Annotated in this window: 113 protein-coding genes (2 of these 113 running past the window's edge); 58 read left to right on the forward strand and 55 right to left on the reverse strand. The window is 48.8% G+C overall.

Annotation, left to right across the window (positions count from 1 at the left end):
* Together ACSSVF_RS02220 and ACSSVF_RS02225 are read right to left on the reverse strand one after the other, a co-directional pair.
* Positions 1–689 carry the 5' portion of a formate dehydrogenase beta subunit gene (locus ACSSVF_RS02220; RefSeq protein ID WP_492405139.1) on the reverse strand. The gene continues 877 nt to the left of window position 1, outside the view, so only the first 689 of its 1,566 coding nucleotides appear in the window; its start codon is at positions 687–689; its stop codon lies beyond the left edge, outside the window.
* Positions 682–1,149, reverse strand: coding sequence for a formate dehydrogenase subunit gamma (locus ACSSVF_RS02225; RefSeq protein WP_492406290.1), 468 nt, complete (start codon positions 1,147–1,149; stop codon positions 682–684). The genes ACSSVF_RS02220 and ACSSVF_RS02225 overlap by 8 nt, the downstream gene beginning before the upstream one ends.
* Before the next feature lie 133 nt (positions 1,150–1,282).
* Between ACSSVF_RS02225 and moaA the strand changes: the two genes are divergently transcribed.
* From moaA to lplT, 8 genes are all read left to right on the forward strand, one after another.
* Entirely contained in the window at positions 1,283–2,293 is a 1,011-nt protein-coding gene (gene moaA / locus ACSSVF_RS02230; protein WP_492405141.1) for a GTP 3',8-cyclase MoaA, read from the forward strand.
* Positions 2,293–2,841, forward strand: a complete 549-nt coding sequence (mobA, locus tag ACSSVF_RS02235; RefSeq protein ID WP_492405143.1) for a molybdenum cofactor guanylyltransferase MobA — start codon at positions 2,293–2,295, stop codon at positions 2,839–2,841. The genes moaA and mobA overlap by 1 nt, the downstream gene beginning before the upstream one ends.
* Positions 2,842–2,975: 134 nt before the next feature.
* Complete coding sequence (moeA, locus tag ACSSVF_RS02240; RefSeq protein ID WP_492405145.1) at positions 2,976–4,250, forward strand: molybdopterin molybdotransferase MoeA; 1,275 nt, start codon at positions 2,976–2,978, stop codon at positions 4,248–4,250.
* An 88-nt stretch (positions 4,251–4,338) separates the two neighbouring features.
* Positions 4,339–5,112, forward strand: coding sequence for an energy transducer TonB (locus ACSSVF_RS02245; protein WP_492405147.1), 774 nt, complete (start codon positions 4,339–4,341; stop codon positions 5,110–5,112).
* Between the two features lie 11 nt (positions 5,113–5,123).
* Positions 5,124–6,602: a sensor histidine kinase gene (locus tag ACSSVF_RS02250; protein WP_492405149.1), complete on the forward strand. Its 1,479-nt coding sequence runs from the start codon at positions 5,124–5,126 to the stop codon at positions 6,600–6,602.
* Between the two features lie 125 nt (positions 6,603–6,727).
* Positions 6,728–7,189 (forward strand): peroxiredoxin, encoded by a 462-nt coding sequence (locus ACSSVF_RS02255; RefSeq protein ID WP_492405150.1) that lies wholly within the window; start codon positions 6,728–6,730, stop codon positions 7,187–7,189.
* An 11-nt stretch (positions 7,190–7,200) separates the two neighbouring features.
* A complete protein-coding gene (locus ACSSVF_RS02260) occupies positions 7,201–8,595 on the forward strand; it encodes a PhoH family protein (protein ID WP_492405152.1) in 1,395 nt (464 codons plus the stop codon).
* Between the two features lie 21 nt (positions 8,596–8,616).
* The gene (gene lplT, locus ACSSVF_RS02265) at positions 8,617–9,786 is read left to right on the forward strand and encodes a lysophospholipid transporter LplT (protein ID WP_492405153.1); all 1,170 of its coding nucleotides are present in this window, start codon (positions 8,617–8,619) and stop codon (positions 9,784–9,786) included.
* Between the two features lie 81 nt (positions 9,787–9,867).
* Here lplT and ACSSVF_RS02270 read toward each other — a convergent pair whose 3' ends face one another.
* The 5 genes from ACSSVF_RS02270 to ACSSVF_RS02290 form a co-directional block, all read right to left on the reverse strand.
* On the reverse strand, positions 9,868–11,193 hold the full coding sequence (locus tag ACSSVF_RS02270; RefSeq protein WP_492405154.1) for an NAD(P)/FAD-dependent oxidoreductase: 1,326 nt from the start codon (positions 11,191–11,193) through the stop codon (positions 9,868–9,870).
* A gap of 69 nt (positions 11,194–11,262) precedes the next feature.
* On the reverse strand, positions 11,263–11,775 hold the full coding sequence (locus tag ACSSVF_RS02275) for a c-type cytochrome (protein ID WP_492405155.1): 513 nt from the start codon (positions 11,773–11,775) through the stop codon (positions 11,263–11,265).
* Between the two features lie 145 nt (positions 11,776–11,920).
* On the reverse strand, positions 11,921–12,403 hold the full coding sequence (locus ACSSVF_RS02280; protein ID WP_442585432.1) for a c-type cytochrome: 483 nt from the start codon (positions 12,401–12,403) through the stop codon (positions 11,921–11,923).
* Between the two features lie 220 nt (positions 12,404–12,623).
* The gene (locus ACSSVF_RS02285) at positions 12,624–13,502 is read right to left on the reverse strand and encodes a quinoprotein dehydrogenase-associated putative ABC transporter substrate-binding protein (RefSeq protein ID WP_492405156.1); all 879 of its coding nucleotides are present in this window, start codon (positions 13,500–13,502) and stop codon (positions 12,624–12,626) included.
* Between the two features lie 244 nt (positions 13,503–13,746).
* Positions 13,747–15,612, reverse strand: coding sequence for a PQQ-dependent dehydrogenase, methanol/ethanol family (locus tag ACSSVF_RS02290; RefSeq protein WP_492405158.1), 1,866 nt, complete (start codon positions 15,610–15,612; stop codon positions 13,747–13,749).
* 321 nt (positions 15,613–15,933) lie between these two features.
* Between ACSSVF_RS02290 and pip the strand changes: the two genes are divergently transcribed.
* The 7 genes from pip (at position 15,934) to ACSSVF_RS02325 (ending at position 25,824) form a co-directional block, all read left to right on the forward strand.
* The gene (gene pip, locus ACSSVF_RS02295) at positions 15,934–16,944 is read left to right on the forward strand and encodes a prolyl aminopeptidase (protein ID WP_492405160.1); all 1,011 of its coding nucleotides are present in this window, start codon (positions 15,934–15,936) and stop codon (positions 16,942–16,944) included.
* A gap of 28 nt (positions 16,945–16,972) precedes the next feature.
* Positions 16,973–18,259: a YhjD/YihY/BrkB family envelope integrity protein gene (locus tag ACSSVF_RS02300; RefSeq protein WP_492405162.1), complete on the forward strand. Its 1,287-nt coding sequence runs from the start codon at positions 16,973–16,975 to the stop codon at positions 18,257–18,259.
* 138 nt (positions 18,260–18,397) lie between these two features.
* Positions 18,398–19,903 (forward strand): tetratricopeptide repeat protein, encoded by a 1,506-nt coding sequence (locus ACSSVF_RS02305; RefSeq protein WP_492405164.1) that lies wholly within the window; start codon positions 18,398–18,400, stop codon positions 19,901–19,903.
* A gap of 176 nt (positions 19,904–20,079) precedes the next feature.
* Positions 20,080–20,796, forward strand: a complete 717-nt coding sequence (locus tag ACSSVF_RS02310; protein WP_492405165.1) for a YfiR family protein — start codon at positions 20,080–20,082, stop codon at positions 20,794–20,796.
* A 6-nt stretch (positions 20,797–20,802) separates the two neighbouring features.
* Positions 20,803–22,878: a bifunctional diguanylate cyclase/phosphodiesterase gene (locus tag ACSSVF_RS02315; RefSeq protein ID WP_492405168.1), complete on the forward strand. Its 2,076-nt coding sequence runs from the start codon at positions 20,803–20,805 to the stop codon at positions 22,876–22,878.
* A gap of 49 nt (positions 22,879–22,927) precedes the next feature.
* The gene (locus ACSSVF_RS02320; RefSeq protein WP_492405169.1) at positions 22,928–24,172 is read left to right on the forward strand and encodes an OmpP1/FadL family transporter; all 1,245 of its coding nucleotides are present in this window, start codon (positions 22,928–22,930) and stop codon (positions 24,170–24,172) included.
* Positions 24,173–24,351: 179 nt separating this feature from the next.
* Positions 24,352–25,824, forward strand: a complete 1,473-nt coding sequence (locus ACSSVF_RS02325) for a porin (protein WP_492405171.1) — start codon at positions 24,352–24,354, stop codon at positions 25,822–25,824.
* An 82-nt stretch (positions 25,825–25,906) separates the two neighbouring features.
* Here the strand turns inward: ACSSVF_RS02325 and ACSSVF_RS02330 are convergent, their stop codons facing one another.
* The 4 genes from ACSSVF_RS02330 to ACSSVF_RS02345 form a co-directional block, all read right to left on the reverse strand.
* Positions 25,907–26,818 (reverse strand): choice-of-anchor A family protein, encoded by a 912-nt coding sequence (locus ACSSVF_RS02330; protein ID WP_492405173.1) that lies wholly within the window; start codon positions 26,816–26,818, stop codon positions 25,907–25,909.
* 136 nt (positions 26,819–26,954) lie between these two features.
* A complete protein-coding gene (locus tag ACSSVF_RS02335) occupies positions 26,955–29,561 on the reverse strand; it encodes an EAL domain-containing protein (RefSeq protein ID WP_492405174.1) in 2,607 nt (868 codons plus the stop codon).
* A gap of 161 nt (positions 29,562–29,722) precedes the next feature.
* Positions 29,723–30,382 carry a pyridoxamine 5'-phosphate oxidase family protein gene (locus ACSSVF_RS02340; protein WP_492405176.1) on the reverse strand — a complete coding sequence of 220 codons (660 nt, stop codon included), beginning with the start codon at positions 30,380–30,382 and terminating at the stop codon, positions 29,723–29,725.
* Between the two features lie 103 nt (positions 30,383–30,485).
* Positions 30,486–31,163 (reverse strand): hypothetical protein, encoded by a 678-nt coding sequence (locus tag ACSSVF_RS02345; protein WP_492405178.1) that lies wholly within the window; start codon positions 31,161–31,163, stop codon positions 30,486–30,488.
* A 334-nt stretch (positions 31,164–31,497) separates the two neighbouring features.
* On the opposite strand from ACSSVF_RS02345, the gene ACSSVF_RS02350 reads away from it, so the two are divergent.
* Together ACSSVF_RS02350 and ACSSVF_RS02355 are read left to right on the forward strand one after the other, a co-directional pair.
* On the forward strand, positions 31,498–33,582 hold the full coding sequence (locus tag ACSSVF_RS02350; protein WP_492405179.1) for a bifunctional diguanylate cyclase/phosphodiesterase: 2,085 nt from the start codon (positions 31,498–31,500) through the stop codon (positions 33,580–33,582).
* Positions 33,566–35,650, forward strand: a complete 2,085-nt coding sequence (locus ACSSVF_RS02355) for a diguanylate cyclase domain-containing protein (RefSeq protein ID WP_492405181.1) — start codon at positions 33,566–33,568, stop codon at positions 35,648–35,650. The genes ACSSVF_RS02350 and ACSSVF_RS02355 overlap by 17 nt, the downstream gene beginning before the upstream one ends.
* Positions 35,651–35,662: 12 nt before the next feature.
* On the opposite strand, the gene ACSSVF_RS02360 is transcribed toward ACSSVF_RS02355, so the two are convergent.
* The gene (locus ACSSVF_RS02360) at positions 35,663–36,961 is read right to left on the reverse strand and encodes a diguanylate cyclase domain-containing protein (protein ID WP_492405182.1); all 1,299 of its coding nucleotides are present in this window, start codon (positions 36,959–36,961) and stop codon (positions 35,663–35,665) included.
* 402 nt (positions 36,962–37,363) lie between these two features.
* On the opposite strand from ACSSVF_RS02360, the gene ACSSVF_RS02365 reads away from it, so the two are divergent.
* Together ACSSVF_RS02365 and ACSSVF_RS02370 are read left to right on the forward strand one after the other, a co-directional pair.
* Positions 37,364–37,864 (forward strand): cupin domain-containing protein, encoded by a 501-nt coding sequence (locus tag ACSSVF_RS02365; RefSeq protein ID WP_492405184.1) that lies wholly within the window; start codon positions 37,364–37,366, stop codon positions 37,862–37,864.
* Positions 37,865–38,154: 290 nt separating this feature from the next.
* Complete coding sequence (locus ACSSVF_RS02370) at positions 38,155–40,047, forward strand: diguanylate cyclase domain-containing protein (protein ID WP_492405186.1); 1,893 nt, start codon at positions 38,155–38,157, stop codon at positions 40,045–40,047.
* Between the two features lie 50 nt (positions 40,048–40,097).
* Here the strand turns inward: ACSSVF_RS02370 and ACSSVF_RS02375 are convergent, their stop codons facing one another.
* The 4 genes from ACSSVF_RS02375 to ACSSVF_RS02390 all read right to left on the reverse strand — a co-directional run bounded on the left by ACSSVF_RS02375 (position 40,098) and on the right by ACSSVF_RS02390 (position 46,235).
* Positions 40,098–43,223, reverse strand: coding sequence for an efflux RND transporter permease subunit (locus tag ACSSVF_RS02375; protein WP_492405187.1), 3,126 nt, complete (start codon positions 43,221–43,223; stop codon positions 40,098–40,100).
* A 10-nt stretch (positions 43,224–43,233) separates the two neighbouring features.
* Entirely contained in the window at positions 43,234–44,496 is a 1,263-nt protein-coding gene (locus tag ACSSVF_RS02380; protein WP_492405189.1) for an efflux RND transporter periplasmic adaptor subunit, read from the reverse strand.
* A gap of 13 nt (positions 44,497–44,509) precedes the next feature.
* Positions 44,510–45,727, reverse strand: coding sequence for a TolC family protein (locus tag ACSSVF_RS02385; RefSeq protein ID WP_492405191.1), 1,218 nt, complete (start codon positions 45,725–45,727; stop codon positions 44,510–44,512).
* Between the two features lie 157 nt (positions 45,728–45,884).
* Positions 45,885–46,235, reverse strand: a complete 351-nt coding sequence (locus tag ACSSVF_RS02390; protein ID WP_492405193.1) for a hypothetical protein — start codon at positions 46,233–46,235, stop codon at positions 45,885–45,887.
* A 281-nt stretch (positions 46,236–46,516) separates the two neighbouring features.
* On the opposite strand from ACSSVF_RS02390, the gene ACSSVF_RS02395 reads away from it, so the two are divergent.
* Positions 46,517–46,744, forward strand: a complete 228-nt coding sequence (locus tag ACSSVF_RS02395; protein ID WP_492405194.1) for a hypothetical protein — start codon at positions 46,517–46,519, stop codon at positions 46,742–46,744.
* Between the two features lie 44 nt (positions 46,745–46,788).
* Here ACSSVF_RS02395 and ACSSVF_RS02400 read toward each other — a convergent pair whose 3' ends face one another.
* Together ACSSVF_RS02400 and ACSSVF_RS02405 are read right to left on the reverse strand one after the other, a co-directional pair.
* Entirely contained in the window at positions 46,789–46,959 is a 171-nt protein-coding gene (locus ACSSVF_RS02400) for a DUF3309 family protein (protein ID WP_492405195.1), read from the reverse strand.
* A 210-nt stretch (positions 46,960–47,169) separates the two neighbouring features.
* On the reverse strand, positions 47,170–47,397 hold the full coding sequence (locus ACSSVF_RS02405; RefSeq protein ID WP_492405197.1) for a hypothetical protein: 228 nt from the start codon (positions 47,395–47,397) through the stop codon (positions 47,170–47,172).
* Between the two features lie 316 nt (positions 47,398–47,713).
* Here ACSSVF_RS02405 and ACSSVF_RS02410 point away from each other — a divergent pair, with 316 nt between their 5' ends.
* Positions 47,714–47,890, forward strand: coding sequence for a hypothetical protein (locus ACSSVF_RS02410; RefSeq protein ID WP_492405199.1), 177 nt, complete (start codon positions 47,714–47,716; stop codon positions 47,888–47,890).
* Between the two features lie 67 nt (positions 47,891–47,957).
* Here ACSSVF_RS02410 and ACSSVF_RS02415 read toward each other — a convergent pair whose 3' ends face one another.
* Together ACSSVF_RS02415 and ACSSVF_RS02420 are read right to left on the reverse strand one after the other, a co-directional pair.
* On the reverse strand, positions 47,958–48,263 hold the full coding sequence (locus tag ACSSVF_RS02415) for a hypothetical protein (protein ID WP_492405200.1): 306 nt from the start codon (positions 48,261–48,263) through the stop codon (positions 47,958–47,960).
* Positions 48,264–48,265: 2 nt separating this feature from the next.
* The gene (locus tag ACSSVF_RS02420; protein ID WP_492405201.1) at positions 48,266–48,418 is read right to left on the reverse strand and encodes a DUF3309 family protein; all 153 of its coding nucleotides are present in this window, start codon (positions 48,416–48,418) and stop codon (positions 48,266–48,268) included.
* 285 nt (positions 48,419–48,703) lie between these two features.
* Here ACSSVF_RS02420 and ACSSVF_RS02425 point away from each other — a divergent pair, with 285 nt between their 5' ends.
* Together ACSSVF_RS02425 and ACSSVF_RS02430 are read left to right on the forward strand one after the other, a co-directional pair.
* The gene (locus ACSSVF_RS02425) at positions 48,704–49,183 is read left to right on the forward strand and encodes a DUF421 domain-containing protein (protein WP_492405202.1); all 480 of its coding nucleotides are present in this window, start codon (positions 48,704–48,706) and stop codon (positions 49,181–49,183) included.
* 349 nt (positions 49,184–49,532) lie between these two features.
* A complete protein-coding gene (locus tag ACSSVF_RS02430) occupies positions 49,533–51,125 on the forward strand; it encodes an EAL domain-containing protein (RefSeq protein ID WP_492405204.1) in 1,593 nt (530 codons plus the stop codon).
* Between the two features lie 136 nt (positions 51,126–51,261).
* Here ACSSVF_RS02430 and ACSSVF_RS02435 read toward each other — a convergent pair whose 3' ends face one another.
* The 3 genes from ACSSVF_RS02435 to ACSSVF_RS02445 form a co-directional block, all read right to left on the reverse strand.
* Positions 51,262–52,212 carry a PA2778 family cysteine peptidase gene (locus tag ACSSVF_RS02435; protein ID WP_492405206.1) on the reverse strand — a complete coding sequence of 317 codons (951 nt, stop codon included), beginning with the start codon at positions 52,210–52,212 and terminating at the stop codon, positions 51,262–51,264.
* A 47-nt stretch (positions 52,213–52,259) separates the two neighbouring features.
* On the reverse strand, positions 52,260–52,619 hold the full coding sequence (locus ACSSVF_RS02440) for a PA2779 family protein (RefSeq protein ID WP_492405208.1): 360 nt from the start codon (positions 52,617–52,619) through the stop codon (positions 52,260–52,262).
* 120 nt (positions 52,620–52,739) lie between these two features.
* On the reverse strand, positions 52,740–52,895 hold the full coding sequence (locus ACSSVF_RS02445; RefSeq protein WP_379034383.1) for a DUF3309 family protein: 156 nt from the start codon (positions 52,893–52,895) through the stop codon (positions 52,740–52,742).
* Positions 52,896–53,106: 211 nt separating this feature from the next.
* Here ACSSVF_RS02445 and ACSSVF_RS02450 point away from each other — a divergent pair, with 211 nt between their 5' ends.
* The 3 genes from ACSSVF_RS02450 (at position 53,107) to ACSSVF_RS02460 (ending at position 56,895) form a co-directional block, all read left to right on the forward strand.
* A complete protein-coding gene (locus ACSSVF_RS02450; protein ID WP_492405210.1) occupies positions 53,107–53,559 on the forward strand; it encodes an RrF2 family transcriptional regulator in 453 nt (150 codons plus the stop codon).
* Between the two features lie 82 nt (positions 53,560–53,641).
* Entirely contained in the window at positions 53,642–54,823 is a 1,182-nt protein-coding gene (locus ACSSVF_RS02455) for a globin domain-containing protein (protein ID WP_492405212.1), read from the forward strand.
* Positions 54,824–55,056: 233 nt separating this feature from the next.
* Positions 55,057–56,895, forward strand: a complete 1,839-nt coding sequence (locus ACSSVF_RS02460) for a GGDEF domain-containing protein (protein WP_492405213.1) — start codon at positions 55,057–55,059, stop codon at positions 56,893–56,895.
* Between the two features lie 335 nt (positions 56,896–57,230).
* On the opposite strand, the gene ACSSVF_RS02465 is transcribed toward ACSSVF_RS02460, so the two are convergent.
* Both ACSSVF_RS02465 and ACSSVF_RS02470 read right to left on the reverse strand, forming a co-directional pair.
* Positions 57,231–58,235 (reverse strand): hypothetical protein, encoded by a 1,005-nt coding sequence (locus tag ACSSVF_RS02465; RefSeq protein WP_492405215.1) that lies wholly within the window; start codon positions 58,233–58,235, stop codon positions 57,231–57,233.
* Between the two features lie 93 nt (positions 58,236–58,328).
* On the reverse strand, positions 58,329–58,580 hold the full coding sequence (locus ACSSVF_RS02470; RefSeq protein WP_492405217.1) for a DUF3309 family protein: 252 nt from the start codon (positions 58,578–58,580) through the stop codon (positions 58,329–58,331).
* Positions 58,581–59,299: 719 nt separating this feature from the next.
* On the opposite strand from ACSSVF_RS02470, the gene ACSSVF_RS02475 reads away from it, so the two are divergent.
* The gene (locus ACSSVF_RS02475; RefSeq protein WP_492405218.1) at positions 59,300–59,749 is read left to right on the forward strand and encodes a DUF6232 family protein; all 450 of its coding nucleotides are present in this window, start codon (positions 59,300–59,302) and stop codon (positions 59,747–59,749) included.
* Between the two features lie 57 nt (positions 59,750–59,806).
* Here the strand turns inward: ACSSVF_RS02475 and ACSSVF_RS02480 are convergent, their stop codons facing one another.
* From ACSSVF_RS02480 to ACSSVF_RS02500, 5 genes are all read right to left on the reverse strand, one after another.
* Positions 59,807–60,220, reverse strand: coding sequence for a CBS domain-containing protein (locus ACSSVF_RS02480; protein ID WP_492405220.1), 414 nt, complete (start codon positions 60,218–60,220; stop codon positions 59,807–59,809).
* Between the two features lie 215 nt (positions 60,221–60,435).
* Positions 60,436–60,927 (reverse strand): TIR domain-containing protein, encoded by a 492-nt coding sequence (locus ACSSVF_RS02485; RefSeq protein ID WP_492405222.1) that lies wholly within the window; start codon positions 60,925–60,927, stop codon positions 60,436–60,438.
* Between the two features lie 144 nt (positions 60,928–61,071).
* Positions 61,072–61,659, reverse strand: a complete 588-nt coding sequence (gene thcA, locus ACSSVF_RS02490; protein WP_492405224.1) for a Thoeris type III anti-phage system protein ThcA — start codon at positions 61,657–61,659, stop codon at positions 61,072–61,074.
* A gap of 2 nt (positions 61,660–61,661) precedes the next feature.
* Entirely contained in the window at positions 61,662–62,795 is a 1,134-nt protein-coding gene (gene thcB4, locus ACSSVF_RS02495) for a Thoeris type III anti-phage system protein ThcB4 (protein ID WP_492405225.1), read from the reverse strand.
* 355 nt (positions 62,796–63,150) lie between these two features.
* Positions 63,151–63,306, reverse strand: a complete 156-nt coding sequence (locus ACSSVF_RS02500) for a DUF3309 family protein (protein ID WP_492405227.1) — start codon at positions 63,304–63,306, stop codon at positions 63,151–63,153.
* 684 nt (positions 63,307–63,990) lie between these two features.
* On the opposite strand from ACSSVF_RS02500, the gene ACSSVF_RS02505 reads away from it, so the two are divergent.
* From ACSSVF_RS02505 to ACSSVF_RS02530, 6 genes are read left to right on the forward strand one after another with little or no spacing between them, the layout of a single operon-like run.
* On the forward strand, positions 63,991–64,854 hold the full coding sequence (locus ACSSVF_RS02505) for an STAS domain-containing protein (RefSeq protein ID WP_492405228.1): 864 nt from the start codon (positions 63,991–63,993) through the stop codon (positions 64,852–64,854).
* A 9-nt stretch (positions 64,855–64,863) separates the two neighbouring features.
* Positions 64,864–65,217 (forward strand): STAS domain-containing protein, encoded by a 354-nt coding sequence (locus tag ACSSVF_RS02510; RefSeq protein ID WP_442585385.1) that lies wholly within the window; start codon positions 64,864–64,866, stop codon positions 65,215–65,217.
* Between the two features lie 40 nt (positions 65,218–65,257).
* Complete coding sequence (locus tag ACSSVF_RS02515) at positions 65,258–65,674, forward strand: anti-sigma regulatory factor (protein WP_492405230.1); 417 nt, start codon at positions 65,258–65,260, stop codon at positions 65,672–65,674.
* On the forward strand, positions 65,671–66,684 hold the full coding sequence (locus ACSSVF_RS02520; protein WP_492405232.1) for an ATP-binding SpoIIE family protein phosphatase: 1,014 nt from the start codon (positions 65,671–65,673) through the stop codon (positions 66,682–66,684). Before ACSSVF_RS02515 ends, ACSSVF_RS02520 begins: the two co-directional genes overlap by 4 nt.
* 6 nt (positions 66,685–66,690) lie before the next feature.
* The gene (locus ACSSVF_RS02525; RefSeq protein WP_492405234.1) at positions 66,691–68,523 is read left to right on the forward strand and encodes an ATP-binding protein; all 1,833 of its coding nucleotides are present in this window, start codon (positions 66,691–66,693) and stop codon (positions 68,521–68,523) included.
* A 26-nt stretch (positions 68,524–68,549) separates the two neighbouring features.
* Positions 68,550–70,064, forward strand: a complete 1,515-nt coding sequence (locus ACSSVF_RS02530; RefSeq protein ID WP_492405236.1) for an ATP-binding response regulator — start codon at positions 68,550–68,552, stop codon at positions 70,062–70,064.
* A gap of 64 nt (positions 70,065–70,128) precedes the next feature.
* Here the strand turns inward: ACSSVF_RS02530 and ACSSVF_RS02535 are convergent, their stop codons facing one another.
* From ACSSVF_RS02535 to ACSSVF_RS02590, 12 genes are all read right to left on the reverse strand, one after another.
* Positions 70,129–70,764 (reverse strand): hypothetical protein, encoded by a 636-nt coding sequence (locus ACSSVF_RS02535; RefSeq protein ID WP_492405238.1) that lies wholly within the window; start codon positions 70,762–70,764, stop codon positions 70,129–70,131.
* 61 nt (positions 70,765–70,825) lie between these two features.
* Positions 70,826–70,969: a hypothetical protein gene (locus ACSSVF_RS02540; protein WP_492405240.1), complete on the reverse strand. Its 144-nt coding sequence runs from the start codon at positions 70,967–70,969 to the stop codon at positions 70,826–70,828.
* Positions 70,970–71,326: 357 nt separating this feature from the next.
* Positions 71,327–71,881: a peptidoglycan-associated lipoprotein Pal gene (gene pal, locus ACSSVF_RS02545; protein ID WP_492405242.1), complete on the reverse strand. Its 555-nt coding sequence runs from the start codon at positions 71,879–71,881 to the stop codon at positions 71,327–71,329.
* A gap of 84 nt (positions 71,882–71,965) precedes the next feature.
* Positions 71,966–72,319 (reverse strand): hypothetical protein, encoded by a 354-nt coding sequence (locus tag ACSSVF_RS02550; RefSeq protein ID WP_492405244.1) that lies wholly within the window; start codon positions 72,317–72,319, stop codon positions 71,966–71,968.
* 50 nt (positions 72,320–72,369) lie between these two features.
* Positions 72,370–72,525, reverse strand: coding sequence for a DUF3309 family protein (locus ACSSVF_RS02555; RefSeq protein ID WP_379034328.1), 156 nt, complete (start codon positions 72,523–72,525; stop codon positions 72,370–72,372).
* 336 nt (positions 72,526–72,861) lie between these two features.
* Positions 72,862–74,508 carry a hybrid sensor histidine kinase/response regulator gene (locus tag ACSSVF_RS02560; RefSeq protein ID WP_492405246.1) on the reverse strand — a complete coding sequence of 549 codons (1,647 nt, stop codon included), beginning with the start codon at positions 74,506–74,508 and terminating at the stop codon, positions 72,862–72,864.
* Positions 74,508–75,134: an MEDS domain-containing protein gene (locus ACSSVF_RS02565; RefSeq protein WP_492405248.1), complete on the reverse strand. Its 627-nt coding sequence runs from the start codon at positions 75,132–75,134 to the stop codon at positions 74,508–74,510. Before ACSSVF_RS02565 ends, ACSSVF_RS02560 begins: the two co-directional genes overlap by 1 nt.
* Positions 75,135–75,393: 259 nt before the next feature.
* Complete coding sequence (locus ACSSVF_RS02570; protein ID WP_492405250.1) at positions 75,394–75,813, reverse strand: hypothetical protein; 420 nt, start codon at positions 75,811–75,813, stop codon at positions 75,394–75,396.
* Between the two features lie 73 nt (positions 75,814–75,886).
* Positions 75,887–76,597, reverse strand: a complete 711-nt coding sequence (locus tag ACSSVF_RS02575) for an MBL fold metallo-hydrolase (protein WP_492405252.1) — start codon at positions 76,595–76,597, stop codon at positions 75,887–75,889.
* Positions 76,598–76,729: 132 nt separating this feature from the next.
* Positions 76,730–77,002, reverse strand: coding sequence for a hypothetical protein (locus ACSSVF_RS02580; RefSeq protein ID WP_492405253.1), 273 nt, complete (start codon positions 77,000–77,002; stop codon positions 76,730–76,732).
* 119 nt (positions 77,003–77,121) lie between these two features.
* Complete coding sequence (locus ACSSVF_RS02585) at positions 77,122–77,499, reverse strand: hypothetical protein (protein WP_492405255.1); 378 nt, start codon at positions 77,497–77,499, stop codon at positions 77,122–77,124.
* Between the two features lie 158 nt (positions 77,500–77,657).
* Positions 77,658–77,855, reverse strand: coding sequence for a hypothetical protein (locus tag ACSSVF_RS02590; RefSeq protein ID WP_492405257.1), 198 nt, complete (start codon positions 77,853–77,855; stop codon positions 77,658–77,660).
* A 400-nt stretch (positions 77,856–78,255) separates the two neighbouring features.
* Between ACSSVF_RS02590 and ACSSVF_RS02595 the strand changes: the two genes are divergently transcribed.
* Entirely contained in the window at positions 78,256–79,092 is an 837-nt protein-coding gene (locus tag ACSSVF_RS02595) for an EAL domain-containing protein (RefSeq protein WP_492405259.1), read from the forward strand.
* A 69-nt stretch (positions 79,093–79,161) separates the two neighbouring features.
* Here ACSSVF_RS02595 and ACSSVF_RS02600 read toward each other — a convergent pair whose 3' ends face one another.
* From ACSSVF_RS02600 to ACSSVF_RS02615, 4 genes are all read right to left on the reverse strand, one after another.
* A complete protein-coding gene (locus tag ACSSVF_RS02600; RefSeq protein ID WP_492405261.1) occupies positions 79,162–79,677 on the reverse strand; it encodes a class IV adenylate cyclase in 516 nt (171 codons plus the stop codon).
* 146 nt (positions 79,678–79,823) lie between these two features.
* Positions 79,824–80,300 (reverse strand): acyloxyacyl hydrolase, encoded by a 477-nt coding sequence (locus ACSSVF_RS02605; protein WP_492405263.1) that lies wholly within the window; start codon positions 80,298–80,300, stop codon positions 79,824–79,826.
* A gap of 4 nt (positions 80,301–80,304) precedes the next feature.
* Entirely contained in the window at positions 80,305–80,724 is a 420-nt protein-coding gene (locus ACSSVF_RS02610) for a CBS domain-containing protein (protein ID WP_492405265.1), read from the reverse strand.
* 313 nt (positions 80,725–81,037) lie between these two features.
* Positions 81,038–81,268 (reverse strand): hypothetical protein, encoded by a 231-nt coding sequence (locus ACSSVF_RS02615; RefSeq protein ID WP_492405267.1) that lies wholly within the window; start codon positions 81,266–81,268, stop codon positions 81,038–81,040.
* 359 nt (positions 81,269–81,627) lie between these two features.
* Between ACSSVF_RS02615 and ACSSVF_RS02620 the strand changes: the two genes are divergently transcribed.
* The 14 genes from ACSSVF_RS02620 (at position 81,628) to ACSSVF_RS02685 (ending at position 95,811) form a co-directional block, all read left to right on the forward strand.
* Positions 81,628–83,274: a histidine kinase famiy protein gene (locus ACSSVF_RS02620; protein ID WP_492405268.1), complete on the forward strand. Its 1,647-nt coding sequence runs from the start codon at positions 81,628–81,630 to the stop codon at positions 83,272–83,274.
* Positions 83,275–83,884: 610 nt separating this feature from the next.
* Positions 83,885–85,021 carry a GGDEF domain-containing protein gene (locus tag ACSSVF_RS02625; RefSeq protein ID WP_492405270.1) on the forward strand — a complete coding sequence of 379 codons (1,137 nt, stop codon included), beginning with the start codon at positions 83,885–83,887 and terminating at the stop codon, positions 85,019–85,021.
* Between the two features lie 371 nt (positions 85,022–85,392).
* Positions 85,393–85,572: a Flp family type IVb pilin gene (locus ACSSVF_RS02630; RefSeq protein ID WP_492405271.1), complete on the forward strand. Its 180-nt coding sequence runs from the start codon at positions 85,393–85,395 to the stop codon at positions 85,570–85,572.
* A gap of 51 nt (positions 85,573–85,623) precedes the next feature.
* Positions 85,624–86,073 (forward strand): prepilin peptidase, encoded by a 450-nt coding sequence (locus tag ACSSVF_RS02635; protein ID WP_492405272.1) that lies wholly within the window; start codon positions 85,624–85,626, stop codon positions 86,071–86,073.
* On the forward strand, positions 86,070–86,561 hold the full coding sequence (locus ACSSVF_RS02640) for a TadE/TadG family type IV pilus assembly protein (protein WP_492405274.1): 492 nt from the start codon (positions 86,070–86,072) through the stop codon (positions 86,559–86,561). The genes ACSSVF_RS02635 and ACSSVF_RS02640 overlap by 4 nt, the downstream gene beginning before the upstream one ends.
* Positions 86,562–86,587: 26 nt before the next feature.
* A complete protein-coding gene (cpaB, locus tag ACSSVF_RS02645) occupies positions 86,588–87,514 on the forward strand; it encodes a Flp pilus assembly protein CpaB (protein WP_492405276.1) in 927 nt (308 codons plus the stop codon).
* A 49-nt stretch (positions 87,515–87,563) separates the two neighbouring features.
* A complete protein-coding gene (locus tag ACSSVF_RS02650) occupies positions 87,564–88,889 on the forward strand; it encodes a type II and III secretion system protein family protein (RefSeq protein ID WP_492405278.1) in 1,326 nt (441 codons plus the stop codon).
* 3 nt (positions 88,890–88,892) lie between these two features.
* Positions 88,893–90,101: a CpaE/TadZ family protein gene (locus ACSSVF_RS02655; protein ID WP_492405280.1), complete on the forward strand. Its 1,209-nt coding sequence runs from the start codon at positions 88,893–88,895 to the stop codon at positions 90,099–90,101.
* Positions 90,088–91,377, forward strand: a complete 1,290-nt coding sequence (locus ACSSVF_RS02660) for a TadA family conjugal transfer-associated ATPase (RefSeq protein ID WP_492405282.1) — start codon at positions 90,088–90,090, stop codon at positions 91,375–91,377. Before ACSSVF_RS02655 ends, ACSSVF_RS02660 begins: the two co-directional genes overlap by 14 nt.
* The gene (locus ACSSVF_RS02665; protein WP_492405284.1) at positions 91,374–92,291 is read left to right on the forward strand and encodes a type II secretion system F family protein; all 918 of its coding nucleotides are present in this window, start codon (positions 91,374–91,376) and stop codon (positions 92,289–92,291) included. Before ACSSVF_RS02660 ends, ACSSVF_RS02665 begins: the two co-directional genes overlap by 4 nt.
* Positions 92,292–92,293: 2 nt before the next feature.
* Positions 92,294–93,211, forward strand: coding sequence for a type II secretion system F family protein (locus ACSSVF_RS02670; RefSeq protein ID WP_492405285.1), 918 nt, complete (start codon positions 92,294–92,296; stop codon positions 93,209–93,211).
* On the forward strand, positions 93,208–93,897 hold the full coding sequence (locus ACSSVF_RS02675) for a tetratricopeptide repeat protein (RefSeq protein WP_492405287.1): 690 nt from the start codon (positions 93,208–93,210) through the stop codon (positions 93,895–93,897). Before ACSSVF_RS02670 ends, ACSSVF_RS02675 begins: the two co-directional genes overlap by 4 nt.
* A 17-nt stretch (positions 93,898–93,914) precedes the next feature.
* A complete protein-coding gene (locus tag ACSSVF_RS02680; protein WP_492405288.1) occupies positions 93,915–94,205 on the forward strand; it encodes a DUF3613 domain-containing protein in 291 nt (96 codons plus the stop codon).
* Positions 94,183–95,811 (forward strand): hypothetical protein, encoded by a 1,629-nt coding sequence (locus tag ACSSVF_RS02685; RefSeq protein WP_492405290.1) that lies wholly within the window; start codon positions 94,183–94,185, stop codon positions 95,809–95,811. The genes ACSSVF_RS02680 and ACSSVF_RS02685 overlap by 23 nt, the downstream gene beginning before the upstream one ends.
* A 38-nt stretch (positions 95,812–95,849) precedes the next feature.
* Here ACSSVF_RS02685 and ACSSVF_RS02690 read toward each other — a convergent pair whose 3' ends face one another.
* A complete protein-coding gene (locus tag ACSSVF_RS02690) occupies positions 95,850–96,251 on the reverse strand; it encodes a VOC family protein (RefSeq protein ID WP_492405292.1) in 402 nt (133 codons plus the stop codon).
* Between the two features lie 126 nt (positions 96,252–96,377).
* On the opposite strand from ACSSVF_RS02690, the gene ACSSVF_RS02695 reads away from it, so the two are divergent.
* Positions 96,378–97,070: a hypothetical protein gene (locus tag ACSSVF_RS02695; protein ID WP_492405294.1), complete on the forward strand. Its 693-nt coding sequence runs from the start codon at positions 96,378–96,380 to the stop codon at positions 97,068–97,070.
* Positions 97,071–97,140: 70 nt separating this feature from the next.
* Here ACSSVF_RS02695 and ACSSVF_RS02700 read toward each other — a convergent pair whose 3' ends face one another.
* From ACSSVF_RS02700 to ACSSVF_RS02715, 4 genes are all read right to left on the reverse strand, one after another.
* On the reverse strand, positions 97,141–98,121 hold the full coding sequence (locus ACSSVF_RS02700) for a GlxA family transcriptional regulator (protein WP_492405296.1): 981 nt from the start codon (positions 98,119–98,121) through the stop codon (positions 97,141–97,143).
* A gap of 106 nt (positions 98,122–98,227) precedes the next feature.
* On the reverse strand, positions 98,228–100,330 hold the full coding sequence (locus tag ACSSVF_RS02705) for a putative bifunctional diguanylate cyclase/phosphodiesterase (protein ID WP_492405298.1): 2,103 nt from the start codon (positions 100,328–100,330) through the stop codon (positions 98,228–98,230).
* A 551-nt stretch (positions 100,331–100,881) separates the two neighbouring features.
* Positions 100,882–101,277 carry a hypothetical protein gene (locus tag ACSSVF_RS02710; RefSeq protein ID WP_492405300.1) on the reverse strand — a complete coding sequence of 132 codons (396 nt, stop codon included), beginning with the start codon at positions 101,275–101,277 and terminating at the stop codon, positions 100,882–100,884.
* A gap of 304 nt (positions 101,278–101,581) precedes the next feature.
* A complete protein-coding gene (locus ACSSVF_RS02715; RefSeq protein ID WP_492405301.1) occupies positions 101,582–102,043 on the reverse strand; it encodes a winged helix-turn-helix transcriptional regulator in 462 nt (153 codons plus the stop codon).
* A 92-nt stretch (positions 102,044–102,135) separates the two neighbouring features.
* Between ACSSVF_RS02715 and fabF the strand changes: the two genes are divergently transcribed.
* Positions 102,136–103,404: a beta-ketoacyl-ACP synthase II gene (fabF, locus tag ACSSVF_RS02720; RefSeq protein ID WP_492405303.1), complete on the forward strand. Its 1,269-nt coding sequence runs from the start codon at positions 102,136–102,138 to the stop codon at positions 103,402–103,404.
* Between the two features lie 73 nt (positions 103,405–103,477).
* Here fabF and ACSSVF_RS02725 read toward each other — a convergent pair whose 3' ends face one another.
* On the reverse strand, positions 103,478–104,389 hold the full coding sequence (locus ACSSVF_RS02725) for an alpha/beta fold hydrolase (RefSeq protein ID WP_492405305.1): 912 nt from the start codon (positions 104,387–104,389) through the stop codon (positions 103,478–103,480).
* Positions 104,390–104,509: 120 nt separating this feature from the next.
* Between ACSSVF_RS02725 and ACSSVF_RS02730 the strand changes: the two genes are divergently transcribed.
* On the forward strand, positions 104,510–105,124 hold the full coding sequence (locus tag ACSSVF_RS02730; protein WP_492405307.1) for a TetR/AcrR family transcriptional regulator: 615 nt from the start codon (positions 104,510–104,512) through the stop codon (positions 105,122–105,124).
* Positions 105,125–105,138: 14 nt separating this feature from the next.
* Positions 105,139–106,533, forward strand: coding sequence for an MFS transporter (locus ACSSVF_RS02735; RefSeq protein ID WP_492405309.1), 1,395 nt, complete (start codon positions 105,139–105,141; stop codon positions 106,531–106,533).
* A gap of 449 nt (positions 106,534–106,982) precedes the next feature.
* Here ACSSVF_RS02735 and ACSSVF_RS02740 read toward each other — a convergent pair whose 3' ends face one another.
* Positions 106,983–107,282 carry a hypothetical protein gene (locus ACSSVF_RS02740; protein WP_492405310.1) on the reverse strand — a complete coding sequence of 100 codons (300 nt, stop codon included), beginning with the start codon at positions 107,280–107,282 and terminating at the stop codon, positions 106,983–106,985.
* Between the two features lie 390 nt (positions 107,283–107,672).
* Here ACSSVF_RS02740 and ACSSVF_RS02745 point away from each other — a divergent pair, with 390 nt between their 5' ends.
* On the forward strand, positions 107,673–108,083 hold the full coding sequence (locus ACSSVF_RS02745; protein ID WP_492405312.1) for a hypothetical protein: 411 nt from the start codon (positions 107,673–107,675) through the stop codon (positions 108,081–108,083).
* Between the two features lie 44 nt (positions 108,084–108,127).
* Positions 108,128–108,661, forward strand: coding sequence for a cytochrome b (locus tag ACSSVF_RS02750; RefSeq protein WP_492405314.1), 534 nt, complete (start codon positions 108,128–108,130; stop codon positions 108,659–108,661).
* 76 nt (positions 108,662–108,737) lie between these two features.
* Here the strand turns inward: ACSSVF_RS02750 and ACSSVF_RS02755 are convergent, their stop codons facing one another.
* On the reverse strand, positions 108,738–109,238 hold the full coding sequence (locus ACSSVF_RS02755) for an SRPBCC family protein (RefSeq protein ID WP_492405316.1): 501 nt from the start codon (positions 109,236–109,238) through the stop codon (positions 108,738–108,740).
* 511 nt (positions 109,239–109,749) lie between these two features.
* Here ACSSVF_RS02755 and ACSSVF_RS02760 point away from each other — a divergent pair.
* Positions 109,750–109,878: a hypothetical protein gene (locus ACSSVF_RS02760; protein WP_492405317.1), complete on the forward strand. Its 129-nt coding sequence runs from the start codon at positions 109,750–109,752 to the stop codon at positions 109,876–109,878.
* A gap of 627 nt (positions 109,879–110,505) precedes the next feature.
* Here the strand turns inward: ACSSVF_RS02760 and ACSSVF_RS02765 are convergent.
* Positions 110,506–112,632: a molybdopterin-containing oxidoreductase family protein gene (locus tag ACSSVF_RS02765; RefSeq protein ID WP_492405319.1), complete on the reverse strand. Its 2,127-nt coding sequence runs from the start codon at positions 112,630–112,632 to the stop codon at positions 110,506–110,508.
* Positions 112,633–113,078: 446 nt separating this feature from the next.
* Between ACSSVF_RS02765 and ACSSVF_RS02770 the strand changes: the two genes are divergently transcribed.
* From ACSSVF_RS02770 to ACSSVF_RS02780, 3 genes are all read left to right on the forward strand, one after another.
* On the forward strand, positions 113,079–114,326 hold the full coding sequence (locus ACSSVF_RS02770; RefSeq protein ID WP_492405321.1) for a protein rep: 1,248 nt from the start codon (positions 113,079–113,081) through the stop codon (positions 114,324–114,326).
* Complete coding sequence (locus ACSSVF_RS02775; RefSeq protein ID WP_492405323.1) at positions 114,323–114,673, forward strand: hypothetical protein; 351 nt, start codon at positions 114,323–114,325, stop codon at positions 114,671–114,673. The genes ACSSVF_RS02770 and ACSSVF_RS02775 overlap by 4 nt, the downstream gene beginning before the upstream one ends.
* Before the next feature lie 255 nt (positions 114,674–114,928).
* Positions 114,929–115,041: the 5' portion of a hypothetical protein gene (locus ACSSVF_RS02780; RefSeq protein ID WP_492405325.1), read on the forward strand. Its footprint extends 112 nt past the window's final position; only the first 113 of its 225 coding nucleotides appear in the window; its start codon is at positions 114,929–114,931; its stop codon lies off the right edge, out of view.

Here is a 115,041-nt window from a genome sequence, read left to right on the forward strand (position 1 = left end):
TACTCACTGCGCAGGTAGATATACCCTTTGGTGGCGCCGACAGCAATGCCTGCAATCGTCATCCCCTCTATCAGGACGAACGGGTCGTCTTCCATAATCATGCGGTCTGAATAGGTGCCGGAATCGCCTTCGTCGGCATTGCAGACGATATATTTCTGTTCGGCTGGTGCATTGAGTACGGTATTCCATTTAATACCGGTAGGGAAAGCCGCACCGCCACGGCCACGCAACCCGGAATCCGTCACCGTTTTGACAATCTCCTCACCGCTGAGCGCCAATGCATTTTTTAAGCCTTGATAGCCGTCATGCGCCAGGTAATCTTCCAGCGAGACCGGATCGGTAATGCCCACGCGGGCAAATGTCAGGCGTTGCTGTTTTTTCAGCCAGGCCAGCTCTTCAGTCAACCCCAGATACAAAGGATGCGCTTTGGCTGATTCGGAGTATGCATTGATAAAATCGGCATTGAACAGGCCGGCGACATCTTTGGGAGTTACCGGGCCAAACGCGACGCGGCCTTCTGGCAGCTCGACTTCGACCAAAGGTTCCAGCCAGAACAGGCCACGGGAACCGTTGCGTACCAGCTGGATTTCAATACCACGTGCTTGCGCTTCGCTGGCAATCGCTTTGGCAGTGCGCTCGGCACCAAGGGAGAGCGCTGTGGAGTCAATCGGTACGTATACCTTAACCATGACACACCTCGGCAATCAGTTCGGAGACTTTTTCGCTATTCATGCGGCCATGCACTTCATCATCCAGCATCACCGCCGGTGAACAGCCGCAGTTGCCCAGGCAATACACCGGCAACAATGTCAACTGGCCGTCTTGCGTGGTTTGGTGGTAATCCACACCTAGCCTGGATTTGAGTTCGGCTTCGAGTTTCTCAGAGCCCATGGCCTGACAGGATTCGGCACGGCAGATCTGTAATACGTGCTTGCCTATGGGATGCGTGCGGAAGTGATGGTAAAAACTGACCACGCCGTGCACTTCGGCGACTGACAGGGCCAGCGCGCTGGAAATATCAGGATAGATGGCTTCTGGCACATAGCCAATATCATCCTGGATCGCATGTAAAAGCGGCATTAAACCGCCCGGTACAAGACGATGTGCTTGAATATGCGCTTGAATGCGCGTTTGCTGCTCATGGCTCAGTATCTGGTTCAAACCAACCTCGCATTTACAATTCAGTTACATTCTATCACCATCGAATAATAACCTCTATTTATGCCTTGTTAAAGCAGGAAAAGGGCATAATATATTGATTACTTTAACATTCATGAGTTTCATGACTCCTTCAAATAGTATACCTACCCAGTTAATCGACCAGTTTGGCCGTCGGGTGGACTATATTCGCCTGTCGATTACAGACCGTTGCGATTTCCGTTGCCAGTATTGCATGGCCGAAGAAATGACGTTTCTACCGCGAGATGAAGTGCTGACACTGGAAGAGTGTGCACGTCTGGTTAAATTATTTGTCCGCATGGGCGTCAGCAAAGTGCGCCTCACGGGCGGCGAGCCGCTGGTGCGCAAAAATGCCATGTGGTTATTTGAAGAGGTCGGCCACCTGCCTGGTTTGGAGGAATGCCTGCTCACCACCAATGGCAGCCAGCTAGACCGATTCAGCCTGCCACTGAAAGCAGCCGGGGTGAACCGCATCAATATCTCGCTGGACAGTTTGGATGAGGCGCGCTTCCGCAGGATCACCCGCGTGGGTGAACTCGCTAAAGTCTTGTCTGGACTGGAGCATGCAATTCAGGCCGGGTTTAGTAATATCAAACTCAATACGGTGCTGATGCGTGGCATCAATGACGATGAAGCCGTTGATCTGGTCAATTTTGCTATCCGTAAACATATAGACATCAGCTTTATTGAAGAGATGCCTTTGGGTGAGGTCAACCATGACCGCGAAAACAGCTGCGTAAGTAATAATGAAACACTGGCGCAATTAAAAAGTAAGTTCTCACTCACCCCCAGCACCCATAAAACTGGCGGTCCTGCGCGCTACTGGCAAGTCAATGGCCAGAAAACCAGAATCGGCTTTATTTCACCACACAGCCATAACTTTTGTGAAAGCTGCAACCGTGTGCGCATCACCTGTAAAGGCGAGCTCTTTTTATGCCTGGGGCAGGAACACAACATAGACCTGATGCCGATTTTGCGCGCGCACCCCAATGATGACAGACCGCTGGTGGAAGCCATCTTGCATGGCATGCGCATCAAACCCAAGGGGCACGATTTCGATTTACAACGTGCTGCACCGGCCGTGATCCGCTTTATGTCGCATACAGGTGGTTGATGCAGATCACAGCAGTCATTCTTGCCGGTGGCCGCGGCATGCGCATGGGCGGTATCGATAAAGGCCTGGTCGATTACCAGGGCAAGGCGATGGTGGCGCATGTGTTGTCACGCATCCAGCCGCAGGTGGATCAGGTCATCATTAATGCCAATCGTAATTTAGAGCGTTATCAGCAATACGGCATCCCGGTTATCACAGATGCCACTGACCAGTTTGATGGCCCCCTGGCGGGGTTTCAGGCCGGTTTAGCGCATGCGCGGACAGACTGGGTACTCACCGTGCCATGCGATTCACCGCTGCTACCACTGGATCTGGTCGCACGCCTGTCGCAGGCGATACGCATCACGAATACTTTAGTGGCAGTCGCCCGTAGCGCCAGTGGCGAGCATCCGGTTTTTTGCCTGTTTCATCGCAGTTTAAGCGCTGACCTCAATGCATTCCTGCAGGCTGGCCAACGCCGAGTCAGCGGCTGGCAAGCCAGACACTCCCCTGTATTTGTTGAATTTGAAGATGAGCAAGCGTTTACTAACATCAATTATGCGCAGTAACGACACTTCTTTGTGAAAACAATCCGCCTGCCTGAGCGCATAAGCGCCTGTGTTAAAAAACATAGTGCGCTGAAGATGGTGATAGCCTGTTTAGTATGTAAAAATAATGTTTTCGCGACTGGTAAATATTTGTCATGCCTCCACAATTTTCTGATTTAGACCTTTCTGCTTTAGCTGCAAATGCCTCGTGCCTGGATGACTATGACCCGAACGCCATGTCAGTCGCACAGGCTCGTCATTACATTCAGCAGTTCTTAAGCCCGGTAAGCGAGACTCAAACGGTGGCGATTAAAGCTAGCCTGGGGCGTGTATTAGCTGTGCCGGTGACTTCGGCCTTGAATGTGCCAGGCCATGACAATTCAGCCATGGATGGCTTTGCTTTCCGGCATGCCGAAGCGGGCAATCCACTCAAAATCATAGGCACTGCTTTTGCGGGTGTTCCTTTCACCGCCGAGATTCCAGTTGGTTGCTGCATCAAGATCATGACTGGCGCAGTCATACCGCCCACAGTCGATACGGTCATCATGCAGGAACATACCGCTACAGAGGGCGAGTGGGTGACCCTGACAAAATTACCGGCGCTGGGTGCCAATATCCGCCTGACTGGTGAAGATATCGCTACCGGCCAAACGGTGCTGGCGCGTGGCCACCGTATTCAACCAGCGGATATGGGCCTGCTGGCTTCTCTGGGTGTGGCTGAAATTGAAGTCTACCGTCCAGTAAAAGTCGCTTTTTTTAGCACCGGCGATGAGCTGGTCGGGCTTGGCAAGCCTTTGCAGCAAGGACAGATTTATGACAGCAACCGCTATAGTTTATGGGGGGTGCTGCAAGCGGCTGGTGTCGACATGCATGATCTTGGCAATGTGGCAGATGACCCGGATGCTTTGGAAAAAACCCTGCTGCAAGCGGCAAAGGAACATGATGTGGTGATCACCACTGGCGGCGTTTCGGTAGGTGAGGCAGACTTTATGAAACAACTGCTAGCCAAGCATGGGCAGGTATTGTTCTGGAAAATCAATATGAAGCCTGGCCGCCCGCTGGCTTATGGCAAAATTGGCGACGCCCATTATTTTGGGCTGCCTGGCAACCCGGTTTCCGCCATGGTGACTTTCTACCAGTTTGTACAGGATGCGCTCAAGCAGCTAATGGGGACAGCCAACCAGGCATCGCCCACATTTAAGGTCGAATGCGTCAACGCCATTAGAAAAGCCACCGGCCGTACCGAGTTTCAGCGCGGCATCTTATTTAAAGAGGGTGAAGACTGGAAAGTGAAAACCACCGGTGAGCAAGGCTCGGGCATTTTAAGCAGCATGAGTCTGGCTAATTGCTTTATTGTGCTTGGCGAAAAAACTGGCGCACTGGAAGCAGGCGCGCTGGTAGAAGTGCAACCTTTTCACGGCGTGTGCTAGGTAAACAAACCTTTTCGCACTGGCAAGAATGCTAAAAAATAGCTTATAGTGTCGGGTCGTGATGGGGGTTTAAGGTTAGGATTTAGGCGTGCAAGCCGTACTGAAAGAATCAAAACAATTCAAACATGCATTGGAGTGGTGCCTGATAGGCTCGCTGTTGATACATGCATTGATTGTGTTATTCATTCCCAAGCCTACTTATGAAAAACCACCTGTCATAAAACAGGAAATCCAGATCGAGCTGGTGAAAGAAACGCCGCCTGCTGCTGAGGAAGCGGAACCTACACCGCCCACGCCTGAGCCAGCCAAACCACAACCGGTGAAACCACCACCAAAACCAGAGCCCAAGCCGGTTGAAAAGAAACCAGTGCCGCAAAAAGCATCGCCCGTGGCGGAACCACCGACAGAGCCTACCCGCGCGGTTGCAGAAACCCCTGCCCCAGCAGTGATCACAGCGAAACCAACGGCGAGTGAAAGTAAATCTGAAGTGGTGGTACCACCAGCAGCTCCGCCTACACCCGCACCTGAACCACCCAAAGCCACCGGCCCGAGTGAAGGTGATATTGAAGCAGCGCGTAACGCTTTTAAAAATGCCGCACACCGCGAACTCAAGAAAAATCAGCGCTACCCCAGGATCGCACAGGACAGGGGTATTGAAGGCGATGTAAAACTGAAGATCAATATTGATGACCACGGCGAGATCACAGGCATCGAAGTAGTAGAGTCCAGCGGTAACAAAGCGATTGATGATGCGGCCCTGGCGGCGGCACAGAAGTCGCAGTTAAAACCGCACTTTAACGAGATTTTGCGCGGTAGAATCAACAATATTATCGTCACCGTCAGCTTCAAACTGTCGAGCTAAGCCCGCGAAACATGGCATTTTCCAAAGGAACATTTAAAACAGCTTTCACGCAGCGGGCTTATGGCAAGTCCCTCAGAAACTTACTGCTGTTTCATGACCTGTATTTTATTGCCCTGATTATCCTGGCGGTTGCCAGTGGCGGCTACGGCATTTACCTGTGGGATAAAGCGTCCAAGCAATCGCAGCGTATCAATATGGTGATCCAGGAAATTTACCTGGTCAGAGGCGACCTGTACCGCCAGGTAAAAGAATTATTCGATGCTTTCTTCCTGCAGGAAGAAAATGCGCTCAATGAATACAATCACTACACCACCTCCATCCTGGAGCATCTGCAGCGTTTGCAAAGCATCGCCATTGATGAAGAGGAGCGCAGCGCGCTCAGTGAGATCGAGAGTAAATACCGCAAGCTGGTGAATGAAGCGCCTACCCTGTTTTACCGTTACCAGAACAACCCCAACAAGCAGGCGCAAAAGTCTATTTACCAGGATATCGAGACTGGGATCTTCACGCACTACGAAGAAGTCTCCAAGCGTGCCGAACACCTGCTGATGATCAAGCAGAGCGAGATCAAGAATCGGCTGGATGATGCCAGGAGCAGTTCCATCGCCGTGCTCTCGCTGCCACTGTTGCTAGCCTGCGTGCTGATTCTTTACTCACGCCGCATCCTGAAACGCTCTATCGTCAAACCCATCAATGACATCATGATTGCCACTAATGCCATCAGTGCCGGCAACTTGAGCCATCAAGTGCCGGAGGCAGGTGCTGAAGAACTGGCGGTGCTATCTAAAGAGATCAATAAGATGGCGGAAGACCTGGCGTTGAGCCGGGATGCATTGGTCAAAAGTGAAAAACAGGCGGCACTTGGCCTGCTCGTGCCTATGCTGGCGCACAACATCCGCAATCCACTCGCCAGCATACGCGCCACCGCCCAGGTGATAGATGCCCCGGATAAAGATACACAGGAATCTGTGCATGGCATTATCCATACGGTTGATCGCCTGGAAAGATGGACTGGCAGCTTGCTCTCCTACTTGCACCCGATCAAGCCAATGCTGAACCAGTTGATGCTTTCTTCGATTGTGCAGGGGGCCATCATGACGTTGCAGCCCAAGCTCAATGAGAAGAATATCAAGGTGATTGAAAACAGTGGCAATATCAAACGCCTGATCCTGACTGATGAACATCTGTTGGAACAAATGCTGTACAACTTGCTTCTGAATGCCTCGGAAGCCTCACCCAAAGGCACAGACATCCAGATTCAATGCTCGCTGCTGGATAATATATTGACCCTGGTGATTATCGACCAGGGGCCGGGCATGCCATTTAAACCTGACCCACATGCCATCACTCCCGGCCCCACCACCAAACGCTTTGGTACTGGCCTGGGTATCCCGTTTGCCTTTAAAGTCTGTGAGGAACTCGCCGGCGCTATGCAGTTTGAAAGCCACGCGGGCAAAGGCACGCGCATCACTATCTCCCTGCCCCAGTAAGGCGGCCTGGCTGCACATAGGTGTTTATGGGCGACTTGCTCGGTGGCCTGGAAAATTTTCTTTTTTCTGCTTGCTTAATTTTGGTTTTTTATCAACAATGTGGTTAAGCATCTGCCACGAATATTATGTTGAATTCACCTGCTCCCGCATTATCCTTACCGGCAACTTCCGGCCTTCAATTCAAAGTCAGTGACTATTTGGGAAAATTCGTTGTTTTGTATTTTTACCCCAAAGATGCCACCCCAGGCTGTACCACCCAAGGTATTCAGTTTCGAGACATGCATGATGAATTCACCGCCGCCAATGCCGTGGTGTTTGGTATTTCGCGCGACAGCCTCAAATCGCATGAGAATTTCAAGGCCAAGTACACTTTCCCGTTTGAGTTGATCTCAGACGCGGATGAAATCGCCTGCCAGGCATTGAATGTGATTAAAATGAAAAACATGTACGGGAAACAGGTACGTGGTATTGAGCGCAGTACGTTTTTAATAGACCCAAAAGGCACCATTGTCCGCGAGTGGCGTGGTGTAAAGGTCGATGGCCATGCCGCTGAAGTGCTGGCCAGCATCCAATCTTTCCACTCATAAAGTGATTTCCTATGGCACGTGCTCCGCAAACTAAGTTGTTCGTTCTGGATACCAATGTACTGATGCACGATCCTTCATCGTTGTTCAGGTTTGAAGAACATGATGTGTATTTGCCTATGGTCACCCTGGAAGAGTTGGACAATGGCAAAAAAGGGCTGACGGAAGTTGCCCGCAATGCACGCCAGGCCAGCCGTTTCCTTGAAGAAATCATGGGCGGGGTAGACACCAGCAATCTCGAAGCTGGCTGTCAACTGGCAATTAAGGGCAATCGCCACCTTTCCGGCAAACTGTTTTTCCAGACCGAACATGTGCCTACAGACCTGCCAGGCTTAGCGGGCAGTAAAGCAGATAACCAGATCATCAGTGTCGTCCTGGCACTCAAAAAACAATCCCCGGACCGTAATGTCATTCTGGTCAGCAAGGATATCAATATCCGCATCAAGGCACGCGCCATGGGCGTGCCTTCTGAAGACTACTTTAATGACAAGGTGCTGGAAGACAGCGAGTTGCTGTATACCGGCTTACGCGAGCTACCGGAAGACTTCTGGGAAGCGCATAGCAAAGACATGCACTCCTGGCAGGAAGCAGGCCGCATGTTTTACAAGATCAACGGCCCGATTGTGAAATCGCTACTGATCAATGAGTTTGTGTTTTACGAATACAACAAGCCATTTCACGCGATTGTGCGCAAACTGGAAGACAATTCAGCCGTGCTTGAGGTCGTACACGATCACGCCAACCCCAAACACAATGTGTGGGGCATTACAGCACGCAACCGTGAACAGAATTTTGCCTTAAATCTGCTGATGGATCCTGAAATCGACTTCGTGACACTGCTGGGTCAGGCCGGTACTGGTAAAACATTATTGACCCTGGCTGCTGCATTGACGCAAACGCTGGATAAAAAGCGTTACTCTGAAATCATCATGACCCGCGTCACTGTGCCGGTGGGTGAAGATATCGGCTTTTTACCAGGCACTGAAGAAGAAAAAATGGCACCATGGATGGGTGCGCTGGAAGATAACCTGGATGTCTTGAACAAGACCGATGAGGATGTAGGCGAATGGGGCCGTGCTGCGACGCAAGACCTGATCCGTACCCGCATCAAGATCAAATCACTGAATTTTATGCGTGGCCGCACCTTCCTCAACAAATTCCTGATCATTGATGAAGCGCAGAACCTGACGCCAAAACAGATGAAAACCCTGATCACTCGCGCGGGCCCAGGTACCAAGGTCGTCTGTTTGGGTAACATTGCCCAAATTGATACCCCTTACCTGACTGAGGGCAGCTCAGGCCTCACCTATGTGGTTGACCGTTTCAAGAACTGGCAGCATAACGGCCACATCACCCTGATCCGTGGCGAGCGTTCGCGCCTGGCGGATTTCGCGGCAGAGGTGTTGTAGACGCAGGTCTGCCCCGATGTTATGGTCAAAGGCTTTTATACTCTACTGATTGCCCAGTTTTTATCGGCAATCGCCGATAATGCCCTGCTATTTGCGGCAATCGCCCTCCTCGCACAACTGAACGCGCCGACCTGGCATGAGCCGTTGTTACGCGAGTTTTTCGTCATCTCCTACATTGTGCTGGCGCCATTTGTCGGCCCGTTCGCAGACGCCTTACCCAAAGGCCGCGTCATGTTCCTGAGCAACGGCCTGAAGTTTATTGGCTGCTTGCTGGCGCTGGCTGGCGTGCCACCGTTATACGCCTATGCAGTCGTCGGCATAGGCGCTGCGGCTTATTCGCCGGCAAAATATGGCATCCTCACCGAAATGCTGCCTTCGCATCTGCTGATCAAGGCCAACGCCTGGATGGAGGGCACCACCGTCACCGCGATTATTTTAGGGCCGGTGTTTGGCTCTACTATCGCTGCGGCGACCAGCCCTTATGTAGGTATTGCGTTTATCACGCTGCTTTACCTGCTGGCAGCAGCGTTTAATTACTTCATCCCTAAAGTGCCGATCGACCATAAGGTTGAGCAAAAGACATTGAAGTTCTTACTGAAAGACTTTTGGCATGCGTTTATTACTTTATGGAAAGACCCGCAAGGGCAGGTTTCATTGGCAGTCACGACATTGTTTTGGGGTGCAGGCGCTACCTTGCAGTTTGTGGTACTGAAGTGGGCAGATGTTAAATTGGGCTTTAGCCAACAGGAAGCGACTTACCTGATTGCCATTCTGGCTGTGGGTATCGCCGCAGGCTCAGTGATTGCCTCACGCTATGTGCAGCTGGAAAATGCCGTGAAAGTATTACCAGCCGGTATTTATATGGGCATCCTGGTGATTAGCATGGTATTGATCACCAACCCGATAGTCGCGGCCGTTCTACTGTTTGTCATCGGCGTATTGTCCGGTTATTTCCTGGTGCCGCTAAACTCCCTGCTGCAACATAGGGGCCATCATTTACTCGGCGCAGGTCATTCGATTGCCGTGCAAAATTTTAACGAAAATATCGGCATCCTGTTATTGCTGGGTGCTTATACCTGGATGGTAGGTGCGCATTTCGAGATAAATACCATTGTCGCGATCTTTGGCGTCTTTATTATTGTCAGCATGTCTCTGATTACTTTCGTCTACCGCAAACATATTCAACGTTAAGTAATCAGAGTAAACACGTTATATATGGATAAAGAAAAGGGCGCTTGAAGCGCCCTTTTACTTTTTAAACCTCTGCAAAAATTAGTGCAGTTTCACATGTGGTTCTGTACGTCTGGAAATAAGGCGACCAATACTATGAATAATCACCGCCAGTACACCATGCAAAGCCATCAAATGCATTTTATACAGACTGCGGTACATCACTCTGGCAAACAAACCTTGTATGTACATACTGCCACCAGCCACTGCTCCCATCAAGCTACCAACGGTAGAGTATTTGCCCAGGTTAACCAGTGAGCCATAATCGCGGTAATGAAACTCTGGCAGAGTCTCTTTACCGGCAACGCGTGCTTTGACTGTTTTGACCAATAAAGAAGCTTCCTGATGCGCAGCCTGTGCGCGTGGCGGCACGGTCGTATCGTGTCCCAGCCATGGGCAGGCAGCACAATCACCAAAAGCAAAAATATGCTCATCGCGCGTGGTCTGCAAATGCTGGTTAACGACTAATTGATTGATTCTATTGGTTTCCAGGCCGTCAATATCCTTCAGGAAATCCGGCGCTTTAATCCCGGCAGCCCACACGACTAACTCCGCTGGAATAAAACGGCCACTGTGCGTGGTAATGCCTTTAGGGGAAACTTCAGTGACACGCTCACCCGTGAAAACATTGACACGCAGTTTGCGTAACTCTACATCCACGGCATAAGAAAGCTTGGTTGGCAACGCAGGCAAAATACGGTCACTGGCTTCAATCAGTGAGATTTTTACGTCGCGGTCAGGGTCAATCTTGTCCAATCCATAAGCGGTTAATTCACGCGTGGTATTGTGCAACTCAGCTGCCAGTTCTACGCCGGTGGCGCCTGCGCCCACAATGGCGACTTCCAGTTGCCCTGGTTTTAAAGGTTCTGGTTGTGTCTGTGCGCGCAACAATGCGTTATGCAGGTAACGGTGGAATTTTTGTGCCTGTGAATGTGTATCCAGTGCCAGCGAATATTCACGTGCGCCTTTGATACCAAAGTCGTTGGTGGTACTGCCAACGGCAATAATCAGCGTGTCATACTTGAACGTACGGTGCGCAATGACTTCATTGCCATCTTCGTCTAGAAACGGCGCCAGACTGACCTCGCGCGTAGCACGGTTCAATCCATCCATGCGCCCCAGGCGGAATTTAAAATGATGCCAGTGCGCCTGCGCCAGGTAATCTAACTCATGGCGATCCGGGTCCATGCTGCCGGCAGCGATTTCATGTAATAACGGTTTCCATACATGTGTTCTGGTGCTATCAATCAGCGTGATGCGAGCCTTCTTCTTTTTTCCGAGAGAGTCTCCCAACTTTGTCGCCAATTCCAGGCCACCTGCACCACCACCTACGATGATGACATGGTGTAAATTATTTTCATCCGTCACACTTATATCCTTCAATAAAAAAGCGCGCCTGCCGTACAGCCAAGCGCGCACAACAACTACATTATACCGCTATTCGTTACCTGTGATTTTTGCATGGCTACGAATAAAAGCGATCACTTTCAATACATCATCAGGTTTTAAGCCATCATCTGGCGCCATCAGGCCAAAACCTTTAGCTCCCATACCACCGTTAGTACCGTGCCAGATGGTCTCAAACATTCCTTTGTTGGTCGCATTTTTGGCATAACGGAAGTTATCCCCTATCAGGCCAGGCCCAACGGCACCTTCACCATGTCCGCCATGGCAAGCCACGCAAGAAAACAGGTTGAATTTCTTCTTACCTTCCTTGATTGCGTCTTCCTTGCCGATGTAAGGGTTCTTACCTGTGCTTAAAAACTCTTTCGCACCTGGCGTATCAAACATTTTGAGGTCGATTTGCAGAGGCTGCCCATCCTGGGTCGCCTCAAATTTAATCGCTTTAATATCCTCAGATGATTCAGCACCAGCCCCTGATGATTGACCACCGTTACCACATGCGGCCAGCAACGCTGCCAGAACTGACGTTAACAACAAACTTCTCATGATTGCCCCCATACCTTTAAGTAAGAATTTTCCTTGAAATAAAACAGTTTTTTCTTGTTTTTATTATTGATAAAACTGACCGAATCATTGTGCCATAAAAACAAAAAACGGTCACCAAGGTGACCGTTTTAAGTTGGTATTATTATTATTCGTTACCAGTAGCTTTTACAACACTGTTACTACGGATGAAAGCAATCACTTGCAATACCTCATCTGGTTTCAAGCCATCATCTGGAGCCATCAAGCCATAACCTTTAGCACCCATACCACCATTAGTACCGTGCCAGATGGTTTCAAACATGCCTTTGTTAGTACCGTCTTTAGCATAACGGAAGTTTGCACCGATCAGGCCAGGACCAACTGCGCCCTCACCTTTACCACCGTGACAGGCTACACATGAATACAGGTTAAATTTCTTTTTACCTGCTTTAATTGCAGCTTCGTTCCCGATATATGGGTTTTTACCAGTCGCTAAAAACTCTTTAGCTGCATCGGTATCAAACATGGCTTTATCAATATTGATGGTAGATCCGTCTTGAGTAGCCGAAAAAGTAATATCAGCCACTGCACCTGTAGCAAATGCCAACAGGGAAATCATCACAGCTGATTTAATTTTATTGCCTAACATGTTGTCTCCTAATCCTAAACAAAATGAGCGGCGTTAATTGAAAACCTAATAATTAACGCATGCTCATTTAACGAATCGTTTCAGAAACGGTTGACGAATATTTCCGAATAATCTTCAGAATCTTTCACTTGGCCATTTCAAAACAAGTGCTCGATTTTACTGGGTTTTTTTTCCATTGTCATTAATCGAGGCCTGTTTATAATATTTTTTCAATTCAGTGTTATTTTTTGTACACACTGTCACCCTCAACCACTGGCACGGTCGGGATACCATAATCTTTCAGGATCGCATCAATCTTGTCTTTATTACGCTCAAGCGCTTCGTTGATCATTTTGATGCGATCTTTATCTTTCATTCTGACGGCAACAGAGATATTCCAGTACTCTTTACCTTTCAAATTGACTTTGTTGTATTCAGGAATCATACGCAACTCAAGTGGCACTTTGGCTTGCTTGGCATAATAGCCTGCAATCGGCGCCCACATGATCGCTACATCAATTTTGCCGGCAACCAGGTCATCAATCATAAAGCTAGTTGGCAAGTTCAAATCACGCTGCATGCGGTAAGGGCGTGCATTGGTCATCAGGTTGTAATCATTTAAAGGAATGGTTGCCGGGCTTTGGCCCACAATACCGATGATGCCTTTTTTCAGGTCCGGTGAATCCCAATTGGTGATGTCATAGTTGCTATCTTTGCGCCAGACGAAGACGTGACCAGAACGGTAATAAGGTTTGGATGTACGCAAGCCATCAAAATCAGAAGTCATGCCGATGATGACATCACATCGCATGGCATTGATGGTATTGCGTAAAAAGCCCTGGCGGTTATAGGCATACTGGTAAGTCAATTTTTTGCCGAGGTCATCTGCCAGCACTTTTGCAATTTTGTCTTCAAACCCTTCCAGCTTGATATTGGAGTAAGGCATGTTGTCAGGGTCAGAACAGACCTTGAATTCTGATTCATCAGCCACGCGGCGCACTTCACCAATCCTGCCTTCGTCAGGGTTGATGGATGGAATATCAATCTCTTCAGCAAACACCGTTGTTTGCGCTACCCACATTAACCCAATCGCACCCAGTAACTTCCATGTCATTTTCATCTTGATTTCATCCTTATTGTGATTTTACCTGTCGTGTTTGGAGTCTTTTTTGAAGCCAAAAGTTCTGCTAACGCCCGACAAGAGCCATCATCTTATCTTGAATAAGTTTCTATTTGTAGCCAAAACGTACTTTAATTTCTCTTGCTTTTCCGAATCATGAATATCATGAAAAAAAACACCCTGCCGAAGCAGGGTGTTAGAGGAGTCAACGTATTTCTTAAGTTAACTTGAGATGAATCTCAAATTACAGTGAGAATACATTCAGTGCACCGCCGCCAGGAGCAGCGTTGTACTTGGTCAACTCTTTGTAACCACCAGCAGCACCCAGTGCGTCTGTGTCGTTAGTCATACCCAGGTTCATCGCAACACCAGCCCAACCGCCGATACCGGACAGTACGCCAACGTATTGTTTACCTTTGTTACCGTATGTGAATGCGTTACCGATTACACCGGAACCAACTTGGAATTTCCACAGCTCTTTACCGTTTTGTGCATCAACAGCTTTGAACCAACGATCCAAAGTACCGTAGAACACAATGTTAGTAGAAGTAGTTAAAGCACCACCCCAAGCAGAGAATTTCTCTTTGTTGTACCAAACTTTTTTGTTGGTCAATGGATCATAAGCGCCGAAGCCACCCATTACGCCGTCAGGACCAGCAAACATAGTCAATGTAGCACCAACCCATGGTTGACCAGCAACGTATTTGGATTCAACTGGCTCGTATGTCATACACACGTGGTTCAATGGTGTGTATACCAAACCTGTTTTTGGAGAGTAAGCAGCAGGCTGTTGGTCTTTAGTACCTAAAGCAGCTGGGCAAACACCCTTAGCGTTGTAGTCTTGGTGAGTAGAAGCAGATGCCAATTTATCTGGCACACCTGTTTTCAGGTCAACATTGTTAGCCCAGTTAACAAATGGATGCACTTTTTCAGCTGCAACCAATGTACCGTTGTTAGCTTGCCATGTGTACAGGAAGCCGTTACGGTCATGGTGCCATGCGTATGTTTTGCCACCTTTGTCGAACAGGATTACTTCGTTAATACCATCGTAGTCCCACTCATCGTGTGGAGTCATTTGCATGCCCCATTTAGCCACGCCAGTGTCTAAGTCACGAGCAAAAATAGTCATAGACCATTTGTTGTCGCCTGGACGTACATCTGGGTTCCAAACGGATGGGTTACCAGTACCGTAGTAAACCAGGTTTGTTTTTGCATCATACGGCCACCAGCCCCATACGGAACCGCCGCCATGTTGCCAGCCATCTTTAACAGCTTGTGGTTTCAACCAGGTACGTGTACCCAATTCTTTTTCACCTGTTTTCAGTTGGTCGTTAGGGATCTTTTTGAAAGAACCACCTTCTTTGTTACCGCCGTTTACGTCTTGGTAAACTGACAGAGCACTGTATTGTGGGTTTTCTTTGTTGAAGTCAGCACCGATCAAAGATTCGCTGTCTGGACCAGCTGAGTAAGCTTTCCATGCCAGTGAACCATCTTTCAGGTTGTATGCAGCGATAAAGCAACGTACGCCGAATTCAGCACCTGAACAACCGGTCAATACTTTGTCTTTGATTACGTGTGGAGCGTTAGTGTTAGTTGCACCGACTTTAGGATCAGTGTTTTTAACATCCCATACTTTAGCACCGGTTTTTGCATCCAAAGCGATCAGAACGCCGTCGTTCTGTTGCAGGAAGATTTTACCGTCGCCGTAGCCCAGACCACGAGATACGTTGTCACAGCACAAAACTGCTTGAACGCTTGGGTCTTGTTTTGGGAAATAGGACCAAACGATTTTTTGGTTATCGTTCAAATCCAGAGCGTATACGTTGTTTGGGAAAGCTGTGTGAACGTACATCATGTTGCCCACAACAACTGGTGAACCTTCGTGACCACGGTTTACACCGGTAGCGAATGTCCATGCAGCTTTCAGGTTTTTAACGTTGCCTTTGTTAACTTGTGACAGCGCGCTGTAACCTTGGTTATTATGTTGACCGCGTGGGTGAGCCCAGTTGTTTGCATCTTTCAATGCAGCTTCTTGGTCTGCAGCAGCAAATGCCACTAATGGCAACGCAGCTACCAGGCCCAAAGCCAGTTTGATTTTATTAACTTGCATATTGATCTCCAAAGTTGATACTAAGGGTTTAATATTAAGTACACATTCAACTTGTATCCACTAGGATTGGAGTACTAAATTGTTCGCATACTTTACACAATACCGGCTAGGGAAAATTTCCCGACTAACTGTAGAAATTCACACTTTGCCGCATATGAGGATTGCAATATAGAACAATTTGTTTTCAATTGCAACACTTTAGTTACAAATTGGTTACACTTTTTTCATCTTTGTTTTTGTTATTTTTTCCAATCAAAATCTGTTTGAAAAAATAGCCTAAAAATCAGATAGTTAATTCACCAGCCCAGAAAAATATACTTCATGAATGATTTAAGTCTTTATCCAGAATGTACGCCATACCAGCATGAGCGCTTACAAGTCAGCGCGACACATGCCATCTATATCGAACAATGCGGCAATCCTACTGGCGTGCCTGTCATTTTTTTACATGGCGGGCCAGGTAGTGGTTGCAATCCGGCACAGCGGCGCTTTTTTGACCCGGCGCATTACCGCATTATTCTCTTTGACCAACGCGGATGTGGCCGCAGCCTACCCGCCGGTGAAACACACGACAACACCACGCAGACATTGGTTGAAGACATTACTGTGATACGCAAGCACTTGAATATCAGGCAATGGCATGTCTTCGGTGGCTCATGGGGCAGCACGCTGGCACTGGCATATGCCACCCAGCATGCAGCCGACATTATCAGCCTGACATTAAGAGGGATATTTTTAAGCAGGCCGCAAGAAATCCATTGGTTTCTAGGCGAAGTCGCCCTCTTTTTCCCGGAGGCCTGGCAGGCGCTACTGGAAGGGGTGCCATTAAGCCAGCAGGAAAATATCCTGGATTACTACGCAAACCTGGTGTTCCACACAGATACTGCGATCAGCATCCCGGCAGCCACCCGCTGGAATGCGTTTGAATCCAGCATCATGAGCCTGGTGCCTAAATCAGATAGCCCCAAACAAGAAAACCGCGACACCCCTAGCCAAGCTCCAGCCAATCCGGCAAAAGATTCTTCTGCTGTAGACGGTGCCATCGAACTGGCCCGTGCACGCGTACAGATTCATTACATCCAGCACTTATGCTTTATTGATGGCGAACAATTACTGCAACAGGCAGCAACCACATTACGCGAGACCCCAACGACGATAGTGCAAGGCCGCTATGATATGGTGTGTCCGCCGCAAACGGCCTGGCAACTCTCCCAGGCCATGCCGCATGCTGAACTGGTCATCGTGCCCGACGCCGGCCATTCTGCCATGGAGAAAGGCACTTGCCAGGCATTGCTGGCTGCGACTGAACGCTATAAAGTGCTGCAGGCTTGATCTCTAATAAGGCGATGGAACTCCGTTGATGCTGACAACCAGTTTAATCAGGTTAAAAAGTCACTGGCACGCGCTGCGGCAGTATTTTTTGCCTTATGTATACTCCACACCGCTATTTGTGATTAAAACCACCCTGCAAGGGGTGAGCAAACATCGCCTGATGGGCTTGTCTGCCGCATTGTCCTTTTATGCACTGTTCGCGCTGATTCCACTGATCATCCTGATCTTCTTTTTAATCAGCCATATGGTCTACTCATCAGACTATGCCATCGTCAAACTGGCAATACTGACCAGTAATCTACTGCCGGAATTCAGCCAGCGCATCATGATAGAGGTATACAATAACACTCAGACCAAAGCGGCCTGGGGTGCGGTGGGCTTCTTCATTCTTTTATGGACCATCACGCCGCTGGCGGCGGCAATGCGCTCCAGCTTTTACCAGATCGCCAGCCGCCATGATGTGCCGTCGTTCTGGAACAAGAAATTCCGCGATGTGATGGCCGTACTGGGTGTGCTGCTGGTTTTCTTCCTGTTTACTGCCGCAGGCTTTGTGCTTGAGTCCGTCATTGTATTCCTGGCGGTGCATTTACCCTCTGCCCTGATCAACTTTGTCGGCGGGCTACTCTCGCTCCTGCTCACCACCCTGCTGATTGCCGGGTTTTACCGGACCTTTTGCCCTTTGCACGTGCAATGGCGCCACTTGTTACTCTCCGCATTATTAACCGCAGGGCTGTGGCTGCTGATGCGGCCTGCATTCGGGTTATTCCTGAGTGTAAATAAAAATTTCGGCGCGGTATTTGGCAGCATGAAAGCCATGTTCGTTTCTATCAGCTGGCTATACCTGAATTTTGCCATCTTCCTGATTGGCTTTGAGTTGATGGTCACCCTCAGGCAAAAAGATGTGTTGCTGCTGAAAGGGCTGTTCGATGATATTCCTAACCAGCAACATTATTTGCAGACATTGATGCACAAATACGGAAAAACTTACACCAACGGCAGTTACATTTTTAATCAGGGCGACGCCAACCATCATTACTACATGGTGGTAGAAGGCACGCTGCACCTGATACAACGCCTGCCGGATGGGGCAGACAAAACCATACGCATCCTGCAATATGGCGATTTCTTTGGCGATATCGCCTTGTTTTCTGCCCAGCCGGTCACCGCCAGTGCGGTGGTGGTTTCTGAGCAAGCAGCGGTGATTGAAATTGATGCCGAATGCATAGAGGATTTATTGCAGGAAGACCCTAAGATTGCCGTACGCCTGTTGAAACAACTCTCTAACCACGCCCAGATCAATAGCACGCCAGCCTGATCTTGATTATTTCCCAGTGCGCGTGCATGCGCTTTTAGATCGCTAATCTCGCCAGTTTTGCTTTCACTCCAATCGCCTGAACCTTGCAGAATTGTAAGATATGTTACAAAATTGTAACAACTTTAGGAATGACGCATCATGGCACTCTCCCTCCCGCAAGAAATCAATGCGCTGATCCAGCAGTTGAATACGCAACAATTCTCCACCGTGGCGAGTCGTGCGCGCCAGCTGCTTGCGCAATTTCCGCGTGAGTTCATTTTGCACCATCTGCTGGCACTGGCATTAGATCAAAGCCAGCAATATCCTGAAGCGGCCCAGGCCTATGCGCAGGCATTAAAACTGCAACCAAACAATGGGGAACTCTGGTTTAACCATGCCATTGTGTTAACGCATTTGAATCAGCTGCCACAGGCAGAACAAGCCTACCGCAAAGCCATTACGCTTAACCCTCAATTTTTTGAGGCGCACGGCAACCTTGGTACCTTGTTACAAAAACAAGGCCGCCTGGATGAGGCGATTACCAGCTATCAAACCGGCTTGCGTATCCAACCACAAGATGCACGCGGCCACTTTAATTTAGGCACGGCCTATCGCGACCAAGGGCACTTGAACGAAGCTGTGCGCAGTTACCAGCGCGCGATTGAGCTATTCCCCAACTACACCGACGCCTATAACAACCTTGGCGAAACCTTGCGTGACCAGGGCGACATGACGCTCGCGGTGCAGTATTACCAGCAAGCACTACAACGGCAGCCTGAGCATGCCGGCGCCAACTACAATATGGGCGAGTTTCTTTACCTGGCAAAGCGATACGAGGAAGCGATTCCTTACTTTCAGCATTCGCAACTGGATGACTGGCAATCGCGGGTGTTGTATTGCCTTTACCAGGCTGAAAAGTTTGAAGCTTTTAAGCAGTTGCGCGCCGAGGTGATAGCACAAGGCCCACACACCGCGCCCTTTATTGCCACGTTATCCAGCCATTACAGTATTAATCACGGAGAGGCGGACCCTTACCAGTTTTGTGCCAACGGGCTGGAATTTGTTTACCACCGGCGCATGCCTGAACTGGCACCTGGCAGCCCGCTGCTAGCGGAGCTACTGGATAATATTGCGCAGACGGATATCGCAGAGCGCAAGCAAGCACGGCTGACGAATGGCAAGCAGTCAGCGGGCAACTTGTTCAAGCGCCCGGAAGCGGCTTTCCGCACACTGGGTGAATTGGTCAAACGCGAGTTTCGCCTTTACCAGCAACATTTCCAGCAGGCGCAATGTGCACTGATTACGCATTTTCCTGAAACGCTGGAATTCACCAGTTCGTGGTACGTCAATATGCAAAAAGGCGGGCACCTCGATGCGCATATCCACGAGATAGGCTGGATCAGCGGTGCGGTTTACCTGGCCATGCCCGAGACTGCGGATCCGAAAGAAGGCGCTTTTGAATATGGCACGCATGGCGACAGCTATCCTAAGTTACACGACAACTTCCCCAGCAGCTTCATCAAGCCGGGCGTTGGCGATATCGTGCTGTTCCCTTCATCGCTGTTCCACAGGACCATCCCCTTTCATGCAGAGGCAAGTCGCATCTGTGTCGCCTTTGATTTAAAACCCGCCACCCACCTGCAAACAGCACGCAACCAATACTGAGCGTGGATGGATGCAAGGCGCATCAGCTGCGGCCTAATCCGCAGATAACACTAAAATAATTTGCTTATCATATGCATACAGAATTTATCAGTGTTTTAGATTGTAGATTTTGCGCCACAAGGTATGATGCTTCATTGTTAAGCGCTTATTGCCTGCACCTGTTTAAAGGATAGTCAGTGGCGCTCCCCGATGACACCTCAAGGGAGTTCAGCCTGAAAATGAAACCAAGCTTTTGCAGGAGAACACAGCGACTCAGCCTGATCATGTCACTTTTCCCCGGCCAGGCATCCCATCTTTTACGCTTCATGCTGCAGCCCAGCCGCCACGATAAAATAAAACCACGTCATTCGGCTCCTGCGTATATTCCCGGCGCCCTGACAGTTATCCTGTTGTGCCTTGGACTGGCAACCGCCAACATCGGCTGGGCGGCTTCCGCCCCGCACGACATGCGTGAAACCACTTCTGAACTGATTTATAACTTTGCCCTGCTGAGCCAGGCGCCTAACCGCCTGCCGCAAGAAGCCTATAACATCTGCGCGTTTGAAGAAGATATAGCTTATCTGCAATCCACCACCCTGGAATCACAAAAACTACAGAATTTGCCGGTGTTTTTACTCTCACTGAAAACAATCGCTGACGTGAAACGCTGCAATCTGTTGTATATTCAGGACTTTATTCCACAAAAGCCGCTGGAATTACAACAGTCCATTCAAAAAGAAGTCGTATTGACCGTGGTACACGCCGGTAACAAATTTGCTGACTATGGCCATGTGGTGATTAATGCTCAGGACAAGCGTTACCAGTTTGATTTGCGGATACAACCGGCAAAACAGGCCGGCATCATGTTTGATGCGCGACTGTTGAAATTGGCGACTAATATTATTAACGATTAAGCGTGTATGTTAAGACTGTTTCGTAACCTGAAAATTGCCGAGAAATTACTGCTGACAGAACTGGCAATGACCTTGAGCATGCTATTGGTGTTTAGCATATTCGCCCTTGGTAACCACTATCACGACCTCCGCTCGCATTTAATTCAAAATATCCTGGTGCAGATGAATGTGGTGGCCACTTCGATAGGCCCCGCCGTCATGTTTGACGAGCTGAATTCCGCCGCTAAAACGCTGGAACCACTGACAGATAACGAGAATATCCGCACTATCGTCATCCTTAACCAGCAGCAACATACACTTGAGAGCCTGCATCCCCAGCATGTATCCGCGGCTTCAGGCTGGCAATGGCTGTATCCTTTCTTTGGCGACATGGAGCTCACAGCGCCTATCATCGTCAATGAAAAAGCCGTCGGCACCTTGCGCGCCATCATCAAGCAAGAACAGATCGTCGATATGCTGATAGGCTTTGCCTGGTCGAACACCATCGCCGCCATTGCAGCAGCGTTGTTCGGTTATCTAGTGATGTGGCGATTGAATCGTTACATCGTCGGCCCCATCCATACCCTGCAAACCTTCGTCAGCAACATCACACAAAACCATCACTACGAGCAGCGTATTTATACGACCAGCCAGGATGAAATTGGCCTGTTGGGCAAAGACATCAACAACATGCTGGAAAGCATCAGTCAACGCGATGCCCAGTTGCAGAAAGAGCTGGAACATCGCAAGGAAATCGAAGAAAAACTGCAATTCCTGGCGCATTACGACAAAAGCACACTGCTACTGAATCGTCATGCGTTTGAAGAAATCATCACCAAAAAAATCACCACGCCTGCAGATGAACGCAAACGCGTTTACCTGCTCTTGCTGGACCTGGACCGTTTTAAAATCGTGAACGATACCTTTGGACATAATACCGGCGACAAATTGTTGCAGCAGGTCGCCCACAGGCTGCGAGGCAATATGTCGCAGGAAGATGCGATCTTCAGGCTGGGCGGAGATGAATTTGCGGTGATTCTCGAAGCGCCCAAGCGCAGCACCATAGAGCAGGTCTCTACCCGTGTGATTCAAAACATATCCACCCCGTTTATTGTGGATGACCACGAAATCCATATTGGCGTCAGTATCGGCATTGCCACTTTAAGGCCTGGCTTTGACTCAAAAACAGAAGTCATGAAAAATGCCGACATGGCGCTTTACCAGGCCAAAGATGCAGGCAGAAACACCTATCGCTTTTATAGCGATGAAGATGAAGTCAATACGTCTGAACTGCGCACACTGCGTGAAGAACTGCACTTCTCATTGCAAAACCAGGAGCTAGAGCTCTATTACCAACCCATCATCCACACCCAGCTGATGAAGACCATAGGCTTTGAAGCCTTGCTCAGGTGGCGCCATCCCACCAAAGGCGTGCTCGCCCCAGACCAGTTCATCCATCTGGCTGAAGGCTCCGGCCTGATCATCAGCATTGGTGCCTGGGTCATCCACCAGTCGCTCAAGCAACTGGCCATGTGGCAGCAAACGTTTGATAGCGAGCTGTTCATGAACGTCAACATCTCTTCGCGCCAACTGGATGATGACAGCCTTTCGGGCACCATACGCCACGCGCTGGATTTTTATCATATTGCGCCACGTACACTCAACCTGGAAATCACCGAATCCATGGTGATGCGCAATATCGAATCCGCCAAGCATATTCTTTATGCCCTGAAACAACTGGGCATAGGTATTGCGATTGATGATTTTGGCATTGGTCATTCTTCTATGAATTACCTGAAACAACTGCCGGTCGATATCCTCAAGATCGACAAGCAATTCACCGCCGGCATTCCGCACGATAAAGTCGATATCGCCATTGTGGATGCGTTAGTGGCCCTGGCGGTCAGCCTCAACCTGAAAGTGGTGGCCGAAGGCGTAGAGAGCGCTATCCAGTTTGAATACCTGCAATACAAACTCTGCCACCATGTGCAAGGGTATCTGTTCAGTGCTGCGTTATCGGCCAGCCAGACTACGGCTTTCCTGGCAGATTTCCCGGAAAGCATCCCGGCCGGCTTCCGCAAAGTCGTGCAACCGGAAGTCTGATATTGCAGTTAAGATCATTTAAAAAATAGAGCACGTTTTAGGGGGATTCATGTCACGTTTTTCGTCGCCACTCATGCTTGGCATTTTACTATCTGGTTACCAGCTCACAGGCCATGCGGCCGGTTTCGCCCTTTCCGAACAAAGTGGCAGCGGCATGGGTAACGCCTATGCAGGTGCAGCCGCAGTGGCTGAAGATGCCAGCACGATTTATTTCAACCCCGCCGGTATGACCTATATCGAGGGACGCCAACTGGTAGGCGCTTTGCATACCATACGCACCTCAGGTGACTTTAATAACAAAGGCAGTACGGTTGCCGGTGGCGAAGGCGGCGATTTTGGCGGCTGGGCTTTTTTACCTAATTTTTATTACAAACAGGATCTGACAGACCAGGTCAAATTCGGTATCGGCGTGGGCACCCCGTTTGGCTTGAAAACGGAATACGACAGAAACTGGCTGGGACGCTTTCAAGCTGTCAAATCGGAGCTTAAGACGGTTAATATCAACCCGTCACTGGCATGGAAAGTGAATGATCAATGGTCGTTGGGCTTCGGCATTTCGGCTATGTGGGCAGAAGCGGAACTGACCAGCCGGGCAAATATCGGAACTGGCCCAGACGTCAGGAACAAAGGCGATGACTGGGGCTTTGGTTATAACCTTGGCGCGATTTATCAGGCAACACCGGCCACCCGTCTAGGCGTTGCCTATCGCTCAAAAGTGGAACAGCATTTAAAAGGCGAAGTGCGTTCACCGTTTGTTCAGGCCAATACTATTCCAGGATCCACTCTGAATACCGACATCACGGCAAACCTCACCTTACCGGAAACCTTCTCTTTCAGCACATTCAGCCAGCTGGATGACCGTTGGGATCTGCTGACAGATATTACCTGGACCCGCTGGAGCCAGTTTAAGGAGCTGGTCATCCTCCGCGATAATGGCTCTAATGTACCTGTCGGTTCAACTGTGGAGCACTGGAACAATACGCTGCGCTACTCTGCCGGTCTAAATTACCGCTACACGGAAACGCTAAAGCTACGCACTGGTGTCGCTTATGATGATGAAGCGATCGATAATGAGCACCGCACTGCACGCATCCCTGGCAATGACCGCATCTGGCTGTCTTTAGGTGCAAGCTGGCAATATAGCCCAGCGACCAAGCTGGATATCGGTTATACGCACTTGTTTATCAAAGACGCGCGTATCAACGATGATCAACGGCCGACAAGAGGATTGCTGTCAGGCACATACGAAGGCAGCGCTGATATTTTAAGCCTGCAATTCGCGCATAACTTCTAGCCGGTTGTCTGGTGTTAAACGATAGCCGTGAGTGCATTGCCTCACGGCTTTTTTATTCCCTCACAGTTGCCTATCCTGGCTTGTCAGGTCTGTGTAAGCAGGCTGTCATCTAACATTCACACACAAAAACGAGAATTGCTGCTTTGTAATCACAGCAACGTCGCTTTCAAGGATAACGGATGACCATCAGACATTTTTTCAAATTAGCACTTCTGCCACTGACCATACACCAGGCATTCGCCGCCCAGGCACAAAGCCCGGCTGAACAGTCCAACCTGGCATCGCAAGAACCGCCTTCTCTGGTGTCACGCTTTATGAATGACGATAATCCATTCCGCATCAATTTTGACCTGGGCGACCACCCTTCTTATTTCCAGGTCTACGGCCTGGTGGATATCGGCCTGACCCATATCAACCACTCCTTACCTGAGAGCTATGAATTAGCGAATAACTTTTATCCTTACGCCGGTGCAAAAAAGACCGCCAGAACCACCTCCAGAACCAACTGGGTCAATGGTGGCTGGCAAGGCTCACGCCTGGGTTTTAAAGGTGAAGTGGCCAAGCTGCAAGCATGGGATCATGACTTTAAATTCATCTATCAATTTGAAGCAGGATTTAATACGCTGGATATGAAGCTGCATGATGCCGCGCAAACACTGGCAGATAACTCCGGCACCAACGCCAACTCCAGCGTCAGTACCAACTCATCCATGAACGGTGAGTTGTTCACACGCCAGGCGTGGGCGGGGATAGACGGCGGTTCATTAGGAAAACTGACCTACGGTACCCAATACAACCCGTTCTTTGAAATCACTGTCACTTATGACCCTAACGGTAAAGCGGACAGTTTTTCACCATTGGGTGAAAGCGGCACCGTAGGCGGTGGTGGTGGCGTATCTGAAAACTCGCGTATGAAAAACTCCATTAAATACGCGAATGTTTACGAGTTGGAAGATCACGACAAAATCAACTATGCCGTGATCAACCAGTTTGGCAATTCGGCAGGCACCGGGGATGGTAATGGCTTTACCACGCAACTGGGCTACGAAAGCAGTGCATTTGGCGTTCAGTTTGCCTACGATAAATTCTTTGACTCCGTACGTTCGGGTACCGCAGCGCCGGGCAATCCTTTAGCGAATGACACCATTGCGGTGTCCCTGCTGAATACTGAAGCTGCCTTATTGACCGGCAGATGGTCGCCTACCAAAGACCTGAAAATCATAGGCGGCATGGAGTGGTATCAGTTAAAACCTTCCTCATCGCCTACCATCTCTTATCATCATCTTTATGATCAAACGGTATTTGGCGGCGTTGCCACCTCTGCATTGCAGCCGGGTTTCAAACAGGATAATCACGTGTATTACCTGGGTGCCAACTTTGACTTTGCGCAACGTGTGCCGGTGCTGGCTGGCCTGACGACTTCTATCGGTTTTTATGAAACGAAAGCCGACGCCATTGAAGGCCCGACGGTTTCAACCAACTCGCAAGGCAAGATTGAAACCTGGACGGCGATGGCTGACTACAGGTTTAACAAACGCTTTGATACGTATGTGGCTTATACCACCAACCATTTTTCAGGTGACAAATACCCGAGTGCGTCTACTTACCGCGATGTCAGCAGTGTAGGTGCTGGTTTGCGCCTCAAGTTCTAAACCCGGCGTTGAAACAAAAAAGACTCAAGCAAAGCTTGAGTCTTTTTTATTGGCCCCACTCGTTTAATGCAAAAAAATGCAATCAAACAATAGCATTACGTCTGCGCACTAACAGGCCAACCACGCCTAATCCCACGAGCAACATGCCATAAGATTCCGGCTCTGGCACCGGCGTTACAGTTAACCCTGCCACATTGGCAGCCTGGAAGTAATTACCGCTACCCACAGTACCCGCATTCCAGTTATTCGCGATGACATTGCCGAAAACAGTGCCTGATCCCGTAATTGTTGCCACCGGCGCCAACAAGGTGCCATTGGCACTATTAGTGGTATTGACGCTGACAGCTTCGTAGAAGTTGAACAAGGCGTTATAGCCTGAGAAATTGGTACCGGTGCCACCATTGAACACACCACTTGTCCCAGAGATATTCAGGATAATGGTTTGACCCGCCTGGAAGCCGGTAAAGTTAATATAGGTCGCACCCGAATAATCCGCACCGTTCAGGTTGAACACTTGCGCACCGGTGCCGATGGCGGTTAAATAAATACCACCCCATTTGGCTTCCACAGTCCCTGTGTCGTCCACTTTTTTCAGGCTAGAAGATAGCGCGGTCAGGCGTGCTTGTTCGCTAGCAAAATTAACCGGGTTGGAAGCCCCATAAGTGCCCCCATTGGCGGTGAAGCCGCCACTGGCAGTGCCGCCCGCATACATGTTGCCATTAAAAACGTCACCACTGCTGAAATGGAGATCATTACCAACGACCAGCGAATAACCATTCACTGCCTTATTGCTGGTGTTGATGGAGTAGCTGGTGATATCCAGATTATTACCCACGGCTAATGCGCCTTCTACGGTTCCGCTCGGGTCAATGAAATCATTAAAAATAAACGCGTTATATTGACCGGCGACACCCAAATCAAGCACAGCTGCTGATGCGCCAAGCGCCTGCACCGACAATGCGGTGATCACTAACGACTTAATAAATAATTTCATATTACCTTCTATTTAATTTGTTGGAATATATTGAGATTGGCATACTAATGAATAACGCTGCCATTAGCTTGTGCTTTTAACTACTTTTACGTTGTGGTTATAGCGTTTTCAGGCGAGCACCATCATTTGCCAGAGGTTAGCAAATATCAGCTTTAGGCGCGGCCGGGTCTGCTTTTAGAGCTTCGGCCTCGAGCAGTTGTTCAAACGCCTCTGCCGGAACAGGTGGGGAGTAGAAGAATCCCTGGGCATAATCACAATGGATGTCACGCAGCAGGTCACGTTGCAAGGCGGTTTCCACGCCTTCGGCGATTACTTTAAGGCCCAGTTTATGCGCCATGACGATGATAGCCTCACATAACACATAACTTTCGTTGCCCTCGTTCAGCTCACGCGTAAACGATTGGTCAATCTTGAGGAAATCAATATCAAACTTGCTCAGGTAAGATAAAGACGAATAGCCAGTGCCAAAATCATCAATGGCGACCTGGACGCCCATATCCCTGAAGTGCAGCAGGCGCTGCTCGACAACAGGGTCAGGATTCAACAACAAGCCCTCGGTGATTTCAACCACGATACGCTTGCCATCCAGGCCGAGCTCTTGCATCAGTTGCATCCAGTCGCTGCTCATGGCCGAGGGCTCGATAAACTGCATCGGTGATTTGTTCACACTGATGGCAAACTCATCGCCCACCAGCCCCTGCCACTTCAATGCATTTTGCGCCGCCTGCCTGAAAATCCAGTCGCCCATGCGGATGATCTCACCGGTTTCTTCTGCCACCGGGATAAATAAAGCCGGGCTGATTAATCCTCGCTTGGGGTGCTGCCAGCGCATCAAGGTTTCGGCTTTGACGATTCTGTCACTGCGCAGGCAGATGATAGGCTGGTAAAAATCACGTAACTCATTGTTCTCTACCGCGGTGCGCAGATCCCTTGCTAACGAGGTACGCTGCGTCAGCGCATCACGCATTGCCAATGAGAAATAGCACACATTATCTCGTCCCCGGCTTTTGGCTTCATACATCGCCTGATCCGAATGCTGGATCATCTCCTCGGCATTGACCGCATCATCGGGAAACTGGCTGATCCCAATACTGGCAGTCACGAAGATACGTTCGCCTCCCAGGATATAAGAATGAGAAATATGCTGCAGCAACTGCTTGCACAGCGTTTGCAGGTCAGCGACCTCATCCGGCAGGATCACGGCAAACTCATCGCCGCCCAGGCGCGCCACGGTTGCACTCTCCACCAAGTTTTGTCGGATCCGCCGCCCGACTTCGATCAGCAGATCATCGCCTCTATGATGGCCCAGCGTATCATTCACATCTTTAAATTGATCAAGATCGAGAAACAGCAACGATAGCCGCTGCTGTTTTAATGTCGCTTCCTGGATTGCTTCCACCAGCCGCTTGTTGAAATAATGGCGATTGGGCAGCTGGGTCAGGCTGTCATAATTCGCCTGCCGCCAAATGGCTTCATCGGCGGCTTTTTTCTCGGTGATATCGAAATGCGTCCCGTGCATCACCAGCGGCTCGCCTTCAGGTGTGCGCGAGATCAGGCTGCCACGGTCAGATACCCAGATCCAGCGCCCATCTTTGTGGCGCATGCGGATATCGCACTCATAAAAATCCATCTCGCGGTTGAGATGACGTTCAATCAGCTGCATGGCCACCTGCAAATCATCCGGGTGCATCAGAGTCTTGGCGGTTTCAAGTGACAGCGGCCTGAGTTCGTCCAGCGTGTAGCCTACAATCTCGGCCCAGCGCGCATTAAACTGGCATTCGCCTGTCTGCATATTCCACTCCCAGGTGCCTGCCCGGGTGGCATCGATAATTTCTGTCAGGCGCAAACGCTGGTTTTCGATTTCCTGGCTTTTACTCTCGATTTCGGCAGTTTTCCGCCTGACAGCCACACGCAAGGTAAACACCAGCAAGACCAGCACCACCGCCACCACCAGCACAAATGCCAGCGCCAGGATAGCCTGTCGCGAATAAACATTGCGCGGCACACGGCTACCTTTCCATTTGGCTTCTATGGCCTCCAGCTCCGCAGGTGTGATGCTTGCTGCACCCTGTTCAATCAGTGCGAGTATCTGCGGATTATCTTTTTTGACTGCACGATGGAATTTGCCGTGATACAGGGTAAATGAGCGCAGGATACTGTCCTCTGCACCCAGCCGGTATAGATAGTAGCGGGCCGGATAATCATCCATGCAGCTGATCATGACTTGCTGGTTCAGGGTCGCGTGAATAATCTCGTCATAACTGTTGTACACCCTGAAAGATTTGACCCCGGCTTCTTTCAACTGAAAAATGCAACCATCGCCTTTTTGCACGCCGACGGTAAAACCGGCCAGCGATTCGGCAGAGATCAATCCACTCATGCTTGCATGCGAATAGATACCGACAGAGACAGTGGCATAAGGCGCTGAAAACGCATATTTCGTTTCGCGTTCGGGGTTGCGGAAAATCATTTCGATGACATCCGCATGGCCGCTCAACAATTGCTGTTGCGCCATCTCCCAGGTGGTAGAGATCAGCGTGACATCGACACCGGTTTTCTGCTCCCACAGCTTCCAGTAATCCGCCACGATACCGACGGTATTGCCCTGGTCATCGCGGAACAAATAAGGTGGGTAATTATCATCACTGATGACTGTGATGGCATTTTCTGGAATGGTAATAGCCTGACAGATACTTGTCAGGCTAAAGAATAATAAAAGTGAGTAGCGGATAAAAGAAGACATGTCGAATAGGTGTGACCACTTACATCAATTCAACTTTCGTCACATGAAATAATTATTGTTTGGATTCTCCGATTGATTATGCGGGATATGGGAAATTAAAACCATCTAAATACAATTAATTTAATATTACTGGTTTCAATATATTTTCCCTTAGGCACAAATCAGACATCCGCTGCGCCGGCCTTGATTTTTTCCATCCAGTCTTCGACCTGGATAAAGCCTGAATCCTGTGCTTTCCTGGCATCATCTTCTGACAGCACATCCTGCATAAACTCAAAGCGTTTCCATTCGGCCAATGGCGTTTGGCATTGCGCAACCGGCACATAACGTGACTGGCTTTCACGCGTATAACGGTGAATATAGCGCGGGCAGTTTTGCCACAACTCAGACAAGGTGACTTTGACCACGAACTCGGCTTCCTGGTACATGGCCAGTAATTGCGGATCCCTGGAAACAGCACTTACCCCTTGCAGGCGGATACGGTGCGGCTTGTCAAACGCGATAAACAGCATGCCTATATCGGCGTTCGCCACCATATTACCCACCGATAATTGCATACCGTTGCCGTTATACACCGGGAAAATAAGAGTGTGTTCATCGACCACTTTCACAAAGCCCGTGAAGCCGCCTTTGTAAGACACTGTTGGCCGCCTGTTGTGGTCCACCGTGGAAAGGAAGAACATATCCAGCGACTCAATAAACCCTTTGGCATCGGCATCGATTTCAGTTTTACAGGCGATCTCCTCAATCCTGTCGGCCAGTTTCCTGGTGCCTTGCTCATCTTGCACCTTGCGATGCACTTCTCCGAATAAACGACTCATGCACTACCCCCTATCCAAATTTTTTCTCTTAACAAACAGCATGCTTGAGTGAGCACACCCCAGTCACGTAAAGACATTGTAAATCCGGCGCGGGCAATCGTCACTAGAACACGCGGATCAACCTGAAACTCCATAACTTTTCAGTTTTGCCGGTCGCATTAAGCGTGGAGGTCGCGGCCCCCGCCTGGACGGTGTAATGCTGGTTGATATCATAGTGCAGCTGCGGCGTCAGCCGGTAACGCCACGACCCGCCACTGCTCACCTCCTGATTCAGCTCCAGCCCCAGAGTCAGCCTGGGCGAGACATCATAGAACACGGTATTGTTTACCAGGTATTCGACCTCGGCACTGCGATTAATACCATGGATGCGCAGCCCCAGCATACTGAGTGAAGACCAGTTATCGGCCCAGCGGATGGCATGGATATAAGTCGCATCACCGGAAAGGGTTTTGGTGTGCTTGTTGAGGTCGACAAAGGCCTGCCAGCCATTAGCCATGCCCAGATGGTTATAAATGCCTAAGGTTTTCTGAATGGCCACCTTGTATCTTTCATGGCTGGCATCTTCAAAAGGCAATTCAAGCTCCAGCGCCAGGTCATCTGCCAGGCCATATTCCACTTCAGGCGCCCAGTTGACATCGTTGGTCTGCGGATTGATATCCACCAGCGCATTGACTTCCATATCGCCCTGCCTTACCCCCAATGGGCGCACCAGGTCATACACCATAGGTTCGGGGATTCTCAGCAAGCGATCGCTGTGGGCCGCGTCGGTTTCACGAAACACGGGTTCTTCTGAGGCTTGTGCCACAGGCAGCAACAGTGAACAACAATAAACCAATGTAAAAATATTTTTCTTCCACTTCATAATTGCATTGATATAAATAAAAATGCAATGCTATCATGGCAATCAGGAGATGAGGTTACACAAGCATTTAAAGCCTGGTCGGCATAGTCTTTAAACGCGCAATCTCTGAGGTAATGCGTAACACCCTTGCAAAAGATGAACTTGAGCCAGCTTAGCGAGTCACTAATGCTAATCAGCATCTTTGCATTTATCTGATTTTTTGACGTTTTCCTGGATTAACGTTTCCTAATATTAGGATCAGAGCAAGGAACCTATGTCGACACTTGGCTACTTTCTGACGGGGCAAAACAACCCGTTTGTAGTGCTTCTTTCACTGCTGATGTCATGCAGTATCTGGTGGGGGGTGCTCGTTATCGAGTCCACCATCCGCAGCCTGGATTACCTGAATGCCCGCAAATGGCGTATATGGCAAACATTGCTACTCGGGTTTGGCATCTGGGCCTTTCATTTTATCGGCATGCTGGGCTGGCATCCCGGGTTCACGCTTTACTTTGATACCACGCTCACCTTCACCTCGCTCATCATTTCCATTCTGGCGGCCTACTCGCTGATTTCGGCCTTCAGAATGAAGGCCCCGCTGTTTTCCACTTATATCCTGTTGCGTACGCTGGGCTTCACTATCGGCCTCGGCATCATGCATTATCTGGGCATTTTTTCTGCCCAGACCGTCCCGGGCGCCAAATGGGACTGGGCATGGGTGCTGACATCGCTGGTGCTCGCCATTGTGCTTAGTCTGGGCGCCGTGGCATGGACGCAGTTGAAAACAAAATTACCTGCTTCTAAAAAGCGGAACGTGCGCTTTTTTGTCGCCCTGGCGCTGGGGGTGGTTTTATTTTTCGTGCATTACACCGGGGTGATCGGTGCCAGCTTCCCGCAAGGCAGCTTTTGCATTAACAATGCCGCTTTTTCCACCGGCACGCTGGCGACCATTGTGATCATCTGTGGGCTGATCCTGGCCGCCAGCATGATGTTTACCAGCAATATTGAAGCGCGGATCGAATCGAAATTGCAGGAGCAAAACCGTAACCTGACCAATAAAACAGAGCTACTGGAACAACTCCTGTTTGTTGACACCATTACAGAGTTGCCCAACCGCAATGCGCTGGACCAGAAGTTGCGCGAACTGGTCAAAACCAACCACAACCATGCACATCTGATCAAAATCCTGCTGGTCAGCTATGAGTCGATTTGCGACTCATGGGGACAGGAGTTCGGCAATAAAGTCATCCACCTGATGAAAGACCGGATCAACGGGCACAAACTGCAAAGCAGCACGCTTTATCGCGTGTCCGAGAATGTATTCGAGATACTGTCCACCCATTTTATCCCGGATATCCCGGCGTTTGCCTCTCATCTGAGCGAGCATATTTCGCAATCTTTTGAGATCGATGGCAAGTCTATTTCGGTAGGCTGCCAGATTGGATTTGCCACCGCCAACTCCTATGGTGAGCTGACGCAACTACCTTCCATGTCGCGATCGGCCTGTGATTATGCGCAACGCAGCAGCGTCAGCTGGTTAAGCTTTGAGCCACACATGCTGAAAGATACCCGCGACGAACTGGAAATCCAGGGCCAGTTGCGTAAAGCGATCCATGACTCTGAATTTAAACTGGCTTTCCAGCCCAAAGTAGATGCAAACTCGGGGGAGCTGATTGGTGCCGAAGCATTGCTGCGCTGGAGTACGGGTGATAACCAGTTTATCAGCCCGGCCAAGTTTATCCCCATCGCTGAAAAATACGGGCTGATCAATGCCATCGGCCAGTTGATCCTGCACCAATCCCTGGTGCAACAGGCGCGCTGGATCGCTGATCACCTGTATCTGCGGCTCTCCATTAACTTGTCGCCCTTCCAGCTTGAGCAACCAGATCTGGTTGAAACCATAGCCGCACTGCTGAACAAATACAAAGTGCCGCCCGCTTCCATCTGCTTTGAGATCACGGAATCAGCCGCCATGCTGCGGCCCGAACTCACCATTGAGAAACTGAAAAAACTCAGGCAACTGGGAGTTGAGCTATCCATTGATGATTTTGGCACCGGTTATTCGTCGCTCAGCCTGTTGCATACCTTACCCATCCATGAACTGAAAATCGACCGTAGCTTTGTACAAAGCATACGCACAGGCAGCCTGCCGATTATCCGCGCCTCTATCCAGATGGCAAAAGACCTGCGTATCAGGACAGTGGCTGAGGGCATCGAATCAGAAGATGAAAGAATTTGCATGGTCGCCTGCGGCGTGGATGAGTTGCAAGGCTACCTGATCTCCATGCCCTTGTTTGGAGATGCTTTTACCACTTTTGCCCTGAACCATAAACAGGTGACTCATGAAGGCATTTTTTAGTTTAAGGAATCTTGTCGCAGTGGCAGTGCTGCTGACACTGACTGTCTATGTGGTGCCGCAACATGTGCTGTCACCTATCGTGTCCGAAGTACTGATAGAACTGCAGTTACTCGCCGAATTGTTTGTGATTGTGATTTCGGCACTCATTGCCATCACAGCATGGAACAGCCTGCCCGCAGAATTAGGGTTTTCACGGGCCGGGGCGGAAAGAAACGTGAATCACATTCTGCTGACCGGCTTTTCGCTGGTGTTTATCATGCATGCCGCTTACCTGTATGGCTTTGTAGATGAAAAAACCTTCAACCCGACACACAAGACCACGGTGTTTCTGTTTTACGCCAGGGTATTCGAGATCATGGTGTTTGCCGCATTGACCTTTGGCATCAAGCTGCGCGCCAGCCGAAAAACATTGCTGATGGCGGGCTTGAGTTTTGCCGCAGTGCTGGTTTTAATCACTGAGCCCTACACGCCTGCAGCGCATGTGCAATCTGCCAATTCTATTTTTGTATATGCAGTGGCCGGGTATATGGTGGCGTTGCTATATTTTGGGTTGGCTTATTTATTGTTCTCCCAACCCACAGCCACTTTGTTGCAACATGAGCGCGCCTGCCAGCTGGCTTATACCTGTGTCTTTTCAGGGTTAAGTTTGCTGTGCCTGCAATCGCACGAGACAGCCTCTGACCTTGGCGAACTGGCCAGTCATGTGTTGACACTGGTGGCTTATACCCTGTTGTCGAAACTGACGTTTGTTTTCACCTTTGAGCAGTATTCGCAAAACCTGAAACAGATCCAGCAGCAAAACCAGACTGAACTGAATACATTGATCCAGGCACTCCCGCTCTCGATTGCCCGGCTGGATCACAGCCTGCATTACCGTTACGTGAATACCACCCACGAGAAAGTCATGGGCTTTCATCTCCATGACACCATAGGCAAACATGTGGATGAAATACTGCCGCATGAAATCCGCGAAACGGCCAGGATGCACCTGGCAAAAGCGCTGGAGGGCAAGCACGGCAACTTTAACTATTCGATTGAAAAAGTCGATTCAAAAATGGCTTACCGTCATGTGCAGGTCGTGCCCGAGCCGGATGAGCACAATGAGGGTGGTGTGCTGATGATTATTCTGGACACCTCGGACCAGGAGATCATGCAGCAAAAAGTCAGGCAGTTTGTGCGTGAGTTAACTGAGCTGAACGCTGCCCTGGATGCGCATGCGATCGTGGCATTCACCGACCGCAACGGCATCATCACCAAGGTGAATGACAAGTTCTGCGAGATATCTAAATTCTCGCGAGGCGAGCTGATCGGTCGCACGCACAAAATCATTAACTCCGGCGTGCACCCCACCGCCTTTTTCAAGGATTTGTGGCAGACGATTTCATCCGGCCAGGTGTGGAATGGCGAGATCTGCAATCGCGCCAAAGATGGCAGCCTGTATTGGGTGCATACGACGATCGTGCCTTTCCTGGGCCCGGATAATAAACCTTTGCAATATGTCGCTATCCGCGCCGATATCACCGAACGCAAACTGGCCGAAGAACGGGCCAACTACCTGGCCTTGCATGACGTGCTGACCGGGCTTGCCAATCGCAGGCTCATGCATGAGCGGCTGGAAATCACCATGACCAATTGCCAGCGCATGGCCGTCCATGGTGCGCTGATCATGCTGGACTTGGATAAATTCAAGCATATCAATGACACCTACGGTCACGCCAGTGGTGACGAATTATTGAAACAAGTGGCCAAGCGCCTGCAGCGCTCGGTGCGTGGCAACGATACGGCTGCCAGATTAGGCGGCGATGAGTTTGTGCTGATCATCAGTGATACCGGCGCTGACTTTCAAGCAGCCAAGGAAACCACGCTGCAATTTTGCCAGCGCATGAAAACCCTGCTCAATCAGCACTATGAGATAGATGAGCATGTATTCAAGGTCACAGCCAGCATGGGTTTTGTGCTGTTTAACGGCAACCAGGTGTCAGTGGACCATTTGTTTGAACGCGGTGATGCTGCCCTGTATGAAGCCAAAAACCTGGGCAAAGACCGCTACGTATTTTCAGAGGTGTAAGCACAACAACCGCTAATTTTTAAAACTGTAAGTATTACGGCCTTTTTGCTTGGCGTGATACAGCGCAATATCCGCCTGTTTGAACAACTGCTTCAAGGTGAATTCTGACGTGGGTTCAAACAACGCCAGGCCTATGCTCAACTGCACGGTAATCTCGTGACCGTGGATATGCATCGGTTTTTTAAAGACATTGAGCAGCTTATTCGCGACTTTTACCAGGCTTTCTTCAGAGTGCTGGTCCCTGACCACGATCACAAATTCATCGCCGCCAATCCGGCTGACGGTATCCACATCGCGGATATTGAATTTAAGCACATCCGCCACCTGCTTGATCACCTCATCGCCGACGTCGTGGCCGTAATTGTCATTGATACTTTTAAAGTGATCGACATCCAGCGCCATCAGGCCAAACATTTTGCCGAAGCGTTTGGCTTCTGAATGCACATAGTTCAGGCGGTTCTCCAGCAACCGCCGGTTAGGCAAGCCGGTCAGGCTATCCATCAATGCACCTTCAGACAGGTAGTAGCGCTCTTTAGCAAAAAAGTAGGCAAACAACCCAACCAGCAGACTGAACAGCAGGCTAAGTGAGACGCCAAATTTACGGTCATGCAAGTTGTGGATTTTTTTATTTTCAATCGCCCATTCCCACTTGCCATTGGGCACCAGGCTTTCCTGGATATAGACGTGCTTTTGCTTGAACAATGCCGGGTCGCCATAAAACACGTGTTTGTTATCGGCAGTCCTGATCGCAAACGTAAATTCTTGGCGCAGGTGATCTTTAAATGCGTCTTCTAAAAAAGCATGTGTATCAATCACCGTGGACATAATGCCCCAGTACTCGTCATCCACAAAAATCGGAAAGCGGTAAATCATACCGCTACCACCCTGGATCAGTTCCAGCGGGCCATCCAGCACGCCTTCCCTCGAGTCGATCGCCAATTTGACTTTTTCCCACTGCGCAGGCACATCGCGGTAATCAATGCCGATAATCTTTTCATTGGATTTTTCGGGGTAGACATAGGCCAGTTTGTAATTGACGGCCACGGCCAGGTTTCTCACATGCTGGGCCTGCTTCCACAGATCAGCCAGGATCGCCTGTACTTTTTTAGTCTCCAACTCATTGCGGTAGACTTTGATAAAACTGGACAAGCCGTTGGAGATAAACAGCAGCGCGTTTAGCTCACGGTCCATTTCAGAACGCAGCACACTGCCGTAAGAAGCCGCTTCGAGATAAGCTTCACTCTCATCTTTCTGGCGCTGGTATTCAAACAGGAAATACCAGAACAAAAAAGCGAACAGTGTAGCCAGCATCGCAACAAAAACGCTTTTTAATCTTTGACTGGGTTTACGAAACACTGGTTTTTGATCACTGAGTGGTTTGTAAGGATTTTATTTTAACAAGCCTGGGTTCTTTTGGCGCAAAAACAGGGTGTTTATCAGTCAGCTTTTAGATTGATTGCTGCGATAAAGATAAATTCGCCAGCATTGGCTGTAGATAATGTTGTCATATGCTAGCTCATATAAGACAACACTCGCTGTATTTGATCCGCGCTATTTGCCGCTAAAGATTTATCGCAGGGAGGAATCAGGATTTCCCTTAGTATGCGCTCATGAATAAATACAGCCGGATAAATCTGATCTGAGCAAAAATAGCCTACGTATATACAGATCTGTATATACCTAACAATATTTCATTATCTTGAGAGGAAATCCATGAAAAATCTATTGCTTATCACTGCCGTCACTTTCGCTGTCGCATCCGCTGCCTACGCACAAGATCCTATTGAACGCATGCATGCCAGCACCATGCAATCCTTCACCCCGGACACTGTTAAATGGCAAGACGAGCCCATCTTGCCAAAAGGGGCCAAGAGCGCCATCCTGGTCGGTGACCCGACGAAAAAAGGCGTGTTTATTGCCTGGCTCAAGTTTCCTGCCAATTACCCTATCCCTCCGCATACGCACCCTTTTACTGAAGTGGTGACTGTACTCAGTGGCAAGTTGGGCAATGGCATGGGCAAGGTACTGGACAAAACCAAAGGCGAAGTGCTGAATGCCGGTTCCAGTTTTGTACTACCTACCGGCCATACGCATTATGTGTGGACTACCGACCAGGAAACCATCGTCGAACTGATAGCCACCGGGCCTTGGGACATCACTTATACCAACCCGGCGGAGGACCCAAGAAAAAACGCAGCATCGTCTAAAAAATAAAGGCATTAGCCGCTACAGGGAACCCAGGCGGGATTGCCTGGTGAACCCTGCTGGCTTGAGCAACCCTGATCTCTTCACACATCCTGATTTGATTGCCTGCTTTGTGCATCATCGCAAGGCCAGATAATCAGGATGCCTTGTCTACCTGCGCGCATTTAAAACGAACGTCCCTGTTGCACAGGGGTCTGAGGGTAAAGCGAAGAAAAACGCTCTCAAACTGACTCTTTTATGACTATATGTTTTCTGCGCATTTTTATATAGTTTGAATGAAATCACTCCGGGGAGACATTGTGACCAGTCATGAAAAATTAAGACTCGCCAAACTCAGGTCATTGGGGTTGCTGGACTCTGACCCGGATGAATTCTTCGATTGCATCACCCGGGTTGCTTCCACCATTCTCGGCACGCCCATCTCAGTCATTTCCCTGGTGGATGAAAACCGGCAGTGGTTTAAATCCAGGCACGGCATAGAAGCCACCGAAACTGCCAGGGATATTTCCTTCTGTACTCACGCCGTCAGCAGTGGCAAGGAGCTTATCGTTGAGGACGCCAGCAATGATGAACGCTTCGCCAGCAATCCACTGGTGGTGAATGCGCCCAATATCCGCTTTTACGCGGGCATTCCCATTAAAAGTGTAGAAGGCTATTCGCTGGGCACCTTGTGTGTCATCGACAACAAGCCTAAACGCCCCAGCGTCAGCGAATTAAAGGCGCTCAATGACCTAGCCCAACTGGCCACCAAAGAAATCCAGTTCCGCGAGCGCATGCTCAGCGCACAAGACTCGATAGATCAAGCGCAGGGCAAATTCAAAAGCGTATTTGAAAGTGCCGGCGTCGGTATTGCGCTGGTCAACCCGACGGGCGGTTGGTTACAGGTCAACGATCAGTTATGCAAAATCGTCGATTACACTCAAACGGAATTGCTTGAGTTAACTTTCCAGGACATCACGCATCCTGAAGATTTAAACACCGACCTCAATCTGTTAGACCAGTTGGTAGGCGATAAGATAGACCGCTACCAGCTGGAGAAAAGATATATCCGCAAAGACCAGGCCACCATCTGGGTTGAAATCACCGTCACCAAACACACTACGGAGAGAGGCGAACTCGACTACTTTATCGCTATCGTGAAAGACATACAGGCGGCAAAAGAAACCGAATTTGCCCTGACTGCGCTAAGAAAAACGCTGGAAGAAAAAGTAGCGCAACGTACCGATGAATTGCACTTGGTCAATCAATCCCTCTCCAAGGCCTATCAGGAAAAAATCCACTCCGAGCAAGAGTTACAGAACAAAGAACTGGAGTTGCGAACTATCCTGGACAATGCCAATGAGGCCTATATCTGCATGGATGCGGAAGGACTGGTCACGGCCTGGAACAAGCAGGCGGAACATACCTTTGGCTGGCTGGAACAAGAGGCCATCGGCAGAAAACTGGAAAAGCTGATCATCCCCAGCGAATCGCAAGATGCCCACCATCATGGCATGCACAGGTACCTGACTGAAAAAAAATCCAGGATAGCAGGCACCCGTATCGAGCTGGAAGCAGTGCGCAAAGATGGCATCCGTATCCCGATTGAATTACAGGTCAATGCGCTGGAAATTAATCAGCAGGTGTTGTTTACCTCTTTCCTCAGAGATATTACCGAGCGTAAACAACTTGAGAACCTGCTCAAAAATGAAGCCAGAAATGACCCGCTGACCGGTCTTGCAAACCGGCGGAAACTGGAAGAAATCCTGCCGATCGCCTTCCAGCGCGCGAGGACAAATAACGTTTACCTGGCGCTGGTGTTTATTGACCTGGATGGTTTCAAACTGATTAATGACACCCATGGCCACCAGGTGGGCGACCAGCTACTGAAAGAAGTCGCCAACCGTATCAATCACTGTAGCAGGATGTCGGATACAGCCGTCAGGTACGCGGGCGATGAATTTGTGATCGTGCTGGAAAACCTGAAAACCAAGGATGACACTAATCGCATCTCGGCAAATATACAGAAAATCATGGCTGAACCGATCATGGTGGGTGATACGCAATTGCATATCACCCTCAGCATAGGTATTGCCTATTATGGCGGCCCCGAGCCTCAATCCATTGAGCCGCTGGAACTGATCAGGCTGGCGGATAAAGCGATGTACACCGCTAAAAAGAACGGCAAAAACGGGGTTGTGATCATTGATTAATCCGCTCGGATTCAGCATCACCCCGTCCATCCCTGCTTGAATCAAAGTGTTCACTGCACAGGCGGGGTTTGCTTGCCGGACTCCATCCAGTCATACGCGACTGGCAGAAAAATCAGGGTGAGTAACGTGGCTGTCAGCAGCCCGCCAATCACAACGATCGCCAACGGCCGCAAGATTTCCGAACCTACACCGGTGGCGAGTACGAATGGGATCAAACCAAACACTTCCACCAGCGCAGTCATCATCACCGGCCGTAGCCGCAAAGCAGTGCCTTCTAATACTGCGTCGCGGACTGTCCGCCCTTCTGTGCGCAATTGATTGATAAATGACACCAGCACAATACCGTTCAACATCGCTACACCGAACACCGCAATAAAACCGATGGCGGCAGGCACCGACAGATATTGCCCGGAAATCGCCAGTGCGAAAATGCCACCCATGGCAGCGAACGGCACATTGGCAAGTATCAGCCCGGCATAGCGCAGGGAGTGAAACGCGGTATACAACAACACAAAAATCAGGCCTATGGTCAGCGGCACGATCAGCGCCAGCTTGCCTAAGGCGCGCTGCTGATGCTTAAAAGCACCGCCCCATTCTATCCAATAGCCACTCGGCAATTGGATAGAATGGGCGATGCTGGCTTGCGCCTGTTTCACAAAGCCATCGATGTCACGGCCCTGCACATCCATTTGGATCACCGCATAGCGTTGCAACTGCTCGCGCCGGATAAATGCATAACCTTCTTCTGTGCTCAATGTCGCCACTTGAGAAAGCGGGATTAATGCACCTTGCGCCGTCCGGATAGGAATCTCGGCAATGGCTTTGAGATTGGCACGGAACTCAGGAGCAAACCACACCTGGATATCGAAGCGTTTCACACCATCGATTACCGTCGACACCGGCTTGCCGCCTATGCCGGACTGCACGACCTGCAATACATCGTCGGCATTCATGCCATAACGGGCAATGGCTTCCCGGTCTACCGCGATCTTTAATTGCGGCTTGCCCAAATTGGCCTCTAGCGATAACTCGGTGACGCCTTCCACATTAGCCAGCGTGGCTTTCACCTGGTTGGCAATCCGGTCTATGGTGGCCAACTCTTCACCGTAAACCTTGACGGACAAAGTCGCTCGCACGCCAGAAATCAGTTCTTCCACACGCATTTGTATCGGCTGCGTAGCAGCAATCACGGCTTCAGGCACCGCTTTTTCCAGTTGCGCCTGCAATTTATGCGCGAGTTGTGCATAGCTCATTTTTTCAGGCCAGTCGGATACAGGCTGTAAATGCACCAGGATTTCCATGTAGTTCACATCGGCGATTTCGCCTTTTTCGGCACGCCCTATCATGGCGACACTGCCTTTCACTTCCGGCATATGTTTCAGGCTGGCAGAAATACGGTCTGAAACAGTCAGTGACTGATCCAGTGACGCTGAGGGAATGCTGGTCACCCGGAACAGGATGTCCTGCTCTTGCAGGTTGGGCATAAACTCCTTGCCCAACAACGGGAACAGGATGAGTGAGGCAATAAACGCCAGTGCAGTCATCGCCACAATGACTTTCTGATGGGCCAGGCTCCATTGCAAGCATCGTGTGTAGCCTGACTTACATCTACGTATCAGCCATGGTTCTTTTTCCGTTGCTGGCTTTAATAACAGTGAGGCCAGCACAGGGATCAGCGTCAGTGTCAGCAGCATGGAACCTATCATGGCAAATGTCATATTGATCGCCAGTGGTTTGAACAGCTTGCCTTCCAGCCCGGAAAGTGAAAATATCGGCAGGAATACAACGGTGATGATCAACACCCCAAAAGCAATCGGATGGATGACTTCTTTGGCGGCAGCCAGGACTACCTGAGTTTGGTTAAATGGGGGCTGGTTCACATTACCCTGATTGCCATGCTCCCCGGCAAACTGCGACAGCCGCCGGTAACAGTTTTCCACCAGCACCAGTGGCCCATCTATGGTCATGCCCAGGCCAATGATCAAACCACCCAGTGACATTAAATTGGCCGAGACGCCGTAATATTCCATCAATATAAAAGCAAATAACCGCCCCAACGGGATAGCCACCACGACCACCAACGCTGCGCGCACTTCGCCCAGCAGCAGGAAAAGCACAGCGATGACCAGCAATGCGCCTTCGACCATCGCCCGGTCTGCCATGCGGATAGCCTTATCGATAATCGCGGTGCGGTCATACACTGTCTCCAGCGTCACGCCTGTTGGCAGTGTCGCCTTGATCAACGCCAGTTTCTGCTTGGCGGCATTGACCACTTGTTGTGCATTCTCACCCAGGCGCGCCAGCACCATGCCCATCACCACTTCTTGACCATCTTGCGTCACGGCGCCCACGCGCAAACCTGGGCCTTCGACGACTTTGGCAATATTTTCTATATATACCGGTGTGCCGTTATTTTCGGCGACTACAATCCTCTCGATATCGCGGCTGTTTTTCACCAGGCCTAATCCACGTACCAGAAACTGCTCCTGGCCGACATTGATAAACTGCCCGCCGACCTGCCGGTTATTGGCCGTGAGACGCGCAACCACTTGCGTAAAAGTGAGCCCGTATTTGAACAGTTTTTGCGGGTCGACCTGCACCTGGAATTGTTTTTCCTGGCCGCCCCACGAGGTAATATCATCGACGCCAGCGGTGGTCCGCAACACCATGCGCACCGTCCAGTCCTGCAGGGTGCGCAATTCCATCGCGTTCAGAGTGTCAGACTTCAAGGTATACCAAAGCACCTGCCCCAGCCCTGAAGTATTCGGCCCCAAAGTTGGCTCGCCATATCCCGGCTCACCATTCACCATCGTCATGCGTGCTTTGATATCCGCCAGCTTTTCGCTGACCAGGAACCTGGCCTGCTGGATATCGGTATGGTCTTTAAAATACACGCTGACATACGATAACCCGAACAAAGATACCGAGCGGATATGCTCTATGCCTTTGAGGCCAGCCAGGGCGCTTTCCACCGGAAAAGTGACTAACTGCTCCACATCTTCAGAAGCGAGGCCGGGCGATTCTGTGTAAATATTCACCTGGGCTGGCGTCACATCCGGGAAAGCATCCAAAGGCACATTTTGCCATGCCCTCACCCCAAAAAAGACCAGCAGCAAAGAAGCCAGAATCACCAGTAATCTATAACGCAACGCAGTTTCTAATATCCAGTGCAACATGGTGTTTCTCCTAATGCTCGTCGCTGATCTGGGATTTAAGCTGCCTGGCTTTCAGCGCATACACACCTGATTGCACGATGTGCTCGCCCTCACGCAAACCACTTTTGATTTCAACATCAGCACTCACCCGTAGTCCCAGGGCAACCGGACGCGCTTCAAAAGTCGTCTGCTCTACGCGCTCTTGCTGCACCGTTGTTTGTTGCGCGGCGTTTTGTTGTATCACGTTTTTCTGCAAGGTTTGGGGCAGTGCAATATACACATGCGGAATGCCTTGTATCATCACAATGGCCTCTGCGGGAACCACCAGCGCTGGCTGGCTGGCGGCATGGCTTAATACCGCAGTGGCAAACATATCGATGCGCAATTTATGATCCGGGTTGCGCAACTCAATGCGGGCTTTCACTGTGCGCGTGGTTTTATCCACCATACTGGCCAGGTAGCTGACCTTTCCTGAAAACACTTCTTCCGGGTAAGCGCTCACTGTCACGGCAGCGGTTTTGCCTATGGCGATATCCTTCAAGTCTTTTTCCGGCACATCGGCTTCAATCCAGACGGTAGACATATCCGCGATAGTGAAAATACTGTCTGTGGTTTTCGCCAGCTCGCCGATCACCGCGTTTTTTTCCAGCACTATCCCGGCAAACGGCGCGGTCAGCACATAAGTAGAGCCATTCTCTTTACTCAACCCGCCATACATGCGCAACCGTTCTGAATCTGCATAAGCCGCTGACTTTGCTCTCTCGAGCACAGACTGTGACTCTATCATTTGCTTTTGTGGCACCACTTTGTCTTCATGCAAGCGCGAGATACGTTCATAGTTGGCCTGCGCCAATGCCAGTTCACTTTGCGAACTGCGGTACTGCGCACGCGCCTCCCCCATCTGGATACTGTCGATCTCGGCCAGGCGTTGCCCGGCAGTCACCTGGTCACCAAGGTTGGCAATCACTTTGGATAGCTTGCCTTCTATGCGTGGCGTGACGTGGGCCAGTTTATTCTGGTTGGCGACGATATTGGCGGTGAATGTCAGCTGGTCTTGCAGCGGCCGTGAAGCCACCGGGCCGACAGAAATACCAAACTGCTTAAGCTCTGCCTCTGTGAATGTAAGGGTTTCAGCTACTTCATGCCCTGCACTGGCTTGCACTGCTGTTTCACTATGCCCTGATTGCGGACTGTTATCAGCAGTGCATGCGCTGAGCATCAGTACTGCCATCAGTGTGCCTATGTCCTTATTAAAAGCCTTTAGCGATACTGGTTTTTTGAATAGTTTGTACATGTGTTTATCCTGATCAATTCGCGGGCAAGGTGAGCATTAACCAGCCCGAAACGTATTCCAGCTCAACCTGGACCAGCCGGATGTCTTTTTGGGCATCGATGATGTCGCGTTGCGCATCTACCGTCTGCCGTTGCAGTATCAGCAATTGCGGCAAGCCGATTTCACCATTCTCAAAGGCGATTTTTGCCAGTTTCAGATTCTGTTCCAGCCGTGGGTAAACCTCTTTATCCAGCCGGCTGACGCGCTCGCGGATATTTTCACGGCGTAGCCAGGCAGCCTGGATGGCGGCTTTGGCATTGCGCGTGAGTGCGGTTCGGTTGATCTCAGACTGGGTGAATTCGGCCGTGGCGCGGCCTATCCCGGCGCCATTGCGGCGAAACAACGGTAGCGGCAGTGACAGGCCTACCGACGTGATATTGTCATCGCCGGCCATGGTGGCTTCGCGGCTATTGACCAGGCTGACGGTGAGGTCGGGATATTTGAGGGTTTGCTGCAACTCCAGCCGTGATCTGGCCGCCGATTCTTTGATGTTGAGTGATTGAATGGCTGGCCTGGCCGCCAATTTTTCGAGTAGATCAGTGAGGGTGTAGCTGGTGGCAGCAGGCATCAACTCCCCAGCTACCGTTGGCAATTCGGCCTCCCCTAGCTGCAAGGTCGCTGCCAGCTGCGCCCGCGCGCGTACCAGTTGCTCATTCAATGCACTTAACTGGTTGCGTGCTCGCTCAGTATCGACCACCGCCAGGTTGCCATCGAGCAGGCTGTCTTCGCCGGCCTGCACGCGCTTGCGCGATAAGGCGGTGTTTTGCTCTATCAGCGTCAGGATACGTTGCTCGACCTCTATGCGTTTCTGGATGGCAAGCACACTGACGAACTGTTCTTCCAGCTGTGCATGCAATAAACGGTACTCTTCAGCGATATCCAGCGCAACCGCCTGCTGACTCTGCTGGGCAGCGTTTCTGCGCAAGCCTTGCTGGCCAGCGATTTCAAAGGTTTGCGCAATACCAGCGCCCCACTCACCGTGCCGTGTATCAGCACCAGGCGATTGGCTAATATTACGCTGCCGCACATCCAGGTTTAGGACAGGGTTATAGTAAAGCAGCCCTTTGGCATCCTGGAAATCGCCGTCAGCAATGCTTTGGTTGGCAATCTGGCGCTGCAAATCGGCATTATTCCGGGTGGCAAACTGCCATGCCTGGTCCAGCGTTAATGGCGCAGCATGTAACGCTGTCATTGAAACACTTATGGCAAGCCATAAGCCAAAGCCGACAATGGCTGCAAACCGTCGCAGCCCTGTCATTCTCATAGGGATAAACACAGTGGAATCCTCTCTGTAAATCAATCATGTCCAGACGTGCTATCGCTAGCAACGCCTGTGAATGGCTATTGATTTAAAGGAGGATAGGCGGGCGGTACAAGCCTTTTAAGAAGGGATAACTGACGGGATCCAGTGCTTCTACACTGTAGGCACCGGAATCCAGCCGCGGGATGGCATGGGCGATGTCGCCCGAAATCAATCCGAGCAGATGGGCTGAAAAGTGGCAGGCATGATTGCAGGTGGATTCTTGATGTGGCTGGCGGCTGTCATGCGCGCTTTGCTGCAGATGCACATCGACCACAGTGGCGTTTTCAGGCGCGAATACATCATCGACCAATACTTGTGGCGACACCGCCCACGCTGACGAGCTTAGCAGCGAAAGCAGCGCGATAAAAGCGAATAGTCTTTTAAAAAATGGATGCATGCCAATTGAATTTATCAATTACATCGGCAATAGTCAAGAAACGGACAGATACCTCATCAATTCACAAGGCTGTTATACAGGTTTATAACCATTTTCAAGTTCATGATTAAAAAATATTATTAGCCAGATATTTAACAAAAATTAATAAAGGTGTAAGCTAGGTTTTATCAGTGTCATTGTGATCCTCCTACAGATTTTGGTAATAGGAAGTCGATCAATGACAAGGCGATAGCAATGAGAGTGTCCGTGTTTTAGATTAATCACTGGGGAGGGATAGCAATATGCGATTTGAAAGCATTGCCACAGATGAATTAATAAGAATCGCGCATGCCGGACTGGGCTTTAAACTGAGTGTGGCGAACAAGTCTCTTGACGACCTGATCAGGATTGCCGATGCGGCTAAAGATAAAAGCGCCAAAATCACTTTTACAGGCTTTACTCACCTGAGTGACTACGATATCAAACGCATTGAAATGGCCAGTGAAGGCCACGTGTTGTTTGAGCATTGAGTTACGATGCATTTACCTGCAAGCAGGTGCGGGTAAAAACATAATCAAACTTCAATAAACCCGGCGGTAAACGCTAGGACGATCAAGACCGCAATCACCACACCCATCATGCTTTTACTGGAATGATACTCACCCCAGTGAATGTTATAAGGCAAACTACGGGCGGCGCTCACAGCAGCCAGCACGACAAACACAATAAGCAGAGTACTAATCATGGCGTTCTCCTGCAAATCATTCAGGCATTACCAGTAAACCTGGCATATTCGGCCTTGAACTCTTGACGTTAAATGATGATTCATCATCCCAAACTCAAAGAAATGCCGCTATACAATTTATGCTGAATATTTTGTAGGAAAGTTCAGACAATCTATCTGACTGATGCCATGACTAATATGCTTGAGTTGTAACGACAGATGTCACTCAGGCTAATATTCTCCAGCCTTGCGCCCTTTCAAATGGCTGATCGCAAGCGCCTGCTTCACAGTCCGTGAGCATGATTTGCCTTCACGGGTCTGTAACCTTTCTTCACGGACACGCCCTTCACTTACCCTTTTTTCAGTGATGGTAGTCTGCTGGGAAGCTGGTTCGCCGCTCCTGTCGTCCAGATTTGTTGGTTCTATCCATGGATGTTCTGATCGTGTTTTTTCTAACATAGCAGTCTCCTTGCATGATGTCTCTGCCGTGTTCAATACCTCAAATTGCTATAGGGAATTACTTCAGTAGGAACAACAGAGACAGGTGATATAACATCACGATGGATGATAATTTAAGTACTTGAAGACAGCTTACGTGAGGATGCGGAGGCGCTCTGTCGGCGGTTTCAGAAACCTGCGTAGGAATTTTTACGCTAGTGCGCAAAAGTCATATGCATCAAGAAATTCTGACAAAGTTTTCAGGTAATCACCGATAAAAAAGCAGGCGTCAGGCAAGTATCTTTAAAGCGTTCGTGAACATTCACTGGAGATACATATGCCACCGTCACTCATCGCACAACACTTCTTCGGATCAACTGATGAAACCACCCATCCGGTATTCCCTGAGGAGTCGCACAAGCCGATCAAGCCTGATCCTGATACACCTTATCAACCGACGGAGCCGGCCGAACCGGATGTGCAACCTGACATCATAGGTGACAGCCAGGGATAAGCTCCCCCACGCTTGCCAGCTTCACTGGCAAGATGGCTGGAAGTTACTATTTCATTCAGCCTGTTCACTAAGCAGGGGGAGTCGCAGCAACCCTATACCCCGCTTCTGTGAGCCTGAATGCTTCATCCAGCGGTACTATCCACTCTTGTGATTTGGCATATTCAATGCCATTGACGAGATCTTCCTGACTCTTTTGTTTGTCGTACCAAACGCTACTCAACTTTGTTGCGAGCAGCGCCTCGCCTGTCAGTAGTTTGAAATGGTTAACGAAAATATCGATCAGTAAATGAGCGCTCACTTCGTCAGTATGCAGCGTGTCTTTCTCAACTTGTGGATTCGGATCCGCTTGATTGATCTGAGTTTCACCTGTCATGGTTAACCTCCTGTCAGCGCCACAATAATCAGGATCAGCAACACCAGCCCCAAACCACCACTCGGGTAATATCCCCATTTGGCACTGTGCGGCCAGGTAGGTAAAGCGCCAATCACGGCCAGAATTAATATCACTAACAATACGGTAATCAACATCACACTCTCCTATCACTAATCTGCTATGAAAACGACATCATCTTGCAGGTTGTTGGCAGAAAGCGTTATGTCACTGAGACTGAAATCACTGTAGGAATGGTCGGACACGCGGAGAGAGAACAAGCTGTCGCCAGCAATCCCCTCTGATTACAAAAGCATAGCGCTCACTTTCAGCCTTTTCCTACATGCTTTTCATCCACATCTGACAAAGTAAACCAGTGTATTTTTGTAGCATTCATCCCAAGCTTGCGCTGAGTATGCATACATTTTAAGGGGGCGATTCAGATGGATTTCTCAACATTTCACTTAACCATCCCGCTGTGGGAAATCGTCCTGCGCGGATCAGTGGTGTACTGGTTCCTGTTCATTATTTTCAGGGCTATCCTGCGGCGTAGCATGGGCAGTGTGGGCGTCAGTGACTTCCTGTTCGTGGTGATTATTGCCGACGCCTCCCAGAACGCCATGAGTGGTGACGCCAAATCGATCTCAGATGGCCTGGTGCTCATCATCGTCCTGGTATTCTGGAATTTGTTGATTGATTTTCTCAGTTTCAAATATGCCTGGGTAAGGAGAATGGTCGAAGCCCAACCGCTGGTATTGGTTAAAAATGGCATCTTGCAAAGAAAAGAGATGCGCAAGGAATTCGTCACCAAAGATGAAATCATGGCCAAGCTCAGGGAAGAAGGCATAGGCAACATCTCTGAAGTGAAACAAATGCAAATAGAAATGGATGGGGAGATCAGCGTGATTCGCTATGACAATTAATCACATGCAATCATTAGGGTTGCCGCCAGATTTACCATCTCAGCCCATAAAATAAAAAAAATTAACATTTAATCGTTCCTGACTCTACAGACTCGCCAACTCGCGCCGATAACTACCCTATGGAAGATAATTAGTATAAATTTAATTATTTTAAATAAAGCTTCAAGATCGATATCCAAACAACATTAACGAAAAAAAATAAATTATGTTTATCACTCTTGTATCTCGCGCGCATTTAATCTTTTCCAGATCGCAAACGCCTGTCCTTTAACGCTAACCGGCCATATTTACTGGCTGAAAAAATTGCCGACGCAGCGATAAGACTGAGCTTCTGGAAGGGTGTATCAATATGAATAATCTGTTAAAAATGGGGTGGCGTAACAACCGGGTGCTGACTGGAGTCACCATCCTCCTGATCATCATCACCGCCTTTGTTTCTATCTTTTTATCCCTGATGATTGCGCAGAATCAGGCCATTTCAAAAGAAACCAAACGCCTACGCGAAATCACCAACGGCGTGTTAATGCGCATGAGTTCTACGCGGGCGCAGTTCACCAATGTGGTCAAACATTTCTCACATGTGGCAGAAAAAGATGCCTGTGCTCCACAGCATATTCAGAAGATGCAGGAATTCAATATCTCCGGCTTTTTCCTGCAAGCAGTCGCGCATGTCAAAGATAACCGGATTGTATGTTCCTCAATTTCAGAAGTATTCGATGGCATCACACTGGGCACCCCGTTCAGGATAGAGCCGGACGGCACCCGCTTATGGGCCAATATCAAAGTCTCCGATTGGCAAAATCACCATCTGGTAGTGATGGAAAAAGCGGGCTGGGCCATTGTAATGGTCCCCAGTCATGCGATAGAGGCATTGGGTAATTCCGGGGTATCAGTCGGCATTTTCGGTATCCAGTCGCACAAGCTGTATACCGCCAGAGGTGAGATAGCACCTGAATGGCTACAGCGATATCAGGGTAAGCAAGCGCTTACTTTTATTGATAAAGAGCGTCATATGCTGGTCTACATGGCGCCTAACCAGTTGAACCTGACCGGTGTAGTGGCTGCAATGCCATTGAAGGATATCAACGACGACCTCGTTTCATTTATCCAGATCCTGATTCCGCTGGCGATGGTGGTGGGCATCTCGCTAGGTGGCATTTTCGTTTACATGCAACGCACCCGTTATTCGACAAAGTCAGCCATTTTACGCGGTCTGGCAAAGAACGAATTTTACCTGGAATACCAGCCCATCATGAACTTGCAGAACAATCAATGCGTAGGCGCAGAAGCGTTGATCCGCTGGAAAACTCCAGACAATAATTTTATCAGCCCGGACACTTTTATCCCTGCCGCTGAAGCTTCCGGCGTCATCTGCCAGATCACCCAGCGCGTATTTGAGTTAGTGGCGAAAGATATGCACACCGCACTGAACATGCATAAAAACTTTCACGTCGGCATCAATATCTCTTCACTTGATATTCGTTCAGGCAAGTTATTACCGATGATAGAGCACCTGAAAAAAACCACCGGTGCGCAAGGCAAACAAATTGTCATTGAAGTGACCGAACGCGGATTTCTTGATGATGACGAGGCACTGACCACCATTAAAAATATCCGTGCCTGTGGCGTGATGGTGGCGATTGATGATTTTGGGACAGGTTACTCCAGCTTGTCCTACCTGACCAAATTCCAGCTCGATTACCTGAAAATAGATAAGACCTTTGTCGACTCGGTGGGCACCGATGCCGTGACCAGCCATGTCGCTTTCCATATCATTGAAATGGCAAAAACCTTGCAACTGGATATGGTGGCCGAAGGCGTTGAAACTGAGCAGCAGGCAAAGATACTGCGCGAGCGCGGTGTAAAATATGTACAAGGCTGGCTATTCTCGAAGTCACTCAAGCGCAAAGATTTTTACAGCTACCTGGAAAAGCATACTTAACATCTTGATAGATGCTCGGATTGAATACACCTCTTCCATCCACCCATAGTTCAGCCATAAAAAATTCCGTCATAAAAAAACGCAGCAGCGCTGCGTTTTTTTACTGCCACTATCTTCCAGATTACTTCGGTGATAATTACTTTTTCTGCCGGATCTCTGCCAGCGTCTGGTTGATTTGAGACTTCAACTTTTCATTTCCCTCCGCTAGCGCCAGGCCTTGTTTGGCCACCGTTTCGGCTTGGGTGATCCGCTTCTGCGCCAATAATACATTGGCTAAATTATTATAGGCGGCGGCAGATTCAGGGTGTACTTCAGTCACTTTTTTAAAGCTGCTGCCCGCCAGCGGCAGGTCACCGGCAGCGTAAGCCGCATTGCCTAAACCCATCAGCAATACCAGGTGATCAGGCCATTTTTTTACGGCAGCCTGATAAGCTGTTTTCTTGGCCGGGGCTGGCGCATTTCTTTCATAGGCGACTAACGCTTTCGCCACATCATCCGCACTGGCGCTGGCTGGTAATTGCCCTGGAGTCAATGCGACAAACGCCCAGTGCTCGCTGCGTGCCCAAGTGCGTTGAAAAGCGCTGAGCGACATCTCCTGACGTTGATAAGGCCCTGACCGCAACCAGACCAACTCTTTATTCATATCGTAACCAACCACTACCGCATAGTGCCACGATGGCACCCAGGAAAAACCCAGGTTCTGCATGACCACCACTACATTGCCAGCCGCAATCTCCTGCATCACCGCCTCGAGCTGCGGCGGGATTTGTACAGAGATGGCACCATGTCGTCTGGCGGCGGCCAGCATTTCAATCTGTAGGCTACCTTGCCGGCTTGGCACATACACTTCCGGCGTCAGCTGATCGGGCGTGACTGCAATACTCACCGCGTTTAACGCGGTGGCCAAAGCGGCAGGGCCACATTGATACTGCTCTTGCGGAAAGAAAGGGGTCTGGGTGAGTTCGGCGTGGCGCGGTAGCTGGGTGTTTTGCGTGGCTTCGCGTACGCCAGTGGCGGCACACGCAGTGAGCAGGCACAAAAAAGCCAGCATGCAATAACGATACAGTCTGGCTTTTATGCTGCTCATATATTTAATGTTCCATCTCGCAAAGTGATTTGCGAGATGATAAAGCATTAACGTACTGAACGTGTGAACGGGAAGATTTTAGTGAAACCAAGGATATCAGTCAGCAACAAGACCAGGAACACCAGCACGATCGCACCAATGATACCGCCGCCAGCCGGAGCCTTATCCAATTGTGTCGCCAGTTTATTGGCTTCATCATCATTCAGTGCTGCCACGCGGGATTTGGCTTCCACCGGGTCAATGCCGCGCGCTACCAATGCAGATTGCACTTCGTCACGTGTCAGCATATCCACAATTTTTGCGCGGTCCTGCTCACCTTTAGCGGTGACTGCCGATTCCGCAACTTGTTCGGTCGCTATCATGGCCGCCTGCACTGTCTGGATAGAGCCAGTGAATAAAATTGACATTGCCAAGAAGGCGCTTAAAAAACGTTTTGCCATGATCATGATGTGCTTCCTTATAAAAAATTAAACTAGAGATAAAAATTGGCTTAGATATTTCTATCCAAGCCAATTGAATACGTTTTCCTACAACCTGCCGGTCAATGCAAGGATGAGCAGGATCAACACTACCAGTCCCAGCCCGCCACTTGGGTAATATCCCCAACCGGAACTATAAGGCCAGGCAGGCAAGGCGCCGATTAAGGCAAGAATCAGAATTACAAGCAGGACAGTTCTAAGCATAAGGTTCTCCTTGACATCAAACTATTGCCGGAAATCGAGCAATGTTGTTTTGAATTATTAAATTAATTGAGGCTCAATCATGCAGGCAAGCCACTTGCCACGCTATGCAGTTATGGCTGAATTAAGTGTAGGAATATTCCGATAGCGGAAAATATGCTTGACCCGATTTAATGTGCATTTATAATGCACATTAAATAGACAAAGGATTTTTGTGCAACTTACGCGCTTTTCAGATTTGGGTTTACGGCTGCTGATGTACCTGGCGGTGAATGACCGTGAGTCACCACCAGTGACGGTGGCCGAAGTTGCCCTGCAATTCAAGATGGCGCGTAATCACCTGGTGAAAGTGTCGGCCACCCTGACCAAACATGGCTATATTCGGTCCCTGCGCGGACGCACTGGCGGTATTGAACTTGCCCGCCCGCCCGAGCAAATCAAGGTAGGCGACCTGGTCAGGCTGCTGGAAGGTTCTGAGCATCTGATCGATTGCGAAGCCCTGCATTGCGTGTTGAACCCGGCATGCGGGCTCAAGGCGGCACTAAGCCATGCACTGAATACCTTTTACGATACATTGAACACTTACACCCTGGCCAGCATTCTAAGGGGTAGGTCTACCAGTTCAATTCAAACATTGCAGTACGACTATATACGACTTGTTGGGTAACAAAAATGCACGGGCAGCCCTGCCCGTTTTTTTGACATTTAAATATGCATTTTTTATGCATAATATAATAAAGGAGAAAGATATGTTTTCTGAAACCGCAGTGCCTTATATCAAAGCCAGTGTGCCGGTGTTACGCGAGCACGGCGTCCAGATCACCACGGTGTTCTACGCCAACCTGTTCAAGGCGCATCCGCACCTGCTGAATCTATTCAATATGCGTAATCAGGCAGATGGCATACAGCAACAATCACTGGCGGCAGCGGTGTTTGCCTATGCGGCAAACTTCGAGAACCCGGCGGCGTTGGCGCCGGTGATTACCCGCATTGTGCATAAACATGCGTCGCTAGGTATCACTGCTGACCTTTACCCTATCGTAGGCACACATCTGTTAGGCGCCATCAAAGAAGTCTTGGGTGACGCGGCAACGCCTCCTCTGCTGGACGCCTGGGCCGAAGCATATGGCGCACTCGCCAATGCCCTGATCGCTGAAGAAAAAAAACTTTATGGCAAAACCACTGCGCCGGGCGAGCTGATGCAGATGCGGGTGGCAGACATCATCACGCAAAGCCCCACAGCCAAAACGTTCAGGTTACAGCCGCTGAACCAGACTGCGGTGCCTGCCTATATTCCCGGGCAATACATCAGCGTTTATATCACTTTTGCCGATGGTCAACGCCAGCCGCGACAATACAGCCTGTCTGATGCGCCGGGGCAAAACAGCTTGTCCATTACGGTCAAAAAAGAACCGCTCACTGGCCAGGCTGCAGATAAATCCGTTTCCAACTGGCTGCATGACAATCTCAAGATTGGGGATAGCCTGAGTGTTAGCCACCCTTATGGTGAATTTGCGATAGAGGCACAGCACGACAAGCCTATCGTGATGCTGGCGGCGGGCGTCGGTATCACTCCCATGATCTCTGCGTTGAATCACCTGGCCACAGTGAACCCGCAACATACGGTCCATTTGCTGTATGCCGTGCGCTCCCCTGAGGAGTACTTGCATAGAGCGGATATTGAACAGGCGATCAAAGCGATGCCGCAGTTGACATTCAAACTGTATCCCAGCCAGGCAGCCGCGGACGCCCAAGGCAGGCTGACGATTGACGATATCCCGCAGGCAATCCTCCAGAATGCAGAAATTTATATGTGTGGGCCAACCAGTTTCATGCAGGCGCAGAAGCAACACCTAGTCGCGTCAGGGGTGGCTGCATCCAGCATTCACAAAGAAGTATTCGGGCCGGATTTATTAGAAGAATTGGTCTAACGCTCAAAACAAAGGCGACTCAAACGGGGCCTTTGTTTTATTCAGCCCGAGACCTGGACGCCTCCATTGCCGCATTAACATATTCACTGCAATTTTGAATCTTTTGTGAAAACGCCAGAAATACCGGTTTCCGGTTTAAGTTAACTACTTTTCGTTACGTTATTGCTAGTGAATTGTAATCAATGAACAAGTCAGCGATGCTCGCCCTCAAAAAGAATGCACCTATGGATAGAATGACACAATCAATTGCGAACCTGGCTTACAGTTGGGGTGCCAAGTGGGGAGACGATCAGCGCAGGCTATTTGAAAGCAGCCGTGATGAGCACTCGCGGGTCATCCTGGATATCCTGATCAATCGTAAGCTGACTTCGGTGTACCAGCCTATCGTGGCATTACAGAGTGCAGAGATATATGGCTTTGAAGGCTTGATCCGCGGTCCGTCAGCGACCAGCCTGCACTCGCCACTGGATTTGTTCGATGCGGCAAAAGAACAACTTTTTTTGCCGGAAATGGAACACCTGAGCCGCCAGATTGTGCTGGAAAATTATGCGGCTACCTGCAAAACGCGCAAGTTATTCCTCAACAGTACACCAGAAATGCTGTTGATGTCCGCACCCAACAAAGGCGAAACCCTGGCTTATCTGGCCACCTTGGGGCTGGAACCCAAGCAGATCATCATCGAAGTCACCGAACAAACGCGCAATATGGATTATGGCCTGCTGCGCGAGGCGGTGCAGTATTACCGCAATATCGGCTTTGAGATCGCGATGGATGATCTGGGCGAAGGTTTTTCCAGCTTGCGTTTATGGTCAGAACTCAAGCCGGACTATGTCAAAGTTGATAAGCACTTTATCCGCAACATTCACCAGGACCAGGTGAAGTTCGAGTTTGTCCGCTCTATCCAGCAAATAGCGCAAAACTCCGGCGCCAAAGTGATTGCGGAGGGGATTGAGGCCTATGAAGAACTTTGCATTATCAAGGACCTGAAGATTGATTTCGGCCAGGGCTATTACCTGGGCCGACCGGAGCCTGAGCTCATCCTGTCGATTGATGCAGAGATCAAAAAACAACTGGTGAGGAACACGCTGCATCTTTACCAGAATAACTATGTGGCACTCGACCACCGTTCCAACGTCAACAAGTTATTGAAATACATCCCGCCGATTCCGGCCGACATGACCAATAATGAAGTCATGCGCCTGATCGAGTCCGACAACAGCATCCATATGCTGCCGATAGTCGATGGTGAAGTCCCGATCGGGCTGATTACCCGTTATGCCATGATCGATAACCTGGCGCGGCCTTTCCGCCGCGAGCTATACGGCAATCGTCGCTGTTCAGATACCTTTATGGATGCGCATCCGCTGATCGTGGAAAAATCCATGAGCCTGAAAGCACTCAGTGACATCATCGCCGAAGAAGCGCAGCATTTTAGCAATGGCTTTATTATTACCGACAACGGCCGCTATTTGGGCATAGGTCGCGGGCAGGATTTGCTGCGCGAAGTCACGCAAATGCAGATCAACGCCGCCCGTTATGCAAACCCGATCACGCTGTTACCCGGCAACGTACCTATCAATGAGCAGCTCGAACGCTTGTTGGCCTCCGAATGCAAATTCAGCGTCTGCTATTTTGACCTGGATACCTTTAAACCCTACAACGATATCTATGGCTTCCGCCGTGGCGATGAAATCATCAGCTACACCGCCAAACTACTGCTCAATCATGTCGATCAGCATTTTGACTTTGTCGGCCATATCGGCGGTGACGATTTCATTGTGATCTTCCAGAGTGAAAACTGGCAGGATCGCTGCAAACAGATACTGGCCAGCCTGGAAAAAGATATCCCGGAATTTTATGATATAGCGCATAGAGCAGCCGGTGGCATTGTGGCAGAAGACCGCCAGGGCAAAGTGGTGCAGTACCCGTTTGTCAGTCTGTCGATTGGCGCAGTGAAAGTCAAACCCGGCAAATACAGATCACAGCATGAGTTGTCTTCCGCGGTCAGCCTGGCGAAGAAACAGGCCAAGAGAATCATGGGCAACAGCCTGTTCATCGAACGGCGGGGTTAAAGCAAAAAGGCGAAGCATGCTTCGCCTTTTTGTTTGAGTGACGCAATTAGCGTACGAATAAAGCAATCAGGATAATGATTGGAATGGGTATACCAATAAAATACAGTAGTAATGAGCGCATATAACCTCCGGATTAAACAATAAAATAATCGCTACGTGCCTTCAGCGTGTGCTTTATCCCTGACGTTTCCAGGCATAAGCACATCGATCAGTTAGCGGACAAACAAGGCAATCAAAATAATCAGTGGAATAGGCACACCTAAGAAAAACAGTAGTAATGAACGCATGTTGAATCTCCCGCAAAAATAAAAGATTAAGTAGGCTGGTGATGGCAATTACGCATCACGGCAGCGACCACCCCAAGTAGCAGCCAGGCTGGCTGAGAATGCACCGATCAGCAATGAAACAAACAACCACAAAGTGATGCCTACAGAAGCTTTGCGTGCTTTATCTGCGGCTTCTTTGGCTTTGGTTTCGGCCTCTTTAGCTTTAGTCTGCACATTGTTGTAAATCTCTTTCACCCGAGTTTCAGCTTCTTGCTGGGTGAGGTTGGTGTGCTGGGAAATCAGTTGTGCGACATAGCTCGCATCTTCCTCTGACAAAGCATCATTCGCCAGCGAAGTCGCGAAAATACGGCCTACTTCAGCAATCGGTACTTCTTCAGACTGGCTGGTGCCTACAGCTGCGTGATGATGTGTCGCATTGTGATTATGATGATCAGTTGCCGGGTCATGGTCAGGCGAATCTGTCACCGCAGGAGCCGCATTTGATCTGAACAAGGCATCCACGAAATAGGCGGATGCATCATTGGCCTGATCACCGGCTTCTTTACCAACGCCGCTGTGCGCTGCTGCCACCACACCTGCAGTCGCCGCACCACCTGCGACACTCGCAGTGGCCTGTACACCAGTGCTGACCACTGAGCCAATCACGCTGGTCAACAGCGCAGCGGTTGCCAATGTGGCGATACCCCAGGCAATAAAACCGTGCGCTGTATCACGGAAGTAAACTTCATCGGCATCAGTATCTTGCCATCTGACACGCAATCGGCCAGTCAGATAACCACCCAAACCGGAGGCTAGCGCCTGCGTCACAGTGATCCAGATAATGGCGGCAATACCAAAGGTCGCTGCAGTCACACCATCATGTGCCCACGGCGAAATGGAAGATAAGCCCAGGCCAGTGCCCAGCAGGAAAAGAATCAGGGAAAGTACCGCAGCAGCGACCGCCCCCAACAGGATGGCAGACCAGGAAATGGCGCTGCCATTGATCGTACTCACATTGGTGAGATGACTTGTGCGACCCGCTGACGGGTCAGTGGATAAGATAGCTTGTGCCATGATGTAGCTCCATAAATTTATAATTAAGTTTTTCTTTCAACCTGATACATCTCACTTTAGGCACCTGAATCACACTGGAACAACTGCCCAGCGTTAAATCAGGCCTATCAGCGACAAAATCAGCAATAGAACAAGTGCTGAACCAATAATCCCAATCGGGTAATAACCCCACTTGGTGTTGTACGGCCATGCTGGCATTGCAAAAAATAAAGCCACGATAAGTAGCCCGATCAACACATCCCCAACCATGATCCCTCCAGAAATCAAATAAATGAAAGAAGATTGCACCTTTTGGTTGCGGGCATGACACCTGGTAAAAACCACAACCATTTCACCGCCAGGCATTGTGTTTTATACCCGGTGGAATGAAGCTCAATCATGCGGATTTAAAAGCGTCCGCTCCATCGCATTTATACTGAATTTTTTGTAGGAATCGTCGGACGCGGGGCGACAGTCTTAGGCTTAGGCAGAAAACAGCCTATCTGCGCTTGCTTAAATTTGGGTGGATCTACGCTTTGGAAATAAGCTTCTGCTATTGGCTGTTACGCCGTTACAGCGACGCAAGTAATCCACACATTGCGTGTTTGCCGATTTTTTTGGGACGTGCTGGCAAGGCATATGTGTTAAACCTTCGCCCCACGATTGCATTAGTGAAACCAATCGTGAAAAATGCCGTGAACTTCACACCCCTGCCATAAAAGCATGCGCTAAATCATTGATTTGCATTGCCTGTGCAAAAAAAGCGGGCATTTTCCCGACATTTAATTTACATATGCAAAGATGGTGTGTTTGTTAAAAAAATGAGCGTATATTGAAATTCATGCTGTTAAAAAGCATTGTTGAAAACTTCCTCTTTGTAGCCATGTGAGGCCCTCCCATCAGAGTAGTTGTCTAAAGTATTCGTTTTAAATCTCCCTCTCGTGCGCCCTAGTAGTTTGTTTACTTCTGCAGCATGCGATTGATTTCGCTGACTAACGTAACACGCAGTGCGCGTGGGCTTACAAGTGGTTGCTGTTTTATTCATCCATTCTTCTCCCCCGCTTAAACCTAGTAAAGGTCAAGTTATGGATGAAAATATATTGTTCAATCATGCTGATATAAAAATCAGCCACCAGCAGTTAAATGTGCATGGCAAAACATACCCCATCTCAGATATTCATTTTGTCGAATCACGCCTGGTAGAACCAAAGCGCATCGCGGCGTTGATCCTGTTTTTTACCGGCGTCGCATTGTTGCTCGATGAAGGCAGTTTATTTGCCCTGGGCGGCTTTTGTGTCTTACTAGGGGTGGTATTCTGGGTTTCTGGCGGCACTAAATATTCAGTACTGATTCATACCGCAGCCGGAGAACATCGTGTCGTGACGAGTAATGACCGGTTGTTCACCGAAAAGGTGATCCATGCACTGGATGCGGCCATGCAGCGTCATGCCCTGCCAAAAGTAGTGAACGTGCAAGCTGCGCCTGAAACTGCCTTTAGAGAAAACAATAACGACGTCAGCTTTGGTGCTTCTTAAAGGCCGTCGCCAGGGCCTGTGCTGCTAAGGCAGACCTTATAGCCGTAGCCTGCCACTTCAAGCTGGCTGAGAAATCCCGGTTAACGCTTCCGTAGCGGCATGGTCATCATTCAAGGCCAGGTCTGCCAGTGAAACAATCCCAACCAGGTGATGCTCATGATTGAGCACCGGTAATCTGCGCACCTGGAATCGCTTCATATACTGTGCGGCATCTTCTAGCGTCTGGTCTTCAAACATATATCTCGCTTCGGTTCCCAGCAACTGGCTGATACGCGTGTCATCCAGTGACAAGCCTCTCGCAACAGCGCGTATGGTGATGTCGCGGTCTGACAGCATGCCAATCAATTCGCCATTGTCACAAATAGGCAAGATACCCAGATCATGTTCCAGCATGGTTTTTGCAGCAGCGCGTAAAGTATCGTTTGGGGAGGCGACAATCACTTCCGGGGTCATTATCTGGCTTATCAGCATGCAATATCCTTATCAAATTTCAAGGTGCCAGCTGTTAGGGATAGAAGTTAAAGCACCGTTAAAACAGTGTAATGCCTGGGGCTTGAGGAAATTATCCGTGGCTGGCTGATAGCCACGTCAGACTTTGATTCAAACGCCCGCAGATTTATCTGACAAAGATACTTCGCTGAGTAGGCGCGACTGTTTTGAACGCCCCTGAAACGCACAGCTGGCTGTTACCTTTGCCTGGCTGTGATGGCTGCCTCGATCCAGCTTTCCAGGTGCTCGCTGATATAGGCATAGACTTCTTTACTGTCCGCACCCGGCGGGTCATAAGTCTGGATGATGGCCGATAATTGCCTGCCGTCCGGCAAGGTAAGCGTCGCGAAAGGGTCGGGGCCGGCAGTGGACGGCTGCTGATGCTGATCAAGCAACTTGTGGATGCGTATGCCTAGTATGCCCTTGCCACTACTGAGGGACTGTTCAATTTCATAATTCACCCAGCGACTATTGGCAGTTTCGGCCCCTATCAGCACAATCGTGCAGCTACGCCCGTTCAGCTGCTCGTCTATCCAGCGCATGATGGCGGCTTCATCACCACGTTTGATGCTTTCCCAGGTGTTATCCCTTGCCGCCTGGTTGCCTTCCACTACACCGATGTTCCGCACCATGGAAGCACGCCAGCAATCGCTTTCGTAATCAAAACTATAGAAAACCCTGCGCGCCATAGCTAACCCTGAGATATTCAAAACCCTAATAGCATAAACCGAATGGCGCTGAATATCTAACTGAAGATATAGCCGCTTGCCGCATACAACAATCAGAAGAAATAAAGACTGGTGAACACCGAGGCCGTTGCAACACAGCCCGTGTTATTGCATCGCCTTGGTATTCAGATAAGAAAAGTGCGTGTGAAACAGGCGTGCGAAATCGATGTCGGCCAAATCGGCTTGTGTGCCATAGCCATGGTCTAATGCCAGCGTCAAAGCTGCTCCACCAGGTGAAGGTACCGGCAAGACACTTGCATGCGGATGATAGTATTTAAAGATCGCATGCTCGGTTTCCACCCCTTCCATGCCACCAATGAATACGGCACCGGTCAGGTCCTGGCGAGAAAGCATTTCTTTGCGCATGTGCAATATACTGGCTTCGCGGTCTCCGGCGACAGCATTGGTGAAAACCACATTACCGAATTTTCGGTTCTCTTCAGGATAATCATCCTCAAAAAACCTGCTCTGGTATAACACCACCGCATCGGCATAATCTACGCCCAGGTCTTCACAGATACTCCACAGCATAGGTGTGATGGCCGGGTGCCCACCCCAGATGATTTGATGCTGCCGGATCACAGCGATGACCATTTCACGGACCGCGCACTGGATCAGGAAAGGATTGGCAGTTTCGTGATAGGTGCCGCGGTGTGCCAAAGGCACGCTGGCGGAAAGGAAAATCGCTCCCATGGTCAATGCCCCCACTTTGAAAGTTGGGCACCAGCTTCCGTAGCTTTGATCCAGCTATTAGGCCGCACATGCGTTTTTAGCCAGTCCAAGTGCTTAAGACCGTCCTGATGCAGGCCCACCGGGTCGTAAACTACCGCTGCTGACTGATCTGGTGAATGTGTGTATGCCTGTTCCAGATTGAAAGGCGTGGGCACACCCGCTGTTGGATAAACCGTCATCGGTTCGCCACTAGGCAATTGCAAATGCACGGCTTTGTGCGCACTCACACCCAGCATCTTGCCACCAATAGCCTGGATAGCGATGCGGATACTGCTCACCAGATTCACCGAGCGCACCGCATGGTTCTGGCTGCGCACTTCTTCAAGTTGCTGGCAAATACGTGCCAGCGCATCCTCAGCCAGACGGCCCGACTCAGGGGCGATATCGGTAGGCGACAGTTTCACCAGGCTGGCCGTGGCTGACCTCATGGAAGTGACAGTATCAGGCCAGCTCACTTTCAACACGCTAATGCCTTTGGCCAGCACCCGGCCAAACTCTGCATTGGTCCAGCGATTCTCAAAATAGGCGGGCGTGTCCAGCATCAACAATACATCGGAATCATACAGGCGATGCCAGGAAAGGGCTTCCGTATCTTCAGCGGGTGCCGTGCCCTGGCTGTCGAGGAAGACATCAAACTGCCGTTCCACCAGCGCATTAAATAATTGCGTCGCCACTTCAGCAGCTTCATCGCGACGATAGCTGATGAATACCCGCCGATGTCGGGGCAACAAGCCCACACTTTCCAGCAGCGTCATGGCAATCGCTTGTGCGCCTGCATCCGCATAACTGAGGCAATTAAGCGGACGCAGGATTTCAGGCAATTCAACATTCGCCTGATCCGCCGTCGAGACGACTGGCAATATGGGCACTCCTCGCTCCAGCAACTCTTCGAGGTTGGCAATATCCGCTTGATGGCCAGCAAAGAAAACAGCGGCTGAAGGTTGCAGCTGGTGCGGCTTAAAGTTGGCTGGCAAAATTTCCCAGGCGACATCCTGCCCTAACTGGAGATTGAAAGTTGCCAATGTTTGGTCTATCACTTCGCTGAGCGTACTGATTTGAATCTGTGACGGCGCACCAAGCACCGCGAGTTGATACATGAAAGTCATAGCTGGGCAATCATCTTGCTTTTCTTTCAGAGAAATCATTCAGCGACCTGAATATCGTCATGCTTGCATCAATGCTTATTATCATAATTCACACCATTTATTGATTCATTGCACTCAATTCAACAACGCCAGTTTCACTCTAAACGCGGTTAAACCCATCACACCAGGAAAATCGAATAACGCTTGCCGCTAAAAAATGATGATTGAAACCCATCATGCAGACTTTCCTTTGACTCCAATAGTCCTTAAATGCTGATACGCGTGTAAGAATCCACGGACAACTGATAAGGCATGTCTGTGTCCATCCGCTTGATTCAGTTTCACCTGATCGCGGTCACCTGAACACTCAGATAACGCCAAACACGGCCAACCCGATCAACATGGTCAATAAAGCGCCTGCTACCCAAGTCGGGCAGTAGCCCCACTTTGCGCTATGCGGCCAGGCTGGAAAAAGTGCAAATAAAGCGACGATATTCGTCCCGATCAGAATAGTACCCAACATGCTGTGCTCCTGACATCAAACTAAATATTCTCGGCAGATCGGAAAATTTTAGGTTTTGATTCAAATGGATAGCTCTGAAGTATGGGTAATAGCAAGGAAAAATTCTATCGAATAATCGCTGAGACTGGTGTAAGAATCGCTAGCTGGCATACCATAAAAATTGAAATCAGGTCTTTCTCAGCCTTGCGGCTCAAGCCCTGTAGCCATGTTTAAAAAAAGACTCGAGGGGTGAGTCTCGAGTGCCAGGTCGTTTTATACTTTTTCAACTTTTACCTCTAAACATGCGCGATTCAAGCAATTTGTGATTTCGTATGCTGCGTCGAAAGTCACGTGTTCCCTCTTGAATCATTGCAACGTTTAGAGACTCAAGCTTAAATTTCCTTAATGCATCTGTCTATTCCATGTTTGTAGAATAGACCACTTTTATGCAAAATCCAGAGAAAAGAACTCTATGATTCCAGCAAGATGCGCGATCAAAATAAATGTGCTTGAAAATCAATCACGAATAATCCATTATCGCGTGAATAAGTAATGAAAATACGGGTTCCAATAATTCCCTTAAAAGGACAAAACCAGATAGACTGCTTGTTTTAGCAGTTATTTTTCAGTCTAGAAACAAAAGATTGAGTGTTTTTTTAAAGATACCGCCATCCATATTCCGGCAACCGAACAACGGAGATAAAAATGAGTCAGGACTCAGTATTGCAACTCGCACAAGTCATCAAAGGGAATGAAGAAGCCTTGGTAGATGAATTGATCTCAGCCATGAAAGCTAAAATCATTCGCTTAGATAAAGTGGCAGAATCAGAAATACGTCAGCAGGCTGCCCAGTTATTAAAACTGCTGGAAATCAATATCCCAAAAACCACGATTCATAACCTGAACGAAACGATTTGGGCGGAAACAAAGCAGTTACTGACTGAGTTTTCACAGTCCAGGGTCAAACAGGGTTTTTCACCTGCCGAAACCGCTGGCTTTCTTTTCTCTTTTAAAGAGCCGATTTTCAAACTGCTACGCAAGGTGCTTTCGAATAACCCGCAGCAACTGGCTGAAGAGATGGCAACCACGACTGCATTGTTTGACAATCTGGGGTTGTTCACCATTGAGGTCTACCAAAAAGCACGCGAGCAAATCATCCTGCGCCAACAGCAAGAACTGCTCGAATTATCCACGCCGGTGGTGCAGTTATGGCAAAACGTGCTGGCCCTGCCCCTGATCGGCACCCTGGATAGTGCGAGAACCCAGGTGGTGATGGAAAACCTGCTGCAAAAAATCGTCGAGACAGGCGCACTGATCGCCATTATCGATATTACCGGCGTGCCGACTGTCGACACCCTGGTCGCTCAACACTTGCTGAAGACCATCGCTGCGGCCCGTCTGATGGGTGCAGATTGTATTATCAGCGGTATCCGGCCACAGATTGCCCAAACCATCGTCCATCTGGGTGTGAACCTGGAAGATGTGATTACCAAAGCCACCCTGGCAGATGCTTTTGTCATCGCGCTGAAAAAAACAGGGGCATCTGTCACTAGTCCGTTAGCGGTTTAAGGGGAATCCATGGAACGCATTCCAATCCTGAGGATGGGTACCCTGTTACTCGTCACGATCCAGGTCGACATGCATGACCGGCTGGCCATGACATTGCAAGAAGATTTGACCGATCGTATTGTGAAAGACAGGGCCAAAGGCGTATTAATCGATATTTCTGCACTGGATATCGTTGATTCATTCATTGGTCGCATGATCAGCAATACCGCGGCCATGGCCAAAATCCTGGATGCAAAAACCGTGGTGGTTGGCATGCAGCCTGCTGTTGCCATTACGCTGGTTGAGTTAGGCCTGGCCCTCGAAGGTGTGATTACCGCGCTCAATATTGAACGCGGTATTGCCATGTTAGAACAAAACGCATGAAAGGCGTTTTCAATGTAAAAAATCAACGCATGGTACTTCAATGAAAACAGCAGAATCAGGCACCATCGTGATGCCCTTATACAGCGACGAGGATGTTGTGCGTTTAAGAAAACGCGTGCGTGAAGAATTAAGCGGCCTGGGTTTTGGTATTGTCGACCAGACCAAAATGATCACTGCCGCGAGCGAGCTCGCCCGTAATACGCTGAAATATGGCAAAGGGGGCGAGTGCCATTTTAAAAAACTGAATGAGTCTGCAAAAACTGGCGTTGAATTATTATTCACAGACGATGGTCCAGGTATTGAGGATATTGACCTGGCACTGACTGACGGCTATACCAGCGGTGGTGGTTTAGGGTTAGGCTTAAGTGGTGCAAAAAAACTTTCTGATGAGTTCTACCTGGAAACACAGCCCGGCAGCGGGACTCATGTGGTCATTAGAAAATGGAAGTTCGCATGATGATACTAGGAACACAGAGCTGCCATAACATCGGTGAACTGAGCGAAGTTTCGTCTGTGCGCAGGGCAGGTGCCGACATGAGCCGTAAACTGGGATTCGATGATATCCGCTCAGGTGAACTGGCGATCATCATTACCGAAGCGGCCACCAATATCGGCAAGCACGCAAAATCAGGCCAGATTTACCTGCGGCCGATTTCTGAAGGTAACAAGCATGGGATAGAGGTCCTGGCAGTCGATTCCGGCCCTGGCATGCATAATGTGGCCATCAATTTTGAGGATGGTAATTCGTCTACAGGCACCTCTGGTACGGGCCTGGGGGCGATTAAACGACTGGCACATTTTATCGATATTTATTCTGAACACGATAAAGGGACGGTACTACTGATGATCTTGTGGGCGGACCCCGACATCATCTCGGAAAGTTTTTGGGAGATTGGCAATATGTGCCTGCCCCTCGCTTCCGAAACGGTTTGTGGCGATTCCTGGGTTGCCGTCGGTTCAAGAAATGAGTTGAGTGTATTGATCGCCGATGGCCTGGGCCACGGCCAGGGCGCTGCGGACGCCTCTTTATTAGCGGTCACAGCGTTGCAAGATAGTCCGGAATCGTTTCCCCATCGCATCATGCAAACCAGTCATCAAATGATGCGCGGCAGTCGCGGTGCCGCGGTGGCTATCGCCAAAGTGGATGTGAAAGCCAATGAGCTGCGCTATTGCGGCGTGGGTAACATTGCGGGGTGCATAGTCGCACCAGAAAGCCGCCAGCATTTGATCAGCCACAATGGTATCGTCGGCAACAATATGCACAAAACGCAGGAGTTTTTACATAAATGGGCAGATGATGCCATTGTGATCATGCACTCTGATGGCATAGGCACCAAGTGGTCGATGGAACAGTATCCTGAGCTTGAAAAACGCCATTCGTCAGTGATTGCGGCAGTGATACACAGGGATTTTACGCGCGGCAGGGATGACGCGACGATTGTGGTTTTCAAACGCATATTAAATTAGGCTCACATGTCGATCAGATTTCTCGCATTAAGTATCGAAAACGAATTTGATGTCCTGGCAGCCAGACAGCGCGCGCGTGATATCGCGGCTATCTGTGGCTTTGCTCTGCAAGATCAGGCGCGCATCTCTACCGCGGTTTCCGAGCTGGCTAGAAACGTCTATAACTATGTCGGTAAAGGCAGGATCGAATACTCGATTGAGGGGTCGACCATGCCTCAGCTATTAAAAATAGTGATCGAAGATAAAGGCCCGGGCATACCGCATATCATGGAAGTGCTGTCTGGCGGATACCAATCCCCCACCGGCATGGGTTTGGGTGTGATTGGCGCAAAAAGGTTAATGGACAGGTTTGACATCATCACCAATAGTGGCGGCACTACCATTACATTACGCAAGTTCCTGCCGGTGACGGCACCGTTGCTGACACCGGTAATGATAGGCAGCTCAATCGCCGGGCTTTCAGAACTCGCGCCAAATATCTCTTTATCTGAAGTACAGCATCAGAATCGCGAACTGTTACGCACCCTGGATGAATTAAACGCCAGGCAAAAAGAGCTGCTGTCACTGACGCAGGAACTTGAAGACACCAACCGTGGCGTGGTAGCGCTGTATGCAGAGCTGGATGAAAAAGCCAGCCATCTGCGCCGCGCTGACGAGTTAAAATCAAGATTCCTCTCCAACATGAGTCATGAGTTCAGGACGCCGCTCAACTCCATCCGCGCGCTGGCAAAACTGTTGCTGGATAAAATGGATGGCGACTTGACCACCGAGCAGGAAGTGCAGGTCCAATATATTCTTAAAGGGGCTGTTTCTTTAAGCGACCTGGTGAATGACCTGCTGGATATTGCCAAAATCGAAGCGGGTAAAACCGAAATCAAACCGACGACCTTTTATGTCAGCGAAATGATCAGCGCTTTGAGAGGCATGCTGAAACCGCTATTAGTCTCTAACAAGCTAGCCCTCAACTTCACCTTGCCTGAAGAAGATATCGAGCTGTTTCAGGATGAACCCAAGATTTCGCAGATTTTGCGCAATTTTATCTCCAACTCACTTAAATTCACCGAAGTTGGCAGCATTGATGTCAGTGTCTCCATAGACAAAGATCAATGCGTGACTTTTTCAGTGAAAGATACTGGCCTGGGCATCTCAGAAGAACATCTGGAGCTCATCTTTGAAGAGTTCTCACAGGTTGAAAACCGTTTGCAGAAAGGCGTCAAAGGCACCGGTTTAGGCTTGCCGCTATGTAAAAACCTGGCGACTTTGCTCAAGGGGAAAGTGTCAGTCGAAAGCACGCCTGGTCAGGGCTCTACCTTTTCGGTGACGGTACCTGCCCACTTTAAAGCCATCCCCCCCGCTGAAGAACCTATACCGGAAGTCACGGTTGTGGATGATCGCCTGCCGGTGATGATTATTGAAGACGAAGCCTATGAGCAGTTACTGTATGAACGCTACCTGGCAGACAGCGAATTTAAAGTCGTGCCCGCACACTCTTTGCGCGAAGCCAATGCCTTGTGGGGCCAGGTAAAGCCTGCAGCGGTGTTATTGGATATCTTGCTTAAAGGTGAAGATTCATGGCGCTGGCTATCGGATATGAAGCAGGATGACCACCGTAAAAACGTGCCGGTGATTATTGCTTCCAGCGTGGAAGATGAACGCAAAGGCCTGGCTTTGGGCGCAGATGCTTACTTTCACAAACCATTGCTGAAAACCGATTTGCTGGCCAGCTTGCGGGAGTTACTCCATCTGCCGCAGGATGATACCCTGGAGGCATTAGCCAGCGCAAAAACATCTGCTATAGATACCACTCCCATGACATCGACATCGGACACCACAAAATGAGAGATTCTCAACCAAGAATGGTTGGAATGATCAGGAATCACCCGCTCAGTGATTTCTTAATCTTAAATGTGGATGACACAGATGCCACCCGCTACGCAAAATCCAGAATACTGACGAGAGCGGGATTCAGGGTGATTGAGGCCGCCAATGGCGCAGATGCGCTGACCATGGCTAAAAGCGAGCAGCCAAACCTCATTTTGCTGGATACGCGCCTGCCGGATATCAACGGCTTTGAGGTGTGCAGGAGATTAAAGTCTGAAGCCACGACTGACTCGATTGCCATCCTGCAAACTTCCGCCTCTTTTATCACACTGGTAGACAAGATCAACGGCATCGAGTGCGGCGCGGATAATTACCTGTTTGAACCGATAGAACCTGAAGAGTTGGTGGTAAATATCAAAGCCCTGCTCAGGTTAAGCCTGGCAGAGCAGGATGTGCGCGAAATTGATAAGCGCAAGGATATTTTCCTGGCAACCCTTGCACATGAACTGCGCAACCCTTTGGGTCCGATCAGGAATTCCATCAAGTTACTCAAGACCATCAATTCAACACTCAATACCAAAGAGCTAGCACTGCTGGATATCATCTCGCGCCAAACAGACCAGATGGTGAAACTGGTGGATGATTTGCTGGACGTCTCAAGGATTTCCCAAGGCAAGATCTCCCTGGATATTGAAACCCTGAATGTACGCGACTTTGTAGAAGCGGCTGCTGAAAGCAGCAGCAATTTAATCACAGACCGTGGTCATCAACTCACGATTAGCATTGTTTCTGAGCCATTGTGGGTATCAGGCGATAAAGTGCGCCTGATCCAGATCATCAGCAACCTAATCAATAATGCCGCCAAATTCACGCCTTCTGGCGGCCAGATTGCCATTTATGTGGTCAGGGATGCGCAGTGTGTACTGATTAAAGTCTCCGATAATGGCATAGGCCTGGATGCAGATCACCTGCAAAATATTTTTGAGCTATTTGTGCAACATGCCCATACCGAAGAACGCGCACATGAAGGCCTGGGCATCGGGCTAGCACTGGTCAAAAACCTGACCGATCTACATCACGGCGAGATCCATGTCTCCAGCCCTGGCATTCATCAGGGCAGCATTTTCACCGTGGCACTCACACTGGTTGAAGCACCGCATAGCGAAGCACAAACTGCAGCAACGCAACCCTCACCCAGGAACAATGCGCGCGTCCTGGTCGTTGACGATAATGAGGATGCTGCCAGCACACTCTCAACGCTATTAGAGTTAGCCGGCAATGAGGTGAGAAGCGCCAATTCCGGCAAACAAGGCCTGGCAGTGGCGAAAGAGTTTCAACCCACCATCATCTTCCTTGATATCGGGTTACCGGATATGACAGGCTACGAAGTCGCACAAGAGATTCGCAAAATTGAACACATCAGCAAATGCTATTTAATCGCTTTGACCGGCTATGGCACCGAGGCTGACCGTAAGATGGCTTTAGATGCCGGTTTTGATCTGCATCTCACGAAACCGCTGGATTATGAAAAGATAGAGTCTATTAACCTGGGGCTGTAAAGTCGCGCTTCAAAATTCCACATCCCCGCGTAAAGTTTAAGCGCAGCAATGCTTTGTCAAAAGATTAAGCAAGATCAGAGATCACAATCCGCTGCGGCTCCTTTAGAAATTGCGCTCCCTCACTGATCAACGGGATAGCGTCCCAGTCTACAAAAGTTGCGCCATCATTCACCGTTCTGGTCTCGCCCTCTACAGGCTGCATGGTCATCTCTATCACTAAATCCCCTGCCACTTGTTTCGTTGCCAGGGTCACTTTTCCCGCTTTTTCAGTCGTGTCTATAAAGGTTAAAACGCAAGCAGCAAATACCTGCCTGACTTTACTCACCTTGACCAGAGACTGTGAATCGATCAGGTTGTGAAAAGAAACATTGCTGGTATAAATGTCCATTTTAAGTAGATCCAGGCACTCTTCGACCACTGCATTCACAGGCTGCAAGCTTTCATCATCCGGATTTAACCAGTTGAAAAGATCTACAGCGGCAGCAGTAGCGGCGTTTAATGAGGCCTTGAGTTCCTGCAGACGGCTTAACAGAAACTCAGATTCGATTTGACCAGCCTGTATTTTTTTGGCCATTAAATGAGAAAGTAACGCAATCGGTTGTATACGCCCCAGCATCCGGTGACGGAACCCTGGTGCCAGGCGTTTGATCATCTCAAAACGAAGTGCCATGGCTGAGACATGATGAGAAGTGACGTTCATGTGATTTTCAATCCATGTAATTTTCAATAGGGGATGCATGCATTTTCTTTAAGGCGACAAGTTAGCTCAGCACAATCCCTATCAGGAGGATGCTGGTGATAAATATAATAAACATCATTAATACAGTCGCAGCCACTGCGCCTGCTGAAATAGCCATGCTGGCGAGACTGTTTAACTTTGCTTTGTTGAGATAACCTTTTGCCATAGCTAGCCTGATATTTCACTTTCTGACACGTTTCATTTTCCAAACCGAATCATGCTGCATACCGCCCGCATGGTGTAGCGCACTCCGGCTGAATTTACTGTAAGAATTTCCGTACTAAGTGATTGATTAATTTAATGTTAATCCGGAAATTTTTATAAAAAAATCCCCACCGGAGTGGGGAATAAGATTGGGGGTCTCAGGGAACACAGAAGCGCTCTAAGCCAGCCACTTCTGTTGACGCTATATTCTCAGCTTGTATGACTTTGCAGTATAGATAAAGCGCTGATTCCAAAGTAGGCGCTATCTGACACAGCTAGGCAAACGCAATACTATGCGCGCTCTGACCATGGGTATCTTTTACTGGCCTGAATAGACCACATCCACGCGCCTGTCATGCTGAAAGCATTCTTCCTCTGCACAATTTTGTTTGGAGCGTTCTTCACCGTAGCTCACCGTTTCAATCTGCTGCTCATTCACGCCTTCGATATTGAGTGCGTTTTTCACTGCGACGGCGCGACGCTGGCCTAATGCCAGATTGTATTCATGGGTGCCGCGCTCGTCGGTGTTTCCTTGCACCACCACTTTGGTTTGTGGATGTGCCACCAGATATTTGGCGTGATTAGAAATCAGCGCACGGTATTCATCACGGATCGCATCACTATCGTAATCAAAGAAAATCTGGCGCTTGGCCAGCTCGGAAGCGCTGAGCTGATCTTTGCTCGCATCTACCTCCACTGTTTTAATGGTAATCTTGTTAGGCGCAGCAGGCGTGTCAGCGCTGCTATTATCCTGCGCAGCAGAAATAGGCCGCGTGACGCTGGAACCTTCATTGACGGCAGGGTTCATCGGTGTGCTTTTACATGCAGATAACATTAAAGCTAGGGCAGCAATTTTCCACAGGTTGTTTGTCATGTTTTTTCCTTGAAATAGATCGTTATAAAATCATCAGCACCAGCCGGCATTTAACGCTCAGCGCAAATTAAACGCGGCCATCAATCAGGTGGGTTCAGCAACAGAACTCATGAAATCTGCGCTGTATAAAGCATCTGAAAAAAGCGCGGCTTCATCTTTTGGTGCCTGGGTCTGGATACTTTGCCTCTTTTGCGGTGCAGGCGTTTCCCATGCGTTCCCAGACAAATCATTACCAGTCAGGCGCTTGGAAACCCAGGCCCTATCACTGGGAATGTTCCAGTTGACATCGTTAGATACATAGGAAGAAATCAGCAAAAACAACAGCGCGGCGACGATACCAACAGTGACACTTGCTAAAGAAACACCACTAGGTACTTCAGAATAACCACTATGGACTTCGCCTGAACGATATCCACCAACACTATCAGCCTGACTCATGATGAAACCTCCCTGATTGATTTGGAATGAGGACCAACAGCTTCAGGCAGTTATGCCCCGCCTGTTAGCGCCAGAATAATCAAAATGAGAAGTACCAGACCAAGGCCGCCACTTGGGTAATAACCCCATTTAGCGCTATGTGGCCAAGTTGGCAAGGCTCCGATCAGAGCAAGAATTAACAGCACAATCAAAATGGTATGCAGCATGAATTTCTCCTTATTCTTAAACCTCACCAACATAAGTTAAAAACTGAGCCATTGATGTTGATTGATAGACCAGCTCGCATGACTCAATGTGTGTAGGCTCAATCATGCAGGCTTTGCCTGAAACGCTCTATACCGTTTCAGCTGAATTTGACGTAGGAATCATCGGACAAAAAACAAAAGACCCAACGCATGTACATTGGGTCTTTTTGGTGGAAGCATCAGGGTAAACAGGGCTTAGCCCAGTCATCGCTGCAATTAGATATTCTTACAATACAACTCACTTACAACGCGGTCAGATGATAATGAATGGAGGCAGCCGCCTGATAGATCCAACACTTATTTGGACCGGTTATCCAAATGAGAAAGCGCTTCTTCCAGTGCCTCCAGCGCAATCGGCTTGGTCAGGTGGATATCAAAGCCTGATTGCTTGGACATGGCAATATCCTTTTGTTGACCATAGCCGGTGAGGGCAATCATGAAAGGAATCTGGCGGGCGTTCTTCTTGATCAGGGTGGCTAATTCATAGCCGGTCATGCCTGGCAAACCAATATCCAGGATGACAATATCGGGGTTAAATTCGGGCATGACCAATAGCGCATCGTTCGGGTGTGTAGCGGTAGCAGTGACGTAGCCTATCAGTTCCAGGTATTCGGCCAGGGTTTGCACTGCATCGACATTGTCATCAACCAGCAGGATTTTCTTCGGCGATACCGTGTGAACAGATTTCTCAGACATGACTTCCATTGGGTCAGCGTCATGCGCGATAGGCAACAGCACCGAGAATTTGGCACCATGCCCTTCGACACTTTCAACCTGCACCCGGCCATGATGCAACTCGACCAGGCTTTTCACCACTGACAAACCGATGCCCAGGCCGCCTTGCGACCTTTCCAGGGTTTGCCTGCCTTGCTCAAACATATTGAATATATTGGGCAGCAACTCTGCAGGAATGCCGGGGCCTTGATCCTGTATGGTGATTTCAATCATGCTGCCGCTGAGCGTGGAACTGACATAAATATGCCCGCCTTCAGCCATGAATTTGGCGGCATTATTCAACAGGTTGCTGAAAATCTGGATCAGGCGATAAGCATCGCCGCGGACAAAATGCTGATGTTCACCGGATAAGCTTTTACTGAAGTGATGCCGCTTTTCATTGAGCAACGGCGTACAGTTTTCAATGGCCCTGGCGAGCACCTCATGCAGGTTCACCAGATCATTTTTCAAGGTGGTCTTACCCGCAGTAATGCGTGATATATCCAGCAGATCATCCACCAGTTGGGCCAAATGCTTGGCTTGCCGGTCAATGATATGTAACTCGTTAGGCAGGTCGCCTTTGTTTTTGATCTTCAGGATATCCAGCGACATCATGATAGGCGCCAATGGGTTTCTCAACTCATGGCCAAGGATCGCCATAAACTCATCTTTTGCGCGGTTGGCTCTTTCAGTTTCCTGCTGTGCCCTGGCGGTCAAAATCCCGGTGCCTGCCAGCGTGATTGCCGCCCGGATAAAGGCCAGGTCCGTTAATGAAGGAAAATCTGGTTTCTCCGAACCAAACCAGATGGTGCCACCGGTAGGGCCATAGCCAAGCCTGAGCTTGATAAACTGCAGCGTCTCGCCACGCAGCGCATGCACATAAGGCTTGGCATCCTGCATGGGGAGAAGTTTGAAATCGTTTAATACTGGCTGCCAGGCATTTAGTTGATCACCCGATTCAAACTGGTGATTCCACATCAACGAGGCATAGCTTGAATTTGGCTCTAGCTGCACCTCAGAATAAATGAAGCGTATCGGCAGCGTGCGCTCAATTGCCTCAAAGGTTAACTTGAGGATGGCCTGCCCGCTGCGCCCGACCCACAACCCAGGCAACGCGAGCAAACCCATCATATTGCGCAACGTATCAGATAACTCAGAAGGAATAACCTGATCACCAGGCCTCAATGGCGAGTTTACCAGCTTGAGGTAACTGACCTTATTCTCATCCATTATGCGTAGGTAGCGCCGCGGGCGTTTAACTCTTCAAGCATTTGAGAAGCAGGCGTGTAGAAAGGATTTTCCTGGACCACACCATTCACCAGCGTTAAGGGATGCGTCCGCAGCAAGTCCATCATCATGGAGCCAGACAGTTTGGCGATATCGTAGACACAGACCGCAGGCTGCTTATTGACGATTAGAAACTCATTCACTTCAGCTTCATATGAAAGAATGCCCCTGAAATCCATCTCTTCAAGAAACACCCAATCCATATCACCCACCACTCTCAAACGCGGGAAACCGGCTTCATTGGCCGCATCGCGCGCATCAATCAACTTGGTGAGCATGCTTGATCGTTCAAATTTTCCGTCACCATCCAGGTAAGATCTTTGCCATGTCATCACTTCCAGCTGGCCGGATTTTTCAAGTTCAGGCACATTCATGCCATAGGCATTCAAGCGGGATTTATGATTCTCTTCATAGTCAGGATTGACCAGATGGAGCGTTTTTTCGCCCTGCCCGTGTGCTTCAGCATAAAAAGGCAGTAATACGTCGTACTCATCCGCCTTGCTGTTAAAAAAAGCACAGACGTGAAAATGGTCTGTCAGGGGCGTGCCTGCTAAGGTAAAACTGCTCATGATGTGCCCCCTGAATAAGATATAGAAATCTAAGCTTTTTTGATCTAATTAGCAAGCCCGGTCAGCTCGGGTATAGCGGCAGTAAAGTATTGATACTAAGCATAAAAGATGGGCTGCACACGCCACCCTTGAGCCATTGCTTTCTTAGCAGCCATGATCATTTTCAAGCACAAGTGTTCATATCCAGATATCTTGCAATGCCAGATTGAAAAGACCCAAAGTATCACCGTTGGGTCTGCGACGGCATGCTACTAAGCAACTACTCCGCCCTGGATTTCAAGTTTTCCAGTAAAGAATACTTTTCCCTATCAATCTCATCCTGCGTCCTGATGCCCAAACGCCTCAACACAGGCAACGGCGGACACCATCCTTGCAGGCCGTGTTGCAATAGAAACGGCAAGACCACTGCAGGTAATGCCAGCCATTTTTTATTGAGCGTTAACCCCAGAAACAAGCCGGTAAATGCCAGTGTGGAAGCATTCACTTCAAGCACGCGCTCCACGTCCCACTCTTTTTCCAAAGCCAGGATGCGTTTTTTGACTTCCCACGCCGGCCGGGTGGCGTAATACTGGATATTACGGTTGGTCACCAAGTCGATATGGATATTGATTTCGGCCGCAGTTGAATTTCTTACGCGGTCAAACTGGTTGGTGTTTCTCACTTGATAATTCACGTCCATGCTGTACTCCTCAAATGTTTATCACTGTGTATCAATAGGCAAAAAGTATTTTAAGCAATGAGAAAAAATGGGTTTAGCTACCTGCTGCATGTTTCAGGTTGAGCCCCAGCTTCATATTCGCCGGGATGGCTTTATCGATCATTTTTGGCGGAGGCAGATCCAGGGCATCCATGAGGCGGATAAATTCTTCGCGGTTTTTACCGGCGATGCGTTGATTGTGGTGCCGTTCATGCCCTATGGTTGAAAAGGTGTTGCCATCATAATCATGGCACGGATACACCAGCGTCTCATCAGGGTAGCTAAACAACCGTTGTGTGATGCTATCGTAAAGCGCGCCCGCATCGCCATTCTGGAAATCGGTTCGACCACAGCCATTGATCAGCAGGCTATCGCCAGTAAATAGTTTTCCGTTCCAGAAATAGGACATGGCGCCAGCGGTATGGCCGGGCGTATGGATGGCTTGAATGACTTGGTGATGTCCAAACGTTAAGTCCTGGCCGTCAGTCAGCTGGATTTCAGCTGCAGTGATTTTACAATGGACTGGCGTGGCCGCCCTGGCACCAGTCAATGAACAAAGCGCACCGGCGGAAGTAATGTGATCGGCATGCGCATGTGTTTCGAGGACAAATCTGAGCTTGAGATGTTCGTGCGCCAGTAGTGTCATATATTGATTTAAATGCTGGTCTACCGGGTCAATGATGGCGGCTTCTTGAGTGCCAGCATCTATCAATACATACGTGTAAGTGCTGGATTCATCATCAAAAAATTGATAAAGGTCCTTCATGCTTCATCCCCATATTTTTCTTGATATCCCTGCTTTTAGTTAGCATGGGTTTTTACTGAGCCTGGATCTATACTCAATGTTAGTCAGGCATTTTTAAGGTGCCGCTTGAAGACTTTGCATTTGACAGAACAATCACCTGCTGGATTTATCGACTTTGGTATCATCCTCTGGACTGACTTGCTCGTTTGACGTCAGCTGCATTTCAGTTTGGCTAGTCTCAGACAAAAAGGGTGATTCAGTTTGCACCTGATCTCCAAACATTGCGCTAATCACCATATCTATGGCTATCAAGCCTATCAGCATGGCAATCAACACTGGCAATATCTTCAATACTGACCAGGCAATCACATTGATCACGCCATTAATGGCACTGGCAACCTCATTAATCACAGTTGGATATGACATGCTGGACTCCTCTCGAATCAAACGTTTTTAATGAGGTGCACTACTTTAATGAGGTGCACTACCAGTTTGGACCAATCTTACGGGCGACAAGTTCTAAACTGGCAATGCCTGGCCTTTAACTATTGGTGCGTCGTGGCGGGTGGCGCCGCTTCGTACTCGGTTGGTTGCACCGGGTTGCCTTTGGTGGTGCCTGCCTTATCATCTTTGTTATTCAGCACTTTGTTTTTCTTTTTCTTGAATTGAGGATCAGCTGAACCTTTGTCAGTGCGTTTGTTCTGCTCTTTCACCTGTGGGCTATCGGCATTGCCCAGATTGCTGGCATCATTTGGCACACCATTCTGGTTGACGTCAGTCGGGCCTTTGTCTGTGTAACGTTGCTGTCTTTCGACTTGCGGTGTTTGAGAAGTGCCCAGTTTGGCACCGTCATCTTTACTTTCAGCGGCATACGAACTCATAGATACAGTTGAAATGAGTAATCCAATCAATAACTTGTTCATTTGAATATCCTTTTAAAAAGTGAGCGTCAATTGACCTAAGGTCAGTTCTTTTAAAGCATGGCTCATTAGATAATGATTCATCACGCGCATCTATCAGTTCGGCGCCCATTCCAATGTAGGAAGTGGCTGACTTACGCTGACGCACATCATATTCAGACCTATGCGTCTGAATGACTGATCTTCCTGTCCGGCTGGTCAGACTCAGGCCCCTCAGGGTCAATTTCGGGAACAACATCCTCATCCGGATCGATCTGTTCATCGGGCTGGATGAGATCATCCGGGTCTACCACGGCGGGATTGATGATATCTGGATCTATGGGGTCAGGATTGGTCGGATCCGGAACGGTAATCTTCACATCGCTTGTATTGCCACCTTGAGTTAAAGACATGTCATCTCCTCTTGTTTCCAGACGTATTTGCGTATTAAACGCATAGCCAGAATATAAAAGAATCAAACAATTCAAGTTATCGGTAGCAGGCTGATAGCAACGTAAGAATCCTGTGCAAACACGCGTATCAGGTATGCATTTTTGCTGCATTTGTGAGACTAATCTGACACTAAAATCAGCCTTACCCTAGTGCAATCGCAATACCATTAGAATTACATTTGTATCAATTAAAAAGTCGCATCTGCTCAAGCGTTTAAGAGTAATGGGTGCGGCATGCGATATTGACTTTATGCTTCCATTTTTTTATCAAACTTAACAGCGCCCATTTTCCTGAGCGCTGTAAGGCTTTTTTAAAGGGTCATAAATAATGAGTATCGATAGCCAATTCCCTGATGAGTTAATCAGAAAAAACCCTGTCGCTGACGCGCTGGTTCTTAGCGAATCTACCTTGAATAATGCCATTGAGAATAATCAGTTTGCATTGTATTACCAGCCACAAATAGATTTGCCGACCGGTGAAGTGGTCGGGTTTGAAGGCCTATTGCGTTGGAAGCACCCGGAACAAGGTATGAAACTGCCGGAAACCTTTATCCCGGCGGCTGAAGAAACCGGGCAAATCGCCCAGCTCACTCATCTGGTGATTGATACCGGTTTTAAATTTATTAAAAAGCTCAGCGAGAGTTTATCTTTCTCGCTCAATATTTCATCGCAATGTATCAAGGATAATCATCTGGTGGACACCCTGGATAATTCTTGCCATGCATTCCATATCGACCCTCAAAGAGTTGTACTGGAGTTCACCGAAACTGCAACGCTGGAAAACCCGGTGCAGGCAGAAGATGTTCTCAGCCAGTTAAAAACCAGCGGCTTCAGGCTGGGCATCGATGATGCCGGCACTGGCTATTCGAGTATGCCGCATTTGGGCAGGCTGGCTTTTTCAGAGCTTAAAATCGATAAATCGCTGGTGACCACGATGGAGACTTCATCACAGTCCCGTAAATCGATCATCTCAACCATCGCGCTGGCAGAAAGTCTGGGCATTGCCACCATTGCAGAGGGCATTGAAAATAATCTTGAAGCGATTGGCTTGAGGGAAATGGGATGTCAGTACGGCCAGGGTTTCTTTTTTGCCCGGCCTATGAATGAAGCAGATACGCTGAGATGGCTGGAAAACTGGAATAAAACCCTGAGCCTGCCGATTTAAGCATTGTTATCCACACTGGTTGGTGTAGCGGTTTAAACCCTCAACCACTACACCGATCAGTTGCCGGCTTTATTTTTTGCGGGCCAGCATATCCACGTACGAATCTTCAATCAGCTGTTGCGGCGAAACGCCTAAATCCGCCATCAGCAAATAAGCTTCTGCAATCGCGTTTTCGGTGCTTTCGTCATCTTCAAGTACGACTTCCAGCTCTAAAAACTCACCCAGGTTTTCAACGCGGTCCAGGTGGATACGTGTCCTGCCGCACATGATCAGGGTGCGCTGCTTGATGACGCGGCCAATAATGCCCTGGCCCGCACTTAACACGTTTCTGAGCGTATTCGGTTCACTGGTGGGGGTGACCAGGTAAAAGGATTCTTTAGGCCCAGACTGGTGGGCACGGCGATAAAAAATCAGCTCGCCACACGTATGATCGAACATGCGCAATTTCAATCGGCCATTGTTACACTGGAAAAAAGTATCGTCCTGGTAAATTTCTACCGGCTTTGAAGTCGCTTGTGCAAGTGCTTTGGGAAGTATTGAACTGACGCTTTCGATATTTGCTTTTATTTCTATATTGCGTGCCACTTGTTGTTACCAGAGTTGTGATGGATAGCGCTAGAGTATATCAAAGACCATGTATATAAATATGGCAAAACGTCACATAACGCCTTACTAAATGACTGATGTGCAGCACAAGTGCCCAATTTGAGAAATACAATCAGCTACCACCGCTAAAACCGGTAGTGCCAATACACACTCACCACTTCTACACCGGGGTTGGTGCTATCCAGGTTGGCATTAGATAAATGGCTGACCGCCAGGCCCAGGCTGTTATTCTGGTTGATATCTTTGGCGATTTCTAGCTGGGTACGAAACTCCACCGGATACCCTAAATCGAGATCACTGCTGCCACGGCTGTAATAACCTACACCTACACCTGGTTTCAAATGCCAGCTATCGGCAAATTGCCAATCGTATAGCAGGCCGCCCCCCAGCCATAGCGTGCCATCGGTAGTGGCTTGCACGCCCAGCCATGGCTTGAGGTCATCCAGCCAGACCGAACTATCGTACTCATAATCCAGCCTGAAATCCGTCGCGGAATGAGAACCGTCAATATCATAGCTACCCACCGCAAAGCCCAGTGTATCTGCCTGCACGTCGACACAAGCGGTGAAAGCCAGCACAAGAATAAGCGTGATTTTTTTCATTTTTTTAGCATGCCAGTGAGGTGAGTTGTTGTTTGACGGCGAAAATATCCTTGATTTTGTTTGTAATCGCCAAATCTTCTAGCGACACAATACCGACCAGATGATAGCCACGATCGAGCACCAGCAATCTGCGCAACTGGTGTTCAGCCATAAACTGGATGGCATGTTCAGTGGATTGGTCAGAAAACACATATTTGGCTTCAAACGTCATGCACTGCGCAACCTTGATTTCGTCGAGAGAAAGGCCGTTTGCCAGTGCTTTCACTGCAATGTCCCTCACGCTCAGCATGCCAATCAACCGATTGTTCTCACAGATGGGCAAGGCGTCATAATCATGTTTTTCCATGAGAAGTGCTGCAGATCTGAGAGTTTCTTCTGGTGTGGCAATCAAAACATCCTTACTCATAACTTGATTGATGATCATATGTAACCCCTTTATTCACATAAGAAATCATTGATGGGCAAAAATACGGCAGCCCCGCTGAGAGCCACCTCAATGCTGATGACCAGGCGGTAACCTGCTATCGTTTCCACTGCTGGCATCAACGCCTGTAGGTTAATGCGATTGAATGCCGGGGTTTATCAGAAAGATGCTGGAAATTGTGTAGGATTTGTCGGACTTGAGGTAAACCTGCATTGACCTGCTGCAGGCAATAAAAAAGACGCAGGCCATCAGCATGTGTCTTTTTTAAAATCTGGCACTAACTATTCAGAACCAGTTCGATCTGCTCAACTTGTTAGGATTTTGGCGGGATCAAATGATCATCCGGAATTTTTCCAGGCTCGATTTCCGGTTCAATCGCCGGGTCTTGTTCCGGATCCACGCCTGGGATTTTTCCGGGCTCAATTTCGGGAACGGTTGGCGGGCTGCCCGAGTTGCCGTCATTACTTCTATTGGGGTTTAAATCTTCATGATTGCCGGAGGCGTTGCCTGCCCCTTCAATCACACTTTTAGGGTCTGTTGCCATCGTTAAATCTCCTGATTCCACATCATTTTCCGCATTACATAGCGGCTTATTTACCGAGCGTGAGATGCATCATAAAGACCAGCGCGACAAAGCATTATCAGCAAACGGCTGAAAGCATTGTAAGAATTTCAGCTGACTATGGAATCGAACTTTGGAAAACACGCTGTGTCTTCCCATTTAATGACTACGCTTTGTGCATCAATTGTCAGCCACCTCTGACAGACAGGATGCGGCTTTATCTGTAATATGCTGACGAAATTATTTAAAAACAAGCATTAAATACACGCAAACCATTGATTAAATTAATAAATAAAAATTAAACCTACCAATCATTATCGCAATAAATACCAGCCCACTTTATGAGCAAACATCCAGAAAAGCCTTCCCATTCACAAGGCGTGACCATCGAAGTCACCGACTATCACCAAGATGCGATTACAGATCACAAAGATGATATCTTTTTTGCTGCGATTGAAAGCACGCGCATGCCCATGCTGGTGACTGACCCCAGGCAGCCGGATAATCCTATCGTGTTTGCCAACAAGGCTTTTATTTCCATGAGCGGATACACGGCAGCGGAAATTTTTGGCCATAATTGCCGCTTTCTGCAAGGCCCGGACACAGATCCGCATACCGTGACTTCGATCCGCGAAGCCATTGCTTCACGCACCGAAATCACTACTGAGATCCTGAACTACCGCAAGGATGGCTCTTCATTCTGGAATGCCTTGTTCATTTCGCCGGTCTACAACAAGAAAAAAGAACTGGTGTATTACTTTGCCTCGCAACTGGATGTCAGCAGGCGCCGCGACGCTGAAGATGCTTTGACGCAAGCGCAGAAAATGGAAGCACTGGGCCAGCTGACCGGTGGCATTTCGCATGACTTCAATAATTTTTTGCAGGTGATGTCTGGCCATGTCGATATCCTCAACCTGAAAATCAGCAGACAACAAGCCGATGACGCCTCGATTCTGCGTGGGTTGGATAGCATACGCAGTGCGGTGACGAAAGCCTCGGCGCTGACGCAACAGTTGCTGGCTTTTGCTCGCAAGCAACGCCTGGAAGGCCGTATCGTCAACCTGAATAATGTGGCGCAAGGTATCAGTGACCTGGTACTGAAAACCCTGGGGCATGAGATCTCCCTGCAGCGTGAACTCGAGCCTGAACTATATAACTGCCAGCTGGACCCTACCCAACTGGAAGCCTGCCTGATCAATGTGCTGGTCAATGCGCGCGATGCCATGCCCAAAGGCGGCAAGGTGACGCTGATTACGGAAAATGTCATTGTGACGCCGCAAGACATCAGCGCCTATGCCGGCTTGCCGCCAGGACGTTATGTCTCCATCGCCATCACTGACACCGGTACCGGCATTCCGCCGGAAATATTGAATCGTGTCATGGACCCGTTCTTCACCACCAAGGAAGAAGGCAAAGGCACAGGCCTCGGCCTTTCCATGGTGTATGGGTTTGCCAAACAATCCGGCGGTACAGCGACGATCTATTCCGAGCTGGAGGTAGGCACCACCGTGCGCATGTATTTCAAGGCGACCGACCAGACGCGTCACCCTGACCTTAGCGCAAGCAAAAGCCCGATCGACCGCGGCGGCAAAGAAACCGTGTTAGTGGTAGATGACAGGCCAGAAGTCTCAGAACTGGCGATGGAAATGCTGCTGACGCTGGGTTATGAAGTGATTGTGTCTAATAGCGCAACCGAAGCCATCGGCACGACCAAAAAACTCATAGAGAAAAACCAGCCGCCACAATTGCTGTTTTCTGACATCATCATGCCAGGTGGCATCAACGGCATCCTGCTGGCAAGGGAATTACGCAAGCTAATCCCTAACTTGCCGGTATTGCTGACAACCGGATATGCCGGATCGCCCGATAAAGAACAGGATCAGGGCGTGGAATTTGAAGTGCTGACCAAGCCATATAAAATGACAGACTTGGCCAAAAAAGTGCGAACCGTGCTGGAAGGGCCTACGGTATTACAAAAACGCGGCTGATACATCCTCATCAGCTGTTAACCTGTATTCATTCACATCGGTTGTGACTATTTTGTCACTCTATAGGCCAGTGCACGACTATTGCCCGTGATGGGCGACATTATTGCGCAAAGGCAGCTTAAGTTTAATATCTTAAATCAGTCATAGTCTGCCCAACTGAGGGTACACAGGTCGCCTAAATAAACGTGCCTATTCTTTTACCCTACGCATGGTGGCCTTTCAGGGCAATGTGCCAGGCTGCTTGCCTTGAATAACTGCGTCAAATAAGCTGCTATCCGGCACACTAAAAACATCCCCCCGACTGCACCGCTAGCCTGTATCAGCACCTGCACTCACACTTTTACCTCATTACCTAAACGCACACAAAACCAATCCGGCAAACGCCTCAAACTGTATTACGCCCGGCAGCCTAGATTTGAAGTATCAGCACGCCATTCAGGCCATCTAAAAGAATAAGCGGTAATTCGTAACGGATGGCAGGCATAGCCCTATAAAATGCAGCATAATAACTACATTATTTAACATATCGGGAATCATCTTCCGTTTATATGACCCCCTCAGGAAATCGTACCCACCTTTAAAAGCCTAGTAAGAACAGGATTGGATTTTGATGAAAAAAACAAGAGAAAATGCTATCAAGAACCTGGAATTCGATCCGCACGCGCTTGCCTGCGAGGAGTTGCGTCATGTCTACCGTGGTAAAAGCAGCGGCAAGCTGATTGTATTGTTCAGTGGTTTTATTGCCGCAGCCATGTTGGCCTGGGATATCGGGATCATCTATGGATGCGCATGGTATGCCTGGTTACTGGTGGCACATGCCTGGCATTGGTGGCTAGGACGACTGGATTTCGCTTCTGCCAATATCAGCGCCGAATTGGCGCGCATCAACCGCCATGTCACGGCCGCTGCCTTTGCCGGCCTGGGCTGGGGGGCGCTCTCAATCGCACTGCCATTATTGAGCCGGCCAAGCAAAGCGGCCATTCTGATTATCATGTTGATCGGTGTGATTGTGGCACTGCCACGCTTGGTCGTGTTCTTGCCTATCTTCTTTGCCTTCGCCGCTGGGGTATACGTTCCTCTCCTGCTGGCGACGCCGTTCCTGGATTTTGAAACTTTGCATATGGTCATGGTCATGCTGATCGTAGTTGGTGCCACTTTATGGGCATCAGCGAGCGAAGTCCGCAAGATATTGATCGATGTCCTGTTGAAACAAGTCTCCTCGGAGCAGGCATCGTGGGAGGACAAGCTGACCGGCATTGGCAACCGACGGAGCTTCGATGTCAACTTTGCCAATCATTGGGCGCAGGCATGCCGTTCGAAAGTACCATTGTCACTGATAATGGTGGATGTAGATTTTTTCAAAAAATTCAATGACAGCTATGGTCATCAGGCGGGAGATGACTGCTTGCGGCAGGTAGCCCAGGCACTGGACGGTTGCGCGCGCCGTGCGGGCGATTCAGTCAACCGTTATGGTGGCGAAGAATTTGCCGTAGTACTGTTTCACACCTCGCTAAACGAGGCACAACTCATCAGCAACAACATGCTGAATGCCATCCGTAAACTCACTATCCCGCACACACAATCCTCGCATGAGATCGTCACTATTTCTATGGGCATAGCCACGATTCTGCCCACCATTCACGACGATATGCCCCATTTTATAGAAGAAGCAGATAAGTGCCTTTATCGCGCAAAAGAGAATGGACGCAACCGCGCGGAATGGCAAATCGTCAATAACGCACAGTAATCATCATTTAAACCCCCTCCCCACATTTCACAAAAACGGAATGCCATTGTCATAATTTGTCAGGTTTCAGACAAAATATGTGAATTCGTGCTAGCCATTAGCATGAGCAACACCCAACAAAATTTAAACAAAATATATTTAAATCAATTGGTTACACTGTTTTTCACGAATATTAACATTCATGGCACGCAAGTTGCTAATTACATTGAGAGCAATATATGCTCGGGCAGAAAAAAGTAGCAAGGTGCGGGTTTTTAGGGTTCCACTTTCGCTTGCCAATCAAAGTACCTTCCGAGTACTGACTTTTTTCAATGTGTAATGAATGGGGGTATTTAACGATACCTCGCTAATCAATTTCTCGGGGACTTCAGATGTTAAATTTAATCAAATCAGCTTTCGTAAACTTCATTTCTGACGAAGAAGGTGCCAGCGCCATTGAGTATGCATTGATTGCAGCCATGGTCGCGATAGCCCTTGTTAACTTCGTTACGCCGATCAGTGCGGCTGTGACAAAGATCTTCACTCAGATCTCTGGCGCACTGGCTATTTAAGCACCATGACATAGTCAGTAGCCTCTGGTAATCAATCACTGCATGCATAGTATGACTATCGCAGAAATGATTGTGGTTGCCTGGTGCCTGTGTGTCGCGCTGACAGATATGCAAGCCAGACGCATTCCGAATAGCCTGAGTTTAGGCATGTGTCTGATCGCCCTCTGCTGGCTGCTGGTCACCAGCCATTCCATGCTTAATGCCACCGTGCAGTCAGTCGCGCTTGGGGCGGCAATCAGCCTGCTTTTGACGCTGCCCGCTTATACAGCACGCCTGCTGGGTGCTGGCGATGTCAAGTTGTTGCTGGCAATTGCCCTGGTGAGTGGTGGCTACTTCACGCTGTTCGCCTTTGTCATTGCAGCCCTGCTTGCAGTGATATTAGGTGCGGTTTATCTCCTTGTCACCCGGTTACGCGCACGGCCCCTCACACGCAGGAAGTGGTTGCCGTTTGGCGCTGCCTTGAGTGTAGGGTTGCTATTAGCAATAGGAATTACCAAATGATGATACCCATACGCAACTCTCGCCGTCCGCAGCATTTTCCGCCTCAGAAAGGTGCGGTAGCAATCGAATTCATGATGCTATTCATGCTCTTCTTTGCGCTGTTTTATGCCATGGTCAGCTATGCCATGGTGATGCTGATGCAATCTGCTTTTGCCCATGCGGCAGAAGAAGGCGCACGCGCTGCCATTGCGGTAGACCGCCTGGCGTTTGCCAATAACGTGGCTTACCTCAGCAGTGGTGTCGACCCAAAGGTGCGGAGTGTGGTGGGTAATGCGCTGAACTGGTTACCGGCCAAGCCCAGGGACAAAGTGCTTGGGGCTGGTAACAGCCGGGTGCAACTAAGCATGAGCGGCAACCAGCTGACAGTCAGCGTTGTTTACAGCGGCTATGCCGCTGACCCGCTGATCCCTATGCTGACATTACCCATCATCGGACAGATTCCCAAAGTGCCGGCCGACCTGGCGGGTAAAGCAGTGATTGAACTTTAAATGTATTCAATAAAGGATTTGGCATTGTGAACAGTACATTTTTGCGTGTATTGGCAATATTGATGGTGATTGCTGCCGTCGCGACCGCCTATGTCGGCTATCGGCTGAGCCAGAAAAAACCGGCGCATACCCTGTCTGTGGTGGTGCCGAGCTATACACAAGTGATCGCGAAAAATACGCTTGCTGCCGGGCATGTGCTTGTCATAGAAGATATGGAGACTGCCACTACCCCGCATTTTGACTCACATGCATTCACCGACCCGCAAGCCCTGATCGGCAAAGCAATCGCTACCGCTATCGTTAAAGGTGCGCCGTTCAGCGCCTCACATTTCCCGGTCCAAAACGCCTTGGGGCAAGCACTGGCACCCAATGAGCGTGCAGTTGCCATCAAAGTCAATGAGGTGATCGGTGTAGGCGGGTTTATCAAGCCTGGCGACCATGTCGATGTATTACTGTATTTACGCCAGGAACGTGAAACCGGCGAAATCAGCTCTGCCCAGGTCGTACTCAGCAATGTCAAAGTGCTGGCCTATGGCACGGTCACTGCCGAAACGGAAGCCAGCCAGGACTATGCATTGACGCCATCCGCACCTGGCAAACTGGGCAGCGACAACCGGTCTGACAAAAATGGCAAAGACAGTCGTTCTGCCATCCTGGCGGTACACGCACAGGATATGGCAAAGCTGATGCTGGCAGACAGCACAGGCAGTTTGCGTTTGGCTTTACGAGGTGCAGCATTGCCTAATCCCAGCGCTTCTGCAACGACTGAGAATCACTTTATCCGCCTGGGGGACGTTTCACAGGCATCCGCCTCCAGACAATCTGCGCTTGCACAAACGGTGACAGTAAGCCAGGCAACCGTGAACAAAAACCCTGCCTCGCCTGCGCCCAAACGGGAACGCGTGATTGTGCACCGTGGTGAAAAAACAGAGGTGATCGATGTCGCGAAGTAATCATGGAAACCCAAGGCTGAGCATGTCAGATTTAAAGTCTATCTGCTTAATGCTTTTCAGCTGCATATGTAGCCTTGCCCTAGTGGCGCAGGCAGAAGACGCCAATGCATTGCACCTGGCTGTGGGTGACCAGCAGGTATATGTGCATGCCAAACCGGTCAAACGTGTGGCGGTAGGCAACCCGGACATGCTGAGCATCAGCATGCTGACTTCACGCAATATCCTGATCACAGGCAAACAGGCCGGCGTGACCGAGATTGCCATCTGGGAGAGTGAAAAAGCGGCCACGCCTGCCAGGCAGCTCAAAGTGTCGGTGAGTGTGAACACCGCACTTGAAAAGCAGCGTTTACAGTTTTCAAAATCCATTAAAGTACAGCCGGCCGGCAACCAGGTAGCGATTGCTGGCGAAGTGGATTCCCTGGAGGAGCACGCCTTGGCGACACAGGCGATAGACCCTAAGCCTGCGCCTATCGATGCCACAGTCAACAGCTTTAGCAACCAGGTGCAAATTGATATCAAAGTGGTAGAAGTCAGCCGCCAGAATATGATGCGTGCCGGGTTTTTCCTGGGTAAAAATAGCGGCAATACAACGCTCGCTATTGGCGGCCCCGGCAATCTCAGCGGTGTCCGCAATGAAGGCAACGGGTTCACGCTTGACAGTGCCTCGGGGTTTTTACCGGCGGCGAGTGCATTCAACTTTGTGGCGGGCAATGCCAGCCGCGGTCTGCTCGGCACACTCAGTATTCTTGAGCAAAACGGTTTTGCCTATACCCTGGCAGAACCCAGCCTGACTGCCCTTTCTGGCCAGAGTGCCAGTTTCCTTGCCGGGGGTGAATATCCGGTGCCTATCCGCGCAGGTGCCGGTGGCGACAGCACAGTGACTATCCGTTATAAAGAATATGGTGTGCGCCTGATGCTGACCCCCACAGTGCTGGATAGCAACCGAATCTACCTGAAAGTATCGCCTGAGGTCAGTGAGATTGACTTTAGCAACGCTGTGCAAAGCGGCGGGGTTTCCGTCCCTGGCCTGCGCGTGCGCAGAACCGACACCAGCGTATCGCTGGGTGACGGCGAAAGCTTTGTCATCAGCGGGCTGGTCAGCCGTAACACACTGCAAAACGTGGACAAATTCCCCGGGCTGGGCAACCTGCCTATCATCGGTGCTTTCTTCCGTTCTACCCGCTTTGATCGCGAGGATAAAGAATTGCTGATGATAGTCACCCCTCATCTGGTGCGGCCTATCGCTAAAGATGTGGCGCTGCCTGCACTGCCGGGCGGCAACCTGCGCGAATATAACCCCAGTTTCAGTGACCTGTTCTTTCAAAAAGGGCCTAAGCCGGATACTGGCATCCCTGCGACAGGTTTTTCGAGGTAACCCATGAGCGAACGCAACTGCTTTATTGCCATTACCCACAGCCAGGAGTGCCTGCAATGGTTAGGTCAATCGCTCAGGGATGAAGGCGACCTGATCCCTGCAGACTCGCCCTCTACCGAGCGCGTGATACAACTCGCGGATGCCATTGGCGCTTCTATCATTTTTGTGCAGCTGAACCCGGCTGACTATAGACAGGAAGCATTACTGATAGAGGGCATTATCGCGGCCAAACCTTTTTTGCCGGTGATCGTAGTGGCGGATTCGTTTGACCAGAACCTGCTGTTGACTGTCATCCGCCTCGGCGCGCGCGACTTTATCAAAAGCGGCAGCCGGGCAAGTGAAGTGGTGGCAGAAGTCAAACGCCTGATTCCACGTGATGGCAGTTTGCAAGCCTCGCAAAATGACCAGAATGGCAAAATCACTTCGGTGATCAGCGCGCGGCCAGGCAGTGACTCGCCCATGCTGGCGCTGCACCTGGCGCTGGCAATCCAGGAAACTGAACCTACCCTGCTGCTTGATCTCGGGGTGCCGCATGGCGACGCCATGCTCTATCTCGGGCTGACTTCTTCGTACAGTTTTATCGATGCTATCCGCAGCTTGCGGCGTATCGATTCCACCTTGATCCAGACTGGTTTCGGTCGGCATAAGAGCGGCCTCACTGTGTTGTCCATGCCTGAAGATTCCTGGACAGGCGCCCAATTCACCGCCGCAGATGTCTGTGTGCTGCTACGCAGCTTACGTCGGCATTTCTCCAGAATCGTGCTCAATCTTGGCGGCATGGTCGATTCGGATTTTCTGTTATTGCTGCTGGGCAATGTCGACCAGATCGTGCTCCTGGTAGAGCAAAGTGTGCCTAGTTGCCGGCAGAACATGCAATTGGTCAAGCACTTGCGTGAAGAGAAAGTTTCCCTGGTCAACACTGGCGTAGTGGTTGATCGCTACCTTTCCAAAATGCCTCCCGATGCCGAAAGCATCGCGCAGTCTTTTGGCCTGCCGCTACTTTCCACCCTATCGTCATCAGGCATGGCACGCCTGGCGACCATGAACTCGGGTGAAAGCATGTTTGAGTTATCGGCCAATGATCCTTACAGCATCAGTGTGCGCAAACTGGCTGAAAAACTGGTAGATGGCCAGACCGCGCCAGCAGAAAAAAGGCCAGGCATGCTACACAAGCTGATCTCCACCCTTATCCCGGCGCATGAAAAATCCTAAAGGCGGCATGATGAACTTTCAGCTAGGTGGATTTGATTATGGCCTGAAGCAGGCACAAGACTTTCAGGAACTGAAGTTTCAACTGCATCAGCACCTGATTGCAGAAATCGAGCGCGATCATCTGGGGCTGCTGGAACTGGCACGTGACACCATTGCAGATTATGTACGCGAAAAAGTCATTGTTTATGTGGCTGACCGGCACTTGCCTATCAGCGGCTATGACCTCGACAACCTGGTAGAAGAAGTGGTCGATGAGCTGGCCGGCTATGGTCCGCTGGAAAGCCTGATCAAGGACGATCGCATTAACGACATCCTGGTCAACGGCCCGAAAAAGATATTCATCGAACGCGATGGCAGGCTGGAAACCACCAATTTGCGCTTTATTGATGATGCGCATGTGTTACGTGTGATACGACGTATCCTCGCCCATCTGGGACGCCGCATTGATGAAGCCAGCCCCATGGTAGATGCGAGGCTGCCAGATGGTAGCCGTGTTAACGCTATTATTCCGCCACTGGCGCTGGATGGCCCCTGCCTGTCCATTCGTAAATTCCGTAAACAGCCATTACTGTCTGCTGACCTGCTGCAATATGGGACACTGGATGAAGAAATGCTGACCTTCCTCACCACAGCGGTAGAGCGCCGCTGCAACCTGATTGTGAGTGGTGGTACCGGCGCAGGTAAAACCACTTTGCTGAATGTGTTAAGCCGGTTTATCCCGCCGAATGAACGCATCGTGACGATTGAAGATGCGGCCGAACTGCAACTGGAACACTCGCACGTGGTCAGGCTGGAAACCCGGCCCTCCAATATTGATGGCAATGGCGAAATCACGGCGCGCGAGCTGGTGAAAAACTCCCTGCGGATGCGGCCAGACCGTATCGTGCTGGGCGAGGTGCGGGGCGAAGAAGTGATGGATGTCTTGCAGGCCATGAATACCGGGCATGATGGTTGTATGAGTACCGTGCACGCCAACACCCCTGAAGATGCTATGTTGCGCTTTGAGATGCTGGCGGGCCTGGCTAAGTTCCAGGGCACCGAAGGCACCTTGCGCAAAATGATCACTGCCGCGATCGAGCTGGTGGTGCAGATTGCCCGCATGCCGAACGGGCAACGCAAAGTGGTCTCGATTACCGAAATCGCGGGTGTACGCGATGGCCACTTTGTGCTGAATGAGCTCTATGCATATGACGCCGCCAGTGGCAGTTTTGCGCACCCTGGCGTACGGCCCTGCAACAGGAAATTGCAGAACTTACCGTTCAGGCGGCAGGCATGAATGCGCTGCTAATCTCTTTTGTTTTGTTGCCTGCAGGGATGCTATTTTTAGCCATCTGGATGTTCAGGCATAGCAAACAGGCGCGCATACGCGAGCGCATGATACGTCATTTCAGGGAAGTACTGCCGGATGGCACCACCGTTGCCGGCGTGGCCCCGGGTATGGAGCAGACCCGTTGGCACCAGCTGATCACGCGCGCCTCTATTTATATTGGTTTTGAGCTGCAAAGGAAACACGCACTACTGATTCCGCTGGCATTGCTGTTTTTAGGGCTTGTAGGCTGGATGATTTACGGTTTTACGGGTGCGATACTGATTGTTGGCACCAACCTGTTTTTATTTGGCTTTTTACTGCCATATAGCCGCTTACGTCGCCGCCAGGCGCAAACCATTGCCCAGATTCCGTTGTTTATTGACCAGCTGTTACGCAGCCTGAGTACCGGACGCAGCCTGGAAAGTGCGATCCGCTTTGCTTCGAATGAATCGCTGCCACCTTTGCGTTATATCTTGGACCGCGTCACCCGCGCCGCAGATCTGGGCGCCGACATGGTAGAGAATCTGACCGAGGCGGCCAAACTGCACAACCTGCGTGAACTCAACCTGATTGCCTTATCCATGCGTATCAGCAACCAGTATGGCGGCAGCCCGCGTGACATGCTGGAAAGCGTGGTCAAAATGGTACGCCAGCAAGAGTTGGCGCGTCGGGAATTAGCCGCCATGACCGGTGAAACCAGAATGTCGGCCTGGGTGCTGGGCATGACCCCGCTCGCAATCGCGCTTTACATCATGGTGATGAACCCCAACTACCTGAACATGCTGCTGGACGATGCCACCGGTAAAACCTTGCTGACGACTGCATTGGGGCTGCAAGGCCTGGGTGCATTTATCCTTTGGCGTATGCTGCGGAGCGTATAGAAATGAGTCTGTTATGGCCGATCTCAATTGTATGCTTGCTGCTGGCGGCGGCGCTACTGCTTTACGGCGCCCAGAAAGGCAGCCATCCCAGGTATATTCAACGCCGTTTTCGTGAGGCCTTGCAGCAGGAAGGCATCCATATTTCTTCGCGGCTGGGGCCACTGGATTTTGAAGAACTCTTACACGAGATGCTGGATAAGGTTTCCCGCAGCGAAATGGAGGAAATGCAGCGCCTGCTGATCCAGGCTGGCTGGCACGGAGCCAAGGCACAACTCACATTCCTGCTGACAGCATGGGTATTACCGCTGGTGCTGGGTGGGCTGGCAGCCGCTTATGCAATCGCCAATCAGGATTCCTTTATCAATGTGCTGTTTCATTTGTTGTTTGCGTTTGCCGCCACCTTTGTCGCGGTACGTCGCTCATTGCGCTGGAAAGCACAGAAGCGGCGCGATGCCATCCGCAAAGAAGTGATCCCGTTTTTGCATTTACTGCGCATGCTGTTTGAAGCAGGCCTGTCGATGGAGCATATCTTGTTAGTCATTGAGCAACAGGGTCAGGCGCTGCTGCCCAACCTGGCAGATGAATTGCAACTGGTGATCAAACGCATACAGGCTGGGCAGGACCGGGCAGATGCGCTCAATGAAATGGCAGCGCCACTAGAGGTGATGGAGTTGAATGACACCATCGCCATGCTGAAACAGGTGACGCGCTATGGCGGCAATATCCGCGATTCACTGACTGAATATACGACCATGGTCGAGCAGCGCCAGGTGTCTGACCTGCGCGAATATGTCAGCAAACTTTCTGCCAAAATGACGGTGATCATGATTCTGTTCTTGTTCCCGGCGTTGATGATATTCCTGGCCGGGCCGGGATTTATGGGCTTATCTAAAGCATTACAAGGAGTCAACGGCTTATGAGATCGATCACACTATTCATGACATTTGCGTGTTTATGTTTGCACACCATGCCGCATGCTGTCGCTGCAGATATCAATGCAAAATCAGCACCACCGATTAAAACCGTTGCCGACAAAGCCTGCGCAGATCTTTCCCCCGAGGAAACGACCCGGCTGGCGTTGATCCAGCAGATGCTGGCAGAAGGTAAACCACATGCAGCCCTTGCCCATCTTGAGGCGGTCAAAGTCAAAAGCGAGCGTGCAGAATTACTGCGTGCGCATGCTTTACGCCAAACCGGGCGCGCGCCGCAGGCACAGGTCATTTATGAACAATTAGCCAGCAGCTGCGTTTCAGGCCATGCCTACCGCGGCCTGGGGCTGATCGCCAGCCAGGGCGGTAACCTGCCAGAGGCACTGCGTTATCTCAAGGCGGCCAGCAATACGCTGCCAACCGAACATACCATCCGCAATGATTACGGTTATGTGCTGATGCAAGCAGGCCAGAATGACCCTGCCCTGCATGAGTTCCTGACTGCGGTAGAGCTGGCACCGGATTATCGGCAGGCTGCCCATAACCTGGTGTTGTTGCTTTATAAACAAGGGGATATCGCAAGAGCAGAGGCATTTGCCAGGCAGTTTGGCCTGGTAGAAGATGAAATGCAGCAACTGAAAAAAATGACGCAAGCCAGTAACAAAACCACCCCCTAACCGAGCAAGGAGTCGTCATGAACCGTATTTTTATTCTGATGCTAAGCGGCATTTTCAATCTGCCTGTGGCCCTGGCGGATAATGTGCAGAACCCAGCAGCGCCTTCCGCGGCAGTACAACAGGCATCGCAACCTTCACTATCGCCGACCCAGCAATGGCTGGAGTTGCAACGTTCAGGTAAATCAGCCTCAGCCCAGGCGCAGCCCTTCTCCGGCGAAGTGATGGATAAAGTACATACGCGCTACCTCAAGAGCTTTGAAAAACCGATTCCGGAGTTCTTTGAGCATGAAATGCGCACCGCTCGCTAACTACCGTTACCAGCGCGGTGCGATAGGTCTCGTTGGCGGCTTTGTCTTGTTACTGGCATTACTCTTGACGACCCTGGTGGTGGATAGCGGACGCCTGTGGATGCAACAGAAAAAATTGCAATCCATCGCTGATATGACAGCTATCCATACCGCGCGCCATCTTGGTTGTAATACCAGCCAGCAAGGTGTCACACAAATCGCGCAACAAGCAGCCGTCAATAATGGCTTTGATGGCCAGCTCTCGGCAAGCCCCAACCAGGTGTTGCTTGGCAGGCTGGATACCGTCCAGGGCATACGTCAATTTACTGCCGATGGCAGTGCTGGCGCTGTCTATATCAGGGCGACAAAAGAAGTACCTAGTAGCATGATCACGGGCGGCCTGTTTGGCGGCACAGTCACGTTACACTCAGAAGCTGTGTCTATGTCTGACCCGCTATTAGCCACTTTTAGCGTGGGTAGTTTTACAACCAGCCTCACCAGCCAGCAATCGGTGTTGTTGAATGGCCTGCTAGGCGGCATGCTGGGTGGGCCACTCAGCCTGGATGCGCTGACTTATCGCGGCATTGCAGCTACCACAGTCACCTTGCACGATATTTTGGCAGTCTCAGGGCAAGCTGGCACGGTTGAGGAACTGCTGAATACCAATATGCAAGTGGGCGATTTACTCGACCTGATCGCGAGTGCGGCCGCACAAAACAGTGTGGCAGACCTGCAAGCGATTTCAGGCATACAAACCATTGCCAATATGGTCGTGAAAAATGTGCCGCTTAAACTGGGCGATGTGCTGGCCTTGGCGACACCTGATACCAATGCCGCGGCCACTGTCGCGCTGAATGCGCTATCTCTCATTACCACTACTGCCATGATCGCGAATGGCACAAATGCCATCACCCTCCCTTTGGGCATCAGTATTCCTTCACTGACCAGTATCAATGCCCAAGTGACTGTCATCGAACCACCGCAACTAGCCATAGGGCCAGCGTGTGGAAGTGGCGCTTTACGGACCGTCGCGCGCACGGCACAGATCAGGGCGCGTGTCGCTGTGCTGGTCAATATCCCCTTGCTGGCACGCATTGACCTGGCACTGGGGGTCGAAGTCGCACAAGGGTCTGCCAGCCTGCACAGCATTCAAACCAATGACGGTGCAACCGAAGTGACTATTGAAGCCAGCCCGGGCATTGCTGCGCTGACACTGACGAATATCGCTGGCACGCAACCAGCCAGGATTTCAACATTGTTAAATATCCCGCTTGCAGATATCGGCCTCAATCTGCCGCTACAGCCACCCAGCCCGCAGACCGTTGAATTTACCGTAGCACACCCGGTGAGGGGTCACCTGCCATTGGCACAAACCGTGAGCAGCCCGCTAGGCAGCAGTTTGGAGAACGCCCTGGGAAAACCGAATACACTCACCGTGACTGTCTTGAGTATCTTAAACCTCGGGCTGATCAATAATGTGCTGTCGTCCATCGTGAGCCCGCTACTCGCGGAGATAGGCAGGGTGCTGCTGGACCCGCTGCTGAATTTATTAGGCATTCGTTTAGGCGGCATGGACATCACGCTGGATGATGTGCAATATCGCCAGGCCAAACCGCTGGTTATTTAAGTTGCCCTGCGCTGCCAACTTGCCCGACGATGGCGGCTTTAATGTGCATGCTGCCAGCTTTTGTAAACAAATTCCAGGCTATAGCCATCTAAATCCGTGACCTGGGCAGCGTAGTAACGCGGATCATAATGCAGCTGCGGGCCTGGCGGATGGATAGCCTTTGCACCGGCTGCCAGGGCGGCATGATAAGCTTTTTCGACCATGCCTTCCGAATCTGCCACCAGCCCGATATGCACGGCCCATGGTGCTGCTTGCCCCTGCCGGAGCCAGAAAAACATACGCCCTTTTGCGCCAAACCCCTTCAAGTCCGGGTGCCCCGCCGGGCCGTCTTTCCCCTCATAATCGTGGCGCAAGCCTATCCCCAATACAGGCAGCACTTGCTCATAAAAAGCGATTGAGCGCACTGTGTCGCTGACAGTTAAAAAGATGTGATCTAACATTTGTAGTTCCTCAAGGGAATAACATAAGTGGGCTTGGTACGCCTATGGCTAAATGATTCATAATGATTTAAATTGACCATCGTTTTTATTTAAATCGTGAAACACCTTATTCATTTGAAAAGAAAAATGCATAAAACCCTAGCCTACATTTTATCTGTTACTTTGGTAGCGATTTCGGCAATGACGAGTGCCAGTGCAGTGGCCGAAGAGACACCTGAACCATCTACGATCGGGCTGCCCGGCATTTCCCATGTGTGGGGAGTCGACACAAAAAACATGAGCACCATCACTTTTGAAGAGTTAGAAAAGTGTATTGGCTCTGATGCAGCGATCAAGCAGCAATTTGATCAGTTCCAACTTGAAACCAAACAGATGAATGAAGAAGTATTTAACACCGGCAACAGGGTAGAAGAAAATCAGAATGCCAGGCTTGCTTTGGAGAAAGAAGCAAGTGAGGTGCAATCGGATATCTCAGCAATGAATGCGCTGAATGACAAGTTCTCTCAAAGAAACCAAGAGCTCGCTAAGCTTACCAGCAAAAAAGTCGATGCTGCAGCCGCAAAAAAAATCACCCAGCAAGTCGACCAGTTCAATAAAGACATTATTCAGTTTAATGCGGACTCGTCCGCATTAAATGAAAAAGCGCAGCAGCTAAAGTCAAAACAAAATAAATTCAATGACAGCCTAGAAAATTTGAAAACCGAGCTGGATCAGTTGAATAGCAAAATTAATGGGTTTAATGAACGAAAAAAATCTTTTGATCAAGCCATGCTCTCTTACAAAGACAAATGCACGGGAACGCATAAGCTCGAGAAGTAGCGCCAGAATTACTTTGCAATATGAAAGTGTGACCTGCTTTATGAAAGGCCTGGGGCTGATTGTGCACCTGTTATTTAAACCTTGATTGATATTGCTGTGGCGTCACCTTGAATGTCCGGGCAAACGCTTGCCGGAAATGATCGTCTGAACTGAATCCACACTCAGAACTAATTCTTGCAATAGATTTTGTGGACTCTTCAAGTAATTTCACAGCCACCTCTAACCGGATTTTTTCTAAAAACTTGGTGGGTGTGATGCCTAATTCTTGCTTAAAAACCCTTACAAAATTTCGGGCACTCATAGAAACACGATCGGCCAAGGTGGCTGTATCGATTTCATTTTTATAGTTTTGTCGTATCCAATTGATGGCTGCTGAAAGTCTGCTTTCACAGAGCTCTGAGATCAGATGAGAACTAAATTGCGATTGACCACCGGGGCGTTTGCCAAAAACGACAAGCATTCTGGCCACATCTAGCATGAGCTTCCTCCCGAAATCCTCTTCAACCAACGCCAACGCCAGATCAATACCCGCGGTGACACCTGCCGCGGTATAAATATCCCCATCCTTGGTATGAATGGCATCCGCCATGACTTCAATGGAGGGATAGTGCTGACGTAGCTTTTCAGCTCTCGCCCAGTGGGTAGTCGCCCTCTTCCCATGTAACAAGCCTGCTTTCGCTAAAATAAAAGAGCCGGTACACACTGAACAGAGCCTGGAGACTTTTCCATGGACAGAGAAAACCGCATCGATTAACTCGGCCGGTGCCTCTTCAGCGCTAGGTCCGCCTGCGATGAAAACAGTGTGGGCATCCAGCGGGTCTGTCCATGCCAAATCCGACACCAAGCGTATAGCGGAAGAGGTTTGTATATATTGCTCTTTGGACTGTGCTGCGATACTGATTTTGTACAGCGCTTGCCCGTATATAGCGTTTGCGGTGGAGAAGACGTCTAATGGCCCTGTGACATCCAGCACCCCTGATCCGTCATAAGCGAACATGACAATATGTTTTTGGGGTACCAGACTGGTGCTACTTGATTCAGATTTCATCATAAAGCTCTTTTTCTTAAATGCCACTCGACTCCTTCAGCCGAAAGCCTCTTGGAATCTTTGTAGCATATATGTTACCAAAAGCCATTCAATTCACCACTATGCCGAGTTACCTTTTAAGGTCTTCAGCAGAGCCCAGGTGATTTTTTAATTCGGTTTCGACATCTTCCGCTGACATGGGTCTTCCCAAAAAATATCCCTGTAGATGATCGCAGCCTTGCTCAGTGAGGAAAATACATTGCCCCTCAGTTTCCACGCCCTCAGCAACGACTCTCAAACTCAGTGATTGGCCCAAAGAAATGATTGAAATGACAATCGCTGCATCCACCCCTTCTTCAGTGATTAAATTAGTGATGAAACCACGGTCAATCTTCAACTCGATAGCAGGCAATTCTTTTAAATACATCAGGCTTGAATAACCTACACCGAAGTCGTCTATGGATATCGAAACGCCTAAATCTACCAATTTATGCAAGATATTTAAGCCTTCTTCAAAATCTGACACCGCAGTCGACTCTGTCACCTCGAGTACTAATCTTTTGGGATCAATATTGTGCTTTTTAAGTGCAGAACTCACTGTATCAACCAGTGCCGCACTTCTAAATTGAACCGCTGAAAGATTCACTGCTATCGTAAAATCATGATAACCACTATCAGTCCAGACGCTAATCTGCCTGCAAGCCTCATTCAGGACCCATTCTCCAATTTTTATGATCAGCCCATTTTTTTCTGCAATAGGGATGAATTTATCCGGCCCGATTAAGCCATCCTCAGGATCCTTCCATCGAATCAAAGCTTCAATACCAACAAGCTTTCTGGTTTTGGCATCAAATTTTGGCTGGTAATTTAAATAAAACTCCTGGTTGAGCAACGCGCGTTTCAATTTCTGCACGAATCCAAGCTGGCTCTTGACTCTGGTGTTGGTAGTACTTTCAAAGAACTGACAACCATTTTTCCCATTGCTTTTAGCGCCATACATAGCCGTGTCGGCACTTAAAACCAGGTCGTGGGCATTGGTGCCATTGTCAGGATAGATAGCAACGCCTATGCTGGCTGAAATTTGAATCTCATGCTTGTTGATCACGAAAATCGAACTCATCAATGCATTTATTTTAGCGGCCACGGTTCCAGCATCTTCAGGCTCATTGATTTCGATTAGGGCAACAAATTCATCCCCGCCCAAGCGGGCGACCGTATCCTGGGCTCTCATGCCATTTTTAAGTCTAGCCGCTGCGGCTTTGAGTAACAAATCCCCAATAATATGTCCTAGCGAATCATTGACGTGCTTGAATCCGTCCAGGTCGATGAATAGTAGCGCAAACTTTGTTTCTTCACGTTTTGCTTTGTTCAGATAGAACTCCAGTTGGTTTTCAAATAATTCGCGATTAGCCAAATTCGTCAATCGATCTTTCAAGACTGACTCACTGAGTTCTTCATTCACCCGGGCTAACGACCTTACCAGGACATTTGTTTCTGATTCGTACCTCGCATCAATTAAAGAAGTGACTAGCGCCATGGCCAATACAAGAAATGTGATCACGATGACAAACTCGGCCAGCCACGCATTGTTAAAACTAAAGTCGCTATTGGCAGCGGTACATACACTACCCATCGGAAAATTTGCTGCCGACATACCCGTGTAATGCATGCCAGCAATCGCAAAACCCATCACAATGGCCGCACAAATCTTGAGGAACAGAATATTGACGTTGCTACTTCTTTGCAGTTTAAAAGTGATCCACATGGCCGCAAATGAAGCCAGAATTGCAATGCCTATTGATAAAAGCACCCTGGGTACACTGTATTGAATCTCCGGAGACATTTTCAATGCGTACATGCCCATGTAGTGCATACCGGCAATCGCCGTACCAATACATACGGAAGAAATAACGAGATCTAGCCGCGTCAGTTCTTTCTGGTTGACCCGATTGAGTGCAAAACCTGCCGCTAAAATAGCGATTAATAATGAAATTAAAGTGCGCTTGACGTCATATCCTAATGGGATGGGCAGGTTGAATGAAAGCATGCCCGTGAAATGCATAGACCAGATACCAAAACCCAAAGCAAATGAACCACCAAACCACCATAAATATAGTAATTTCCCCCGCGCGGCATACATTCGATTTGCTAAATCTAATGCCGTATACGCGGCCAATATCGCGATCAAGACTGAGACAATAACAAGGTGTAGCTCGTACTGTGCTAATAGCATTCTAATCAATCAACTTACTAATATTAACGTAAGTAGACATGAGTTAATGTGATGATTGTTGCCATTTAACACGTAATTCATGCCAAAACTGATGGGATTATCAAGGCAACGTTTATAATTGCTTAAAATTTAAGCAATTATCCATGCATGGATATTCCAGAAAAAATTGATCAATCCTGTATGTTTTTCGATAGCATCAGCTACAGGAGTAAATAGCACTGCTATCAACGGTGATCTTTGTATGGTTGGGCATACAAGTTAAAACTCAGCAATCAATTGCCTGGGATGAGAATGTATTGCGACGCTGGAAATTTAGCTGACTTTTAATTTGAGCTTTCATGAGTTCACCGCCCCCAAACAAAAAGACCCAAGGCGCTAACCTTGAGTCTTTTGATCAATGATGACACGTGTGAGTGGTAGACAACACTAACGATGCTACGTCTGCCAATAAAGCATAAACTAATGATGATTATGGAAAATATATATTATCTAAACGTCACCCCGTCATTGAGCGTTTCCCCGGGCTATCCGAGAAAACATGGCTCATTTAACTAGGAAACATCCACATTAGTTTTATCTGCAGGCGGCGTTTCCATTGCCTTCTTCAATTCATTTTTGATGTCTTCCTGCATTTGTGCCATTAGTTTTTGTTTATCTTCAGGCGCCATGGCTTCAAACTCTTCTGGTGAAATGCCTTGTTTCTTGAGCCATAAATATTGCATTTTTTCGGCTTCAGACATTTTCATGAATTTTTCTAATTCTTTATACGGGTCATCGTCATTTTTAAATTTTGTCGATGTTGTTGATTCGGTGATATACGTTTTTGTTGCAGGATTGCTCGTCGTTTCAGGCAGTGGCGCTGAACTAAGTGCCTGCTTCTTACCAAATCGTTGCTCTATATTTGTTTGATTGGCTGCATTTGGTCCGCTGATATTGCTTAAATCCATGATTACCCCTTCAATTAGAAATTAAAGTGCATTTTCTCAACTTAAAATTGACAGTTATTTTGTGATAGACGGTACTTCATCAATTTCAGGCTGGATCACGATCAAAAGATAGGCACGCGTGCTTGGCGGCATCTTTTGCATCAACTCTCTTTTTAGAGGCAAGTAGCATAACGTATGCAAGCAGACGGTGTATCCCGCTAAAAGAAACCGTTTTGTATTGCATTACTTGGGATCAAAATGTGTTTATGCTTAAGAAAAGCGACGCTCAGTGATCTCACTTGGTGCCCATGTATTCACTATGCACTCAAGAATTAGCATCTTCAAGGCTGCTGCTCTGATATGTCTTATGCCTGACTGTATCAATTTCACACTGCGTCACTCTATCCACTAACATGAGGTCTACAGGCTTTTTTGTTTCAACATCGACCAGCATCATCTTGACGCCCTCTTCAGCATAATATTGATTACCCCACTGCATGATGGTCAACAGCACTGGCCTGAAATCCAACCCCTTCTGTGTGATCTTGTATTCATACCTGGGAGGCTTTTCGCAATAGAGATGCCTGTTCAGTAATCCTGATGCAACCATCCCGTTTAGACGTCTGGTCAAAGTACTCGTCGCAATGCCCAAATTATTCTGGAAATCATCAAATTTCGATATGCCCAGCATGGCATCCCGCAAAATCAAAATGTTCCACCACTCACCGACATGCTCAAGGCTTCGGGCAATCGGGCAATGCATTTTTTCCAGGCTTTTGTTTTTCATGGCTGACTCGTAACTTTCATTATGAAAGTAACTATAGTATAGTGACTTCGATTATAAAAGTTTCATTGTAAATTGTTATGTCAAAGGAAGATATGGACAGAATAGTCATTACTGGCATGGGCATAGTCTCACCACTGGGATGTGGCGTAGAGCAGGTTTGGCAACGCTTGTTGTCGGGTCAATCAGGCATTAAAAAGCTGTCCGCCGAGATTGCAGATTTTCTAAATACCAAAATTGCCGGTGTCGTGCCTGACAAATCCGAAGATGTATTAGCAGGGTTTGATCCTGAAACAGCGATCTCCGTTAAAGAGATCAAAAAAATGGATAGATTCATCCAGTTTGCCATCGTTGCGGCTGAAGAAGCGGTCAAACAGGCGGGCTGGTTTCCTAAAAATGAGCAAGAGCAAACCAGGACAGCCACTGTCATCGCCTCTGGCATAGGAGGGTTTCCGGCCATTGCGCACGCTGTACGTACGACAGATAACAAGGGCACATCCAGGTTGTCGCCATTCACCATTCCATCATTTTTAGTCAATCTGGCAGCCGGGCACATATCGATCAGATACGGCTTCAAGGGCCCTATCGGTGCACCTGTCACTGCCTGCGCAGCCGGTGTACAAGCAATCGGCGATGCTGCACGCATGATACGCTCAGGGGAAGTCGATGTGGCGGTTTGTGGCGGGGCTGAGGCGTGCATAGACTTGGTGAGTTTGGGTGGTTTTGCAGCGGCAAGAGCATTGTCATCGAGTTTTAATGACACTCCGCATAACGCCTCCCGCCCATTCGATTCGCAACGCGACGGGTTTGTCATGGGTGAAGGGGCCGGCGTATTAGTGATTGAGACACTTAGCCATGCGCTTGAACGCGGGGCAACACCGATTGCAGAAATTGTCGGCTACGGCACGTCTGCCGATGCTTACCATATCACAGCAGGCCCAGAAGATGGGGATGGTGCAAAACGTGCTATGGAGACGGCCATTCGCATGGCCAACATTAGCCCCGGCGAAATACAGCATTTGAACGCCCATGCAACGTCTACGCCAGTTGGCGATGCGTGTGAAATCCAGGCTATCAAGACGGTGTTTGGCGAAAAGAGCCCGATTGCGATCACCTCTACCAAATCAGCCACTGGTCATCTGTTAGGGGCGGCTGGCGGCATAGAGGCGATTTTTACAGCGCTGGCTTTACGGGATCAGATTGTCCCGCATACGCAAAACCTGGAAAAGCCAGACGAGCAGGCGGAGCAGTTCAATTTCATAAAAGACAAGCCGGCAGAAATGCGTATTGAACATGCCATTAGCAATGGTTTCGGTTTTGGTGGGGTGAATGCCAGCGTGTTATTAAAGCGCTTTAGCCATTAACCCTGCCTCAGGCAAGGGCTTGAATCCTCTAGATCACTCACCAAGGATAATCTCTTGGTGAGTGCCGTTAGTTTTAGTTCAGGAAATTGGATACCTTGCTGACAAAGTCAGCCGGATACTGAAATAGTGAACCATGCGCAGAATCTGGATATAAGACCAATTGCGCATTTGGTAAATGCTGATACAAGGTCATTGAGTTGCTGGTATCTAACATGGTGTCATTTGACCCTTGGATAACAAGCACCGGTTGCTTGATTGATTTCAGCAAATTGAATTCCGAATCAGGTGTGTTTGCCCAGGTAATCAGCGCTTTGGCATGTGCGTTCATATCCTCTTTGGAAATTTCCGGATCACGGTCTTTGCGCACACCGGCGCGTGCAATAAACGCTTTACCTGCTGCCTGGCTTGCCGCTGTTTGAGTGAAAAATAAATATTGTCTTGGATCGATATTCGTCTGCGCGAACGCCTCACCAAGCACTTTCAATAAATGATCGCCACCGCCTTTATTGGACGTACCTACAAGCACAAGCTTACGGATCTTATCCGGATGTGCAGCGGCAAGTTCTTGTGCAATAAAACCACCCATGGAGAAGCCAACCAGATCGATTTGTTTATGGCCTAGCGCATCAATAAAAACATAGGCATCTTTCGTCATTTGCTCAATGCTATCGGCTACTTTTCCACTGCTGTGCCCCATACCTGTATTGTTAAATACAATCACTTGATGTGATTTGGCCAGCCCATCAATCACAGCCGGATCCCAGTAATCCATAGTCCCGGTGAAGTGCTGCAAAAAGACGATAGGCGTGCCGGTCTTTTTACCAAAACTTCTGTAAGAAAACTTGATGCCATTGGCTTCAATGGTTTGATTAGGCGCAGTGGCGAGCCCCACATTTGCACTACCCGCAGCCGCTTCAGTCATGCCAAGAGTGAATAAAGAATTAAAAATCAACGCCTTGCTGATCAGGTTTTTGAATGTATTCATTGTCGCAACTCCTTAAAGATTAATTATTTACCTATCGGTACAAAATACTTTATCCAAGCATATTGCACTTGTCAACATATTTATGTACCATGTGGTAAATAAATTAAAGGAGTGCATGTTATGAGTGCTGAAATCAGCAAGCGTCCACGTGGAAGACCCAGAACATTTGATAAAGATAAAGCATTCGATATCGTGCTGGATATGTTTCGCAAAAAGGGGTTTGATCACACTTCGGTTGAGGACATTGCTTCTGCCCTCGATTTGAAAAAGCCGAGTTTATATGCCGCCTTCGGCAATAAGGAGCAGCTGTTCCTTGATGTACTGACCGCTTATGTGAGTGGGCCTACGGCTTATTTTCATGAAGTATTCAATGAGGAAACCACTAAGGATCTGGTTAGAAAATTACTTTTGCAATCGATAGAGGTGCTTTTTTATTTTGAAAGGCCAAGTGGTTGCCTGGTCGTCATGAGTACCGCCAGCCAGGAGTTAGCGCGGATAGGGATCCAGCAGAAACTGATCGCTAACCTGCAACAACATCAGCATAAGCTAGCGGAGCGATTTGAACATGCCAGAAAAACAGGTGAACTCGAACAGGATATCCATGCGGATAGATTAGCCTTATATGTCGTCACGATACACAAGGGGCTCTCCCTGCAAGCGATCAACGGCTCGACTAAAGCTGAGTTAACAGAGCTGGTACAACAGGTGATAGATTTTTGGCCAACGGCAACATGAGTACTCCAGCGACTATGATCACAACCGATAAAACAAGCGATGTCCGGCCATGGCTGATCTTCCACATTGCCAGCCTGGCGACTTTCCTGGTTTCAATAGATACCACGGTGTTGTATGTCGCCTTTCACAGCATTTCCAGGAGCTTCCCGGATGCGAGCGCTACCAGCATCTCGTGGGTGATGAATGCGTACACGCTGGTGTACGCCACCTGCCTGATTCCGGCTGGCGGCCTGGCTGACCGGTTTGGCCGCAAAAAAGTATTTATGTATGGCGTAGCCGCATTTATCCTGGCTTCCGTTTTATGTGGCTTATCACCCAATGTACACACCTTAATCTTTGCCAGAATGCTGCAAGCGGTAGGCGCATCCTTACTCGGCCCAGCGGCGTTATCGCTCATCCTCGAAGCGTTCCCTCAAGAAAAGCGTGCCATTGTCGTAGGCGCCTGGGGCGCAATAGGCGCATTGGCTGCTGCCTTAGGCCCGGCTTTTGGGTCATGGATTGTAGATAGTTTTGGCTGGGAATGGGCGTTCTACATTAATGTGCCTGCAGGCTTGTATTGCCTGCTAAGGGGTCGTCGGCATCTGGTCGAATCCAGCAACCCTGTCGCCAGGGTTAGGTTTGACGTGGTAGGCATGTTATTGATTATTGCGGCGATTGCTTTGATCGTTAGCAGTTTGATCGAGTACAAACAATACATGCCTGCACTGCTGGTGCCGGCAACCTTGCTGACTTCGGGGATAGCACTGCTCGCAATATTTATCTACTGGAGCAAACGTGCTTTCAATCCATTGATAGATCTGACGCTGTTTCAGAGTAAAACTTACCAGGCGGTGAATATCGCGGCATTTTTCTTCTCCATCGCCTTTGCCACCATGTTTTTCTCGTTTTTCTTTCTCATGACGAAAATCTGGGGCTACAGTTTGCCGCAAGCCGGGCTTGCCATGATGGCAGGGCCAGCCACCGTCGTACCAACGGCGCTACTCGGTGGCAGGATAGCCTCTAAATATGGTCATAAAATTGTACTGACCTTGGGTTGCCTTATTTTTTCCTTAAGCTCGCTATGGTATTTATTCGCAATCACAGCGACCCCGGATTATTTATGGTCGTGTTTGCCTGGACAACTCATTTCAGGCATAGGCGTGGGCCTGGTGATGCCTTCCTTGTCTGGCGCAGCAGTCCATGATTTACCGCAAAAAGACTATGCCATTGGCAGTGCAATCAACCAGGCAATCAGGCAAGTGGGGACTGTATTTGGTGTAGCTTTGACTGTCGCCATCCTGGTCAAAGCCGCCCTCACCCTGGATGATTTCCATCACTTGTATGTCATTCAATTCCTGTTGGTGATTATTTCTGCAGCGTTAGTCACGCAAGTGAATACCAAACCACGGCTGGCGAATCGCAGAACTTGATCAGCCAGATGCTCTAAAAGTAAAAAGACACCCCCGAAGAGATGTCTTTTTAGCATTGGAGCAATATGCAAATCAGTGAATGCAGGTAGGGATTGATTCACCCCGCAAAACTAGATTTCTCTCATTCTGGCGGTCCTAGTGGCAAAGCAAACCCTAGCTAAACAATAATTGAATAATTCCCCGTTTAATATAGGAGTTTTTCCCGATTAATGGCAAATAGGCTAGGCAGCTTTGACATGGAATTAGTAATTATCTATATTTAATTTACATCAATTCCTTTCCCGAGGATCCAGATGACTAAAGCCCGGCATTCCTCCGAATGTTGGGCTTTTTCTTTCATCAGGTGAGATCTTTCCGCCTGGGCAAACCCTCACCCCATGCCCAGCCAACATCATGGCCAACCATCACCGTCAGACGCTGATGACTGGCTATGCATCAATGGAATAAGGTCATTTACAGCTGCTGGGGCCAATACCTTCAAGTGCATTTTGAGTATTAAAATCGATAATCCTGATTGTTGCTTCTGGATATTGCGCACATAGATATTTAACTAGTTTAGGGATCGCTGTTTTGTCCTGAGCAACAAGAGGTGATTCTTTAAAAACTGTTCCGAAAAGATCAACGTTTTCCGGCAGCTTCTCTCCATTTGAATTGAATGCCATCACTCTCAATGGACCGGCTGGTGATGCAATCAGATTGCTACAAGAAACCAAAGCCAACATACCTATTGCAAATGAAACTTTCTTCATTTATTGATCTTCCTTATTTTGAATCATTAGTGTTATGGGTACTTTAATGAATAGATCAGTTTACCTCACACGAAACAAAAAGACCCAAAGCATGAACCTTAAATCTCGCTATAAATATGCTAACTCTCCGTCAGTAGAACAAAGTACCAATGCAAGAATCGTAATATTTCTGAATCGGGCTTTAAGGTTCTTCCGCATTGTTGAAGTCGTAATAGAGAATTTCTGACTAACTCCCCTTGCATTAACTAATAAATATTTATAAACTACAAGAAGACAGACCTGTCTTCCTTCGTTTGGATATTGATCGTCATTTACGGTTTTGAATCAGGGTTGATTGGGCTGCCATATGCGTGCTGTTAATTAAAACAAAGATTTTCAAGGGGAATTAAGATGAACGAAGATAAACATGCCGGTAATGTAATTTTGCTCAGGACAGCTTGCATTACATTACTTATCGGTTTGATACTTGCATGGTGCCTGGTGATGACGCGGGGCATGAAGATTCCTTACATGCTCAATATATTTACCAGCACTCAAAACCTTCTCTCCGGGCATTTAGATTACTTGATGATGACCATGTTATTACTAGGTTTTTACGCGTCAAAAATCAGATTGCCCAAGTTTGTCATTTGGCCCATGGCATTAGGTTCAGTAGGCAATCCGACAGCTTTTTTGATTTTGGCCATTGATCCAAAAATTCATTCATTACCTTATATTCTGTTCCTGTATACCACGTTATCGTTAACCACATTTGGTTTTGGGATGGCTGCCATTAAAGTGCTCAGATACTCCCTCAAATAAAGGGGCTAGCAAACGAAACAATAAAATTTGGATTCAAAATTACGATGGGCATTGATCTTAAAAACTCGCATACACAATATGGTTTGATCGCCAGGATGCTGCATTGGTCTAGTGTTGCGATGCTCTTAACCATCATCGTGCTGGCTAGTCAGTTTGCAGATCAATCTCCCGGCCCTGACAGGCGGGAGTTGATATCCCTGCACTCCTCAATCGGCATCATGTTACTCATACTGATGATAGCCAGATTGACATGGCGAAACCTGAATCCAAATCCTATTCACTCTTACAGCATCAAAAGCTGGCAAAAACTGCTGGCGATTTCTCTTCACAGATCCATCTACCTCATCATCATTACGCAATGTGCCCTAGGTGTATTGATGTTGCTGACTGGCGGCGAAACAATTCATTTTTTCGGCGTATTTGAATTACCGCCATTGCTTGAAAAAGCTTCTCCCATTCACGAAAAAATATTAGGTTTTCACTATTTAATCTCGGTCATGATTTACCCTTTATTCGCTATCCACATCACTGCGGCCATTTATCATCAGATTTTTGGCTTAGTAGAAGACCATGAATGAATAGCAAGAAGCCTTTGCATATCAGAGGAACGGTCTTCAAGTCGCCAGGTGATTTCAAACTGTTGCGTTCTATAATTTATTTAGCTTCCGAGATCTTCTTCAAGTTATCCAGGCCGCCTCTGTAAACGCCAGAAATTGTCTTCAAAGCATCTTCATCTGAAGCACCAGCGGATTTAAATTTTCCGCGCCATGTGACTTTAGACTTGTCTGCTGAAATCGCTTTCACGGAGATAGTGGAGCGGTAGTCACTCACCGGCAAAACACCCTCCAATATGATGTATGTGTATCTCTTCCTGGCTGCACTGTAAAATTCCAGCTTCTCCTTGATAGTGCCGCCGTCCTGCAATGTCAACACACGCACTACGTCCTTTTCGTTGTTTTTGCCTTCGACAATTTCAGTTGATTTTACAGCCGGATGCCATGCACCTAAATCTCCATAATTACTCACCTTGCCCCAAACATCTCCTGCCGTTGCATTAATCTCGATCGACTCCTCAGCTTTCAAATGCTTAGCTGCCCATACATTGTTGGACAAAAACCCTGCAAGTAACAGCCCGGCCAAAAATAACTTGTTCATTTTTTTCTCCTTTTAATCATGTAGAAAGTCAAAAGGCCCCGATTTCTCGAAGCCTTTTCAGCAAGATCAATATGCAGATTAATCGTATGCGGCAAGGATACAGCGCCCCGATATATATAGATGAATGAAATGTCTATATTGGTCCTAGTGGCGTGTAGTCCTTGATATCTACTATGCAGCATGGGCAACCATTTCGAATCAGGATTATCACTGCACAAATACGGGAAATTTTCCCGACTGTGTTTGCATCCAAGTAACTGAATTTACCCCCGCATGAAAGACAATGAATTTCTTAATCAAAGTTTTGATTTGTCATTTAAAAGTTACCAAGTTGCCCCTCAAGCTGATAAATCCAAAATGCGAACATCTGTATTTGGACGAGATAAGGTATTTCCTACGGATGAATAAGAGGACTTCTTATTTACTTATAGGTTGATCTGCCTTCAAATGTAAACGCATTCTAATAATTTGAATTCAGACGATTAATCACCAATTTTAGGAAGGAAGTAAAATGAGAAAATTCTTATTCTTATTAGTTTTATCTGCAATTGCTCGCAAAGTTGTTGCTGCAATTAAGACTAATCAATCAGATGTTGACGCCCATAGACAATCTGAGTCTTTAAATCCAACAGCACACTAGCATAGATAAATGACTGTTAGAGTCATCATAACGGTCTACTATTCCACCCGGGGATTACCCGTAGCTTGCCCCTGATTGCTTGGCTATGGCTCAAGACATGTGACTATGGGCAGGGTTGCGGGCTACGTGTACACTTGAAAACTACTATAGCGCGTGTTCAGTAGGGTAAACGCTGCAATCATCAAATGACTCATCACCCAAAGCCCAACCAATTTTATCTTTTAATCTTTAGCTTCTAATTTAAAGCCAAGACTCTTTCAAAGGCATTTTAGTTACTGAAAATACCCTGCCATCACCTTAGGGGAGCTAAAAATTTCAGCGTTTTTCTGCATCGAGATATGATTCGGCCCTATACACCAATACCAGTAAGAAGGGATTTGATAATTTTTAGGCGGAGCTTTACCAATAAGTTAAGCTTTTGCTACGCAGGATATAAAAGATGCTGTTGCAAAAACAAAAACACTAGCCTTAAGGCCGAAGCTATTCATATCGTTTTAACCAAAATTTAATTGCCTGAGTTTAAACAAAAAAGACCCAAGGCGCTAACCTTGAGTCTCTCTATAAATGGTGGCCCTTCTGTGCGTCAAACACAGCACTTAATAGCTTAGCGTCTTAGTCTCAAGTTGTTCAAACCAGTTCGACTTCAACCAGATTATCGCTGAAAGTATTGGAATGCCCCATGTCGCCATATTCAGCGGAGCTGATACAGTTAACGGTACCATTATTGAGTTGGCGCCAATACCCTAGAGTAGCTACAACTATCCCAGGATTTACATCTGTAGTGACCCGTGCCAGACCTTCAAAAGCGCCCCTATCATTGAATACTCTCACTACCAGCCCATCCTGAACATCTCGGGCTAATGCATCAACGGGGTTGATCATCAAGTATTGCTCTCCTTGCACACGGATCTTGGATTCCATATTAGCGTAGGAAGAATTGATGAAGCCATGGCTCTTAGGGGAAATGATGTTCAAAGGAAACCTGGCAGCCAACGCAGAATTTGTATCGGCAGATTCACGACTGGGGACGTATGCCGGTAATGGATCCAGATCTTCTCCAGGTTGAAAACCCTCGTACATCTGCCTGAAAGGTCCTGCTACGAAATTCTTCGCACCTTCTATCATGAACATGCATTTACCAGTAGGGGTAGGGAAATTGCCTTCACGATGAGGTGCCCGGTCGTCTTTGGTGCCTACATTTAACCTTGCAAACCCGTGCTCACGCATGTAGTTGAGATCAATTCCTTTGCAAGCGGGCGAATTCCAATCTACATAATTCTCTAAACACTCACCGTCACTCCATTTGAAATTGTCTTCTTCAAATCCCAAACGCTTAGCCAACCGGCGGAATATTTCATTATTAGGTAATGCCTCTCCTGGAGGCTCGATACATTTCGTGTTGTAGGTGAGGTACAAATGGCCCCAGGATAAAATCATGTCTTCCTGTTCTGCACCCATGGCCGCCGGCAAGACAAGATCTGCATAGGAGGCCGTATCTGAAATGAAATGATCCGCTACGATGGTAAACAAGTCCTCTCGCTTCAGACCCTCGATCACCTTGTCGGTTTCAGGTGATTGTGTGACAGGATTGGTATTCCACACCATGATAGATTTAATGGGGGTTTCTAATGGCGTTTCGCCAAGCAGGGCTCGGCCTAGTTGCAAGATGTTAACGACTGGCGTGCCTTCAGGAATAAGGTCAGGCCTGCAAATCACGTCAAATCTGTACGGGTGCTCCCAAACCGGGAATTGCAGCGCCCCTCCGCCAACATGACGCCAGGCGCCTATCAGTGCAGGCAAAGAAGTCACTGCGCGTATCGCCTGACTTCCACCATAACTTCGTTCTAATGCCACGCCTATACGGATGGCTGCGGGAGGCGTAGATGCATACTCACGGGCAAACAGCCGAATCTCATCTGCGGGTATACCTGTTATTTCAGCAGCCCATTCCGGCGTACAGGTTTTTGCTCTTTCTGATAACTCCGCATATCCCACCGTATATCTTTCGACATAATCATGATCGACTAAATCTTCTTCAATGATCACGTTCATCATAGCCATTGCCAAAGCGCCATCGGTACCCGGCTTGGGTGCAATATGCCAATCCGCTTCTTTCGCAGTTTTAGAAGCGAAAGAATCCACAACCACTATCTTTGCGCCTCTTTTTTGCGCCTCCTTGATGATATGCCAATGATGAAGATTGGTTGAAACAGAGTTACATGCCCAGATAATAATGAAGTTTGCATGTATGAAACTTTCAGGGTCTACGCCAGCTGTAGGCCCCACTGTGAGTAACCAGGCGGTACAAGAGCCTTCACCACAAAAGGTCCTTTCGCATACAGTAGCGCCTAATCTGTTGAAGAAGGCGTCACCGCCGTTGAGGCCATGTACAAGCCCCTGATTACCTAAATAACTCACTGGAAGTATCGAGCGTGGGCCATAGTCTTCAATAAGCGCTTGCCATCGATCAACAATTGTATCGAGTGCTTCATCCCAGGTGATTTGCTGAAATTGATTGCTTCCTTTTGGACCCACCCTTTTCATTGGGTACAGAAGACGGTTTGGGTGATAATGCCGCTTTTCGTAATCCTTTAACTTTACGCATAAACCGCCACGGGTCATCGGATGATTTGGATTACCGGAAACCGACAGCAACTCACCATTTTTGACATGGAACTGCATTGAACAAGTATCGGGACAATCATGAGGGCAACCACCATGAAAGGTTTCAATCACATCTGCAACATCATTCATCTTCCACTCCTTAATAACGTAATCAATTGATAACGACTAAAACAAGTAGACTAAAAACAATACGCCAAGCAATCTCTTAAAATAGACTAATGTCCATTTAGCGTTTAATGTCGGGTTTAATTTATGAATAGTAACACCCAAAAACAAAAAAGACCCAAGGCGTTAACCTTGAGTCTCTTTATAAATGGTGGCCCCTCTGTGAGTCGAACACAGCACCAACGGATTATGAGTCCGCTTACTTTTTCAAAGATAATCTTTATAAATCATAATCTTATGTTACTTTCTGGTTCGCAATGAACTGCTTCAAACTGATTCAAACTTCCTTTATCTAAGCCAAACTCACTTAAAAGTGAGAACCAGAAAAAACGTTCCTATACTGAAATCTCTGTTTTCCAAAAGACTTCAAAGGGGGCACACCACCCCCTATTTTTTAGGGATTTTTATATATGGTTACGCCGCTGAAAACGAGTCAAGTGCCTGGGGTTTCGGGGCCCCAGGCACGCAGCGAGTTTTCGGCGGCGCCTCTTGGTATATTAGGCGAAATGTCAGGCGATTTAAGAAAAATCGTAAACTCTGACACTGGTGAAGTGATTTATGTTGAATCTCTGAATCACGAAATATCTAGAGTTCGTCATGATGATGAACAGCTGAGAGTTAAGCGTTTTGATCTCTTGAATCAGATATCCAGATTACTTGGTAATGAGTTCCGTGTATCTAGTTGCCATCGTTTTGCAAATGGCTTGATACAGATATTTTACTCAGGCCAATATCAGAGAGCCCATTTCACTGGGCTTAATACTTGTGGCTCTGTCTGGGTTTGTCCTGTTTGTTCTGCAAAGATTACTTCCAAAAGAGCATCTTTTTTAAAGGATGCTATTGATATTCATCATTCAAACGATGGTTCTATTTTGATGATGACGCTTACTGCACCGCACTCTCTAGATGATGCTCTTTCAGATTGTTTAAGTCGCTGGAAGAAGGCTTTAACGCATTTACATTCGTCCTACGCTTACAAGTCATATTCTGAGCATTCCTGCTTGCTAGGTCATGTAAGAAGTCTAGAAATCACTTTTAGCGAGCAATCAGGCTGGCATGTGCATGCTCACTACCTGCTTTTCTATTCAGATAGTCATCCAAGCTTAGAAAACTTTTTCAAACTGATGTTACCGATTTGGCAAAAGTCTGCTTTAGCTGGAGGACTTCGCTTACCCAATTGGCGTGGTTTAGATATTCGAATCGCGGATGATTTATCTGGTGATTATGTTTCTAAGTGGGGCATTCATAACGAGTTGGTAAAAGCTAATTTCAAAAATGCTCGAGCTGAGACCTCTTACTCTCCATTTGAAATGATCTCAGATTTCACTGTTAAACCTTTCCTTAAAAATCGTTTTGTTGAGTATGCAAAGGCAACTACTGCTTCAAAACATGGCATTAAAAAAGGTATGAATCACCTTAGTTTTTCTCGTTCGTTGAATCAGCATTTGTCATCAATTGGATATTTCTGCAAGGAAAAAACTGATCAAGAGCTTGTTGAAGAATCGACTGCTAATGCAGTTCACATGCTTGATGTATCAAAAGATGACTTCTCTATTTTGTCTTCTCAAAACCTCTTAGCAGCTTTTTTGGCAGCCGCTAAGAAAGGTACAGAAAATGCCAATCAATTTTTATTCAATTTACGGAGTTTCCCATCATGAGAAATAAGCAAATTCTAACTGTTCTAGGTATGACTTCATCCAAAGGCAATTCTCCAACTACTGGTCCATATGATTCTACAAAGGTCAATATTTTAGTCGAAGCCCGAGAGGTTAACTCCACTGGTACTGGCCGTGGACAAGGTTTTGCAGCTGCCAGCTTTCGTTTTGGGACAAGCCAGAACTTTGAAGACATCTTACTAAAAGAGCGTGCTGTATTTCCTTGCAAGGCAGAGATTGAGTTTGAAGAAGTTGCATCTGGTAACGATACCGTTGTTAAAACTGTAGTTGGCTTCAAGTTTCTTGGTGAGTTATTGCTCCAGGAGAAATTACAGCAAAAGGCGGCATAAATGTATTGCGCTAGAACAAACGAGTTTGGGCAGGTAGTTATTGATAACCCTCAACCACAGAGCATAAATGCTTGCCCACTTGTTTTGTTCTCGCCATCTGACTACCCAAAAGCAGAAGACTTTAATTCAGCGACGTTTGCTGAGTTGTTTTCTTTCGCATTCTTACTAGTTCTGGGTAGCTATTTGATTGCTCTTAAAGTCGGGACAATCAGAAAAGTTATGAGCTAGTTTTTTCTTATTTTGAAAGGTTATTAAATGAAACATTTTACAAAAAAGTACAGCTTTTCTGCAATCGTTGCATCTTTGTTGTTATCTGCTCAAGTTCAAGCAGCGACTACAGTTGCTGAATTAATTGAAGACATCAGCTT

The sequence above is a fragment of the Methylophilus sp. E2MeOHC9 genome (assembly GCF_058744375.1).

Excerpts from the sequence above, each read along its gene's own strand:
- moaA (WP_492405141.1), top strand. The coding sequence starts at position 1,283 with ATGACTCCTTCAAATAGTATACCTACCCAGTTAATCGACCAGTTTGGC.
- mobA (WP_492405143.1), top strand. The coding sequence starts at position 2,293 with ATGCAGATCACAGCAGTCATTCTTGCCGGTGGCCGCGGCATGCGCATG.
- moeA (WP_492405145.1), top strand. The coding sequence starts at position 2,976 with ATGCCTCCACAATTTTCTGATTTAGACCTTTCTGCTTTAGCTGCAAAT.
- ACSSVF_RS02250 (WP_492405149.1), top strand. The coding sequence starts at position 5,124 with ATGGCATTTTCCAAAGGAACATTTAAAACAGCTTTCACGCAGCGGGCT.
- ACSSVF_RS02255 (WP_492405150.1), top strand. The coding sequence starts at position 6,728 with ATGTTGAATTCACCTGCTCCCGCATTATCCTTACCGGCAACTTCCGGC.
- ACSSVF_RS02260 (WP_492405152.1), top strand. The coding sequence starts at position 7,201 with ATGGCACGTGCTCCGCAAACTAAGTTGTTCGTTCTGGATACCAATGTA.
- lplT (WP_492405153.1), top strand. The coding sequence starts at position 8,617 with ATGGTCAAAGGCTTTTATACTCTACTGATTGCCCAGTTTTTATCGGCA.
- ACSSVF_RS02275 (WP_492405155.1), bottom strand. The coding sequence starts at position 11,775 with ATGAGAAGTTTGTTGTTAACGTCAGTTCTGGCAGCGTTGCTGGCCGCA.
- ACSSVF_RS02280 (WP_442585432.1), bottom strand. The coding sequence starts at position 12,403 with ATGTTAGGCAATAAAATTAAATCAGCTGTGATGATTTCCCTGTTGGCA.
- ACSSVF_RS02285 (WP_492405156.1), bottom strand. The coding sequence starts at position 13,502 with ATGAAAATGACATGGAAGTTACTGGGTGCGATTGGGTTAATGTGGGTA.
- ACSSVF_RS02290 (WP_492405158.1), bottom strand. The coding sequence starts at position 15,612 with ATGCAAGTTAATAAAATCAAACTGGCTTTGGGCCTGGTAGCTGCGTTG.
- pip (WP_492405160.1), top strand. The coding sequence starts at position 15,934 with ATGAATGATTTAAGTCTTTATCCAGAATGTACGCCATACCAGCATGAG.
- ACSSVF_RS02300 (WP_492405162.1), top strand. The coding sequence starts at position 16,973 with ATGCTGACAACCAGTTTAATCAGGTTAAAAAGTCACTGGCACGCGCTG.
- ACSSVF_RS02305 (WP_492405164.1), top strand. The coding sequence starts at position 18,398 with ATGGCACTCTCCCTCCCGCAAGAAATCAATGCGCTGATCCAGCAGTTG.
- ACSSVF_RS02315 (WP_492405168.1), top strand. The coding sequence starts at position 20,803 with ATGTTAAGACTGTTTCGTAACCTGAAAATTGCCGAGAAATTACTGCTG.
- ACSSVF_RS02320 (WP_492405169.1), top strand. The coding sequence starts at position 22,928 with ATGTCACGTTTTTCGTCGCCACTCATGCTTGGCATTTTACTATCTGGT.
- ACSSVF_RS02325 (WP_492405171.1), top strand. The coding sequence starts at position 24,352 with ATGACCATCAGACATTTTTTCAAATTAGCACTTCTGCCACTGACCATA.
- ACSSVF_RS02330 (WP_492405173.1), bottom strand. The coding sequence starts at position 26,818 with ATGAAATTATTTATTAAGTCGTTAGTGATCACCGCATTGTCGGTGCAG.
- ACSSVF_RS02335 (WP_492405174.1), bottom strand. The coding sequence starts at position 29,561 with ATGTCTTCTTTTATCCGCTACTCACTTTTATTATTCTTTAGCCTGACA.
- ACSSVF_RS02340 (WP_492405176.1), bottom strand. The coding sequence starts at position 30,382 with ATGAGTCGTTTATTCGGAGAAGTGCATCGCAAGGTGCAAGATGAGCAA.
- ACSSVF_RS02350 (WP_492405179.1), top strand. The coding sequence starts at position 31,498 with ATGTCGACACTTGGCTACTTTCTGACGGGGCAAAACAACCCGTTTGTA.
- ACSSVF_RS02355 (WP_492405181.1), top strand. The coding sequence starts at position 33,566 with ATGAAGGCATTTTTTAGTTTAAGGAATCTTGTCGCAGTGGCAGTGCTG.
- ACSSVF_RS02360 (WP_492405182.1), bottom strand. The coding sequence starts at position 36,961 with ATGCTGGCTACACTGTTCGCTTTTTTGTTCTGGTATTTCCTGTTTGAA.
- ACSSVF_RS02365 (WP_492405184.1), top strand. The coding sequence starts at position 37,364 with ATGAAAAATCTATTGCTTATCACTGCCGTCACTTTCGCTGTCGCATCC.
- ACSSVF_RS02375 (WP_492405187.1), bottom strand. The coding sequence starts at position 43,223 with ATGTTGCACTGGATATTAGAAACTGCGTTGCGTTATAGATTACTGGTG.
- ACSSVF_RS02380 (WP_492405189.1), bottom strand. The coding sequence starts at position 44,496 with ATGTACAAACTATTCAAAAAACCAGTATCGCTAAAGGCTTTTAATAAG.
- ACSSVF_RS02385 (WP_492405191.1), bottom strand. The coding sequence starts at position 45,727 with ATGACAGCGTTACATGCTGCGCCATTAACGCTGGACCAGGCATGGCAG.
- ACSSVF_RS02390 (WP_492405193.1), bottom strand. The coding sequence starts at position 46,235 with ATGCATCCATTTTTTAAAAGACTATTCGCTTTTATCGCGCTGCTTTCG.
- ACSSVF_RS02395 (WP_492405194.1), top strand. The coding sequence starts at position 46,517 with ATGCGATTTGAAAGCATTGCCACAGATGAATTAATAAGAATCGCGCAT.
- ACSSVF_RS02400 (WP_492405195.1), bottom strand. The coding sequence starts at position 46,959 with ATGATTAGTACTCTGCTTATTGTGTTTGTCGTGCTGGCTGCTGTGAGC.
- ACSSVF_RS02405 (WP_492405197.1), bottom strand. The coding sequence starts at position 47,397 with ATGTTAGAAAAAACACGATCAGAACATCCATGGATAGAACCAACAAAT.
- ACSSVF_RS02410 (WP_492405199.1), top strand. The coding sequence starts at position 47,714 with ATGCCACCGTCACTCATCGCACAACACTTCTTCGGATCAACTGATGAA.
- ACSSVF_RS02415 (WP_492405200.1), bottom strand. The coding sequence starts at position 48,263 with ATGACAGGTGAAACTCAGATCAATCAAGCGGATCCGAATCCACAAGTT.
- ACSSVF_RS02420 (WP_492405201.1), bottom strand. The coding sequence starts at position 48,418 with ATGTTGATTACCGTATTGTTAGTGATATTAATTCTGGCCGTGATTGGC.
- ACSSVF_RS02425 (WP_492405202.1), top strand. The coding sequence starts at position 48,704 with ATGGATTTCTCAACATTTCACTTAACCATCCCGCTGTGGGAAATCGTC.
- ACSSVF_RS02430 (WP_492405204.1), top strand. The coding sequence starts at position 49,533 with ATGAATAATCTGTTAAAAATGGGGTGGCGTAACAACCGGGTGCTGACT.
- ACSSVF_RS02435 (WP_492405206.1), bottom strand. The coding sequence starts at position 52,212 with ATGAGCAGCATAAAAGCCAGACTGTATCGTTATTGCATGCTGGCTTTT.
- ACSSVF_RS02440 (WP_492405208.1), bottom strand. The coding sequence starts at position 52,619 with ATGTCAATTTTATTCACTGGCTCTATCCAGACAGTGCAGGCGGCCATG.
- ACSSVF_RS02445 (WP_379034383.1), bottom strand. The coding sequence starts at position 52,895 with ATGCTTAGAACTGTCCTGCTTGTAATTCTGATTCTTGCCTTAATCGGC.
- ACSSVF_RS02455 (WP_492405212.1), top strand. The coding sequence starts at position 53,642 with ATGTTTTCTGAAACCGCAGTGCCTTATATCAAAGCCAGTGTGCCGGTG.
- ACSSVF_RS02460 (WP_492405213.1), top strand. The coding sequence starts at position 55,057 with ATGACACAATCAATTGCGAACCTGGCTTACAGTTGGGGTGCCAAGTGG.
- ACSSVF_RS02465 (WP_492405215.1), bottom strand. The coding sequence starts at position 58,235 with ATGGCACAAGCTATCTTATCCACTGACCCGTCAGCGGGTCGCACAAGT.
- ACSSVF_RS02470 (WP_492405217.1), bottom strand. The coding sequence starts at position 58,580 with ATGCCTGGCGGTGAAATGGTTGTGGTTTTTACCAGGTGTCATGCCCGC.
- ACSSVF_RS02475 (WP_492405218.1), top strand. The coding sequence starts at position 59,300 with ATGGATGAAAATATATTGTTCAATCATGCTGATATAAAAATCAGCCAC.
- ACSSVF_RS02480 (WP_492405220.1), bottom strand. The coding sequence starts at position 60,220 with ATGCTGATAAGCCAGATAATGACCCCGGAAGTGATTGTCGCCTCCCCA.
- ACSSVF_RS02485 (WP_492405222.1), bottom strand. The coding sequence starts at position 60,927 with ATGGCGCGCAGGGTTTTCTATAGTTTTGATTACGAAAGCGATTGCTGG.
- thcA (WP_492405224.1), bottom strand. The coding sequence starts at position 61,659 with ATGGGAGCGATTTTCCTTTCCGCCAGCGTGCCTTTGGCACACCGCGGC.
- thcB4 (WP_492405225.1), bottom strand. The coding sequence starts at position 62,795 with ATGTATCAACTCGCGGTGCTTGGTGCGCCGTCACAGATTCAAATCAGT.
- ACSSVF_RS02500 (WP_492405227.1), bottom strand. The coding sequence starts at position 63,306 with ATGTTGGGTACTATTCTGATCGGGACGAATATCGTCGCTTTATTTGCA.
- ACSSVF_RS02505 (WP_492405228.1), top strand. The coding sequence starts at position 63,991 with ATGAGTCAGGACTCAGTATTGCAACTCGCACAAGTCATCAAAGGGAAT.
- ACSSVF_RS02510 (WP_442585385.1), top strand. The coding sequence starts at position 64,864 with ATGGAACGCATTCCAATCCTGAGGATGGGTACCCTGTTACTCGTCACG.
- ACSSVF_RS02515 (WP_492405230.1), top strand. The coding sequence starts at position 65,258 with ATGAAAACAGCAGAATCAGGCACCATCGTGATGCCCTTATACAGCGAC.
- ACSSVF_RS02520 (WP_492405232.1), top strand. The coding sequence starts at position 65,671 with ATGATGATACTAGGAACACAGAGCTGCCATAACATCGGTGAACTGAGC.
- ACSSVF_RS02525 (WP_492405234.1), top strand. The coding sequence starts at position 66,691 with ATGTCGATCAGATTTCTCGCATTAAGTATCGAAAACGAATTTGATGTC.
- ACSSVF_RS02530 (WP_492405236.1), top strand. The coding sequence starts at position 68,550 with ATGATCAGGAATCACCCGCTCAGTGATTTCTTAATCTTAAATGTGGAT.
- ACSSVF_RS02535 (WP_492405238.1), bottom strand. The coding sequence starts at position 70,764 with ATGAACGTCACTTCTCATCATGTCTCAGCCATGGCACTTCGTTTTGAG.
- ACSSVF_RS02540 (WP_492405240.1), bottom strand. The coding sequence starts at position 70,969 with ATGGCAAAAGGTTATCTCAACAAAGCAAAGTTAAACAGTCTCGCCAGC.
- pal (WP_492405242.1), bottom strand. The coding sequence starts at position 71,881 with ATGACAAACAACCTGTGGAAAATTGCTGCCCTAGCTTTAATGTTATCT.
- ACSSVF_RS02550 (WP_492405244.1), bottom strand. The coding sequence starts at position 72,319 with ATGAGTCAGGCTGATAGTGTTGGTGGATATCGTTCAGGCGAAGTCCAT.
- ACSSVF_RS02555 (WP_379034328.1), bottom strand. The coding sequence starts at position 72,525 with ATGCTGCATACCATTTTGATTGTGCTGTTAATTCTTGCTCTGATCGGA.
- ACSSVF_RS02560 (WP_492405246.1), bottom strand. The coding sequence starts at position 74,508 with ATGGATGAGAATAAGGTCAGTTACCTCAAGCTGGTAAACTCGCCATTG.
- ACSSVF_RS02565 (WP_492405248.1), bottom strand. The coding sequence starts at position 75,134 with ATGAGCAGTTTTACCTTAGCAGGCACGCCCCTGACAGACCATTTTCAC.
- ACSSVF_RS02570 (WP_492405250.1), bottom strand. The coding sequence starts at position 75,813 with ATGGACGTGAATTATCAAGTGAGAAACACCAACCAGTTTGACCGCGTA.
- ACSSVF_RS02575 (WP_492405252.1), bottom strand. The coding sequence starts at position 76,597 with ATGAAGGACCTTTATCAATTTTTTGATGATGAATCCAGCACTTACACG.
- ACSSVF_RS02580 (WP_492405253.1), bottom strand. The coding sequence starts at position 77,002 with ATGTCATATCCAACTGTGATTAATGAGGTTGCCAGTGCCATTAATGGC.
- ACSSVF_RS02585 (WP_492405255.1), bottom strand. The coding sequence starts at position 77,499 with ATGAACAAGTTATTGATTGGATTACTCATTTCAACTGTATCTATGAGT.
- ACSSVF_RS02595 (WP_492405259.1), top strand. The coding sequence starts at position 78,256 with ATGAGTATCGATAGCCAATTCCCTGATGAGTTAATCAGAAAAAACCCT.
- ACSSVF_RS02605 (WP_492405263.1), bottom strand. The coding sequence starts at position 80,300 with ATGAAAAAAATCACGCTTATTCTTGTGCTGGCTTTCACCGCTTGTGTC.
- ACSSVF_RS02610 (WP_492405265.1), bottom strand. The coding sequence starts at position 80,724 with ATGATCATCAATCAAGTTATGAGTAAGGATGTTTTGATTGCCACACCA.
- ACSSVF_RS02615 (WP_492405267.1), bottom strand. The coding sequence starts at position 81,268 with ATGGCAACAGACCCTAAAAGTGTGATTGAAGGGGCAGGCAACGCCTCC.
- ACSSVF_RS02620 (WP_492405268.1), top strand. The coding sequence starts at position 81,628 with ATGAGCAAACATCCAGAAAAGCCTTCCCATTCACAAGGCGTGACCATC.
- ACSSVF_RS02625 (WP_492405270.1), top strand. The coding sequence starts at position 83,885 with ATGAAAAAAACAAGAGAAAATGCTATCAAGAACCTGGAATTCGATCCG.
- ACSSVF_RS02630 (WP_492405271.1), top strand. The coding sequence starts at position 85,393 with ATGTTAAATTTAATCAAATCAGCTTTCGTAAACTTCATTTCTGACGAA.
- ACSSVF_RS02635 (WP_492405272.1), top strand. The coding sequence starts at position 85,624 with ATGACTATCGCAGAAATGATTGTGGTTGCCTGGTGCCTGTGTGTCGCG.
- ACSSVF_RS02640 (WP_492405274.1), top strand. The coding sequence starts at position 86,070 with ATGATGATACCCATACGCAACTCTCGCCGTCCGCAGCATTTTCCGCCT.
- ACSSVF_RS02650 (WP_492405278.1), top strand. The coding sequence starts at position 87,564 with ATGCTTTTCAGCTGCATATGTAGCCTTGCCCTAGTGGCGCAGGCAGAA.
- ACSSVF_RS02655 (WP_492405280.1), top strand. The coding sequence starts at position 88,893 with ATGAGCGAACGCAACTGCTTTATTGCCATTACCCACAGCCAGGAGTGC.
- ACSSVF_RS02660 (WP_492405282.1), top strand. The coding sequence starts at position 90,088 with ATGAAAAATCCTAAAGGCGGCATGATGAACTTTCAGCTAGGTGGATTT.
- ACSSVF_RS02665 (WP_492405284.1), top strand. The coding sequence starts at position 91,374 with ATGAATGCGCTGCTAATCTCTTTTGTTTTGTTGCCTGCAGGGATGCTA.
- ACSSVF_RS02670 (WP_492405285.1), top strand. The coding sequence starts at position 92,294 with ATGAGTCTGTTATGGCCGATCTCAATTGTATGCTTGCTGCTGGCGGCG.
- ACSSVF_RS02675 (WP_492405287.1), top strand. The coding sequence starts at position 93,208 with ATGAGATCGATCACACTATTCATGACATTTGCGTGTTTATGTTTGCAC.
- ACSSVF_RS02680 (WP_492405288.1), top strand. The coding sequence starts at position 93,915 with ATGAACCGTATTTTTATTCTGATGCTAAGCGGCATTTTCAATCTGCCT.
- ACSSVF_RS02685 (WP_492405290.1), top strand. The coding sequence starts at position 94,183 with ATGAAATGCGCACCGCTCGCTAACTACCGTTACCAGCGCGGTGCGATA.
- ACSSVF_RS02690 (WP_492405292.1), bottom strand. The coding sequence starts at position 96,251 with ATGTTAGATCACATCTTTTTAACTGTCAGCGACACAGTGCGCTCAATC.
- ACSSVF_RS02695 (WP_492405294.1), top strand. The coding sequence starts at position 96,378 with ATGCATAAAACCCTAGCCTACATTTTATCTGTTACTTTGGTAGCGATT.
- ACSSVF_RS02700 (WP_492405296.1), bottom strand. The coding sequence starts at position 98,121 with ATGATGAAATCTGAATCAAGTAGCACCAGTCTGGTACCCCAAAAACAT.
- ACSSVF_RS02705 (WP_492405298.1), bottom strand. The coding sequence starts at position 100,330 with ATGCTATTAGCACAGTACGAGCTACACCTTGTTATTGTCTCAGTCTTG.
- ACSSVF_RS02710 (WP_492405300.1), bottom strand. The coding sequence starts at position 101,277 with ATGGATTTAAGCAATATCAGCGGACCAAATGCAGCCAATCAAACAAAT.
- ACSSVF_RS02715 (WP_492405301.1), bottom strand. The coding sequence starts at position 102,043 with ATGAAAAACAAAAGCCTGGAAAAAATGCATTGCCCGATTGCCCGAAGC.
- fabF (WP_492405303.1), top strand. The coding sequence starts at position 102,136 with ATGGACAGAATAGTCATTACTGGCATGGGCATAGTCTCACCACTGGGA.
- ACSSVF_RS02725 (WP_492405305.1), bottom strand. The coding sequence starts at position 104,389 with ATGAATACATTCAAAAACCTGATCAGCAAGGCGTTGATTTTTAATTCT.
- ACSSVF_RS02730 (WP_492405307.1), top strand. The coding sequence starts at position 104,510 with ATGAGTGCTGAAATCAGCAAGCGTCCACGTGGAAGACCCAGAACATTT.
- ACSSVF_RS02735 (WP_492405309.1), top strand. The coding sequence starts at position 105,139 with ATGATCACAACCGATAAAACAAGCGATGTCCGGCCATGGCTGATCTTC.
- ACSSVF_RS02740 (WP_492405310.1), bottom strand. The coding sequence starts at position 107,282 with ATGAAGAAAGTTTCATTTGCAATAGGTATGTTGGCTTTGGTTTCTTGT.
- ACSSVF_RS02745 (WP_492405312.1), top strand. The coding sequence starts at position 107,673 with ATGAACGAAGATAAACATGCCGGTAATGTAATTTTGCTCAGGACAGCT.
- ACSSVF_RS02750 (WP_492405314.1), top strand. The coding sequence starts at position 108,128 with ATGGGCATTGATCTTAAAAACTCGCATACACAATATGGTTTGATCGCC.
- ACSSVF_RS02755 (WP_492405316.1), bottom strand. The coding sequence starts at position 109,238 with ATGAACAAGTTATTTTTGGCCGGGCTGTTACTTGCAGGGTTTTTGTCC.
- ACSSVF_RS02760 (WP_492405317.1), top strand. The coding sequence starts at position 109,750 with ATGAGAAAATTCTTATTCTTATTAGTTTTATCTGCAATTGCTCGCAAA.
- ACSSVF_RS02765 (WP_492405319.1), bottom strand. The coding sequence starts at position 112,632 with ATGAATGATGTTGCAGATGTGATTGAAACCTTTCATGGTGGTTGCCCT.
- ACSSVF_RS02770 (WP_492405321.1), top strand. The coding sequence starts at position 113,079 with ATGGTTACGCCGCTGAAAACGAGTCAAGTGCCTGGGGTTTCGGGGCCC.
- ACSSVF_RS02775 (WP_492405323.1), top strand. The coding sequence starts at position 114,323 with ATGAGAAATAAGCAAATTCTAACTGTTCTAGGTATGACTTCATCCAAA.